The organism is Fimbriimonadia bacterium (genome assembly GCA_039961735.1).
In the GTDB taxonomy this organism is placed as follows: Bacteria; Armatimonadota; Fimbriimonadia; order Fimbriimonadales; family JABRVX01; genus JABRVX01.
Genome location: JABRVX010000002.1, coordinates 1 through 115343 on the forward strand (window position 1 = coordinate 1; position 115343 = coordinate 115343).

Sequence of the window (115343 nt, forward strand, 5' to 3'; positions counted from 1 at the left end):
TCATTCCGAGCGCAGCGAGGAATCCCTTTCTCCCCCAACCGGTGCGTGTGTATCAAGGCGGAGGGGCGATGGCGGAGGACCTTAGGATGCGGCAGGTGGGAGGTTCGGAAAGGGGCTCCTCGGCTTCGCCTCGGAGTGACAGCGGGAGGGTGGCGGTTGCCGTTTCTCCCTCGCCATACCCGGCGGCTCCGGCCAGCGGAATGGAAGCATTCCTGGATTCCCGCCTTCGCGGGAATGACAATAGCATACCGATGTTGGGATGATGAGAACGCGCCGAGGATGAGTAGTCCCTGTTATTTCCGCGAAGGTGGGAATGACAATAGCATACCGATGTTGGGATGATGAGAACGCGCCGAGGATGAGTAGTCCCTGTCATTTCTGCGAAGGCGGGAATCCAGTGCCCTTCGTTTGCAGGCCAAGGGCTTTTGCCAGCCAGTCGTTGGCTTTCGCCCACTCTGCCTCGTGGAAGGGGACGATCACTCGGCCGGTGTCCCCGTCCACTAGCAGCATTGCGGGTGCCCGTGTCACCCCCAGGCGTCGGGCGACAGGCCCCGAAAGGCCCGTGCCCTCGAAGATGTGCGGCGCGTTCGGAAGTGTCACGGGCAACACTCGTTTCACAGCATCCCTCTGCTCCTTGCCGTCCAGGTTGATGCCGATAACCCGCAGGCCTGTGTCGGCGAGGCGGTCCTGCATAGCCGATAGCTGCCGCATGATGGGCGGACAGTCTTGGCGCAGGCTGGACCAGGTCATGAAGAGCACCTTCTTACCCTTCACGTCGTCCGGAAACCTAAGCGTTTTGCCGTCGAGCAGCGGGGCTTCGAACGGAGCGATCGTGTCTCCCTTGGCCGTCCCCCAGAAGTTGGGGCTGTTTTCGGTTGCAGCAGCCGCATCGCCGCCCCCGAGCACTAGGCGTGTGCCCGACCGGTTGATGCTAGTCACCCGATATGCCGAGCCATCCAGATGGAAGGCGCCGTCCAGCGGAAGCTTCTCGAAGAAGGGGTTGAAGTGTCCGTCCCCGTCCAGGTCGATCAGCAGCTCCAGGTCGGCAGCAGCGTTGCCACCCAGAGTGAAGTGGCCGTTCACCGCAGGGTCGTCCAACACGAGGTCGTATTCGCGCTGGCCGATCTTGGCCTTGCCGGCACGCATGTAATCGCGCACGACGATGATGGTGTCCTTTGGGGCTGGGGATGTCGGCGCGGGCTGGGCGATGGCGAGCGTAAGAGGATAGGCCAGCCTTTGGTCATCCTGGGTGCGGTATAGAGTCGTCTGCGCGACCACCGTGAACATGTCGAACGGCTTTCCATCCGTCCCTACAGCCTTGGTCTGTGCTCGGTTGGTGACCAGCCTCTCCCCGTCTCCGAACTCCCCGTTCCGGTCCGAATCCAGGTAGATCGTCCAGTCCTCGGGCTGGTCCATCGAGACGGCCACGACGAAGTCATCGCCATCGAGGCGCAGCGTCCCGTACTTTACGACTCCTGAGATAGGTTTGCGCAGGAAGCTTGGAGGTTCGCCGAGCAGGATTCCCTGGGGCTTACCTTGTCTGCGTTCCTTCTGCACTCCCTCGAGCACCGGCTTCATCTCGACGGTCACCGAAGTGTTGCGGTTGGCCGAGACAAGGAGTGCGGCAGCTAAAAGTGGAATCAGCATCGGAACGAATCCTCCCAGGAGAACCTGACGCGTCGTGTCATGCAAACGTCTAGCCAGATTGTAGGTCAGTCGGAGAGCAGAATGCCAGAGGAGCCGCCGGTGCTGGAATGGACGGTGTCGCTTTCGTCGCAGCAGCCGGAGAAGGTTGCCGCCGTGCTGGTCGCAGCGGCATTCGCGGGTCTGGTGGGCTTCTTCGTGGCCGGTTCGGTTGCACTGGCGGTCGTCGGTCCAGCGGTCGTGCTCGGCGCAACGTCGGAGTTTCTTCTGCCAGTTCGATACCGGATTGCGGAGGACGGCGCAAGCGCGCGGTGGGGCATTAACGTGACCCACATTGCGTGGAAGGATGTGAAGCGAGCCAGAGCCGACGCGCATGGAGTAAAGCTGTTGCCTCTCGAGAAGCCGAGCCGACTCGAAGCTTTCCGCGGCGTTTATCTTCGATTCGGCGACCGGAAGCAGGAAGTCGAACGGGCTGTGGGGTATTGGTACCGGAACGATGCGACTTTGGGATGAGCCGCTCTCCGAAGAAGACAAGGATAGGATAACCGAACTGCTCGCCTCTAAGGTGGAGCGCTGGGGGCTCACTGTCCCGGCAATCCTTTGGCTCGAGATGCACAAGCCCATCGCCCGAGTCGCCGCGAACGCCGCAATCGTCGTTTCTCCGTTCGTCGTCCCCTTCAGCGGCATGACCGCCTTCGACAACTATACGCAGTTCTTCGAAGACCGGGACAACATCGAGCGTCTGATCCGAAGGCTCGAAGAAGGCGCTGCTGCGAAGAGGGGGCCAGAAAAGGACACAGCGAATGCAACACGCTGATCAGAACTGGTTCATCGTCATCCTGTACGGGTTGTTCGCCATCTTCATTCTGTCCATGATCACCCTGGCGAAGCGTGGCAAACAGCTCTACATCCGCCGCATCGCAGGCTTGACGGCCATTGACGAGGCCGTGGGACGCGCCCTGGAGATGGGCCGTCCCATTCTTATGGTGCCGGGCATCGGCGGGCTAAACATCATCTCCGTCCAGGCACTCCAGATCTTCGCGTACATCACGAAGACGGCCGCGCGTTATGGCAACCCGATCCGACTAACCTGCATTGACGCAGCGGTGTATGCGGTCGCTCAGGAGATTGTCCAGGACGCCTACCGGGCTGAGGACCGAGCGGAAGCCTACGATCCCGATTCGGTTCGGTTCATCGCCGCTCAGCAGTTCGCATTCGCCGCCGGTGTCGCGGGTCTCATCCAGCGCGAACGGGTGGCGGCAGCGTTCCTGTTGGGTGAGTTTTTTGCGGAGTCTTTGATTCTGGCCGAGTCGGGCAACATCGTAGGCGCGATACAAGTCGCAGGTTCTACCCAGACCACACAGACGCCGTTCTTCGTCGCCGCCTGCGACTACGTGATCATCGGAGACGAGTTCTACGCAGGCAGCGCGTTTCTTTCGCGAGAGCCGGTGCTGATGGGAAGCATCGTGGGGCAGGATCTTTGTAAGGCGCTCATCCTGCTGAGCATCCTGGTCGGCGTCATATGTGTCTCCATCGCCACGTTCACTGGAAACGAAGAACTGATGAAGTTCAAAGGGCTGTTCGGCCCGGGTGGCTGGGACGCGCTGTTCGGCGCGTCGCCCAAAGGGGGGTCGTAGATGGGGCGCAGATTGCTCTTCTCCCGTTATCTTTCTGTCGTCCTCGGCTTGTTGTCCATAGGCTTCTTCACCGCTGCTCTGGCCCAGGGCCCCGAGGAAGAGTCGACGATTCGTGCAGGCGACAGGCTTTACATCAACATCGAGGGCAAGGTCGCCCAATACACAGTCGGGCAGGATGGCACCGTTGATGTCCCACCGTTCGGTAGGCAACAGCTTGCCGATAAGAAGCCGTCCGAAGCGGCCGAGATGCTCGCAGAGCTGGGCAAGCAACGCAAGTACGCCGAGCAGCCAGAGTTCCGCCTAGAAGGCCTCCAGCTCGACGACGAAGGACGCATCGTCTCCAACGGTGAGGTGCGGGTTTTCGTCGGCGGTCAGCAATATACGCGCCTGGTCAAGATGGACGGGGTGCTGGAGGTTCCGCAAGTGGGGCCTGTACGTGTAGCGGGTCTGACACCGGCAGAGGCGATCGCTTCCATCGCAGAGTCGTGGCAGGCAGCCCAGGCCTTTCGCGTGCACGTCACCTTCGTGAACGGTTTCATCCTCCATGGGGCAATGTGGTGGTTGGCCGTTATCGGCATCCTCATTGTCTCCCTGATCATCATTCTGCTGCTGGCGCGTGTCGGCACCCGGTTCCGACGTTGGATCATCGCAACTTGTGTGTTTCTGGCCGGTCTGTTCTGGGCGACCGAGTTCTTCTTCCCGACAGGTACATTCGGGTATCCCGAAGGTCAGAACTTCCTAACACCGCGTATATCCGACACCATCACTCCCATGACGAACGTGATGGCGGGTCTGTTGCTCGGATTAGGTGTGTATTCGCTGCTGCGAGTGCACGGCAGCAGGATACGGAAACGCGGCGAGAACTGGGTGTTCAGTTTCGTTCTGCTGTTGTGCATACCGGTCATGGCGTTCATAGTGCTCCAGTATCGCAGCCCTGACAACCCGTACTCTGCGCCTCAGTTCTTCCAGGACGCACACAAGCTTCTCTTCGAGAACATGTTCGCTCAGATGGAAGCTGCTATGTTCTCGATGATTGCGTTCTTCATCATGTCCGCCGCGTATCGGGCGTTCCGACTACGCTCGATAGAGGCTTCCATATTGATGCTGTGCGCGCTAATCGTGTTTCTCGGCCTCCTGCCGCTCGGCCAGTTCCTGACTAGCTTCATCCCCGCCGATACGCTCGTGGGATCGCTGAGGCTGGAGAACGTGGCCCAGTGGCTGCTTACTGTCATCAACACGCCGGCACTGCGTGCCGTCGAGTTCGGAATCGGTGTCGGCCTATTGGCCATGTCATTGCGCATCTGGCTGAACCTGGAGCGCGGTGCACTGTTCGACTAGGACGTGTAGCATGGAAATGCAGACCGAAAACCAAACCCATCCTCTCACGACGTGGGAGAAGCTGCAGACTATTGACCGCAGGATCCTCTATTTGATCCTGATTATCGTCGTGTCCGTTTTCATCGTATATCCGGTATCCCTGCCCAATCAGCCACTTCCCCAGTCTCGGAAGCTGTTCGATCTGATCAACGACGCGCCGGACGGTAGCCTGGTCTTTATCTCCTCGGGCTGGACCATGTCCTCGCGAGGCGAGACGCTTCCGCTCTACCAGGCCCTGGTACGGTTGTGCATGAGGAAGAACCACCGGATTGCGGTGATTTCGCTCACCGAGCCGGCGGCCGCGGGCTTCGCGCTGAGTTCTCTAGTAGAGGTGGCCCGAGAACCACACCATCCCCCGTACATCGAGGGAAAGAACTGGGTCAGTCTAGGGTTTATGCCGGCCGGCGATGCGTACATTCAGTCGCTTACCAGCAATATCCGGGGCGCGCTGGACAAGGCCGAGGTGCGCGGACAGCCCGCTACCAAGTCCGAGATGCTCAAGGACGTCCAGTCGTTGAAGGAGTTCATTGTGGTAGTGGACGTCTCGGCATCGGCTAGCTACCTGCTATGGGTGGAGCGGGTGCACGGCATCGTTCCGATGGGACTGATGTGCACCGGCGTCATGTTTCCAGAAGCTCTTCCATACCAGAAGTCCGGTCAACTCGCAGGCGTCGCCTTCGGTGCGCGTGGAGCCTATGACTTCGAAACGATGATGGCCGAGGACCGGAAGCTGAGTCCGACTGAGGACGCGTCCAAGATGGCCTACGGGCTGGGACGGGAGTATATGACACCGCTCACAGCGGCCATGATTCTGCTGACACTCGCCATCATCGTGGGCAACGTCGCAATGGTCATGGCACGTAAGAGTGCTGAGACGAGGGGAGCGTAGAGAATGCTGGGGAACTTCCTTGCTATCGAGTTGCAACCGATGTTCAGCAAGGAGTGGTGGTTCGTGACTGCGGGCGCCATCTCCACGATCGGTCTGTACTCCATTCTGTATCGTGAGAACAAGTTCTACAGGCTGGTGGAGCACATCTTTCTCGGGCTGGGTGCCGGTACCGTCATCGCGCTCGTTTGGACCGAGGAGCTGCGGCAGCTATGGTGGATCCCTTTCTACGACAGGGGCTACTATCTGTGGGTGCTACCGGTTCCCGTGGCCTTGCTAGGCTTCACGGTCTTCTCCCGTAAGCACGGGTGGCTCAGTCGCATCCCTATCGGTATCTTTCTCGGCTTGTGGGCCGGCCAGCAGTTCAAGGCATGGTCCAATCGGTGGTTGCCGCAGGTGCAGGATTCTATGGTGCCGATAGTGCCAACGCAATGGCAGTTGGTCCAGCCTGAGGTGGTGCAGCCCGACCAGGTTTTCATTTCTACTGCCATCAACAACCTGATACTAGTTGCTACCACGGTGTGCGTGTTGACCTACTTCTTCTTCTCGTTCGAGCAGAAGTTCAAGGCGGTACGTGGCACCGCCCAGATGGGTAGGTGGCTGCTGATGATCGCGTTCGGTGCGATCTTCGGATCGACCATCATGAACCGCTTCATCCTGATGATTGACCGCATGTACTTCCTGCTCATCGAATGGCTGCAGCTCCGTGCACTGTTAGACATCGGTCCGCACTGAGGTTGGCATAAGTACGTCACGGCGAACCTGCAATCGTCATGCCGAGCTTGTCGAAGCATGACACTAGGTGCCACATGCCCATCGCCTACGACGTGAACCGCAGCGAAAATCCAGAGCATGCTTCGACAAGCTCGGCATGACGGAATGGGCTGTTACCGACCGCCGCGGCGACAGTCTGGTCTATGCCTCGTTCTACACTCGCTGATGAGAGTGTTCGTGCGTTTAGCTCGTAGGTGGGCCCTCGTCGGGCTGCTTTCGGGTGCCGAAGCGGCGTGCTACCATGCTGAGCGCGTACTTCGTCTCCTCCAAACCGAGCAGTTTGCCAATCCATAGGTACATCACTGCGATGCAACAGAGGCACGTTAGGGCCGCGAGGGCGGACGCCACGTTCGGTTGTCCCACACTCTGCAGCAGTGCGGTTCGCACCAATCCTGCCAGGAGTACCCCGATGCCGGACGCGAGGGCTGCGGCTGCCAGCGATCCACTTAGCAGGCCGGTCAAGCGCCGTCCCTCCAGAGTCCCGATCTTCCTGCGAATGCCGACCAGCATCAGCACGAACAGGAGCGTTGCGGACAGCGATACCCCCAGCGCCAACCCAGCGTAGCCGATCTCGGTGTGCATAAGCGCCCAGCTGAGCGGCAAGAAGATTGCAGTCGTCACCGTGCCGAGAATGACAGGTGTTAGTGTGTCCTGAAGCGAGAAGAACCCGCGCATCAACACCGCTTGCGCCGACCATGCGGGCACGCCGATAGCGAATAGGCGCAGCGCCGATGCCGCGTACTCGGTGTCTTCCGGTCGGAACTTCCCATATTGCAGCAGCGTGCGCAGAATGTCTTCCGGCACGGCTAGGAGAAGGGCCGAGGCCGGGATAGTCAGGAAGAGCACTACCCGCAGACTCCGATGCAGGGTCGCCGAGAAATTGTCCCACTCCTTGCGTGCGGCAAAAAGCGAGAGACTCGGGAACACTGCGAGTGCGAGCGCCTGACCGAAGATGCCGAGCGGAGCTTGCATGATCCGATTCGCGTTCTCCACGGCTGCGACGGAGCCGGGGTCGGCAGTGGAGGCCATCGCGCGGACGAGCAATGCATACACTCCCGGCAGCGACAGGCCTAACACCACGGGCAGCATCAGCTTGAACACCTTTACCACGCGGGGGTCCTTCAGGTCGAGGCCTGGCTTGTACACGCCACCGGTCCTGCGAAATACCCACACGGGGATGATGAGGCTGCCTACCATCGCTCCTGCGAGCGCGCCCCACATGAGGGCAGACACGGGCGGCTCGACGACGGGCACCAGGAAGAGGGCCCCACAAATGATGCCCAGGTTGTAGATGTTCGGCGCGAGCGCCGGCGTCAGAAAGTGATTGCGCGCATAGAAGGTTGCGAACAGCAGCCCTCCGAGGAAGAATGCGAACTGTGCCGGCAGGACGATTCGGCTGAGGTAGGCCGTGGTAGCAGCTTGCTCCGGGCCGAATCCCGGGGCCACCACACGAACCAACTCGTAGGCGAACACTTCGGTGAGGATCACGAAGCCGCCGACGACTAGACCCATGAACGTGGCCATGATGCCGAAAAGCCGCCATGCCTCTTCCTTACGATCCGTGTGGAAGTATTCCGAGAACACCGGGATGAATGCAGAGGAGAGAGCGCCACCCGCTATGAGGAAGAAGAGGAGGTCGGGTACCGAGAAGGCCGCGCGGTACATGTCCGCATCCACGCCCTGTCCGAACCGGAAGGCGATGACCGTCTCCCGCGCCTGACCGAGAATGCGGGAGAGAAGGATCGCGGCGATCATGATGCCGGACGCGCGGGCTACGGTAGTCCCGCCGGGAACTTGCGACACGAAGGCAGTGTACCTGTCACACCTCGACTCGTGGCCGTTCGATGTCGAAGCCCCGGCGAGCTTCGCCGGGGCTTCACAACGTTTCTATTCGTAGCCAAAGTCTGCGCAACTCGGGACGGCCAACGCACACTGATAGAACGGGGGAGCGGCGCGGCCCCTGAAACGACAATCGAGCGAGCCTGCTAGCGTGCCCGTCGGCGGGCGAGCGCAGCGAGGCCCACGATGCCACTTGCCAACGCGGCGAGGGTCGAAGGCTCCGGAACCGGTGTCGGGTAGAAGCAGACACCGAAGTTGACGTGATCCGGGTTGACGTTATAGACGCTGAGCGTTACTGTCTCGCCAACCAGAACCGGATCACTCCAGAAGTACAGGTCCAACGTCGCACCGGTTGGCGGAGCGTTGTCCACCACCCAGTAGTCGAAGTTGCGGCCCTGCGGCTCATAGGGCGGATCCACGACCCAATCCACGTTCGAGACGTCCTGTCCCGTGGAGAAGATCTTGAAGTGAAAATCTCCCCACGCAACGTCGCTCTCGTTCGTAACCGTAACAATGACCCAGCCCGCCCACGGGGCTTCGTCCACGTGCTCCAGGAACACAGCGGCGTCCTCTCCCGTGGAGGTAAACGAGCCGGTCCAGTACGCGTTATGCGCTCTCGCCTGGCTGGTCAGGCCGAGCGACAGAACAGACGCGACTAATAGCGACATGAAGGCAGTTCGCCTCATAAGTCGCCACCCTCCTTTTGATCTCATCCAGCGACAATCAAAGTGGGGCCAAACAATGCACACGCGGCCCGACGTTCAGATGCGTCAGAGCAAAACCATTATAACCGGATTCCTGCCGAACACAGGGTCTTTTAGCGGGGGACTCACGACGTTTTCACACTTCGGTCCCGGAAGCGGGGTGGTTTCCGAGCCGATGCCTCGGGCGCAGGGCGGATTCAGTACCAAAGTACCATCACTCGTTGGGCTCGACCGGCCCGGTGTCAGCCGGTCGCCCATCGGACCCTCGGTATAATCCGGCGGACCGAACATGAGAATCGCACTCGGCAGTGACCACGCTGGATACGAACTGAAGGAGCGAGCCAGAGCATGGCTGGCGGATAGGGGCTTCCAAACCGAGGACCTCGGCCCGAGCGGGCTCGAAGCCGTGGACTATCCGGACTTCGCGCACGCTGTATGCGACCGTGTAACCGGCGGCAAAGCCGACCTGGGAGTCTTGGTGTGTAAGACCGGGATCGGCATGTGCATCGCCGCAAACAAGCTGCCCGGAATCAGAGCAGCGCACCCGGCGAACGAGGAGGAAGCATTCCTCGCGCGGAGCCACAATAATGCCAACGTGCTGTGCCTAGGCGGTGGGACCACCGACCCCGACGCGGCTATCGCTGTGCTGGACATGTTCGTTAGCACGCCATTCTCCAACGAGGAGCGACACATTCGCCGATTGGCGAAGATAGAAGCCCTCGAGCAATGAAGCTCGAGGAAGGAGGAATTATGGAATCCGCATACGCCAACGCCGACGTTGAGCGACTTCGCACCGCGTCACTTGCTGAGACCGACCCCGAGGTCTATGCTGCCATCGAGGCCGAGAAGAAGCGACAGGAGCGCAACTTAGAGCTGATTGCGAGCGAGAACATCGCAAGCCGTGCCGTGCTGGAGGCGCTTGGCTCGGTCATGACCGACAAGTACGCGGAGGGGTATCCCGGGAAGCGCTACTACGGCGGGTGCGAAAACGTGGACGTGGCAGAAAACCTGGCCATCGAACGTGCGAAAAAGCTGTTCGGTGCACAGCATGCCAACGTCCAACCTCACAGTGGCGCGCAGGCCAACATGGGTGTGTACTTCACGGTGCTGCAGCCGGGCGACACCATGATGGCCATGAACCTCGCTCACGGCGGCCACCTAACCCATGGTAGCCCGGTCAACTTCAGCGGCATATTCTACAACGTCATCCCCTATGGCGTGCGAAAGGACACCGAGGTAATTGACTACGACGAGCTGCGCGATCTAGCACTCCGCCACAGGCCGAAGCTGATCGTGGCGGGCGCAACCGTCTACCCGAGGGTGATTGACTTCGCACTGATCCGGCAGATCGCGGACGAGACAGGTGCGCTGCTGATGGTGGATATGGCTCACCCGGCCGGCCTCATCGCTGCAGGTGAGTACCCGAGCCCCGTGCCTCACGCACATTTTGTTACCTCTACCACGCACAAGACGCTGCGTGGACCACGAGGTGGGTTGATCCTCTGTGGAGAGGAGCACGCCGCGGCCATCAACAAGACTGTGTTCCCCGGCGTACAAGGCGGGCCGCTGATGCACTGCATCGCTGCCAAAGCGGTGGCTTTCGGAGAGGCGCTGCGCCCCGAGTTCAAAGCTTATCAGCGTCAGGTTCGGCTGAATGCACAAGCGTTGGCCGAAGGGATGAAGGAAGAGGGTTTTCGCATCATCGCGGGCGGGACGGACAGCCACCTCGCGCTGGCGGACGTAACACCGTTCGGCTGCACGGGCAAGGAGGCGCAGATCGCGCTGGACGAGGTCAACATTACCACGAACCGCAACATGATCCCCTTCGACACGCAGAAGCCGTTCGTCACCAGCGGGATCCGCGTGGGTACTCCTGCCGTTACCACACGAGGGATGAAGGAAGCCGAGATGCGCCAGATCGCGTCGTTGCTAGCACGCGGCCTGCGCCACCGTGCGGACGAGGCTGTGCGAGCGGCTCTTCGCGAAGAGGTTCAGGCGCTCACCGCTCGCTTCCCCGTGCATGGATAGCAGGTGGTTTCGCGTTCCCGGCGACAGGAGGTTGTGATAAGCCGGGCGGCGCGGGCAGGGACCAGGCGCTCTCGATGTCTCCGAACACCTGGGGTTCTATGTCCCCTGTCCAAAAAAGAGTCGGAGGGAGGGCGGAACGCTTCGGTTGCGGCGTCTAGTCGGAAACCAACCGGTCCAGAGGGAGTGTGGCTGCGACCGTACAAATGCGTTGCGGCCCGGCTTTCTGGCCGGGCCGAAGAGCGAAGAGAAGAGCGCTGTCTCAGCGGCTGTAGCGCAGAAGTATCTCTCGGAACCGAGCCACGATATTCATCGCCTCCGGCCAAGGTCGCTGCCATACGTTGCGACCGAAGATGAGGCCCGTCGCGCCGGCTTCCATCGAAAGCTCGACCTTCCGCACTACTTCCTCGTCCGTATCCTTCGAGCCGCCGGATATGATCACGAACTGCTTGCCTGCCGAGGCGATCACGCGGCGGATCATCTCCGCATCGCTCTCCTGAAGCTCGTTGTAGGGCTTGGGCATCATCGCCTGTTTCTCGGGCGAGACCTTCTTCGGGAAGTTGATCTTCACGACGTCGCTGCCCAGCTCACAGGCCACGCGTGCGGCATAGTCAATCGCGTACACGCTTTCCGCGCCACCCTTTTTGTCCACGTATTCGCCGCGCGGGTAAGCCCAGACGATGATCGGGATGCCGAGCTGCTCCGCCTCCCGCCGCACCTGCTGGAAGTTCGCGAAGTCCTCGTACTGATTCGGCGAGCCGACATACAGCGTATAGCCGACAGCGTCTGCGCCCAAGCGGCATGCGTCCTCCACGCCGGCAATCATGCAAGAGAGAGCGGCATCGGAGGGCGGGATCTCGGTCTTACCGTTCACCTTGAGTACCAGCGGAACGTGGCCGGCGTACGAACGCATGTACTTCTCGGCGAGGCCGTACTGAAAGACGATTGCGCTGAAGTTGCCTTCCTTCGCCAGCTTCAATTCGTACTCAGGGTCGGCAGAGTCTGGGTTCGGGAAGAAGTCGCGCGGTCCGTGCTCTAGGCCTTGGTCAATCGGCAGGAGCAGCATCGTGCCGTTGCCGGGTCCGTGCCGATACATGAGCCTTCGCAGCCGAGCGACCTTACCCGTCCCATGCTGGTCCATTTCGTCGAGCGTCCAGCGCTTGACCGGTGCTAGTGTTGCCATCTACACCACAACCTTTCCATGAGAGTTGGAGCCTCGAGGGTTGGGACGATTGTACCTGCAGCCATCTTTGCATCGGACCTAGATCGGGGTAGGGCGGGCCCGAGGGCGCCCTGCGTTAAAAAAGGAAGCCGAGGGTCAGCTCGGCAGGTGTAGGTCAGAGTCTAATCGAGTTCTCCCACAGAATGAGAACCATGTCAGGTCTTGATTGTTATTTGTTTGTTTGCTTGGTCAGAACTCACCATCAGGTTAGGGACTTATGTGTGTCCTTATGGAGGGCAGGCTTTGCTCTGCCCTTCTCTCGTTGCAGAGGACGTGCCGAAGGTCCCGAAAGGTTCACGGCCAAGACCGCTGCACCCGAAGAAACCGCCGGTCACGGGCCCCCTGCTAAACGGTCTCCTACAGTGTACCGCGGTCTTTGCCATTTGGCCACCCAGCAAATGCGCTTGGCCTGCAACGTTTCCTCTCGCTCGAGTATTGCGTAGCCCATGAGCCGACGTCCCGAACCGCGGTTATTTGCCGGCTGGCACACGCAGTACAACCTTGCCTTCGGAGGCTTTCCGCCAAGCTTCTTCCGCTTCCAGCACCTTGTCTAGGTCGGATGCCGGGAGCCTCGCTTCAAAGTACTCGGTACGCGACTTGATTCGGATCCACTCGCCATCCCTGGTAACGGTGCGCGTCCAGCGCATTCCGGGTCGAGTCAACTCGAGAGGCTTTAGGCACTCGACCACTTCCCAGCCCGGAGGCACTCGCACCTCGATCTCGTCTTCCTCGGGGTCGTCGGCAACGAACACGAAAGGATGATCGCGTTTGCCATTCTTGCCGACATAGTCTTCCATGTCTATCTCCGTATCCTCGGCCTCCTCGGTCAACACGTCGAGAAGGAGCATGTCGCCGATCCGTGTGCCGACCTTCGACGCTTTGCCCTTTACGACGACTTCCCCCATCTGACCCAGCTTATCCGGATCCGATATCTCGACCACGACGCCCTTAACGGTGGGGAAGAGGCTTTCCAGCATGGTCTTGAACACTTGATCGAAGTACTTCTTGCTGTCCTCCACTTTCGGGTCGTCGATTTCTCTGCGGATGCCTGGAGGAGTCTGGATGCGCACCATCACGTTCGCAGCCCCGTCTTCCATCAGCTCGATAGACAGCACGCTCCGCGTGCTGTCCGGCTCGAAGTCGTTGCGCTTCGGCGCGGTCACCACCGAGCCACCGCTCTCGTCTACCAGCAGCACGGGGACGCCGCGGACCGACTCCGGCACCAGTCCGAACAGCGACTGACCGGCGGCCGGGTCGAGCCAATAATCCTGCCCATCCACCTTGGCCACGACGACGACATGGTCGAAGCGGTGGATGTTCGGCAGAGAATCGTCGAATTTGCGCTTCTGGCTGGCGGCGAGTAAGGCAAGCTGCGATTGGATTCCATGTTTCTTCAGTGCCGCAGCCAGGAACACGCTTTGGTCTTTGCAGTCGCCGAACTGCCGCTTGAAAGTCTCGTCTGGCGGAACCGGCTTGTGCGTACCGTCACCCAGAGCAGTGGAAACGTAGCGAAGGTTTTTCGTCACCCAGTCCCAGATCTTCTCCGCCTTCGTCAGAGGCTCCGTGGCGTCTCCGACTGCTACCTTCATGGCTTGTTCCGCTTCGTTGCCGAGGGTCATCATCGGGGAGGTGACACCCCAATACCACTTTGAGATGTCCGACCATGCTGCGGTGGTCGTGTACTCTGTGAACGGGCACATCTCGTCGGGCGGCGGCATCCAATGTTCCTTGTCCAGTTTCTCCAAGCGTTCCATCTGCCACGTCTTTCGAACTCGCTTGCCGCCATCGATCATCTCTGTGCTTTCCTGTGGCGAGCCGTTCACGTGTCGAATGCGGAGGGCCGTCTCGGCGGGGGATTCGATAACCAACGTGCTGCGGACTACCGGGGTACCGCTCCAGTACCTCCATGAGCCTGCAAAATGCCCCGGCATCACTTCGCGCTCGTACTCCTCCACATAGGCGTAGTACAAGATGGCTCCTACGGTGACGCGAGGAAAGTCGAAACGGATCGAGCCGCGCCCCTCCTGCACTACGGAACGACGAATGTCCGACTGCTTTACCGCTACCACTTCGCCGTCGGGCAGGAGGGTGCGAGCCTCGAAGAAGGGGACTTTGGAGTAGAAGCTGTTATAAGATACGTAATCGCTCTCCCAGCCCTCGTTCAGCCCCGTCTCCTTCGAAATCTTCACAGCGTGCTGCGTGACCTCGTAAGACTTGCCGTCCTTGAACAGCACCACTACCGTTCGATCGAGCACTACCGCGGACGGCGCGTCCGAGTCTTCGGGGACCGTCGCAGCCAACTGTCGTATCTGCTCGTCGGCCACCATCTCGTCCTGCCAGAAAGCGTGCTCCTGGCTTCCGAGATGGGCTACGGCTGACAGAACGAGCATCGCAAAACCGATCATAGGACTTCTCCTGCCACTCGTGTGCGAGCATGTTACCTTGCAATAGCGGTTCACGAGGGTACTTTTGCAGTCGAACCTCGCTGAGAGCACACGTTGTTTTCCTGAGTGTACACTAGGCGATGGATTCGTGCGCCGGTTTCGGCATGTGAACGAGTTAGGAGGGGCATGACAGCTTTTCGCGCGCTTGGCATTCTCGCGGCACTCTCGGGCGTCTGGCTGGTGGGCTGCACGTCGGAGCGCACTGCTGCAGCCAGTCCGTTGGCTTTCCCAGAGAGCACGCAGGCACGTGTCGTGGATACCCGCGTAGCGGGCGAGCGGCTGATCGTTCGCACGGCGATGAAGGAGGTCCCTCATCCGATTTCCGATCCCACCGATCCTAAGACGGTGTACGCCTTTCTCAGCACCGGATACGCCCGCAGAGCAGACGCCGCCGCTGGCATGCAGGCTATCCTTCGCGTAGAGGTGTTTGCGGAGCAGCGCGAAGACCTATCTTACGCCGATCGGGTATGCCTCTACCTACTGCGGCTGTGGGACATGCTCTCTGGGCGACTGGACATGGACCACCCGCTGCAATACCGCCGCACCGTGAGCGTGTTCCTCAAGCGTGATGGCAGACCGGGTGGCGAACAGCGGATCACGGTGGGCCCCGACGAAAACGGACGCCCTATCAAGAGAAACACCATTCACATCTACGACATCGCTTCCCTCACGGACCCGATGCAGATCTGCAGGGAGCTCGCACACGAGTACGGGCACGCCGTGCTTCCCGCCATCGGTGGCTTTCGGGAGCCGGAAGAGTGGATCAACGGACTGATGGGCGAGCGCCTCTTCTTGAGATGGCTGCTCGAGGAGATGGAGGCCGGGCGCATCCCGCCCGCCGAGGCCTTCGACCTGCAACCGGATACGCTGAAGACCTGGCTCGCCCCGCGAGTGGACCGCCTTAGCGCGGAGGTCTTATCGAAGGGAATCTCATCTCCGGCGGAGCTCCGCGAGTCGGACCGTTTCTTGGGGTTCGTGTTAGCAGTCGACTCGGTGTACGGGGCAAAACTGTTGGGTCGCGGATTGATGCTCGCGAATGGCAATCGGCCGGAAGATGTGCTGAAAGGCATCACGCAAGCCATCGGCGAGCATGAAGAGCGGAAGCTGAATGTGCCGAAGGAGGCGAATGGGAAGCCTTTCTGGACGCTGCTCCCAGGCTCGGGATGGAAGCTCGAAGGAGCCAAGCTGATCGAAGCGCGAGACGGCGGGTGGGTGCGGATCGAACCGACGTCCAGCGTGATCTCGGTGAAACGACCTACCAAACCATGAGCGTGCGTGGCATTGGCATGGACGTGATCGAGATCGGTCGCATCCGACTGGTCCGAGATTCTCTGCCTCGGTTCGCGCGCCGGATATGCACGGAGAGGGAGCTGACAGCCATAGGCCCCGACCCGTTGGCGCAATCGTTGGCGGGCAGGTTTGCGGCTAAAGAAGCGGTGGCAAAGGCGCTCGGGCGGTCCTTCCGTTGGCACGACGTCGAGATCTTGCCGGATGCCATGGGAAAGCCAATGGTAGCTCTGAGCGGTCCGGCGCGGGAGATGACCGGAGGTGGCGAGGTGCTGGTCAGCATCACGCACACGCGAACCGTCGCAGCCGCCACTGCGCTGTGGGTGGAGGAGTGAGCGGGAATGCCCATGAATGGTAGTCCGTCAGTCTTCACGTTCCTATCGGTACCCATGAAGTCCGTCATGCCGAGCCTGTCGAAGCATGACGCCGACTGCCGCGATGGTAGTATCCGAAGTCGGGAGCGTACTATCCGAGAAAGCATGCTTCGACAGGCTCGGCATGACGCGCTCCTCAGCACGTTCTACTCCGCAAAGCGCTCTCCGCAGTCCGCGTTCCACCTATCCCTCACCACTCGCAGTCGTGCGGGTTCGTGCCCTCTTACGGGGCCATGCGGTGCCAGAAGCACGATAAAAGTAGGTAATAGGTGATGAACGGTAGACGTGCTCGACTCGTGCTGATGGCTTCCGGCGTGTCGCGCGGCAGCAATATGCGAGCGATCATCGCCGCGACGAGGGACGGTCGCGTGAGCGCAGACGTGGTAGGTGCCATCCTAACACGCTCCGACTCCCCCGCGCTCACGATGTTGCAGGAGCACGACGTGCCCGTCACCATACTGTCTCCCAAAGAACTCGGTGAGCAATACGGGGCTCGGCTGCTCGAGACACTCGCATCCATGCAGCCTGACCTGATATGCCTCGCGGGGTACATGCGGCTCCTACCGGAGGCCGTCGTCCGCTCCTACCCCCAACGCATTCTCAACATCCACCCTGCGCTGCTGCCGAAGTACGGCGGCAAGGGAATGTATGGCGAAAGAGTGCACGAGGCGGTAATCGCAGCGGGGGAGGGCGAGTCGGGTTGCACGGTGCACTACGTGGACGAAGAGTACGATCACGGCGAGATCTTGCTGCAGACGAGAGTGCCGGTTCTGCCGGACGACACGCCCGAGTCGCTGGCGCACCGAATCCTTCCGATGGAGCACGAGACGTACCCGAGGGCCATCGCTATCGCGCTCGAACGGCTTGACTCGCCCAGCGCGTCTCGGTAGACTGGGCCTATCTGGCCCGCGAAGGGGGAGTGAGATGCGACAGAAGGTTGGAACTGTCACTGCGGCACTGGTGATCTTTGGCGTCCTCTTGTGTGCCGTGGCGGCGTACTACTGGTTCGGACAGCGCAAGACTGCACCGGACAAGGAGCCCTCCATGATCTCTGCGATGGGCAAGCTGCAGCAGCTCACTCCCGAGCAGCGCAAAGAAATCGGGCGCAAGGCGGAAGAGGCCGCGAAGCAATATGGTAAGTAGGCGCGGCTTCACCCTGATCGAGCTGCTGGTGGTGGTTGCCATCATCACCCTGCTCGCAGGCATTCTGTTCCCCGTGTTCGCCCGTTCGCGAGAAGGAGCACGGAAGACAACCTGCGTCAGCAACTGCGGCCAGCTCGGCAAGGCGGTGCTGCTATACGCTCCCGACTTCGACGAACGCTTCCCGACCGCCGAGTCCCAAGGCGACCAAGGCAATGCACACTTCGTGGAAGGGGGATCGCGTTACGATCACCCCGAAGACAAGTGGTGTCTGGCCGATGCGATTGGGCGCTACGTAAAGGGAGACGATGCGTTCCGGTGTCCGACGCTAACTGCGCGGGTGTATCGAGGCACCGCGCATGGCATAGGGGGCAAGACGGTGACAGGCCCCGGCTCGGACCCGAAGGCCAACTACGGCGGCTCTTATATGTACTTCTGCGCACACATGACGGTGTTCAACGAGACCGCCTCGCCCTTCGCACTGATCTGGTGGGCGCTGTACATGGCAGGGCGCGACATCGCGCCGTGGATACAGAACGGCGACACACCAGAGATGTACTTCGTGTGTGGGAACAAGCTTTCGGCAGTGGCTTCGACAGCCACCAAGCCCTTGCTGATGGAGCGGGCATGGGGTAGCACCCACGAGGGCATCCCCGCCGACAAGGCGTTCGAGATGTTCATCCCGCCGGGCACTGCCGTGCTCGGCTTCCCCACGGCGTATGCGGACGGACACGCACGCTACGAGAAGCTCGACTTCCCCCGTGCCGTGGCGCTGTGGGGACGAAGAAACCGCGATTAGCTCCGCCAAGCCATGCCGAGCTTCGGGAACTGCGAAGCGTGGAGCGGAGTATGCTATATTCGTCAAGGTGAAGCGCTCGGTACGCATTCTCGCACTCGCGCTCCTATCGCTGGCCGTGGGCTCGGCGAGCGTGCCGTCTCGCATGCCGGAAGCCGAGTGTGCGGTGCGTGGCTGCGAGATGGGTTGCGGCGCCGCAAGGCACCAGGCGCTGAAGCCGAGTTGCTGCGGCGCCCTCGCCGGATTCGGTGTTTCCGACGCTGAGCATGCCGCACAACGATGGGCTACGGGTCCAGGGCCCGAATGCCGCTGCATGCGTGCCCTACCGATCGGCGTTCCCGCGATAACCGAGCCCGTTCCGCTCCCCGCCGCCCACGTGGACTGCACCGCCGCGTCATTGGTTGTGTTCATCCCCTTCGTTGCGCGCGTTCCCGTCCCCTTCGCGTCGGACTCGTCTCCGCCGAGTGCTGCCTCGCACCGGCAACCCTCTCTCCGTGCTCCTCCCATCACCTCCTAGGCGCGTCGCATAGCCCTGCGCGGGTTGTGCACCGCCTAATCCCCGTCTGCTGAAGCATTCCCATCATCTCGGCGTCTTCGTGTCGCCGGGCTGGCTCGCTCCGACGGCCCACCTCGCGCCCGGTGGCGGCCTGCTATGCACAGAGAGAATTGGAGGTAGGAACATGGGAGTTGGTTTGGCGTTCTTGCGCCGTCAGTGGATTACGCTCATGCTGCTCGCAGTGAGCGTGCTGGTTGTTCGCTGGATCGTGAGTACTCAGCGCGCGCCCGGGGCGATGACCATCGTGGAAGCTCAAGCGATGGACATGACAGCGATGAAGGCGCCTGCTGGCGTTTTTCCGGTCGCTGTAGAAGAGGCAGCTTTTCGCGCGCTCGGAGGCACGTCGGAGTATCCCGGCATCGTGTCTGCCCTACAAGAGGAGGTGGTGGTGTCCCGTGTTGCCGGACGTGTCGTGAGGGTCCCCGTCTACCCCGGCGACCGCGTCTCTACCGGTCAGGTGGTTGCCGTGCTGGACGCCGAGGAGCTCGCAGCCCAGAGCGGTGCAGCCCGGCAAATGGCAGCGGCGAAGGCCGCAATGGCTTCGGCGAGCAAACAGCTGATTCGCGACCGCGCAGCGATGATCGAGGCCGCACGAGCGAAAGCCGTTGCAGCCAGCAAGGCTGTGCTCCGTGCCGAGAGCGAATTGGCCACAGCGGTCGCCGAGCGCGCGAAAGCCGCGGAGGAAGCCCGTATGGCCGATGCCGAGGTGGATGAGCGACAAGCGGAGCTTCGCTATGCGGAGCAGGCGCACGAACGCGAGCGCAGGCTTCATAAGTCCGGCGCAGTTTCGCTCGACGACCTTCAGGTGGCGGAGCGCGAGCGAGACGCCGCATTCGCTCGGCTGCAAACGGCGCGTGCGAAGGCCAAGGCTGCCGAGCAGGGCATCGAGGTGACTGATCGGCGCATGAGCGTAGCGCAACGAATGGTGGAGGAGGCCGCCGCGATGGCTCGCGAGGCGAACGAAGAGATAAGCCGAGCGGAAGCAGGCCTCGACCAGGCGCGTGAGGAGGCCAGGGCGCTCCAAGCCGAGGCGAGAGCAGCACGCTCGGATGCAACAGCGATGGCGACGATGGCAGCATACCGCACGGTGAAGGCCCTTTCGTCCGGAGTGGTGGCCGAGCGGGTCGCTGCTCCAGGAAGCGTCGTGATGATGGGAGACCCACTCGTGCGCCTCGCTGTCGTGGATCGAGTACGAGTGCAAGCGGACCTTCCGCAATCCCTCAGCCGGGACGTGCGTGTAGGTAGCGGGGTAGAGATCTCGAGCGGGCCCGTTCGAAAAAAGGCGAAGATAACCTCGGTCTTTCCGGTACTGAACCCGCAGACGCGCACCTACCGCGTGGAAGCAATCGTGTCCAATGCCGACCGGGCGCTGATGCCCGGGATGTTCGTCTCGGTACGCGTCCAAACCTCGCGCATCGCCGACTCGCTCGCCGTCCGTTCGTCTGCCGTCAGGACGGACGCAGAAGGCAGACGCTATGTGTGGCTTGCGGTCGAGCGGGGCGAGCCTGGGAAGCCGACGGACTGGACCTGCACCATGCACCCAGAGGTGAGTAGTCCCGGTCCCGGTACTTGTCCCAAATGCAAGATGGACCTCGTGCCTCGCGAGCATCAGGGAAAGTACGTGGCAACGAGGCGCCCGATCACCCTCGGCCCCTCCGACGGAGAGTACACGGCCATCACATCGGGGCTCAAAACGGGGGAACTGGTGATTTGGGCCGGCCACGAGGACCTCTTCGAGGGGGCCCCGGTACAGCCCACCGAATGGGGGAACGACGGTCCAGAACAACTTCCCGCGGGCAACGGGTCTCCCGGACCCGGTCAGCCACACGACTCTTCTGAGCATCGCCACACGGTGAAGCCAGCCCCAAAGGCCGAGAAACCAGCTCGTGTTCCGGAGGACCTATGGGCGTGCCCGATGCACCCGGAGGTGACTAGCAACGGGCCTGGTACTTGCCCGAAGTGCAAGATGGATCTGGTCAAGAAGTCCACCCCTTCTGAGCCGAAGTCCGCTGCCCCAAAGGAGGTTTGGGCGTGCCCGATGCACCCGGAGGTGAAGAGCGACAAGCCGGGCACCTGCCCTGAGTGCAAGATGGATCTCGAGAGGCAGTCGGGGGCGTCCCGATGAGCGAACAGGCCGGGGCCCCCCATGAAGGCTTCAACATCGTACGATGGTCGGTAGACCACCCATACGCGGTACTGGCCTTCTATCTTGCGATGTTAGTGCTCGGCGCGTTAGCTATGACTTATACCATGCCGCGCCGATTCATGCCGTACGTGGAGAGTCCGTTGCTCGGCATCGTAACGGAGATGCCAGGCCTTTCCGCAGAGGAGATGGAGACGTATTTTTCCTCTCCCATCGAGCAGCGGATGGTAAACATCCAAAACGTGCGCTATATCCGCTCCATCAGCCAAGAGGGCTTCAGCATGGTAGTGTTGGAGTTCCCGTACGGATCGGACATGCGTGCCGCGCAGACCGAGGTCCAGAGCCTGCTGAACATGGTGCAGGCCGACCTGCCGATGACAGGTGCCAACCTGAAGCCCAGTTGGATTCTACGCGTAGACCCTCTCAACCTGCCAGTACTCTCCTTCAGCCTGACCGGTGATCCCGACAAGGGCTGGACGCTGCCTCGCCTGAGAGAGCTGGCAGACAACGAACTGCTGAACCGCTTCAAAGCAGCGCATCGCAATGTGTACACCGTATCCACCTTCGGCGGGTACCGACGGCAGATGCAGGTGCAAGTGGATCGCAGCCGACTCGCATCGTACGGCCTCTCGATACTCGACGTTCGTGAAGCGATCGACCGGTACAACGTTGCGAAGCCTGCCGGCCTGATTACGTCCGGCCCGAAGGAAACAATACTGCGTCTGGACACCCTCGCACGAGGGGTCGAGGATGTAGCAGCGTTTCCCGTCATGGCCGAGGGTGATAAGGTCGTTCGCGTCGGCGACGTGGCGGATGTGCGTGACACGGTTATCGAGAATCGCTCCGCGTTTCACCATCTACACGGTGACGAGGTCGAGAAGGGTGTTTTGATAAACATCCTGCAGAATCCCGACGCAGGGTCGCCTCAGACGGTGTCGGCTATGCTGAAGACCGCGGCAGAGTTGGAGAAGGAGTACCCGGGTATCGCGCTGACCGTTGCGTATAACAACGCCTCGTTCGTGGACGTGTTGTTCGGCAACATGATCCACGAGTTGATCCTCGCTATCATACTAACCGCGCTGGCCGTGCTGTTCTTTCTCGGTGAGACTCGCGGGACGCTCATCGCGCTGACGGCGATCCCCACGTCGCTCGGCATGGCGGTGCTGGCAATGGCGCCGTTAGGCATGAGTCTCAACTCGAGTACGCTCATTGGTCTGCTGGTGGCTATCGGGCGACTCGTAGACGACGCGATTCTCGATGTGCATGCCGTGGAGCGTCACATGCGCATGGGCAAAGACCGACGCACGGCCACCATCGCTGGCATTGCGGAAGTGCGAAGGTCGATAATCGCTGGCACCGCGGTGTTAGTCATTGCGCTGATACCACCGATGGTCAGCGGTGGTATCACACAGCTCATGTTCGAGGGGCTCTGTTGGCCTATCATCTTCGGTCTCGTCGCTTCCACTCTCGTTTCGATTACGCTCACCGCCGTACTCTGCTCACGATACATGGTGCTGCCAGACGAGCGAACGCGCACATGGTTCAGCCGCCTGGTGCTGGCGCGCTGCGAAAGGTGGTTGACTGGGCTGGAGGAAGGGTATGAGCGCCTAATACGCTGGTTGCTGAGGCATCGCTTCGCGAATTTCGTCCGCATCGGTATCACCGTCATCCTCGGCTTTGCGCTGTATTACTTCATCGGGTCCGAGATGATGCCACTCGCGGACGTGGGGCAGGCCAGCCTGCAGATGGAAATGCAGCCGGGCACCAGCTTTGAGGCTACGGAAGATGCGGTACGCAAGCTCGAGAAGATCATGATCGAGGAAGGGGGAAGGCAGGGATGGATCCGACAAGCCGCCTTCGAGATCGGCTCCGAAGGCGGCCCCGGCATGACCACGGGCGGAGCCTACTTCACGGGGTACCAGATGGGACAGGTGAATTCCGCTTCCGCCATGATCACGCTAAGTGATAAAGACTCTGGGCGCCCTGATGTGTGGAGCATCATGGATCGGATCCACGAAAGAGCGATGGTGGAAATACCTAACATCCGCCGAATTCAGCTCAAAGAGATGGGCTCGGACGTCATGGCTACGGCGGCCGCTCCGGTCTCGTTGATCATCTACGGCAAAGACCTGCACATGCTAGACAGTATGGGACGCCAGGCTCTGCGCATCGCACAGGAGAAGAGCCTCAACCCAGCTACGGGGAAGCCCGACATGGCACAACCCTACCTGAGCTGGGAGATGACAAAACCTACCTACTCCTTGATCGTGGACAAGGCGAAGGCTGCCAGGCATGGGCTCGCCTCCAACGAGATCGCGGAACAGGCATACTACGCCTTGCGTGGCGGCTTCACAATGGAGTTCTATCGCCTCGACAACAAGCGTCCTACCACCGTGCAAGTTCGCTATCGCGAGGATCAAAGGCAGGACCCGAGCGACCTCAGCGGTGTGTACCTCACGGGTGCGAGCGGAGAGCAGGTACCCCTCACTGAACTGGTCAGTGTAGAGGAACGCCTAGCACCCACCGCCATCGAACACGACCAACTGCGTCGGGTGATATCTCTGAACGGCTACTACCGCAAGGACGGACGCCCCAGCATGGACGTCGCGATGGACGTGCAGATGCGCGCAGCAGCAGAGATGAACTGGCCGCCGGGCTACGGAATCGAGGCGCGCGGCGACATGACGCAGATGATGGACAGCTTTCGCGTCATGCTGCTCGGACTGCTGGTAGCGCTGGTGCTCATGTACTTCATCCTGGTGGCGCAGTTCGGAGGGTTCGTTCAGCCGTTGCAGATGATAGCAAGTCTGCCGCTGGAGCTGAGCGGCGTGTTCCTCATGCTCTGGCTCACGCACCAGGCGTTCTCCACCGTCTCCATTCTGGGTGTCATCATGCTGAGCGGAATGGACGTGGTGACGGCCATCCTGATGATCGACATGATTATGAGCTATCGCCGGCAGGGTCTACCGCGGAACGAGGCTGTTGCGCGGGCCTGTCCGCAGCGACTGCGCCCGATCCTAATGACCTCGCTGATCACCATCCTCGTCATGTCGCAGATCGCCTTCTCGCCGAAGTTCGGTCTCGATGCCTACCAACCACTGGGGACGGTGATCGTCGGAGGCTTGCTCGTCGGCACAGTGCTGTCGCTTCTGGACATACCCATCATGCACACATTGGTGGATGACATCGTGCGGTGGTTCCGAGTACGCATTCGGCGCGAGGACCCGGCCTCGCTGCCACCCATAGAGGAGCAATCATGAGAGCTGTTAGTATGATCGTGTCGCTGCTGGTGTGCGGTGTTAGCCTTGGGCAGTCCACCACTAGTGTGAGCCAGGCTGTTGAGCGAGCCGTCCGCTTGCATCCCATGCTGAGCGTGGCACAGGCGGATGTGCAGGGCGCGAAGGCGAGGGCGGCCATGCTCGAGGTGCCCTACGTACCGCAGGTCTCGCTGAATGCAGTTGGCACCGCAGGCGAGGGGGCGATGACCTTCGCCTCGACGGTGATGCCCATCAACTACTGGCGGACGGAACGCGGCTCGAGCGGTGTGCTGAACGCTTCGCTGATGTGGCGTCCTTGGTCCTTCGGGCGGGAAGCTGCGGCACGAGGCATTGGTCGGGAGGAGGTGCTGTCGGCGGAGGAGACTTTGGCGGTGGTACGGCAGAACGTCGCGCTGTCTGTACGCCTAGCATTTGCGGAGGCGCTGCTGCGTCGTGAGACCGTGGAGGCGAACAAGGCGGCAGTGGAGAGCGCCCGCGAGGTAGAGCGCGTCACGCGGGAGCAGTACGAGGCCGGCAAGCTGCCGGAGGCGTTCCTGTTTCGCGCTGCGGCCGATACCGCTGAGATGGAGCGGGAGCTCGCGATGGCTGAGGCCGAAGCCGCCTCCGCGCTAGCGATGCTACGCGAGACGATGGGCATGGATCAGGTGGAGATGTTCGCACTGGGTGACTGGGACATCCCGCTGGAGGCACCGGCATCTCTCGCAGAGGCTCTGGCGCAGTCGGAGGCGAGGCCGGAGATCGCAGCGATCCGCCACGCCCGCGAGGGGCAAGAGCTGCGGGCGCGCCTGGCGGAGCTCTCCACCCGACCCGACCTAGCGTTGATGGTGATGGGGGATTGGATGGGCACGAGGGGGATGGCGGGCGAAACCGGCTCCAAGGTCGGATTGGTCGTCAGTTTCCCGCTGGCGGACGGGGGCGAGCGCCGCGCGACCCGTGGTGAGGCCAGGGCGATGGCGGGCAAGATGGATGCCGAGATGCGCTCAATCCGACTAGCGGTAGAGGCGGAGGTTGCCGCAGCGTGGGCGGCATGGCAGGCGCAGCCGGCTGTGTCGAGGGCGGCTCGTGCGGGTTTGGAGTCCTCGTCGGAAGCCTATCGGGTTGCGCTCCTGCGGTATCAGGAGGGAAAGGCCATCCTCGCCGAGGTGACGGATGCCCGGGCGCGCCTCGTGGCCGCTCAGCGGTCCATCGCGGAAGCCGAAGCCTACGCCCGCACCGCCTGGTCCAAACTCCAGCGCGCGATGGGTAGGGATTAGGAGCCTAGTTCTCCTCCCGTAGCACGGCCTCCACCAGCGTGCCAACCTTGTGAAGGGAGTCGGCTGACACCTTGTCCAGCGTATCCTCCAGCGTGTGCCAGTAGAGGTACTCGAAGTCTATCAGGTCAATCGTCGGCACGCCGGCTTGGTTCATGGGCACGTGGTCGTCAATCACTTGCGTGCCTAGCTCGAAGGGGAAGGTCTTAGACATGCCGAGTCGCTCCGCCATGCCGTACACCTTCTTCACGATGTCCTTCGCCACTTCGTAGCTGTATGCCTCGACCGGGATGCGCAGGTCCTTGTCGCCCACCATGTCCAGCAATATGCCGTAGTCGGGCTTAGGACTCGTCAGCTTCTGGCTCCAGTGCTTAGCCCCTAGCAGCATGTTGTCAATCGAAGGCCCCAGGTCCTCACCATCGAAGAACACGAGCTGCACCCCGATGCTCGGTGGACGCTTCGAGAACACCCGTGCCAGCTCCAACAGCACGGCCACACCGGACGCGCCATCGTTGGCGCCGTCTATCGGCTTGTTGCGGAACTGCAGCCGCGGTTCCTCGTCCGCCGTGGGTCTCGTGTCCCAGTGCGCGGCGATCACCACCTGCTTTTTCGCATCGGGGTTGAAGCGAGCGATCACATTGGTCATGCGCAGCGTCTTGCCTTTGTAGGTACCGGTGAATGGCTGCGTCTCGACGTGCGTGGTGTACTGCTTGAGTGTGGCGACCATCCACTCCAAGCACTTCGCGTGCGCATCGCTGCCGGGCACGCGCGGCCCGAACTCCACCTGCTTACGCAGCATCTCGAAGGCCAGCTTGCCGTCGAAGTCGGTCTTCGGGACGGCGGCCGGCTTCGGCTTCTCGACGTCCTGCTGGGGTGACGCGGAGGTGGCACACCCGCCAAGCGTCGCGAGCAGGCAAAGCAGAAGCAGCCTAGTCGCCGACAAGGCGGTCCTGCTCTCCGAGCGGCCAAGTGCTCTTGCCGTCCAGCAGCCTTCGCACCGCCGTTTCGACGGTTACCCCGGTCTGCTCCGATATCTGTTCGCGCTGCCACACGGTGAAGTAGCCAAGGGCTCCCCTTGCGAGCGTTGCGGGCATGGCGACGCGGTAGGTCTTCCCGGCATCGAGTGCCTTGCCCTCCACCAGCACTCGTTTCACCCGCGAGTTCGCAGCCGCCTTGGCCGAGTACTCGACCTTCAATCCGGATACTTGAAGAAATGCGCGGTTGGATTGCGGCAGCAGGCTGAGCGAGCGCTCCAGTGCCTTGGTTATCTGGTCGCCGGTAAGCGAGAGGACGTAGATCTCCTCGCCGGGATAGGCAAGCAGCTTGTTCAACTTCTCGGCGCTCGGCGGGCCGTCGAGCGAGCCGGAGACGAAAAAGCCCGCAGCGATAAACGCTACGTCCGCACTGGCCGCCGCCCGCATGGCGTCGGCCACCATCTGCGCGACTGGGCTGGGCCCGGAACCCGGCTCGGAGAGGCTCAGCGTTTGCCCACAACCGAACGCGGCCACCCAGAAGCTCGCCATCGTAACGATCGTCCTGCTAACCACTCCTCACTCCTTGCCCCCCGATGCCGAGCAACGGAGAAACGCTTCGATGAAGCCGTCGATCTCTCCGTCCAGCACGCCGAGCGTGTCTCCGGTCTCGAACCCGGTCCGATGATCCTTCACCATAGTATAGGGGTGTAAAACGTAGGACCGTATCTGATGTCCCCATTCGGCGGGCGGAACTTCTCCCCTCAGCAACTTCAGCTTCTGCTCTGTCTTGTCTCGTTCCAGCTCCGCCAGCCTCGATTCTAGGACGCGCAACGCCACCGCGCGGTTCTTGTGCTGCGACCTTTCGTTCTGGCACGTCACCACGATGCCCGTAGGGATATGCGTGATGCGCACCGCCGAGTCGGTCTTGTTCACGTGCTGCCCGCCCGCGCCGCTGCTGCGAAACGTGTCCACCCGAAGGTCCTCGGTGCGAATCGACACCTCGCCCTCCGCGACCACCGGGATAACCTCCACCATCGCGAAGGAGGTGTGCCGCCGCCCCGACGCATCGAAGGGCGAGATGCGAACCAGCCGGTGCACGCCGCGCTCCGAGCGCAAGTTTCCATACGCATACGGGCCCTCGATAATGCCCGAGACGTTTCGATACCCGGTTACGTCGCCCGGCGTTTCGTCGCCTATCTCGAAGCTGAAACCGCGTCGCTGCGCCCACCGGGTGTACATGCGGAGCAGCATCTCGGCCCAGTCGCAGGACTCCGTCCCGCCCGCACCCGCGCTGATGGTGAGGATGGCAGGATCCGGGTCGTGAGGGCCGCCGAGAAGCGTCTGGATCTCCAGCGCGTCGAGGTCTTTCAGCACCTGGCGGGCACCTGCGACGAGCTCCTTCCGCATAGCAGGGTCTTCGTCGCCCTCGAGCAGGGATGCGAGCTCTTCGATGTCCTCAAAGCGCTTCCTCAGGTCGCGGTACGGCTCGGTCCTTCCGCGGAGTTGGGAGAGCTTACGGACGGTCTCTTGGGCCTTGGTGGGGTCGGACCAGAAGTCGGGTTCCTGCTGCAGGCGCTCGAGCGCCTCGGTCTCTCGTTCTAGGCGAGAGACCTCAAAGATGTTCTCCGATAGCGTCCAGGCGTGGCTTAGCCTTGGACAGCGCTTGTAGGAGGTCGGGGATCGCTTCCATGGAGATAACCTCTGACGGGAGCAGTGTACCCTGCGCGCGAGGTGCATGCACTCTGCCGCCCGGGGACTGTGCCGAGACGACCTTATTGCGCTCTCTGCGGGCTCTGCGTGAAATCCCATCCCGACGGCGTGCTGCAGCCGCTTCGCAGCAGGGCATCACCGGGGTACGGCACGGAGTGTCAACACGGGGTTCGCTAAGGGGTCGCCAAGATCGCATAGGGACACCGGGCAGCCACTCGCACGGACCCTCTCACCCCAGCCCTCTCGGAGACGGGGAGAGGGTGAGAGCCTCCACCTCGAACGGCGGAGGCATGAGGGCCGTGGCAGGGGGGCGGGGGGCGCCGTGGAACCTCAGGTTATGCTCCTCCGGACCTGCATCGCGGTTGCGGCGTCCCTTGTCCTCGTCTGTGCATGGGCGCAGCTGCCGCTCGGGGAGCCCTTCGAAGCCATCTACTCTTCTCTCAAGATCACGGCGCTGCCTGACCGGCAGCCCATCGTCGGACCGCTCGCGAAGTGGGTGCCGACGAGACTCGACCCTGGGGCCACGAACCGCTATCAGGTCGTTCTCACCGACCCATTGCTCCGGTACGGACCGACCTCCATCACGGCGGACGTGCTCGAGGTCGACACCGATGCAGGCACCTTGATGGCGCGGGGAAGCGTGTTCGTGGAGGACCCCATCGGCGTGCTTTACGCAACCGAGATGCTCTATCACTACAAGGCCGCGGAGGGTCGCGCCTTGGGAGTGTACGGGAACGCGCAAGGTGCCTACCTTCGTGCCGAGGTTCTGGAGTTGCGTAGGGGCGAGTGGAGCGCGATGCGCGGCGAGATTACCACGTGCTCCGAGGTGCCGGCACACTACGCGGTGCGCTTCGACCGCGTGAGCATCCGTCCAGGCTCGCGGGCACGTGCGTACAAGGCGGCGCTTTCGATTGCAGGCGTTCAGGTGGCGCAGCTCGCCTGGCTAAGCGTTCCGCTGGACCGGCGCACCAACCAGTTGACCGCTCCCACCATCGGCTACAACAGCCGCCAAGGGTTGGCGCTCGCCTGGCGCAACGAGTTTCGAGTTGCGCGGAAGACCAGCCTCCTGGCGGAGACCGGCACCTTTCAACGTGCGTTGCCCGAGTGGCGAGGCATCTTGTCCTACAGTCTGCTCGACCCGCGCACCGCAGGCGCTGTCGGAACCCCGGACACCGAGGAAGGCGAGCGTTTCACTAGCTCCTACATAGACAACGTCTCCGTAGAGAGCCCGGAGAGCGAGGAGATGCGGCTGCGGACCCCGCGCTTCGTGCTCTTCTTCGAGAACTCGACCAACCTGCCCGTGTCGGCTCGGCGAGAGCCCGACGTGATCATCTCGAAGAACTGGGAGCTGGGCACGCAGTGGAGCATCGAGCGGGGGCCCCTTTTCGGGAGCCTAGCGGTTCGCTATGGGCAGATCGCCGAGAAACCCTCGCTGCAGAAGGTATCGCGCAGCACGGTACAAGGCGTCTTCGCGGGCAGCCCCGTGCACATCGCTCCAAACGCATCGCTGCGGTTTCGTCTGGACGGAGGGCTCTACGACTACGACGGTCAAGACCAGTATGGGTGGGTTCGTCCAGCCGGGGTCTTGGTGCTGGAGCCGGACCCGCGGTTGCGATTGGGGTTCAGCTATTTGCGTACGTTCGAGTCTGGGAACGCCGCTTTGGAACTGGATCGTCCCAGGGAGCTGAGGGCACTGCACGGGCGCATGGACCTGATGCTCGGAAAGACCTCCTTTTCCTTCCTGGCCAAGTACGACCTGGACCGCAACGACCTCTACGACATCGAGTTGGCGTTCCGGCAGACCGTTCACTGTGTGGAGCCGCACATCGTGTGGCGACGGGACCCCGGCGTGTTCCGGATCGGCGTGCGAATTCCGACCGTGGACCTTCTGGGCAACCTCATACGGAATCGCTTCCGCTAGTCCGCTAGGCAGCCGACCCATTTGGCAGATTGTTCCGGTAACACTCCCGGCAAGACGGTGCAAGTTGTGATAAGATGATGGGCGAGGGCTGGTGGCGTCTGCCGCTTTTGCGCCAGGCGGCCCCCCGTGTTGTTTTGCTAGAAATGGAGGAGTAGACATGAGGGCTCTTTTATCGGCCAAACTCGCCGCTGTCTTCCTGCTGCTCGGTATAGCGATTGCGAGCACGACTGGGCGCGCCGAAGCGCAACCCATCCAGTTCACGGTTCCCCTGGACTCCTGTCTTGCCGCGCCCGGCACGCTGATGCCTGGAACGCTCGAGATCTACACCCTTACTTGCGAGCGTGTAGACGGCGGCGACGGCCTGCTAGCATTCGGTCAGGAGAATCTCTTCGTTGCCGGCGTCGGGCCTGGCACGTATCACATCCGCGTGAAGGTCGCCAACTGGCTCACCGTTTGGGTCCGCAACGTGACGATGGGTTGGAGCGGCGCAACACTTACCTTCCCGACAGCTGTCAATGGCGACGTGAATGGAAACGATGTCGTGGAACTTGCGGACGTCAGTTCGATCCTCGTGAACTTTGGCAACACAGGCGCACCCGGGATTGTCGGAGACCTGAACTGGGATGGGACGGTTACGCTTCAGGACGTCACCATTTCGCTGCTCAACTTCGGGAAAGCCGGGGAGGGCTGCTAGTTCGCGTCTTTGCCGGCACGCGGGCCGGGGCGTTGGGGATGGGCCCCGGCCTGGCAGCGTCGGCTTGGGCCGATGGCCAGGAGTGCTACCACACACCACTGTGGGATGTTCGATCAGTGACGAGGCATGCGCACTGCCACCCTGATCGTGGACATGCATTAGGACGGGTCAGCGGGCAAAGGACGCCTCGAACTCCCAGGCGCTCTCCGAGTTCAGCGAGCGGTCCGGGGTGAAGGCATCCATGCCCTTCTCTTTGTAGCTCTACGCCCAGCGGTCCAGGAGACTGGGCGACAGGTCGTGCTCTCTGCGGCGTGGGTCTTGGTGACTCGACCGAACACCACCTGTTGGCAGAGCAGTAGTTCTTTTCCTCATAGGGGACACGCTTGTAACTTCTTGTTCTATCGGTCGAGGATGTATGTCTACAAATCGGGTGGCAGTCCAAAGTCGCAAAGGGCGTGGCGCCCGGCCATTCGGCCGGGCGCCACGCCGAAGACGCTGCGCATCGAGGTGCAATCACCGGATTGGAGCCCGACCGAACGGGCAAATTCCCGTCCCGCGACCGTAGCCCATGCCGGGTCCGAAGCCGCCCTGGCCGCGTCCAGCCCCCATACCGAACCCGCCGCGATTGCGGCCGCGCGGCATGGTCTGCATCAGCTCCTGCTTCAGGTCGCGCGAGTTGAGCTGCAGTTCGTGCAGGTCGCTCCGAAGCGCATCCAGCTTTGCCAGCAGCACTTCTCGCTGAGCCGGGTCAGTCGTTCCCGCGAGTTCGAACTGCACGGTGCGAATCTCGTTGTGCAGCCGGATCACCTCGTCTAGGAACGCTTGCTGCTCCGGGGTGCTGGGCGTCACTCGGGTCCACCATCCGCCTGCGTTAGGATTCGGAGTGGTGTATCCGTAGGGGCAGACCCAGCTTCTCTGGGCGCCTCCGTTCCCGTTGCCTTGGCCCTTGCCCTGGCCCACGGCGGCCAGTCCCATTCCGATCGCCACTACCACTGCCAGGCCGATCACCACAAACCGTTTCATCTCGTTACCTCCTCTTGCGCTTGCGTTCTGCGCTTTCACCCATACGGACGACCGCGCGCGGATTCGATTCCCTGATAGGGACTACTTGAGGCCTGCGGCGATGCGGTCCAGTTCGGACTTGGGCAGATCGCCGAGCACGAGGCTGGTCACGCCGTCCTTCGTCACGACCGCTGCGTTGGCCGAAGTGCGCATCGGCGAACCGCAGAGCCCCCTGCCCTTGCCTTGGCCGTATCGGTGCTGTTGACCTCTCCCCTGCGCTCCGCTGCCTGTCGCCGTCCTACCGCACTGCGGACACACCTCGTGGCGTGAGATGATGGATACGGACGCGAGACCATCCACGTAACGCGCGAGGCAGTAGGGCACCCCACCCGAGCACTGCGATAGGTGGTACCCATCGAAGACGAAGCCGCGTGGCATGTAGGTGGGAGCCGGCACCCGGAAGCCCACTCTTCGCGAGATCTCGTCCCGCGTGTAGTGCCGGGTCGTATCCGAGGCGACTTCCCGTACCGTCCAGCCTTGTGGCACGCGGAATAGATCCGGAGCGAGCTTGGCCTGGTAGTCAACGCTAGAGTACACGGTCTGTGCCGTCAGCCGGCCAGATGCATCATGGGAGTCGCTCCTCAAGATCAGGGCCGTCTCTCTATCCACCCAAACTTTTCGCGAGGGGCTGCCCGCCCTTTTGCTGCGCACCGAAATAACGTCACACTCCCGCCCGGCAACCGTGGCCTTGCCCGTGATTGTCACATCGTAGTTGGCCAGCAACGTCTCGATGCGGCTGGGTTCTCGGGTCGGCGAGGCCTTGATGGCAGTCTTCGTCGTGGCATCCAGTTCGTACAGGTGTTTGCCGTCGTCCAGTACTATCCGCTGCTTGCCCCCGGGCAACACGTACAGGATTCGGGAGAGAGGGCCCTTCTGGTAGACCGTCGCCTGCACGGTGCTCCTGGACCCTTGGCCGGCGCCCAGGGTCTGCACACGTGCCGTGTACGATAGTGTGGTCCTCGCCTTCTCCGCTTGCCGCAAGCGTTCGGCAGCGCTCTGGCCCGAGGCGCCCACCACCAGCGCGAGTAATCCAGCGACCAGGCTAAGGCGCATCGCCATCGGTTGCCTCCAGCCCCACCAGGCCGAGGTGCACCCTATCGGCGAGTGGGTCGTTCCAGCCTAGATAGGCGTGCTGGCGCTCGTAGCCGACCTCGAAGTCCTCCTCTACCAACTCGGTAGGGGTCAGCACGACGCGCGGCCACATCAACCAGACAACCGCCGCCAGCGCAGCAACACCCACGGGCGCCCAGGCGTACCGGAGGAGATACGTGCGCTTCGGCTGAGGGGCTTTCAGGTGCGGTTCGATGCGCGCCCACAGATCGGGAGGCGCTTCCTCGCGCAGGGTCGAGAAGAGACGGGTGTCGGCCACCTCCAGTGCCTTCAGTTCCTCCGCGCAGGAGACGCACGTGGCGAGGTGCTGCTCGACCGAGCGGCGAAGCCGCGGGCTGAGCCCACCGAGCTGGTACTCCGGAAGCAGAATGCGCATGCGCTCACACTGCATCGCCGGTCACCTCCGGGCCCAGCGCTACCGCGCTCGACAGCGAGCGGCGCAGCGCATCCCGAGCGCGTGCGAGGCGAGAGACTACGGTGCCTCTCGGCAGGCGTAGGATGCGCCCGATCTCCTCCACCGACATCTGCTGGCCGTAGTAGAGGCTGATCACCTGCCGATGCTCCTCGCTGAGTGCGTCAATCGCGCCGTGAAGTGCATCGGCGCGGGCGCGCTCCATCGCCTGCGACTCGGGCCCTGGCGTGGGGTCTTGAAGCTGAGGGGGGATGGGCTCGGTCGGACGCGAGGACTTGCGGAAGTCCTGTACCTGGCGCACCGCTATACGGAACAACCACGTCTTGAACGCCTCGTTGTCCCTCAGGGCATTCAATCCATTCCACGCCTTGGCGAACACTTGCACCGTAAGGTCCTCTGCGTCTTCTCTTCGGGGCAACATCCTGCGAACGAATCCGAAGACCCCGGTGGCATAACGCCGGTACAACCGCTCGAAGGCTGCCCGGTCGCCCGAGCGCGACTGCTCGACAAGCACGCTGTCGGGTATTTCCATTCGCTCGACAGGCTATTCCCACATGTCACGGACGACGGGGACGCCCCTCCGATTCCCTAAGTTGCGGCGCAGGTTATGGTTTTCCCTTCAAGGGTTGGCCGCAGAAGGGGCAGTAGCGCCATAGAGGGCCAAGGTGGGGGCGGCCGCACCAAGGGCATACAGTGTCCATCGAGTGGCTCTGCTGCATCATCAGGTTGCCTTCGCGCATCTGCTGGCTGAGCGCCCTGACTTGTTTCGTGGAGGCTTGCTCCTGAGTTCCCCTGCCGGCCTTCGCCACTGTGGGGTCGGTAATCAACGGCGAGATCACCACGCGGTCCTTCTCCGCCTTCCACTCCGTTTCGGAGGCCAACGCGATGTTGGCGAGGGCTAGCCCGAGCTGAACTTCGGACAGGTGCACGGTGATGACTTGGCTCTGTGCTGTTTCCCTCACCTCGACCGGGACCGCAGCTTGTTGCGAGATCGCCTTGGAGAGAACACCCAACGTGCCGGTCTCGCTCAGGGTAATCAATCGGTCCAGGTATGCGGGCCTCCCCGACCACTTTCTTTCTTTGCCCAGATCGAAGGACAGCTTCGTCCCGTCCTGTTCGACGATGGAGACTCGATTGGAAGCATCGAGTTCAGCGACTGCCAGCACCTTGCCGTCGTCCGTCAGTGCGGTGACCACAGCCTGAGTCTGGGTTTTGTCTGCTGCAGCCCGGAAGCCTCCTCCAGCACTGCCCCGAGACCCGCCGACGAGGCCGCCGTCGCCGAGTGTCTCGCTAGGTGGCGTGCCGGCAGTGCTCGGAAGGAAAGGGTTGGTCTCCGTGCCCGCCTCGGTTTCCCGAAGCGGGGGGGGCTTCGACTGGGGCAACACGTTGCCCCGTCCTAGGTTCACCCTCGGCTCCGGGCGCGGCCGCACCGACTCGCGAGCTTGCTCCATCTCTCGCATCGAACCGGCCGAGCCGGGTACCGGGGCTTCCACGCCGGTGGTGGGCCGCTCGGCGACGCTGCCTTCGTCGGTCGGCGCAGCCTCGGCCTTCTCCAGAGCGCTAGGTGCGGCACTGTGCTCCAACGTGCTGCCCGTGGGGGCGGAACCTCGTCCTCCGGCAATCCGAAACACGCCGAAAGCGACAAAGGCCAAGACCGCCACCCCCGCCACGGTTGCCGGCCAACGCCAACGTGCTGCCAAGCCGGAAGCAGGTTGCGGCTCCCACCTCGGCGGGCGAGCGGTCTCAGGGGCGGCGAGAGGCCGCTGAGCTCTCACTTTCGCGAATAACTCTCGGTCGCTCGTCGCGCGAGCACGGCACGCCTCGCACTCCGACAGATGGCGCTCCACTTCGACTCGGCGGCGCTCGTCCAGCAGGCCTTCCTCGTATTCCCACAGCAAGCGGGGGCTGAAGCGGCAGTCCGTCTTCATCGTCCCGCCTCCGGGTTGAGCGAGCGATACAGCTCCTTGAACCTCTCGCGAGCGCGGAACAGGCGGGTCTTCGCCGCGGCGTGCGAGCAGCCGACGATCTCGGCAATCTCAGGCAGTGCAAGGTCCTGCCAGTAGTAGAGAGTGACCAGAGCTCTATCCTGCGGAGCCAGCTCTGCCAACGCTTTCAGGATAGCGGGGTCGTGGTTGTCCGAGCGGTTGGTCTGCGACTCTACGGCTAGGTCGCCACTGAGAGGCACCGTCTTCGGCCGGGCCTTCGCCTTTCGGAGCGATTGGATGGACGAGTTGACCGCAATCCGGTAGAGCCACGTGCCGAACCGCGACCGTCCGTCGAAGCGGTGAATGTTCTGATACACCAGCGAGAAGCAGTCCTGTAGGGCATCGAGGGCGTCGTCCGGGTTGCCCATCACGCCGAGACAGACCGAGTAGACCCTGTCTTTGTGTGTGCGGAACAGCTCATCGAAGGCAGCGGTGTCGCCGGAGCGGCACCGTTCGATGAGGCTATGATCCCGGTCTACGGCGACCTGCCCAGAAATGGCCATGGCGATCGAACTGCATTCTGGCACATCCCCTTAGATGCCAGAACGCGCTCCAATAGTTACACGTATGGGGGCCCTCTCGGTTCCGCTCGGTTGTCGGCGAGTACAATCGTTTCGAGTTGGCGTACACATACCTTCCCGACGAACGCGGACGCTTCGGCGCCTTTGGCGGCCGATTCGTTCCAGAGACACTCGTACCGGCCCTGGACGAGCTGGCCGAAGCTTTCGACTCGCTTTGGCCCACCGAGGAGTTCCAGGCAGAGCTACGAGGCTACCTCAGCGAATACGCAGGCCGCCCGACACCACTAACCCACCTGAACCGTGCGTCCGAGGACTTGGGTTTCGACCTGTACGCGAAGCGCGAGGACCTGTGTCACACCGGAGCACACAAGATCAACAACGCGCTGGCTCAGGCGATTCTGGCGAGGCGGATGGGCAAGCGAAGGATTATCGCGGAGACGGGCGCCGGGCAGCACGGCGTTGCCACTGCCACCGCGTGCGCGCTGTTCGGCCTGGAGTGCGTCGTGTACATGGGCGAGGAAGACGTCCACCGTCAGGCTCTGAACGTATTTCGCATGAGGCTGATGGGTGCTCAGGTCGTCCCTGTGACCGCCGGCACTCGAACGCTGAAGGACGCTACCAACGAAGCCATGCGCGATTGGGTGACCAACGTGCGGACGACGCACTACATCATCGGCTCCTGCGTGGGCCCCCACCCGTATCCGAAAATCGTGCGCGAGAGCCAGCGTGTGATCGGAGAGGAAGCACGGGTTCAGATGCGGGAGAAGATAGGACGGCTGCCGTCGGCGGCCGTCGCATGCGTAGGCGGGGGCAGCAACGCTATCGGCCTCTTCGCCGCGTTTCTGGACGATCCGGTGCGGCTGATAGGAGTAGAGGCAGCGGGAGAAGGCATCGAGAAGGGGCGACACGCTGCCACGCTCGTTGCCGGGTCCCCCGGTGTGCTGCACGGCTCGGCGAGCTATCTGATACAGGATGCGGATGGGCAAGTGGTGCCCACGCACTCCGTGTCCGCCGGGCTGGACTACCCAGGCGTCGGGCCGGAACACTCTTACCTGAAAGAGACAGGGCGGGCGGAATACGTGACTGCCACCGACCAGGAGGCGTTGGATGCCTTTCGTTGGCTAGGGGAACGGGAGGGTATCGTCCCTGCTCTGGAGACTGCCCACGCGTTCGCCTACTGCCGAGCACAGGCCGGGCGGATGGAAGGCCCTGTGCTCGTCAACCTCTCGGGTAGGGGGGACAAGGACATGGAGACTGCTTCTCGTCTGCTTGCCCTGTAGTGGAGGTATGGATGGAAGAACTCCTGGAGCGGTTTCGCCAAATTGCCGACTCGCTTCCCGTCCTCGTAGACGGGTTCACCGAGGACCTTACCTTCGTCCTTTGGAACACGGAGTGCGAGCGAGTCACGGGATACTCTCGCGACGAGATCCTCGGGCGGGCGGACTGCTTCGACCGTCTCTACCCGGATCTGGAAGAGCGCGCCCATGTGTTGTCGGAGTGGGAACGCCGCGGCAGGAACGTTCGAGATTTCCGGGTGGCACTCGTCTCCAAATCCGGCGAGCGAAAGCACATCTCGTGGTCTTCGGTGGTGCTATCCGATTTGACCCACAGTAATGTGTATGTGTTCGTTGGCGTAGACCAGACCGACCGTGTGGTAGCCGATGAGGCGCTAGGTCGCGCCCAGGAGCAGGCGAGGAAGCTGTGGGAGCAGGTGTCGGACGCACTCGTTCTGCTCGACGAGCAATCACGCGTCGTCATCTCCAACCCTGCCGCCGAGACGCTGCTTGGCTTCACTTCCTCTGAAATGCACGGGAGGCTTTTCCTCGAGTTGTCACCGGATGATGTGGGGGCGGTGCTGGAGCGCGCGATCGACAGAGCGCGCGAGGAGGGAGTTGCGAGCAATCTTCTGATCGAGCTAACGGTAGCTGACCGACCATCGTGGTTCAGCGTGCGGGTCTCGCCCATGCCGGAGCGGAGAGTTGCGTTGCTCTTTACGAACGTAGACGCGGTGCGGCGTGCAGAAGAGGAGCGGCTGCGACACGAAGAGCACTACCGCAACCTAGTACAGCAGCAGGGTACGGCGTTCGTGCGGATCTCTCCCGATGAGCAGTTCCTGTACCTTAGCCCTCAGTGTGAGACATTGACCGAATACAGCCTGGACGAACTCCGTGCCATGGGCCCTGCGAAGGCCTGCGAACTCGTGTTCCATACGTCGGATACCGGCGCGCAGCATGCTCTTCAACGGGCTCGCGAGGAAGGTTCCGGTAGGACCGTGGAAGCCGAGGTGCGGGTCCTCTCGAAGACCGGTAAGCTGAAATGGGCCCTGGTACGCCAAGTCCCCGTTCTGAACGCCCGGGGCCAGGTTCTGTACTACGACCTGATGTTGCTAGACCAGACGGAGCGCAAACTGCTCGAGGAGCAGCTCCACCAGGCACAGAAGATGGAAGCGGTCGGCACGCTCGCGGGGGGGCTTGCCCATGACTTCAACAACCTGCTGACCGCGATGATAGGCAACGTGGAGTTGACTCTCGCCGAGCTGGAGCCCGAGCATCCGTGCCGCAGGCGTCTCGTCGCAGCCCAGAATGCTGCTGAGCGTGCAGCCGCGATCACTCGTCAGCTCCTGACCTTTACGCGCAGAAACTCGCCGCGGCCCGAAGTGCTGGACGTGTGTCAGGCAGTAAGTGAGACGCTGGACATTCTGCGGCAGTCGCTGCCTCCGAACATCCGGATCGAACAGAAGAAGCCGGAGGGTCGCCTCTACGTGGCTGCCGATCCTGTGCAGCTCGGGCAGGTGCTGCTCAACCTATGCGTAAACGCGAGGGATGCTATGCCGGACGGCGGCTTGCTGACCATCCAGTGCGGTGAGACGGAGGTTGACGAGGCGTCGCTGCCGAGCGGCCGCGGGTTTCAGCCGGGGCCGTATGTAAGGATCGCCGTCTCGGACACCGGCATCGGGATGACGCCGGAAGTGCTAGAGCGTGCATTCGAGCCATTTTTCACCACGAAGGATGTGGGGCAGGGCACCGGGCTGGGGCTGTCCGTTGCGTACGGGATTCTTCGCAATCACAGGGGCTGGATCACGGCCGAAAGCACTCCGGAAGTCGGAACCACGTTTACCGTGTACCTTCCTCGTATATCCGAGGAGGCCGCCGAGGCTACGGTGGCTGCGCCACGCGAGTGTGTGCCCGGCAACGAAGGCATCCTGGTGATAGACGACGAGAAAGCTCTGCGCGACCTGACTCGGGAGCTGCTGGAGAACTGCGGCTATACGGTGTTCGAGGCAGAGGAAGGGGCCGAAGCGTTCTCGGTGCTGAGCCGAGCGCACGGCCGAATCCATTTGGTCCTGCTGGACCTGATGATGCCCGGAATGCCGGGAGACGAGGTGCTAATGCGCCTTCGCGAACTCTATCCGGAAATCCCGGTGGTGGTAGCCAGCGGTTACCATGTCGAAGCCAAGGAAGAGTTGATGGCCGGCGGGGCGGTTGCGTTCGTGGAGAAGCCCTTCTCCCGCGCCTCGCTCACCCACGCGATCCGCCAGGTGCTGGACGGCAAGGGCAGAGCACAAAGTGGAGCGTCGCACGAGGAATCGACCGACGGACCTGACGAATCGCCATGGCGACCCGTCTAAAGGAGTGAAGCACGAATGTGCGAGCAGGATGAACCCACGGTGCCGAGTGCAGAGAGAGTACGAGACAGCTATACGGCTCAGTTCGCGGTGCGGGAAGGCCGACCCGTGGACGAGGAGCCGCTGCCTGCCGAGTTCCAAAGCCGGTTCGAGACGCAGACCGACTACGAGTGGAAGCGCGTCTATCCGGCCCCCGAGAGCGAGGAGGCACTGCGCGAGTACCGGGAGGGGAACCGAGCCTTTCGGGAGGATCGTGTGCTGGACGCTATAGACGCCTACCGACGCTGCCTCGAGATCGAGGACTACGCGCCCGCGCAGCAGAACCTCGCGGTCGCCTACCTTCACGAGGCATCTGCGGAGGCCTGGCGCGAGTGCGAGAGCATCCTCGAGGAACTCATCACCCGCTTCGAGCCGCTCATTGCCGATGAGGAAGCTCGCAAGAAGGCCGGGTTGACCCTCGATCAGGCGGCGTCTGTGCTCGCTCCGGCGTATAGAAACTTGGCGGAGCTGTATGCGCAGCGGGGAGTCGGAGCACATTCCAGAGACAAGCTGGTGGAGGCTGCAAGTCTGACCCGCCGGGCGCTGGCCCTGATGCCGCAGAATCTGCCTTGGCTGCTCGAACTTTGGGGCATCCACCACGTCCTGGACAATGCCGACGAGGCGGCCGCCGCTTTGAAGCAGGCGGCGGAGATGGAAGGCTTCGACACGTTGGTCGCTCACGCGAGAGAGAAATACATCGCGCTGAAGGTGAAGTATCATGCAGGCTAAGGAGGCCACCATGAAAGCCTTGCGTTTGATTCTTGCCACGGTCGTCGTTTGGGCGGGCGTCTGCTTGGCGTTCGCTCAGCCCGACACGGACTACTCCTCTTGGCAGCAGGTCGAGATCTCCAAGAAGGACGGAGACATCATCGGCGACTAGCGCCGGCGGAACGGAGGGAGACCTGAGGAGTAGCTGATGGGTGAAATAGGAGAGTCCAGATATGCGTCCTTAGCCGCAGCGATCCGTGCGGGCGGTGAGGGCGCTCGGCGCGCTATGGACGACCTGGTGCGCGCAGAGCGCAGCCACCTGGCGCGTACGCTGTGGCGGGAGTTCCCCAAACTTCGTGACGAGATCGAGGATGTCGTCGCCGAAGCCTTCGAGCGGGTATGGCGCGGCGCCGAGAAATGCGACTGCTTCTCGCCGCAAGGCACCTATGCCGGTTTTCGCGCGCTGGTGGCCAAGCAAGCCTCCTACTTGGCACTGAGCGCGGCGCGAAAGGCTGCGGTGCGGGGCGCCCGAGCTGAAGTGGTAAGCCTGGACGAGCCTTCGTGGGACGGCCGGTTCTGCGACCCTTCGGCAGAGGAAGATTGGGAGCGCGCGGTGATAGGTGAGATCGAGGCCGAAGCGGTGATGACGCGGCTGACGACTAAGATGGGATCGCTCACCGATCGGCAGCGCATTATCGCACGCATACTGCTTCAAGAGGGCGAAGAGGACGCGAACGCAGCGATCGTGGATGCCTTGGGTTGTTCCGACGGCGCCGCGCGCGAGGCCAAACGTGCCGTCCGCGAACGCCTAAGGCAACTGCTGCATTCCTAGTCAACGTCTTCGCTGCTGGCTCATACATCTGCCATGCGCCCCGCATTGGATTCCCCCTCCCCGCTGGCAAGTAGCCTCTATGCCCTGGCCCGCGTCCGCCAACAGGCCTCCGCTGAAGTCATGGCACGAACCCAAGGACCGCGCCGGGGCACCACGGGTAGTTTCACCGTCCCGGCGATTGCCTGCTGTCGGGCGGGGCTAGGTACCAACAAGAACCATACTGGATTCCCGCCTCCGCGGGAATGACATATCACACACAGTTCACTCAGTAGTTGTCATTCCCGCGGAGGCGGGAATCCAGAAACCTGAATCCGAGCCTGACACAGTACCAGACCCGACTGGCGTAGTGACGTGTCCGCTGGTTGCCCGAGCTACGTTACTCGCTCGAGCAGGTCCACTTCTTCGACGGTCCTGCACTGCACATCCACCCGCCACGTGCGGATCTCGTGGGGGCCGAATGCCACACACCACTCGACACCCGCCGACGGAAGTGCGACTCGTGCGCCGGTGGCAATGCCGGCAGTCTCGTAGCCTCTCACTACCAGCCCCTGACCGTCCTCGGCTCTCTTCAGCACCGAAAGTAGTATATTGCTAGGTTCCGCGTAGAGCCCCGCCCACACGGCCGGAAGCGTGCCGGCGTGCGTATACTCGTTCACACAGAAGGGTGGGCAGTTCAGCTCCCATGCCAGACGCGGCAGATCCGCTTCCTGCCATGTGCCTGCGTGGGGTACCAGTCGGAAAACGAACTCATGGCTGCCGGTATCCTGATAGCGGTGCCGCTGCGAGGCATCGGGTTCGGTAGGGTGGTGGTGCGCGAAGATAGGACTGCGCAGGAGAGTCGCACGCATAGCAGCGCCTTCCGCATCGAACCCGTACACCCCGTCGTTCAGCAGGCCGAGTCCGTATGGCATGCTAGAACCATCGAGGGAAGTCGCCGCGCCACTCAAGTCCACCCACTGGCCGCCAGGCTGCTCCGTGCCATCGCAGGGTCTCGATGCGTGACCGTACGGCACCTCATAGGTAGCAGTAGGCTCGCCCAGGGCGAGTGGAAGGACTAACTTGAGCGCCTTTCGCGGCTCGCGCCAATCCACCGACAGGCGACATTCTATAACGTCGAGATCTGCATACACATACCATCGCTGTGTGGCAATTGACCGTCCGTAGGCACTTTCGACACGCAGGCAGGCCCGCACCGGTCCTCGCTCCTCTACCGCCACCTCCGCGCCATCGAACCGCCCGATGGTGGACCCGAGCGAGTCGTAGCCATGTCCCCACGTGTCGCCCCGATCGTCCAGCACGCACAAGCCGACAGGACCGCTGAGTGCAGCGACCCCATGCTCCTTGTCGAGCAGGTTTACCAACCCACCCTTGCGCGGGTCGAACTCCAACACCCATCGCTCGCTCTCTACGCAATAGGGTGTTACCGTTAGCTCGATGTCTGGCTCGCCCCGCGCCAGTTTGCGGTACACGCGATAGCCCAGTGGGGGGAGATCGGCCACGAAGCAACTTCGCTTCCTGCGTGTTACCGTTTCGCTCTGCACTTCCTGAATCGGTACTGGATTGCCGTTCTCATCCGCGAGTGCTGGGTCGAGCCCTTCCACCTCGACAGGTGTGCGGACCGGCCACGGTAGGCTATTGAATACTATCAGCGCCTCGCCCTCGCCACGAGTGTCAACCAGTCCTGCGATCGTGTGCCCGGCGAGCACCATCTCCTTGTATGCCTGGCCGGCCGCGGCTCCGAAGATGTCGCGCGAGTCCTGATAAGCCGAAGGAAGACTGGTGCCTGCCAGCACGTCGTGGAACTGGTTGGTCAGCAGGTGTTGCCATGCTACTGTTAGGTCTTGTGGCTCCCTACCCACAACGAGGTAGGCCGCACAGGAGAGGCGCTCCGCAGCCATCAGCAGGTGCTCCACCCTTCGGTTCTGACGCTTCGTTTCGGAGTGAGCCGAGTAGCACCCGCGTGCGTGGTACTGCAGTTCTCCCTGCACGACCGTAGGTTCGATGTGGCTGTCACGTATGGACTGCTCCAAGCCCGATAGTGTTCCGAACTCCACCGGTTTCCCCTCCGCTCGCATTCGCTGGAGAAACTCGATGTGCCGCTTGGTAGGCCCTCCGCCGTGATCGCCCACGCCGTAGCATAGGGCGTAGTCGCCATCCCATGAGTGCGCATGGTGCAGGGTGTTCTCGTAGTATTCGAACCAGTCGGTCTCATCCGACTGGTCCAATGCCGCCATCCACGGCGAGTTGTAGTCGTACAGTCTTATCGCTAACACTTCGGACCCGTCCGGGCCGCGCCACGTGAACACCGGTGGTAGGTCCATCTCGTTAGGTCTGGGGCGCATGAACACATAGGTGGTATAGCCCGACTTTGCCAGTATCTGAGGTAGCGTAGCAGGATGGCCGAAAGTATCCGGGTTGAAGCCGACTCGCACATCCACCCCGAACTTCTCGGCGAAGTACGTCTTCCCGCACAGAGCCTGCCTTACGAGCGACTCGCCGCAGGGGATGTTAGCATCCGGCTCCACCCACCACCCGCCCGCAATCTCCCATCGCCCCTCTCGCACCCGCTCGCGGATCTCGGTGAACATCTGCGGGTCCGCCTCTGCGATCAGGCAGTAGAACCAAGCCGAGCTCGCGGAGAAACGAAAATCGGGATACTCCTTCATACGCTCCAACGCCGAGCGCCACGTGGCGCGAATGGTTTCGAGGCCCTCCGGCCAGCGCCAAAGCCACACGGGGTCTATGTGCGCGTGGCCAATTGCATGCAGTTTCTTCGCCATCGGCATCCTCCTTGGCCTCCCTCTGCCCGCCTCGGGGAGAGGGTCGGGGTGAGGGGCAAGCTGCGAGTGCGGGAGCGCGCTCACGCTTTGGCTTCCCGTGGTACCAGGGGCCCCTCTCGGCCTCGCCCATTCACCCTTCGCGGTATCATTCGTTCGGACCTTCACAGTCCCTAACCAGGAGGCGCGACGATGTACAAGGTGGTTCTGCTTCGGCACGGGGAGAGCATCTGGAACAAAGAGAACCTGTTCACCGGCTGGACGGACGTGGACCTTTCGGAAAAGGGCTACGAAGAGGCGCACGAGGCCGGACGCACGCTGAAGCGAGAGGGGTACGTGTTCGACATCGCCTACACCTCCGTGCTGAAGCGGGCCATCCGCACGCTTTGGATCGTGCTGGACGAGATGGATCTGATGTGGATTCCCGTCATCAACTCGTGGCGTCTGAACGAGAGGCACTACGGCGCGCTGCAGGGGCTGAACAAGTCGCAGACCGCCGAAAAGTATGGCGAAGAGCAGGTAAAGATCTGGCGTCGCAGCTATGACGTACCACCTCCCGCGCTGGACCCATCGGACGAGCGCTTCCCCGGTCACGATCCGCGCTATGCGGACCTAACAGACGAGCAGCTACCACGCGCCGAATGCCTGAAGGATACGGTAGCGCGATTCCTACCACTTTGGCATGAGACCATCGCGCCGACGGTGAAGTCGGGCAAGCGTGTGATCATCGCCGCACATGGTAACAGCCTGCGTGCACTGGTGAAGTACCTGGACGAGGTGTCGGACGAGGATATCGTAGGGCTGAATATCCCGACGGGCATCCCGCTGGTGTACGAGCTGGACGCCTCGCTCCGTCCCACCGACCGCTACTACCTCGGCGATCCCGAGGCCGTCGCCGCCGCCCAAGCCGCCGTCGCCGCCCAGGGCAAGGCAAGGGGGTAGGCTTGTGGCGCGGTCGGCCCCGGCTAGTGCGTCCCCTGCGCCACTGCGATCACAACAGGCCCCAAGAGGAAAGGCTGCGCATCCGGGCCGTGCGGACTTGCGCCCAGTCCGCCGAACACGGTAGCACGTGTGAGGTGGACTGGCGAGGTTGTCCCTCCAGGAATGAAGGAATCGGGAAGTCAGCCTAGAATGGTCTGGCGTAATCTGGGAAACGGAGGCATTGTACTGGAGTGGAAGCAGGCGACCTATTCGAGTCCCACACCGTGGCCGAAGGTGAGCTACGCCTCGAGCCCGTTCTCACCGAGCTAGAAGAGGGTCTCAAGGATGCAACGATGCAAGCTAAGAAGGTCGAGGCCGCGCTCAGGCGATGGCGGAAGGCCTGCTCGGTTGGGCACGTGGCGGACCTGAAAAAGCACGGCGATGCCGCTTGCGACGCGCTGAAGCGGCTCGGCGAGACGTTGGAACGGCTGGCCGAATGGCGGTTCGACGACCAGCGGTATCTCCAGGAGGGGCACTGGCAGCGCGAGATCGCCGACCTTCTCAAAGAGAAGCACGCTATCCGAGCTCGCATAGAGGGGCGTGAACTGGTCTGCTCTCCGACCGCGCTCAGAGCCCGGCCTGCAGATAGAGTTCTCACTCAGGGGAAGAAGGCGGTGAAAGGAATCAGGCCATCTTGCGTCGCAGAAATGCTGGCATCAGCACGCCATCGTCTGCAGGAAGCCAAGACAGCGGAATTGCTTGAGTGCCTGTATCTTGCGTGGAAGGCAAGGCGACACCCGGAATCTACCCTCATCAGCCTGAAGGACGCTTACGAGACGTTCTGCTTGGCTCCCGGTTGGAAGAAGGAGAACTCTGAGTCGGCTTTTGCGGAGAGTGTCCTAGCACTGCATCAGTCCACCGAGCGGATCACTCGGGATGGGCGCCGACTGCAGTTTGAGTTTCAACAGGGTACCGCAAAGCCTCGCGACCTCATCATAGTCCGTGATGCGGAAGGACGTGAGTTGCGGTTCCTGGGTGTGCACTTTGTTTAGGTCGGAGGCAACATCACGTGGACATAGCAGATAGCATGCGCGTTCCCATTAGTGAATGGGAAAACGTGCTTTATGGAGATTACCTTTCGGACTACATACCCAGTGGCGGCTCTGCGGTGCGGTTCATCAGCGGGACCGAGGACTTGGTGGATGAGGTAGCAGAATCACTGACCAAGCGAGCAGCGTCGCAAGGCTATCATGTCGCCAAACTAGACCCAGCACGACCTGGTCCAGATGGCAAGAGTCCAGGTTATCACCAGATAGACAAACTCTATTTCGGCATTTCTCGGACGTTCAACTGGAGTGCTCTCGCTGAAAGTCATCTCTTGAGCAAGATGAAGGAATTGGGTTGGGCTATGCCGCCTGGCTGGAAGCCGGGAGGCGACCTTAGCGAATTCCTTAGGCTGAACCAGCTTGATTGGGACCCGTTCGTCCACGAGATGAAGCGCGCAGTGCAGGTAGACGTCGTCCGAGACAGAGCTATGACCTTGGAGTTTCGATCCGCCGTGTCAGCACTGGCATTTCACCTGATAGTCCCGGACTCGCATCTTCCTTCAACGGAAGAGGTGGTTATGCGTTGGCTACGTGGTGAGAAGGCGCAGCCTGGCGACGCACAGGTTCTGAAGAGATACCAAATCTATGGCCGTATCAATCGCTCGAACGCTCGGCACATGCTGGTGTCGCTATGTCATTGGGTTGTCAAAGCCGGATACCTGGGTACTGTGGTAGTGTTTGACTTTCGGCCCTATGAATACTTCAAGCTGGGGCGATCTGCGTTGGATCGGCAGCTTCTCGAGCGTCTAAGAGTGGCCATCCAGCAGGGCGTGCCTACGGAACAGCTCCAGCAGTTGCTCTGTGACGAGAGCCACAGGGAGCCTGAGATTGCCTATAGCAATCAAGCATACATACACATGGTCCACCTACTCCGCGCATTTCTTGACGAGATAGAAGTGTTCGAGAAGTTCGTGCTATTGGTACTTACTACGGATGAGTACTATGATTCAGAGAGGCCTAGAAACTATCGCAACTACGATGCGCTCCACACGCGGATTGCGAACGAGGTTCGAGGAGAGCGAGCGAACCCAGAAGGCATCTTGTGTCATCTGAAGGAGGATGTATGACCGCTGAAAGGTTGCTTGCACGCAGGGCAATTGAGGCTCTCCGTGCTGGTGTCGCGACCCCAAGCGTTGTTGCGACATTGGGTACCTCCCAGTTTGAGATTGAGCGAAGGGCACTGTCAGACCTAGATGACTGCGCCGAAGGTAAGGGCGTGACTCCGTTGGTAATCGTGGGTGGCTTTGGCTTGGGTAAGACACACATGCTCAACTATATTGCTGCAAGAGCCTCAGGGAAGAGCTTTGTGACAAGTATCGTCGCTACAAGCCCCGAGACCCCTCTAGGCAATCTGCATGTCGTTCTCAAGGCTCTATCGGAAAGCTCTAGGGCTCCAGGTTACACCGGTAAGGCGCTACGGGAGCTGATGGCTAAGTACGGTTCAAAGTCGCCCGGTTTTGCGCAGGTTCGAGCGTGGGCTAGCGGGCGCGAGGACATCCATGACCGATTCGTAGCCATGCTTCACCTATACGAGGTGATCACCGACGGGGAGTTCCAGAGTAAAGAGTAAGATCCTTGCCGACTTCGAAGGCAGCCCTATTGTTAAGACCGAGATTAAAGCCCGTCTAAAGGAAGTCGGTCAACTTCAAGGCTACGATTTGAGTCACCCAAAGAATAGGTTTCTGGCGCCGGAACGCATCCTCTTGCTAGCACAGCTCTACCGAGCTTGTGAGTGCAAAGGGTGGGTGGTGATGTTTGACGAGGTTGAGCGGTTAGCCTACTTTCCGAGAAAGCAGCGGATCGAGGCCTATCGTGCTATAGGTTGGTGGCGACGTCAGGCTGAGCAGGGTTCTGGCATCTACCCGGTCTTTGCATTCACGCCCGGAGCAATTGATGAGATGTGGCGCAAGTACCAGGACGACCGTTATCTGGACGAGACACTGGCATCGTCGCTGTTTGAAGAGCATGAAGACCTTGCCCGCCACGGGCTGGACCTGCTAGCCAACTGCCGAATTCCTCTGAAGGAACCTGATGACGAACAGCTCCAGAGAATCTATTACGCTATCCGCGAGCTTTATGGCAGAGCTTACGACTGGGCTCCGCCAGACACACCATCTGCACAGGAAGCCCGGGCATTTGTATCCGTCCGCTCACAGATCCGACGCTGGATAACAGAGTTCGACCTCAATCGCGTCTACGGAAGAGCTGGAGAGATCGTAGATGAAGGCCTAATAATGGACACAACTGAGCTATCGGAGGACCAGATCGCGAGTGACGACGATGATTCGGCTGCGGAGTAAAAGCCTGTGCCTATACCGTACCATCGCGTTCCGCCTTCAACCTCAGGCCCGCTAGCAGCATACCTGCTCAGTACTGCGGGGAAAACTCCCAAGGAGTTGTTGGGAGGTCTGTTAGTGATCGATGGCCGGGGGCAGCCGGTGGAATTTGTACATAACTGCATCGAGGTGCCAAGTGGTCTCCTTTGGCCTGCTCCGGGGGTCGAAGCGGCTGGTTTCGCAGCACTAGCTCATTCACTATTCGAGGCGTGTCGGGCCCAACCCGACCTGTTAGTGATAGAGCATGGATTGGGAACTCCACATTACATCCGGGAAAAGGTTGCGCCCCTTATCCCAACTTGTATCGTCTCTCAGAGCCAAGAAGATAATCCGAGCACCTATGCCTGGGTCAACGAGGCGCCTGCTATCGGGACTTCGGCTCATCTACTCATAGAAGAGTTGGCCGAACGAGGCTTCCTGCACGAGCCGTTCGACCGAATCCGCCGCGCACTTGCCGAGACCTACGGGACGAACGAGCCTGGAACGTGATACGATCAGAGCGTCAGGATTTCTGCGTACGGCCACGTTGGAGAGTGCTTGGACTTGTCAGAGACTGGCGGCCGAGCCCCTCGGAGCCGATACGAGTCAGCTGCGTAGCGGCTGGCACGCCCGTGCCCAACCGATTGGATCTGGCACTGCCACCGTGCGGACCAGCAGCGCGCATAGGTGTGGACCTGCTGTCTGCTCGTCCTGCTGCCAGCCACAGGATCGGATGGTTCGATCTGGCGAGCGGGGAGCGCATACTGTTGAGACGCCCCGGTCAGGGTGACCTGGTGGAGACGCTGAGCGATACCCGAGATGACTCTGCGTTTGAGTTCGAGCGCAGATTAGCGGCCATCCTGCAACCACCTCTGCAGGCACTTCTTGCACCATCCGGCGTGCTAGATTGGCCTGCGCCCCTGTTGCCGTTCCAACAAGATGGAGTGAAAGCTCTGTTGGAGAGACGTGAGCTACTACTGGCAGATGACATGGGTCTTGGCAAGACCATCCAGGCGATCGCCGCCTTGAGAATCCTTTTTTACAGGAAGGAGGTTGACCGTGCACTCATTGTTGCGCCGGCAGGACTTGTGGGGCAGTGGCTACGCGAGTTCGACTTCTGGGCACCAGACCTTAGGGTTGTTCCGGTGCGGGGTGACCCGTCAGCCCGCGGCACACTATGGCGTTTGCCCGCTCACGTCAAGATCGTCGGATATGAGACTTTGCGCGAGGATGTCATTGGTTTAGAGCACAGCCCGGTGCTTCGCGAGGAGTGGGATGTCGTGGTTCTAGACGAGACGTCTAAGATCAAGAATAGGGAAACCGGAGTGTCCATTGCATGCAAGCGCATCCCTGGCAAGCGACGGTGGGCTCTCACTGGCACCCCACTGGAAAACCGGGTGGACGACCTACACTCCATTCTTGACTTCCTCCTGGCCGACGGTGGGCGGCGCCTCGCGCGGTCTCCGGAGTTGGGAGATCTGCGCGAGACATTGGCAAGAGTGCAGTTGCGGCGAAGAAAGGCAGACGTATTGCAGGACCTTCCGCCCAAGATCGTGGTTGAAGTGCCAGTTTCACTACTACCAATGCAGAGGCAGACCTACGATCGCGCAGAGCAAGAAGGCGTTATTCAGCTTCGAGGCAATGCTGCTGTCACCGTGACGCACGTACTGGAGCTGATCATGCGTCTGAAGCAGATCTGCAACTGCGATCCGTCCTCTGGTGAGTCCGCGAAGTTGGACGACATAGCCCAGCGGCTTGAGACACTGTGCAGTGAAGGCCATCGTGCCCTGCTCTTCTCCCAGTTCACCGATGAGCGCTACGGCGTCGGTCTGCTCGCACACCGCCTTGCCAAGTTTCAGCCTCTCACTTATACAGGCGCCATGTCTAGCGCCGAAAAGAGCAGAGCAATCGAAGCGTTCCTTGGTGGCGATCGTCATAAGCTGCTGATTCTCTCGTTGCGCGCGGGCGGTTTTGGCCTCAATCTTCAGAGTGCCTCGTACGTCTTTCACTTTGACCGGTGGTGGAATCCAGCCGTTGAGGACCAAGCAGAAGGCCGCGCGCACCGGATGGGCCAGACCTACCCAGTCACCGCGATCAAGTACGTCTGTACTGGCACAATCGAAGAGCGCATAGAGGCGAAGCTGCGGGAGAAGCGCCAGCTATTCAAGGATCTAGTTGACGATACGTCCATGGAGCTGTCAGCTGTTCTGAGTGAGACCGAGCTGTTTGGTCTGTTTGGGCTTGAGGCTCCCGCACGCACGACAAGTGCACGGCGGTACCAAACCAGTGAGCAGTTTGAGGAGTGGCTCGCCGAGCGCCTTCGCGACCAGGGCTTCGACGTGACACTGACACCTCGCTCTCGGGATGGTGGAATCGATATTGTGGCCGAGCGGTGTGATGCCATCGGTGTAGAAACAAGGCTGATGATACAGTGTAAGAACCTATCCCAGCCTGTAGGTGTTGCCGCGGCGCGAGAGCTACGCGGCGTCGTTCCCGAGAGGCAAGCGGGCACAACGCCAGTGATCGCGTGTCCCGCAGGCTTTACCGCAGACGCCAGAGCCTTCGCAAAGGATAACGGGATTGTCTTGTGGGGGAAAGCCGAACTGGACGCTCTAGCGGGAAATGACCAAGGCGGGCGATCCCTGCCTCATACTGAACGAACTGACGGGAAGGTGGAAACCTAGAATGGCTTGGTACGTCGGACTCCCCGGTGGTGGGTAGGTGCAGGCGGTTTCGATGGGTATCGCGTTGCTGCTCGCAGTCGCAGTTTGGGGACAGACGCCCGGCTCTGTGACGGTGGAGGGGGAGGGGGTGCCGGTGCGGCAGGTGCTGGACAGCCTCTTCCAGCAGGCGGGACTGCAGTACGTGTTGGACCCCGCCGTGCAGGGCGACGTCACGGTGAAGGTGAAGGACGTGCCCTTCGAAACGGCCCTGCGCCTGGTGCTCCGGCAGCTCAGGCTCACGTACAGCGTGGAGGGCGGCGTGTACGTCATCGGCCCCGCGCCCGCCGAGCCCCCGCCCATAATCCAAGCTCCCGAAGAGCCCAACCTCGCGCCCGGCGAGCGACTGGTGAAGATCAAGGTGCACAACGTGCCCGCCTCGGTGGTGTTGATGATGCTGATGGGCTATCGCCGCGACACGTGGTTGGGGCCGATGAACCGCCCGCCCGACGGCTACATCTTCGGCGGGGGGCGCTGGATGATGTATGGCGCGCAGGGCTTTCTGGGTTGGATGGGCTACGGCGCGTTCCTGCCCGTGTGGACGGGCGGCGGCTGGCCTGGAAGGTAGGGCGCGCTACGGTTCTACGACTTCTTTCCCCGCACCTGCGACTCGGGATGCACGCTTTCGGGTCTACTTGTGAAGCCGAGGGGCGTACCGACACCGTGCTACCGAGTCATGCCCGGCGCGGTTCTCAGGCTCTCGGCGTGCGTTTGGCGGATGGAGTGGAGCCCAGGACCTGGAAGCCTCCGCCCTGTCGGATTCGCGAAACGGGCGGTTGACGCAAGAACGTATCCTAGACTGAGCGGCCTAGAGGTCGCGTGGAAGGTAAGAACCATGATACTCCCAGTCGTTTGTTGCTTCTGGCTGCTGACACAGCAGCAGGCCGTGTCGCCGCTAGCCATGACCGTGACGACGGACAAGCAGACGTACATCTCTGGTGAGACGGTACGGGTTGTCATTTCACTCGAGAACCGGACTGACAAACCGATCGTAATCGCCAGAGTTATCTGGGATGGAGCGATCGCAGCCGGTTGTCGCCCAGTGCTGACGCGTGGCGGACAGCGCATCGAGACCGAGAAGGGCTCCACCTGCCCCGCCGTGCAAGTATGTGTCTCACCGTCCGTGACCGAGGACCGCTTCCTCACCCTGGCACCGGGCAAGAAGGTAGCCGTGTACCGTGAGTGGTTTTCGGAGGAGCGCGACTTCCATGGGCACAGTCCGAATCTGAAGGCGAGCTTCCGATACATGACCACCGCGCCTCTGTCGCCTGGCGAGTATGTTATCGAGGCGAAGTACCACTTCGGCAGGGACAAGGGAGCATGGATGATGGAGGGTTCGAACTGGGAGTTCCAGTCCGAACGGGCGAAGAAGCTGTTCTACTCTGCTTGGACAGGGGAGTTGGCTGCGTCAACAGGCTTTCGGGTGCTGCCAAAGCCCGAGTAGATAGCTGCGGCCCGTCGGCGAGACACATCGAAGGGTGTCCGTACTAGCGAGGTGGGACAGCCGCAGTCTTAGTCTGCTTAGTGTTCGCCCGCCCGCCTGCGAGATTACGCCAGTGGTACCCGTCATGCCGAGCCTGTCGGAGCATGGTGCTACACGTGAGATTACGCCAGTGGTACCCGTCATGCCGAGCCTGTCGAAGCATGGTGCTACACGCGAGATTACGCCAGTGGTGCCCGTCATGCTGAGCCTGTCGAAGCATGGTGCCACATGCCGCATGGCATGGCCTTCCGATGTTACGTTCACGACGACCGCTTGCATGCTTCGACAGGCTCAGCATGACGGTTCTAGTACCGTGATAAGCTCGGCATGACGGTTCTGGTACCGTGATAGGGTCGGCATGACGGTTCTGGTACCGTGATAGGGTCGGCATGACGGTTCTAGTACCGTGATAGGGTCGGCATGACGGTTCTGGTACCGTGATAGGGTCGGCATGACGGTTCTGGTACCGTGATCGGGTCGGCATGACGGTTTTGGTACCGCGACAGGGTCGGCATGACGGTTCTGGTACCGTGATAGGGTCGGCATGACGGTTCTGGTACCGTGATCGGGTCGGCATGACGGTTCTGGTACCGTGATCGGGTCGGCATGACGGTTTTGGTACCGCGACAGGCTCAGTAATTGTGTGCGGGAGCTGCGTTACGTGTCAGTCCCGAGTCCCCGTGGCCGCACCGAGGAAGCACAATCATGCCGCTCCCGGCCAACCCTACTACTTCTTCTTCGTCCACTCCCACAAGCCGTAAAGTGCGGTGTCGTCGGGTTCCATGTCGTGGATGCGCAGCGTCAACTCTATCTGCGCGCGGTGGTGGGCGTCGTGAGCGACAGCGTAGGCGAAGAACATGAGCGGCGGGGACCTGCGAGCCTTGTTCTCCTCAGCCAATTCGCGAAGGTACTCTGCCATCTGTTCTGACGAGCGAACGAGGCCGTCGCGAATCTCTTCCCGTGACGCCGTCTTGAAATCCAACTTGGGAATCGTGTCCGACCGCCGTGAGCTACGCCTCTCGAGCCAAGCACGGCGGCACCCGATGATGTGGACGAAGTGCGAGCGTACGGTCTTGCCCTTTCTCGGCTTCAAGTCCAACGTCTCGTCCGGGCAAAGGTCCAGCAGCTCCAGGCAGATAGCGTTGTTCACTCGCCACGAATCGAGCATGTCCTCGACTGGGAGGCTAGCATCGGTACTCATCGTATACCCCCGAGAAGTCACTCCCGGAACTGCGTTCCTCGCCACTGGGCGAACAGCGGCTTAAGCTTGTTTCGCTGATATTTCCCTGTCGATGTGACCGGGAACTCCTCTCCGAACACTACTACTTTCGGCCTCTTGTTGAATGGCAGAGCTGCGGCGCATGCTCGCAAGATGTCGTCCTCGGTCAGTGTAGCACCCTCTTCCAAAACCACGTACGCACCGATCTCCTCGCCGTACATGTCATTCTCGAATCCCACCGCCATGCCCGCCTTTACCCCTTCGATCGAGTTGATCACCTCGTCGATCTCGAGCGGGCTGTAGTTGACGCCGCCACGTATGATTAGCTCTTTCAGACGGCCGGTGATGAAGTAGTAGTCCAGGCCGTCTTCTCCGCGCACCCAGAAACCTTCGTCACCGCTGCGAAACCACTGATGCTTGAAGGTATCACGGTTCGCATCCGGGCGCTTGAAGTACCCCTTCATCACGCAGTGTCCACGGATAACGATCTCGCCCCGTTCCTTCTCTGGTAGAGGGCGCCCATCCGGATCGTGTATCGCCATCTCGTTGCAGGAGATCGGGCAACCTATACTCGGGAAACCGTAGTCACGCATCCAGTGGTTGTGAACATCCTTCGGTTGACCCAGTGGTAAGAAGCAGTCGTAGCATGTGGTCTCGCTCAACCCGTACCCGTGTTGGATCACCTTATCGAACTGCTCCTCGAAGCGCTTGCCCAGTTCCACCGTGAGCGGTCCCGCGCCGCATATGAAGTGACGAAACGCGCCAAAGTCGTATGCCGAGATGTCTTCGTTCTTCTCGCACAAGAACGCTAACACCGTCGGCACGACGCTGACTACCCCGACGCGATACTGCGACAAGGTCTTCCAGAAAGAGGTGGCACTGAACCGCCGATGCAGCAGCACCGAGCCGCCATAGTATAACGGCGTGCAAAGCGTGACAATGATGCCGTTGACGTGATGGATCGGCAGCACGCACATCATGCGCTCGCCTTCGCTCATCCGGTGCCACTCTGCTATCGAGTGTGCATCGGCTAAGTGGTTGTACTGCTCCAGTACGACTCCCTTTGGCGGTCCTGTCGTGCCGCTCGTATACACTACCAAGCTCTCGGTCTCAGGGCCGTAGTCGGGTCGCGCAAACGGCACCGGGTGAGGGGCTATCGCCTCGCCCATCTGGACGTAGTCGGCTCGAGGCTCACCCATCATCTGCACGAAGTGTTCTATGGAATTCTCGCCGCTTCTTAGGGCGGCGTACCGGTCGATGTAGTCCGGCATTACGAAGATGGCACGTGCCTCCGCGTTCGCTTGGATGTACTGGATGCGCTCGTCGTCCTCCGAGGCGTTGATGGGCACCACGCACACGCCAGCCAGCCACGCAGCGAAGTACACCTGCACCGTCAGCGGGTGATTGTACGAAAGCAGTGCGATGCGGTCGCCGACACCGAGACCCAGATCGTATCGCAAGAAGCCCGCGGTGTGACATACGTCTCGATAGAACTCGCCGTAGGTGTAGCTGCCCGCCTCGCCATCTTGGTAGTACGTAAGCCAGGGCTTGTCGGTCAGGCGAGTGGCCTGCATCTCGATCAGCTCGCCCAAGGTCTCCACCTTGGTCATGCGCTGCTCGAAGGGACGGTGGCTCATGTCTCGAGCGGCCCGGATGTTCTCGCGCGTCGTTGCGTCAAGGTCTTCCATCTTCGACTTTCCTCCAAGATACTGTTCGACAGAGAACAGGTGTGACCTGCCGGCAGTGCCCGGCTCAACCTCTTGGCCACCTCGTCCGTATTGTCCGACATGAAGGCTACGACGGGCACAGTCATTGCCGTGTTGGCGGTTCTCGCCGCGTTCCAGGTGGCGCTCGTGACCGTCGTGTTGTGGGGAGACGCGGTTTCGCGTGCCACGATGCTGATGGTCTCTGGGCTCTACCTTCTGTGGATACTGGGGTTCGGGCTGGTCAGCCGACTCGGCCGAGATCGCGTTCGGGCCGTCATCTCTCGTATGCGCATGTCCCGCGGCCTAAAGTTCACCCTATTTGCCACGCTGCTGGCTTTGCTCGAAGAGGCCGTCACTACCGGTATGACCAACCTCGCGCCGCTCTTCGGCGTATCCGTCGGAGCGGCATTCATCACGGCATCCACCAACTACCTCGACGTGGTTCTCGGCCACAGCGTGGTCGTGTTCGTGCCGATGTTCGCTGCTTGGGCTTGGATGTTGGGGCGGCGGGCGTTCACTCCGAACATGGTCCTGATAACTTTCGGTCTCACGGGGATGCTAGCAGAAGCGATGTCCTTTGGCATCCAGAATCTGGCCTCGGCCCCCTTTTGGATCTTGGTGTACGGGCTGATGGTGTATCTGCCCGCGTACTGCCTCGGCCCTGGAGAGCGAGCGGAGCCGCCGAGGGCTCGAGACTACGCGCTTGCCCTCTTCCTTCCCATCTTGGCAGCGATCCCGGTGGCTGCAGTCGTCGGTTCACTGCATCCCGGCCCACACCATTTCGGACCGGGCAACGGGCCCTAGGCCTGTATCAAGACGTCGCGATAAAGGCGCTCTCGCAGGCCGTCCAGGTTGCCCCGGATGGAGCCGTCCATCAGCGTATCCCGCAAGACGACTTTCACACCGCCGATGATCTCTGGGTCAACGGAGAATGTGGCCTGAATCCTCATTCCCGTTTTGCGCTCGAGGTAACCGATGACCCGCCGTTGCTCATCCTCGGACAGCTCGGTGGCGGTGATCACCTCGGCGTCTGCCACCCCCTCGAACTCCTTGCGAAGCAGTTCGAACTCCTCTTGGATCTCCGGAAGGGCATCCTCACGGCGCTTGTGGATGAGCAGCGAGAGGAGGTCGCGGGTCAGGTCCGAGACCCGACCCGACAGTTTCTCCATGCTCGCCCCTTTGCTTACGACGTCTCCTACAGGGGAGAGGAGAAGGTTGCGAAATGCCTCATCCGTGGCAAACAGGTTTGCCAACACCCCGAGGTCATCTGCCACAGCCGCCAACATGCCCTTGTCTCGAGCGGCGTGGAAGAGTGCCCGAGCGTATCGCTTCGCAACCCGCCGGCTCATCGGCTATGCGGCCCCCGATTCCTCGACGAACGCGCTTACGAGCTTGCGATGGCGCTCGTCGGACATGGTCTCGCGCGTCACCTTCTCGGCGGCGCGCAGGGCGAGGTCCACGACGTGTGCGCGCAGCTCCAGCATCATCTTCTGCCTCTCTTGGGCCATCTCCGCGTGGGTGCGTTCTTCGATCTCCTTGGCCGTGGCGCGCGCTTCGGCGATGATGCGATCTTTCAGAGCCTGCGCTTCCGAAACGGCGGCGTGGATGCGCTCGCGGGACTCGGCCTCGGCTGCCGCCAACTTTTGTTCGTAGTCGTCCCGTAGTCGTTGCATCTCGCTCTTCAGGTTTTCCGCATCCGAATAGGTATCTTCCAGATAGCGCGTTCGGTCGTCCAGCGCTTGGCGCAACGGTCGGAAGAAGATGCGGCTGACCAAGAAGAGCATAATCAGCACGGCAATCAACTGTGAGATGATCGTGCGCAGATCAATGCCCAAATCGCCGAGCAGGTTGCCGTGGCTCAGCTCGCCGAGCCTATCCCACCACTCCATCAGTACCTCTCCTTGTGTCGCTATGCGGCGCTTAGCCGGCTAGCGGGAAGCTGGGTGCATCCGCAGCGAGGGGCGCGGAGTAGTGTGCGGTAGCCTTTTCAGCGTCGATGACGTCCTTCGGCGCGGGCAGCTTGCCCAGCAGAAGGAACGCGATGAGCAACGTGAACAGGATCAAGGACTCGACGAACGCGAGGGCGATGATCATCGAAGTCTGAATCTTGCCCTGCAGTTCTGGCTGTCGCGACATACCGTTCAATGCTCCGTTACCGATGTGGCCCTGGCCGAGTGCGCCGCCCAGGACGGCGAGTCCCAACGCTAGGCCGACGGCGAGTGCGATTCCGTATAGTGCTAGCACCTTTCGGTGACCTCCTTAGTGCGCCGCCGCCGTCGCGGCGTGCGCGTGTTCTTCCTCATGTTCGTGCGGGCTCATAAGCGCGAGATAAATCGTTGTCAGCATGGCGAATACCAATGCCTGAATGAGCGAAGTGAAGATGGCCAGCAGCAAGATGGGCGCCTGAAGAGGCAACGGGAAGCCGCCGACGGATACCAGGTTGCCGAAGACGTGGCTCACCTCGTGTTCGCCGTGCACGTTGCCGTAGAGTCGCAGAGAGAGCGAGATGATCTTCGCGAACTCGCTGACTACTTCTACGAAGAGCATCAGCGGTCCGATCAGCGCCATCGGCCCCCAGAAGTGCTTGATGTAGCCGAGGATGCCGTTGTTGCGAATGCCCTCGTACTGCACGTACACGAAGACCGTGATGGACAGGCCGAGGTTGATCGCGAGGCTGGCCGTCGGCGTCGGAAGCCCGAGAAGCCCCCACAGGTTCGAGCACAAGATGAAGATGAACATCGTGCCCACGAACGGAACGTACTTGCGCCCCCGAGGGCCGATGACGTTCACACACATGTTCTCGATGAAAACGTAGATGTGCTCGGCCAACCGGAACAAGAGACCCCGCGGTACCCTTTCGGTCCGGCCTCTCTGGATGGCCGTGCCGAAGACCGCAAGGAAGAGCCCAATGATGATCAGGCCCCACAACGGGAGCGCCCAATAGGCAGGTCCCGTCCCCGCTCCGGCAGCTACGAACGCTATCTGCAATGCCCTTCCTCACCTACTCGCGCGAACGCAGGGACCGTAGGGCCCCTGCGGCCATCGCCAAGTATACCGAAACCGCGCCGAGTACGAAACAGGCCGCCGGAACGAGCCCGAGCGAAGCCGCGCCGAACGCAGCGAGACCGAACACGGGGAACTTGACGGCGCCGAGACCGAGCAGGCGGGCGTGCCCATCCACAAGGCGCGAGTCCGTCCGTATCCACCGGGGAAGCAAGCTTGCGCTGAGCAACAGGGAACCCGCCGCAACGCCCCAGCCCAGGCTCAGGCCCAAGGCCTCACGCCACCCCAGCAGCAACAAGACCCCTAGGAGGGCCGGAACCACGAGCCACAGGGCATCCAGCCCGGCTCTCCCTACCCAGTACCCGGAAGGTTCTCGCACGAAGCAACGATACCGCGTCGCGGCGGTCAGGCATCGCTATAGAGCCTTCGGAACCCACCAGCACGGCTCTCGGGTTCGAGGCCCGGAACACCCGGTGCGCCTTGCCATCGAGGGTTTTGTGCGGCACGTAGGTAGACGACGATGCACCCGACGCTACGCTGTGGTGGAGTATCGTCCTGTTGCAGCTAGACCAGGCTGAGGGTCAGGGAGCGGAGGCGGCCCACCGTGAGGCGGTCCAAGTCGCCGAAGCGGACGAGCATCTTGTGGTTGAGCTGACCCACCGCCTTGACGGCGTCCACGCGGCCGGGCAGTATCAGATGCTCCGCGCGGCTGAGCGGGATCTCGGCAAGCACCTGCGTCTTCGGCTCGAGCGACTCGGCACCGAACTGCAGCAGCCCGTCCGGTGATAGCTTCACGCACCGGCCATCGGAGACGATGGGAGTCATCGTCATCGTCGAGAGCTTACAGGGGAGGTCGCACTGACGCCAGGCCTGGTCGTCCAGCCGCTCTAACCGCACCTGTGCGGGGGCAGCGAGTAGCAGGAGCGCGCCCCGTCGTCCCAACAGGTCCGTGTGCACTACTGCCACCGTCTCGCCCGAGCTGACCTCTAGTGTGAGGTCGGGTGGCGGGTTGGTGTGGTCCAGGGCGTACCACTCACCCCACCGGCACTCGAAGATGAACACCTCGGTGTGATCCAGAATCGCACCGAACATCTCCTGTTCCCCGGAGTTCCACGAGAGGCGTGCCAGCTTGCCCTTGTAGTTTGTGATCATAGCGGTTGGACCGAGTGGTATTTTCCCGGCGGTTCATTCCGCAATGAAGACGAGGGCGAGCCTCGCACGTTGTACTAGATTAGCTCCCAGACTTCCGTTTGCGCAGCTCCTCCATACACTCCTTCACGGCGCGCTCGAGCTGTATGTCCTTACGGTTCAGGATGTCTCTCACCCCGATAGGTACCAGGACGTCTGGTTGTACCGCGGTGTTCTCCATCGTCGTTCCGTCCAGCCTGCGCACCCACACGAAGGGCACGCGAATCGTCGTCCGCCCGTCGAACAGCGTACGATCGCTGGTGCCGATCACCCCCGCGGCAGTCGGGGTGCCCACGATCTTGCCGAGTCCGAAGTCACGGAACCCCGAGGCGAAAATCTCCGAGTTGCTCGCGCTGCCTTCGTCAATCAGCAGCACGGTGGGCTTCCGCCATACACGCGAGGGTGAGACCTCCAAACGCTCCTCACCGCGGTTCTGCCGGTAGGCGTATGCTCGCCGCTCCAACGCTTCTAACAGGAAAGTCGCAATATGCCCGCCGCCGTTGCCCCTAACATCCAGGATCAGTCCTTCGTAGGGTGCGGCATCACGCCACAGCTCCCGCTCGAACCGCTCCAGGGATGGGATGTTCATGCTCTGGATGTGCATGTAGTACAGCTTGCCGCCGGACTGTTCTAGCACCGTCTGGCGACAGGTGTCCACCATGTTCTCGTAGCGTGCGTTCGAGAGGGCCGAGCTACTGATCGGCCGAATGCGCACGTCTCGCGTTTCGCTGCCACTGGAGACCTTGAGCCGCACTACTTTGCCGACGGTGTCGTCTAGCAGCTCGTGCAAGGACTCGTTATGCCGCACCGGCTTACCGTCCACTTCCAGGATCGTGTCACCCGGTGACAGGAGGCTTTCCGGCTTGGCGGCAGGTGTTCGCTTCACCACTTCCACTACTCGTGCGCCGGGTCCCGTGTACGCTTCGTCGAGCAACACACCGAGGTTGCCAGTGGCACGTGGCGAGTCCTCGGGGATGCTGAAACCGAGGTGGCTCGCCCCCAGTTCACCCAGCATCAGCGTGAAGAAGTAGGTCATGTCCTGCGAGTGATAGGTTCGTTCCATGAAGGGCTCGTACACCGCTCTCACGGCATCCCAATCCACTCCGTGCATGCCCGGGTCGTAGAAGTAGTGCTTCAGGATCCAATAGCCCTGATGAAACAGCGCCTTCGATTCCTCCTGCCTATTTATCGTAATCTCTGCAGTGAAGCTAACGCGGCCCGTCGAACCGTCCAGCGAGACCGTCTGGATACTGCCACCGCTGCCGATGTAGTACACCTTCTTGCCCGACTTGTCGGGGATTAGACTACCACTCACGCTGGTAGCGGTGGCCAGAGGCTTCAGGTTCTCTCCACCCACTCCCACCGAGTAAAAGCGGCGCGTGCCGTCCGGCGCTGCTACGAACACGACGGTCTTTCCGTCGGGCATTACCGCGAACTCGTGTTGCTGACCGGCATAGGAGGCTATCTGACGAGCACGTGTGTGGATGTCTTCCCAGTCCACCGCGATCGGCTTGTCTTTCTCCTTGTCCTTCTCGAGTTCCTCGGAGGGTTCGTCTTCTAGCTTGTCCGGCTGGCGCTCGAGGGATAACACGTGGATGGCAGGGTCCAGTCCGCGTCGCCAATTGTCACGATACACGTAGGCGATTTGGCGTCCGTCCCCTATCCAGCGGACGTAGCTGTTGTAACCGGGCCTGCGCGTGATGTTGATGGGCTGAGCGGAAAGATCGGTGGGCATTAGCTCTACGTCCCACGACTCCCGAATCTCACTACGCGAGACGAGTAGCCACTTACCGTCTGGCGACACGGCCCAGCTATCCAGCGATGGGCCGGCACGAACCTTCTCGGCGGGTCCGCCCTCGGTAGACACTCTCCAGAGCGCCACGCCGTTCGGCCCCTCGACGAAGTACACCTGCTTGCCGTCTGGCGAGAAGCCTACGTCCTCCTTTGGCCCGCCACCTGTGCTCAGCTCTCGTAGGTTGCTGCCGTCGGTGTCCATGATGCATACCTGTGGGGTGCCGTTGCGCTCGCTGAGGAATGCTATCTGCTTGCCGTCCGGGCTGTATGCGGGGTCGGAGTCCACCTCGGGGCCACGGGTCAGTCGCTTCGCCACACCGCCATCCGCCGACACGGTGTAGATGTCTCCATACAGCGCGAAGGCCAACCGCTTGCCGTCGGGTGACACTGCCAGGTCGGACGCACCCGATGTGAGGGTTCGGCGCTCGGTCAGGTTGAATGGATCGTCGGTCGAGGCTTGGAGAGCGATCCGCTTCGGCTTCCCACCGGGTGGGAGGTGGTACAGGTCCGGACCGTACTCGAAGACGATGTCCCCCGACTTACGCGCGATAGAGGGGAAGCGTACCATGCCCTCGGCAAACGTCGTCAGCTGTCTCGGGTTGCTTCCGTCAGAGGACATGCGCCAGAGGTTGAACGTTCCGGACCGCTCGCTCACGAAGACGACGTTCCGACCGTCCGGCGTCCACATCGGCCAGTGGTCCTGCCCCTCCCAGTCGGTCAATCGTACGTACTCGCGGGCGTTGGGCGAGTAGGTGTAGATATCGAACTGCCCTCCGCCCTTATAGCGTTTGCGATACCATGCTGCAGCGCCGCGCGTGATGGCAACACGCCTGCCGTCCGGCGACGCGCTTGCGGCATAGCAGTACTGATAGTCCTCGTCCGTCAAGCGAGTGGTGGCGCCGGTCTCGACGTCCACGGCATACACGGCGGTGCGCCGGGCCTCGCGGTTAGATAGGAAGAGCACCTTCTTGCCATCCGGGGTCCAGTCGGTCACCATGTCCGATGCCGAGTGGTAGGTTAGGCGTTTCGGCCTCCCCCCCGCCGCATCCATCACATACACATCGTAACCGCCTTCTCGGTTGCTGGAGAAGGCAATTTGCTTTCCATCGGGAGAGAACTGGGGGCGCATCTCGTGACGCACGTGCACGGTGACGCGCGTGGCACGTCCGCCCGAAGTCGGCGCTGTCCAGATGTCGCCGAGGTAGGAGAAGGCGACGGTCTTCCCGTCGGGCGAAAGAGCGGGCGTTCTTGCTCCGATCACCGCGTCGGGGCTGAGCGACAATGCGAAAAGGACTACCGCGAACACCATAGTGCCGTCCTTTTCCGCTTCCCCGCTCCCCGCTCCTGCCTCAGAGCCCGATCACCGTCGGCAACTCGGGTTCCTCGTACGGGGATTGGTGGGCCAAAATAGGCCATGCCCCGAGCTGTCGTCATCGTCTTGCTATGGCTCACCGCTGCAATCGTCAGCGCCGACCTGGCGGCCGGAGTCGCCCGGGTCGGTCTCACACCGGATCCGAGTGCGGAGAAGGTTCCGTTGGGCGGCTACACGGCCCGAGGCAACAAGAAGGCCATCGGCGTGCGCGACGAGGTCGGCGCGACCGCTTTGGTGCTCTCCTCGGGCGGGCAGCGCTTCGCCATCGTGTCGTGCGACCTGCTCACCGTCCCCGCATCCCTGTCAGAAGCGGTTGCGGCGCGTCTCCCCAGCTGGTCGGAGCAGGACCTCGTCCTATGCGCCACTCACACCCACTGCGCGCCGGACAGCCAGCGCCTCAACCGCCGAATGAGGTTTCCGGTGCCCGGCATCGCCACCTTCGACGCGAAGGCACTGGACTGGACCGCCGAGCGCATCGCTGCAGCCATCCGACAGGCGGAGACTTGCCTCGAGCCCGTGACGCTCTGGACCGGCTCTGCCGCAGCGGACCTCAGCCGGGGCAGGCGACCAGCAGAGACCGCACTGCCGAACTGCCGCGGGCCAATCGTCGGTCGCATGCCGCAGAAACTCCGCCGTCAAGCTGCGCCACATCCCGAGCCGGACGTTTTGCACGTCGCCGAGTTCCGGCGAGGGGACGGAACTCCCCTGGTCCTTCTGGTCAACTATGCGGCTCACCCCACGATCTTCGGCGACAAGATGCTGCAGATATCCGCCGAGTGGCCGGGAGAGTTGGCCCGTTGCTGGGAAAGGCGCAACCCCGGAACGCCCCTCCTGTTCCTGAACGGCGCACTGGGCGACCGTTCTCCGGTCGCCGATAGAGGCACGGATGACGACGAACGGGTGGCTCTCTACGCCCGCTCCCTGCTGAGAGTGATCGCAGGTGCCATGGGCAACCTGTCGCCCGTGAGTCGCGGCCCGATGGAAGCGGATGGGCACGGGCGACAGGTTGCCCATGGCACCTCTCCTGGGCCCTCTCCGGAGCACATGCTCGTCCGCTACACCGTGGCCTCACTGCCCGCTGCGCAGCCGCATCCCGAGCTTGTTCGGGAGATGGCCGCCCAGGGCATCCCCAAAGGGTTACTCGGCCAGGTAGTGCAGGGCTTTGCTCCACCCGCGGCGCCCATGCGCTTGTTGCAAGTCGGCGGCTGGCGCGTTCTGTTCGTGCCCGGCGAGCCCACCACCAAGGCGGGCGCGGAGCTTCGGCGGGCAGCACGGGCCGACTTCGTCGCCTCCTTCGCCAGCGAGTGGGTGGGATACGTGCTGACGCCCGAGGAGTACGCCCAAGGTGGGTACGAGGCCACCGTCTCCTTCCACGGCCCGCACCTGCTGGACGTGCTCCTCGCCGCTGCGCGTTGTCTTCGCTAGCCTCAGCTCTGGTCCGTCAGAATCGTCACCTCGTAGGTGTAGGTTACGGCGCGCTTCTCGCCAGGCTTCAGGTCCACCCACCACTCCAGCGTGTTCGTGGGCTCGGAGCCGTCACGAACGAGCGAGGTAGTCTTCACCGTGCCGCCGTCCCCTACGCTCAGCATCTTGCCCTTGACGGTGCGTAGGATCTTCACCTTGGCCGCTTCGGAGCGGAAGTTCTCCAGTTCCAGGGAACCCTTCATCTGCACGGTGACGCGCCGCCGTCCGTTCACCACGAACGGCTCTCCGCGCGAGGCCTCTACCTCCCTTACGGCAGTGCGTATGCCCACCCCGCTCGCCAGCCGAACCTCGGAAGTCGCGCCGTTCGGCGTGTAGCGAATCAGGCCCTGACCGAGCGGCTTCTGCTCACCGAGCACGAAAGCGGGTCCCGTGGTGAGGGGCAATCCGGTCTCGTTCTTGACTTGCAGGATGTAGGTGAGAGTATCGGTGTCCGCCTGCCACTCGAAGCGCGGCTCGACGCTGACGGTGTGCTCGAAGATGGTGATGGAGGCCACGTCGCTCGAGCCCATGCTGATGCCCTCTGCGGTGTAGTAGAACAGCTCTCCGGACTCCTCGCCCCCGAGTTGGATGGGGGCGCCTTCGTAGTCCTCGGCCGGCGCAAACCGTCCTCCCCCTCCACCCGGGCTGCGCCTGGCCATCTCATCGCGAACTTGGTTCATCATGCCGGCATCGAGTTCCATCGTTCGGCCGGTGACAGCCGCGAGGGCGCGAAGCAGGGTTTCGATGCGGCCCCGCTCGCTGATCATCGGGGCGCCCACCACGAACTGCACCGTGACGTTCTCCACCTTCTCCGGAATGCCGAGCAGGGTAGCGCGCATCGTGAGTGTCGCCTTGCCACCGTTACCCACCTGCAACAGGTAGCCGGGCTCCCACCTCACGCCGTCTTGCACGTACCCGAACACGAAGCCCGCAGGTTTGGTCGGATTGGGAGTCTTCAGCTTGATACGGAGGGGGTAACCGACCAGCTTGATGGACTGCACGGTGTCGTAGGACACGGCGGTGAACTGCTTGTTCTCCTCCAACAGGAGCATGTTCGGCAGCAGGCCGGAGAGCTTTCCGATGTTCTCCTTGTCATTCGCCGTGACACTCAGTCGGAGACCGATCTTGTCTTCCAGCGCGGGCCGGATGTCTTCCGGCTTCTTGAAGGGGATGGTGTTGTCGCGTGTTGCGACGAGTTGTTCGATCCGGTCCGCTTTGGCCGTGGGGAATACCCAGAACGTGCCGTTCACGGCTGCCGGGGCGAGGCTCGTGGTCGCCCAGCCGTTTTCTAGCAGCGCCTGCCCCTGACGGATGTAGAAGCCGAAGCCCTCCTTGAACACGACGATCCGGTCGAGCTTGGTGTCGAAGGCGAGGTTCTTCGGGTCGTCGGCGAGGACGGCGGCGTGGGCCGCCAGCGTGGTGGCGATAAGGAACCAACTTCTCATCGAATCCTCCTTTGTTAACGCGGGGGGCGGCTGACCCCTGGTATGTGCCTCTACGCTTTGATGTGCCATTCGGTCAGACGGTTACAGGCGCCACGGGGCTGGGCAGCTCGCGCAAAGGGCCTCGACCCAAAGGCGTCATGTTGCCCATGGCACCCATCTGCAGCGGTACATGATCAAGTCGTCCTCACCCCGTCCGCCCTCGGATGGGGCGTCGTGGCTTTTAGGCTGGATGCAAGCGGACCAGTCCACACCCGTGCGGCTCGACGTACTGCGAGTAGCTGCCGCGGAACTCGCCCACGTACTGCTGTGCCCACAGGTCCCGGACAACACACGGACGACGGTCGTGAATCCCCAGGCTCTCCCAGGCAACACCTACCAGCTGTCGTTCCGTATCGTGCCGGTTGAACAGCCCAACCGCCACCGAACCGTCTGCCAGCGGCTTCGCCCACACTTCTCCCACCAGCCAGCTGTTGCCGACCCGATATCCCTGCCGACCGAGAGGGTCCTGGTCCACGGCTATCACCTCTCGGTTCAGCAGGATTTCACGGGCGGCGGGGTTCAGATTACGCACGTCGCAGCCCATCAGCAGCGGTGCAGCCATAAGGCACCACAGCGAAAAGTGGGTTCGGTACTCCGTGTCTGTAGGCACCTGACCGACGGCGGCATTGCCCTTGCCGTACATTCCGACCACCATCATGTCCGGGTCGTTCCAGTGGTCGGGCCCGGCGTACGCCTCCAGCCCGGCTTGGCGGAACCCCATGTCGCAGATGCTCTCCCAGGTGTCTACGATGTCGGGTCCAGTTCGCCACATCTGTGCGCCGGTGCTCGCCGCCCACGTCCAGGGCTCCTCGCGACCCCAGTTGCAGATGCTGAACAGGATTGGCCGCCCGGTCGCACGCAGCGCCTGGCCCATGCGGCGGTACAGCATCGGGCCAGAGACGCCTTCGGGGAGATAGCAGTAATCGTGCTTCAGGAAGTCCACGCCCCAATCGGCGAAGGTTTGCGCGTCCATCTCCTCGTGAGCAAAGCTGCCAGGCACTCGCGCGCAGGTGTGGGTACCGACACAAGAGTAGATGCCGAACTTCAGGCCTTTGGAGTGCACATAGTCTGCCAGCGCCTTGATCCCGTTCGGAAACTTGTGCGGGTCGGGCACCAGCCGGTCGTCTGGGCCGCGTTCCGGCGCCTGCCACAGGTCGTCCAGATTGACGTATCGGTACCCGGCTTCGGCGAATCCATGCTCGATGATCGCCTGCACGGTCTCCTTTACCAGCTCCTCGCTGATGTCTCCGCCGAAGGTGTTCCAACTGTTCCAGCCCATCGGGGGTGTGGGTGCGATCATGGCTGCTCCTTTCTAGCGTCTTGCCGATCCGGTTCCGCAAGCGGCGCACTGCACCTGCTCTAGGTCTGGGCCGCCACTGGGCGGGACTACTGCGCGTAGGATCGAGTCGTGGAGCGAGTAACGCTGATTTACGATGGGGGCTGCCCGAGGTGCACTCGGTGGGCGCAGTGGGCATTGAGGCGTGCGAGGCTGGGAATGCTCGAGACGCTCGCGTGCGAGGATGAAGTGACACGAGCGCGATTTCCGGAAATCGCTGTGGAGCAGTGCCTGCGTGCGATGGTGGTCGCATTGCCCGACGGGACGACCGCTACCGGCATAGACGCCTTGCCCCACGTCGTGGCGCGCTTGCGTGGCTGGTCCTGCCTGGCTCCGTTGCTGCGCCTCAAGACGGTTCGTGTGTTCCTAAGGCCGGTCTACTGGCTACTCGCACAATCCCGGCGCCGGGTCCGATGCGACTGCGTGGGCGCCTAGCGCCCCCGACCATGCCGGCTACAGAAGGACCCGAGGGCGGAGCAGGGTATACCCAAAAAGGGAGTCAGCGGGTAGCCGCTTAAGGGGAGTTTACCGGCGCATGTTCAAAAAGGTCCTGATCGCCAACCGGGGAGAGATCGCCGTCCGAATCATCCGTGCGTGTCGTGAACTGGGTATCAGCACGGTCGCTGTATATTCCGAAGCGGACCGCGATGCGCTACACGTTCGCTTGGCAGACGAGAGTGTGTGCGTGGGCTCGGGACCGAACGGCGAGAGCTATCTGGTGGACTCTAACGTACTGATGGCCGCGCAGATCACCGGCGCGGACGCTATCCACCCCGGCTACGGCTACTTCGCCGAGAACGCCACCTTCGCCGAGGGCTGTGCGGCGTTGGGCATTACCTTCATTGGGCCGAGCCCGGACACGCTCGAGCGGATGGGTGAAAAAGTGATGGCGCGCAAGATCGCTGCAGAGCAGGGCGTCCCAATCCCGCCGGGCACGTTGGACCCCGTGGCAGACGAAGCCCACGCGCTGCAAGAGGCGCAGCGAATCGGCTTCCCACTGCTGGTCAAGGCTGCTGCAGGCGGAGGTGGGCGCGGCATTCGGCGGGTCGAATCGCTGGACGAACTGGTGACGGCGTTGAGCAACGCGCAGAGCGAGGCGGCCGCGGCATTCGGCAACGGCGACGTGTATCTGGAGCGATGTCTGGTCGAGCCGCGCCATGTCGAAGTGCAGATCATGGGTGACCGCCACGGAAACGTGGTGCATCTGTTCGAGCGTGATTGCTCGGTGCAGAACCTCAGGCATCAGAAGCTGATCGAGGAGGCACCGTGCCCCGCCATTGACGACGAAGTGCGCATTCGTATGGGAGAGGATGCAGTGCGGCTCGCGAAGGCCGTGGACTATGTCGGCGCAGGCACCGTCGAGTTCCTGGTAGATCGAGACCACAACCACTACTTCATCGAGATGAACACGCGCCTGCAAGTGGAGCACCCGGTCACCGAGGAGCTGGTAGGCAGAGACATTGTGCGCAAGCAGATATTAGCAGCGGCAGGCGAACCGCTCGGCTTTGTGCAGAGTGAAGTGCAGCGCAAAGGGCACGTGATCGAGGCTCGCCTGACCGCCCAGGACCCTGACAGGGACTTCAGCCCGAGCTGTGGCACCGTCACCGAGTGGGTGGTGCCCGGAGGTCTCGGGGTCCGCGTGGACACCTTCGGGCACTCCGGGGCCGTCATACCTCCCTACTACGATCCGATGATCGCGAAGGTGATAGTTTGGGATGCTGACCGTCCCCGTGCGATCGTCCGGCTACGGCGAGCGCTGTGCGAGTTCGTCATCGGCGGTATCAAGACGAATCGTGATCTGCTGATCCAGATCGTGGACAGTGACGAGTTCCGCGAGGGCCGATGGTCCACGGAGACGCTGCAGCGGCTGATGCGGGGCGCGGCGGTGTCTGGCAGTGGCCTCTAAGCGAAGGCGCACCGCGCGCGAGGTGGCGCTTCGCGCGCTATACGAGATCGAGATCGGCAAGCAGACGCCCGAGGATGCGGTCCAGCACTGCCTGGGCGACGTCGAGCTGGATGAGGACGCCGAGCAGTTTGCGTACGACTTGGTTCGCGGCGTCTCCTTACACAAGGCCGAGATTGACCGCCGAATCGAGGCGTTGTCACACGAGTGGGCACTGGACAGACAAGCATGCGTGGACCGCAACGTGCTGAGACTGGCCGCCTATGAACTGATGTTCTGTCCTGGAATCCCCACCGCGGCCACGATCAACGAGGCGGTGGAGCTCGTGAAGAAGTACAGTACCAGGGACTCGGGGCGGTTCGTGAACGGCGTGCTGGGCGCGCTTGCAGACGGCCTGGCGAAGACCTCGATAGTCGGTACCTCACAGACCCCGAGCGATCCTAGCACTGGTACCGAAGACGTAATCGGGAGCGCCGATGGGACGCATTCTACGAACGGAGGACAACGAGTGAGCGCAGTCGTGATGGATGGGGCGGCTTTGGCGAAGCAGGAGCTAGAGACCGCCAAGTTGCGCATCGAGCGCCTGCGAGCAGCAGGTATGCAGCCCCGTCTCGATATTGTGTTAGTGGGCGACGACCCGGCTTCTATCACCTATGTCAAGATGAAGAAGAAGCGCGCCGAGTACGTGGGTATTACCGCGGTGCTCCATCACATGCCAGAAGCCGTCACGCAGGAGCAGGTGGAAGACACCGTGCGCTTCCTGAACCAGGACCGCAACGTGCACGGTATCTTGGTCCAGCACCCTCTGCCGAAGCACATCCGTGAACGTCCTGTGTTGGCAGTATTGGACCCTGCCAAGGACGTGGACGGTATCACCCCCTTCTCGCTCGGGGCGTTGGTCAGCAAGACGGATGGGTTCCGGTGTGCCACACCCGCAGGCATCATGCGATTGCTGGAGCACTATGAGGTGCCGCTGCACGGCAAGCACGCGGTGATCTGTGGCCGCAGCTTTATCCTGGGCAGACCGATGGCCCTCATGATGCTAACCGCGAATGCTACCGTCACCATCTGCCACAAGTACAGCACTAACGTGCAGGAGCTGACTCGCCAGGGAGACATCGTGGTATGCGGTACCGGTAAGAGCGAGATGTTCCGCGCCGACTGGTTCAAAGAGGGTGCGACAGTGATAGATGCGGGCTACAGTCGGCCGCCCGGATCGGACCGGGACGTGGGCGACGTGGCTTTCGAGGAAGTGAAGGAGAAGGTGTCGTTCATCACGCCGGTCCCCGGCGGAGTGGGCCCGATGACAGTGGCGATGTTGCTGCAGAACGTCGCCCTCTCCTGCGAACGAAGGCTCCACCAATGACATTCGAAGAGTACGCGTCGCCTAGGATCGTTCTAGTGGAGGAGGGCCTGGATAGGGCTCTCCCACCTGAGACGCTCCGGCCGGAGCAGCTTCACCGAGCAATGCGATACAGCGCCCTGGCGCCGGGCAAGCGGATTCGCCCCCTGCTCTGTATCGCGGCGGCCGAGGCGTGTGGTGGTAGTGCGGACCGAGTGCTTTCGACGGCTTGCGCGCTGGAGTGTATCCATGCCTTCTCGCTGATTCATGACGATCTACCCGCACTGGATGACGACGACCTTCGCCGGGGCCGGCCCACGTGTCACGTGGCGTTCGGTGAAGCGACGGCGATCCTAGCAGGAGATGCACTCTTCGCACTCGCCTTTCAACTGATAGCGGAGAACCGAGCTTGTGCGCCCGATGAGGCGGTGGGCCGGGTGTTAGCATTGCTCGCCGAGGCTAGCGGCACCGCCGGGATGGTGGGTGGGCAGGTAGTAGACCTGGAGGCCGAGACGCACGAGGCTGACGCAGAGACGGTGGAGTACATCTATGAGAGAAAGACCGGCGCGCTGATCCTCGCCTCTGTAGTCAGCGGGGGGATACTCGCTGGCGCAGATGGGGATACGCTGTGCCAGCTCGCGGATTACGGCTCGTTGGTCGGCCGGGCGTTCCAGGCGGCGGATGACGTGCTGAACGTGATCGGCGATGAAGCCACCATCGGAAAGCCGGTCGGCAGCGACGCAGCGCGCCACAAAGCCACCTATGTGGCACTCTACGGCGTGGAGGGCGCGATGGAGAGATCGAGGGAACTAACACGCCAGGCAATCGGCAAGCTCGAGACACTCGGGTGCCGGGCCGACCCTCTGCGCATGTTGGCCGAGTACGTGGTCGAGCGCACCTCGTAGAGCATGAACTGCGACTTCCTTGTCATCGGTGGCGGGGTAGTCGGACTCACGGTATCACGGCAGCTGCGGCACGAGTGGCCGGATGCCACCGTTGTGCTCATCGAGAAGGAGCCCGAGTTCGGCTTGCACGCGAGCGGGAGGAATAGCGGCGTGCTGCACGCTGGGTTCTACTATACTGCCGACTCGCTCAAGGCTCGCTTCACCAGGGAGGGCAACGTCGCGCTCCGTGCCTTCTGTCGGGAGAAGGGTTTGCGGCTGAACGAGTGCGGAAAGCTCGTAGTAGCACGCGATGAGCGCGAGCTTGACGCTTTGGACGAGCTTGCGCGCCGAGGAGACGCGAACAGCGTACCGCTCGAGATGGTGAGCGAAGCAGATGCAAAGCGGATCGAACCTCGCGTGAAGACCTACCGGCGCGCGATTTGGTCGCCCACGACGGCAACCGCTGATCCCCAAGAGGTAACACGCGCACTAGTGCAAGAAGCAGAGCAAACCGGCGTACGAATGATGACCTCGACCGCATTTCTCTCGGCGCGCCTACGTGAGGTGCGCACCTCTGCTGGCATGGTGGGGGCAGGGTATGTGGTGAACTGCGCGGGCTTGCATGCCGATAGGATCGCACACTGCTTCGGCTTCGGCACCCAGTACCGCATCGCTCCCTTCAAGGGTCTGTACCTCTATTCGTCGGAGCCCCCCGGCTCGTTCCGGACGAACATCTACCCGGTACCTGACCTGCGCAATCCCTTCCTCGGCGTGCACTTCACCGTTACCGTGGATGGGCGAGCGAAGATTGGGCCTACTGCTATCCCATGCATCGGACGCGAGCAGTATGGGTGGGTGCGTGGCCTTAGGGCCCGCGACGGCGTAGAGAGTGCCCGAACGATGCTGATGCTGATGCTACGTGCCGGATTCGACTTTCGAGCATTGGCGTGGCAAGAGGTGCGCAAATATTGGCGACCTCACATGGTGCGTCGAGCTGCCAAGCTGGCCGAGGGTGTACACCCGTCGCAGTATCGCACGTGGGGTCGTCCCGGCATCCGCGCGCAGTTAGTGGACATTCGTAGCCGAAAGCTGGTGATGGACTTCTGCCTAGAGGGGGACGACCGCTCGATGCATGTGCTGAACGCCGTGTCGCCCGCCTGGACCTGCGCCATACCTTTCGCAGCACATGTGTGCGACGAGATCGCAGCGCGTGTGGGATGTTGATCCTCGTCGCAACACCAGAACCCGTGCGAACGAAGCTCCTCTCAGTCCATCCGCCCTCGGACGGAGTGCAAGCGATTGCCGGGAAGAGCCTATGCGCGGACAGGCTCGCGCACTTCCAAACGACCGCCATACGGCTACAGGAGAGCACAGTGGTGGTACTGCCCGGCATGCCCGCAGTTCCGATCGTGCAGAAGGCGGCCTAGAATCTGAGTACCAGATCCACGTCCAACGAGCGGGCGTGGTAACTGTACGCCGAGTTCAGATCGTCTAGGTTGCGCAGGTCGCGCACCCGGTAGCTGGCAACCAGCGAGGCGAACCGGGTGATGTCATACTCGTATCCGAGGGCCCACGTCAGCTCGCGACTCGCCAGGTATCCGAAAGTAGAACCGGACCGCGCGTCGAAGAAGGCACGCTGCCGTTTACCGAGGTCATACGTCAATCGCGCGTAGTAGGAGTTCAGGTTCTGATCGTAGGAGGAGCTTCCGAACCCGGAATCCACCAGTCGCGAGCCGGTCAACATCCCCTGGTAGTCCAATGTGAGTGTCCACCTGCGATACGGTCCAGCAGTCAAACCAAGTCCATAGAGGGTGGAGTTCGAACTGCCGATGCCGGAAGTGAACGACACAGTCTGGTTGGTTAGGCTTCCGGTGAGACGCACCCAGTGCGTCGGTGTATACCCGACGCCGATGCTGAACGTCTGAAGGTCGCTGTTACTCATATAGTCGCCGGATGCCATTTGCTTGCTCGCCGTCACGTCCAGAGACAGGGCGTTCCATGGTACGTAGTGAACGTTCAGCGAAACCCCTCGCTGTCGAACCCCCGATGTCGGTGTGCCGTACCCGCTTCCACCACCAGAGAACCCTCCCGTGCCATAGCCATAGTCATAGCCAGACCCATAGCCCGAGTAGTTGTAGTAGCCCGAAGACGCGTCGTTGAAGGAGAGTCGCGCTGTTAGGTTCTCGCCGAAGCGTGCGTTCAGGTCGAGCGAATAGTCCCTCCCATCGGTGTTACCCGACGTGCCCGCCACACGGTTCTGCGCTGCGGATGCAGCCACCGAGAGCCACCTTGCCGCCTCCCACCCCGTGGTCAGTCGCACGGAGTCCACGGTGCTGTTGTCCGCCTGCCCGGATCCCGTCAAACTGAGCCGCGAGGCGCGGACACGGCTCAACTCCAAAGATGTACTAAGTGTTCCGAAGTTGCGGCTGACGCGAAGCGTATCCGCACCATTCGTAGTCTCGCCGGTGGCAGAGCGGAAAGTCGTCTTCGTGTGACTGAATGACACTGCAGGGCCGCTAACGGGTGCGTAGTTCAGGCTGAGCGTCTCGAGCCGATTGTTCGCAGGGCTGTCCGTCACCGTGCCATCCGCATTATAGGTGGGCGAAGAGATTCGCGAGGTGGTGTATCCCGCGCTGGCGCTGAGGCCCTTGCCGAAGTCGTACGACAGGTCGTATTGACTACCACGTTCGTTCCTGCGAAAGCCTGTGCTGGCGATGGCGGAGTAGGTGGCGGGGATGTCCGTGAAGGAAGCCTTGAATCCGAGACTACCTACCTTGTAGCTGAACTGGCCGGTCTGAGCCAGTCCTTCGAGCGATCCACCGCCAGCTGATCGCACCTTGCTGGACGCAACGTTGTACTGCACGGATGCGCCATGGAACGGGGTCCAACGCGCTGCGGCGCCATAGATGCTCTTGTCACCATCCGTCACTGCCGAGCTGGTAGGCTTGGGCGTGTACACTGCTTCTACCAAACTAGTGCTCGGAATGAATCGCGTGAAGTAGAAGCGGAACGGCAGGAACTGATCGAAGTAGTAGTCAATGCCGACCCGCTGAGGGACGCTATCCACGGTCAGGAAGAACGGGTGCGCCCCGTCTATCAGCGGCTCGTACTGAAGGTCGTAGGGTGTCGAAGGATCTCCGTAGCCGTAGAAGCGTTCCGTGCGGGTCGCAAGGCCGGAACCCGCCCTGGTCTTCTGCTCCACGGCAGTCAGCTCCACGTTCAGCGAGCTGAGAATCGGTAGCAGCATCGAGGCGCCCATCACCGAACCGCTTCGATCATTGAAACCGTAGGATTCGTAGGTCGCTTGAACCGTGGAGGTTGGCAGCACGATGTACGAGAAGGTAAGCGTGCCGGTCTGATAGTCCACCGTGTAATCCACGCCGAGGACCTTGTCCACGTCGTCCACGCGCACGCGTAGCGTTCCGTCCACGATGTTCCCACCGGGCAGATAGTATGGTCCGCGGCTGTTCGCACCCGGAAAGGTGATGGTGCGTGGGGTGGCCTTCGTGTCCGATCGGACCAGCTTCAGCTCGTAGCCCTTTCCGAGCTTAAGCGTGCCCACCGCGCCGCGCATCGTTTTGCTGAAGCCGGCAAGAGGGTTCGTGTTGTGCAGCGAGCCCGTGATGTCGCCCAACTTGGCGTCCAGCAGCTTCGACTCGTACACGAAGGTCAAGCGCCGGTCGTGCGGGCTCCCGAACTTGCTGTTGGTCAGCCGACTCTCGAAGTTGATGAATCCCAGTACCTTCTCCCCCCGCACGTACAGGTCCGTCTGATCGGTGAACGACTTGGCGCCGTCGCCGAAGTAGTTCTGCTGGTCGAAGCTCGCTCGGTCGCCGGAGACCTCGTGCAGGTGATAACCGATGCGCTTCGAGCCGGACAACTTGATCGGCTCGAACAGATGCTCCTCCAGCCACGTACGAAGGTCGGCCTTCGCAGCAATCGGAGCCGAGAGAAGGAGCGATATGGGAAGCAGGCGCAGAAACGGTCTCAAGGCAGTTTCGTCGGGACGTTTTCGCCCTTCAGGCTAGGCACGTACCTCTTCAGCAGAGCGATGTTCTCCAGGGCCTTCTCACTCAGTGTCTGACGTTTCTGCAGCAGGTTCGTTTCCAGCGCCGCGTGGTTGCGCTCGTGCTCATCCCAGGCTGCGATCAGTCGGTCGGCAGTCAAGCCCTCGACCGGCACCGACTTGGGAAGGCCGAGCACGCCGGCTAGCGCGGCCACCTTCGGATCGTAGCTGACCAGTAAGGGCGCAATGCCTGCCCTCGCGGCGAACAACGCGCCGTGATACCGCATCGTCACGACGCCTTGCAGCCGTTCCATCCGCGCCATCAGCGCTCCGGGGGCGCGAATGCCCTTCACGATGGTTGGCGAGGGGTGTCCCAGCGCGGTCATCTGCGACGCCATCTTCTCGTCACACTCTTCGAAGGGGATGAGCAGCGGCAGCTTGCCTTGGTTGGAGAGGTGACGGGAGAGACCGCCGAATGCAGCGGCGACTTCGCGGGTGTTTCTCCAGAGGCGCGGCACCAGCCCCACCGCTCCCTGATCGCCGATGCCAAAGGAACCGTCTCCACCTGCCTCCGGCTTGGCCAGCCAGGCCATGTCCGCGGTCAGCCGGACCTCGCATTTGGCTCCGAGCGAAGTTGCCAAGCGCCCAGACTCTTCGTCGCGCACGGCGATTGCGTCTACCTGGCTCAGCGCGCCCCGTACGAATCGCCGCCCCAGCCACGTGCGCACCGGGCCGAAGCCTTGGCCGAGCAGGATCACGCGCCCCGTCAGGCTCTTTCCCAGCGACACCAGCTTCGCGTAGTAGTACACCGACCGGATGCTCGTGACGTCCTGGAAGATGCTGCCGCCGGCAAACACCAGCGCCTCGGCCCCGGAGAGCGACTCGCGAACGGCTGCGAGGTTCATGCGGTGGACGGAGCCTATCGAGAAGGTACGGCGGGTACGCTCGGGGTGACCAGACAAAGCCATGGGGCGGACGGGAAGCCCGGCAATACCTTCGAGGAAACCCGCCAGGATGGCGTCATCTCCTAGGTTGCCGCAGCCGAAGTACCCCGCGATGACCAGCTTAGGTTCCATACACGCCCTATCCAGAGGCCCACCGGAACGGCTACCACGTATGCCGCGATGCCGAGTATACCGCCCAGACCGATGCCCCAGAGTGCCCGCGTCAGCGATACCGAGAGCGGTGTGTGGATGTGGCAGAACGTGTTCAGGACACTGGCCTGGCCCACCGCCCCACAAGCGAAAAGCAACGGAAGGAAACGAGTACGCTGGCAGGCGAGAGCAATCATCGCCGCCACCAGCAGCGGGTGACCGAAGAACACCTCTTTGGTGCGCGGCCTTATCGGTAGGATGCGGTCGAGCAGCGATCGCATCCCCATCTCCGCGCCACTCACCGAAGCCGCCTCGTTGCCGGTGCGGACGACGAGCAGAGCGAGCAACACCATCCCGACAAGCACGAGGCCCAACTGCCACCAGCGCACAGGATAGCCGAAGGTCTGATCGCGATACGCTCGCAGCGTCAGCACGCCGCCGACCGCCAGCACCGGCACGACGTGTGCGAGTTTCACTCCCATGAAGGACGTAGCCTTCATCATGTAGGGCAGCGTGGATAGCATGCCGGCCACGGACAGAGCCGCGAACACGCCCAGCAGGCTCACTGCGAAGAACGCCGCGACCGCGCCCAGGGGTTTCAGACGTGCCGCGGCTTCGTAGGCTACCAGGGTGAGGGCGGTAGGGAACAACAAGGCAACGAGCAGCGCGTGCACGGCATGCTCCGGCCCCACCCCCACGAGGTCAGCTACGATGCCCGGCAGCGGGGCGGCAAGAGCGAGCCACAACGGCCAACGCAGGGTCGCCAGTAGTGCTATCGCGGCCAGAAACGGAGCCACGATTGCCACGGCGGTCCGCATCGGCGAGTCGGGTAACGGTTCCATGGGGCGCGCGGGCTTGACATCCATGCCCACGCGTCGCAACCCCGAAACGATGCGGCGCAGGTAGTCCGCGTTGGAGCGCACCGGGTCTTCTCCCGCAAGGCTGATCATGCGGAAGTAGAGCATCTTGCACCCGCGTTCCCGGGCCGCCCGAACGTAGCGTTCGATGACCGCCTCGGGAGTCATGGCAAACATCTCAGCGGGCAGAACGCTGTGTAGGCGCAAAACCTTGCCGACGCGTGTGGATGGCTCGGCGGGCGCGACCATCTCCTTCAGCAGTTTCGCGTCTCCCGACTGCTTGCCGAACTCGATGTATGCGTAGATAAGGTCTGTCTCGCGAAGCGCAGCGGCGGTTGTGGGGATCATCTCTCTCGCGCCGAGCACCTCGTTACCCAGGAACACCGCTACCTCGCAGCCATTCTGCTTGGCGTCGCGGAGTGTCCACTCGATGCCTCGCTCGGAAGCTCCGGGGTAGTTAGCTACCCTAGCGACGGGCCTTAGCCCCACTCGGCGAACGAGATCTACGGAACTCGGGTCCACGCCCAGCCCTGCCGTGCCGAGCGCGTTCAGGTTATGTGGGAGGCGAACCATCTCGCCACCACCGCGCACTCGAAACTCCTCGGACCCGGAGTAGTTCAGGGTCCAGCCAAACTTTCCCGTCACGGAGGCCTTCAGGCGGTCCATTCCCGAGGGGTCCACCATCCAGTCGGCTGCTGCGGGTCGCGGGAGAGGCTTGTCCGCAGCGGGCGCCCCAACCAGCCTGCCAGAGCGCACCCAGTCGTCCACGGTGTCCTCGTATACCACCACTCCGGTCGCGCCCGCGGTCTTCAGCTCGGTCAACACCTCCTCGATGCTGCGCCCCGTTCCGGCCGCGAGCGCCCGCGCCTCGGGGAACTCGATCAGGATGTCCACCGCCTTGTTCCGCTCTTCGGCGCGGACGCGGCCGAGAACCGGTGGCAGCGCAAGCACGCCGGCCAGCACGGCGCAGGCCGCGCCGATCCACACGGACCTAGTCATCGTCGCTCTCCCACGAGAGTTGGCGATAGCGGGGCAAAAGCCGCCCGCGCCCACCTAGCAATAACACAGTCGCCACGCCAGCGACAAAGCCACCGGCATGTGCCCAAGTTGCCACGCCGGGCTGTTGGTAGCCAGGGAGCACCTGCATCACGAACCACGCACCAAGCAAGACCCAGGCGGGCATCTCGATCACGAACACGAAGAACGCCCAGAAAAGCGTGTCGATCCGTGCGTGTGGGAACAACATCACGTAGCTTCCCAGAACGCCGGCAATCGCGCCGCTCGCCCCCAGCGTAGGAATACCCGAGGTCGGGTCCACGAAGATGTGTAGTGCCGAGGCGGCAACGCCCCACGCTAGGTACAGCAGAATGAAGAACACCGGGCCGAACGTGTCCTCCACGTTGTTGCCGAAGATCCACAGGAACAGCATGTTGCCTAGAAGGTGCGCAATCCCCCCGTGCAGGAACATGCAGGTGAACAGGGTGACGAGGGCATCGGACGACCCGCCGGAGAATGCTCCGAGGACGTCGTGCGGCACCATCGCCATCTCCATAAAAACCATTCGCGGCCCGAAGGGGTTACCGCCGCGGTCCCACAGAAAGACGATGATGTTCAGCGCGATCAACGTCATCGTGATAAGCGGAAAGTGTCTCGGCGGGTTTTCGTCACGGATGGGCAACAACATGGGAGAACCGGGTACAGAATAGCACGCTCGTACGTGGGATGTAAACGTGGGCGGCATGGAGGTGCAACGGTGAGGCGACAGCTGAGCTACGTCGAGGTCCATTCGCAGACACCCGAAAAAACCCTTACCTTCTACGCCGACCTGTTCAACGTGCCTCCGCAAGGCAAGAGCAAGGATGGCGGCGGTATTGAGCTGGGCGACGGCTACCTCGGTGTGATCAGGTCGCCAGCCGATGGCGCGTTGCCCGAGTTCGGCGTGGACGTAGACGACCTGGAGCCCTTCCTGACCCGACTGCGGGCCCGCGGCGTACCGTTCGAGGAACCGAGCGAGATCGAGGCCGGAGGCCGCCGGTTCTTGCAGGTCATCTTCCGCGACCCCGACGGCCGCGAGGTCTCGCTCTTCCAGCCGTTGTAATCGTGCGTGTGCTCCGCTAGACCCGACGCCCCTTCGGCTCGCAGGGCATCGAGAACCCTAGTCCCCCGTGCGTGCGAAGTTGATCAACACGATGTTCAGGTCGAGCAACCCGACCTGACCGTCACCGTCCAAATCCGCCGTCTGGCTGCCCGTCCGCGCAAACTGCAGCAGTGTCTCGTTAAGGTCCATGATGTCCACGGAGTTGTCGTCGGTTACGTCGCCGTTGCGGACCATGGACCAGTCTAAGACGGTGTCCCCCGCGATCAGCACTCCGTACTGTCTCTGCCCGAGCCACCGCCATGGTTTGACCACGACGTCGAACGTGCCGGAGTGGCCCACCTCTACCGTGTACCCGCCGTCGGCCCTGAGCCCGGTCACGTACGTACCCACCAGGCTCGCCCCGTCGTACAGCTTTACCGTCAGGGGAATGCCTGCCTTCTCGCCGACGTAGCCTGGCAGTGTCACCGTGCCGGTCAACACAGGACTCGGCGTCAGCGCCCAGGATGCGATGTTCTCGGCGAGCAGCCGGTCTTCGGGATAGAGCATGAGATAGGTGTCGCTGAACATGTCGTTCTCGCCGATGACGAAAAGGCGACCGGCACCGGTCTCCGCCGTGCGTTCCATCACTGCTGCAGCGATGTTGCCCATCGGGTCATCTATCAGGTGCAGTGCGCTTGGGGGGGTGGTTAGGTATCCGTTCTTGCCGAGAAAAACGGTGGTAAGCCCTTGAGTTATGCGGTGCGGGGCAAGGATGTTGCCGTAGCCGTAGCTGATGGTTCCTGCTAGCGTCAAGCCAAACTGGCTTAGCATACTGTTGTATGCCGCTTGGTTCCCCGGTCACCCACAGTCGGCGGTGACCACCAGAGTACCACCCGACCGCACCCAGGCGACGACTGCCGCTTTCTCCTCTGCCGTCAGGTTCTGCTGAAGAATCTGGCTCGTGTAAAAGACGGAGACCTGAGAGAGAAACTCCGGGGTTAACATGTCGGTCTGATGCCAGACAGCCCCCCTCGCCTCCCAGATCGTTCGAAGCTCGGTCATCGCAGCGCCAGTCTCCACGTTGTAGACCGGGCTCCACAGCCGCGTATCGTCGAAGATGCCCACGTGCACGGTCGCTGAACATGCAACGGCTGCCATGAGCAGACTCGACAGCGTTATCGCTTTCATTCGCCAACTCCCAATTCCTATCGGGCCCAACCGAGTACCGCATCGGGGCTGGTCTTCAGTATAACGCGGTCAAGTCCATGCGTCTAGGTAAAGGGTGCCGAACCCAGCACATCCTTCAGCCCGCAGGGGGCTAGTGCCCCTCGGACTCTAAGAAGCGCTCGGCGTCAATCGCTGCCATGCACCCCGAACCCGCTGCGGTCACGGCCTGCCGGTAGGTGCGATCCACCAGGTCGCCGCAGGCAAACAGCCCCGGTATCTTCGTGCGCGTGGATCGGGGTTCGGTGATGACGTAGCCCAGATCGTCGGTGTCCAGCACGCCTCGTACTAAGTGGCTGTTGGGTTCGTGTCCAATGGCAACGAAAACGCCGTCCACCGGCATCCGTTGCGTCTCGCCCGACTTGGTGTTGCGCAGCGTCACGGCGGTCACCCGTTTCTCAGCAGGGTCGTGGATGTCTTCGATGACCGTGTTCCACAGCATCTCCACCTTGGGGTTGCCGAGCACGCGGTCCTGCATAATCTTGCTGGCCCGCAACGCATCCCGCCGGTGTGCAACGTACACCTTGGAGCAGAAGCGCGTGAGGAAGCCGGCCTCTTCCATCGCGGTGTCCCCGCCGCCCACCACCACGACCGTCTTGTCGCGGAAAAAGAAACCGTCGCAGGTGGCGCAGGCCGACACGCCATGGCCCATCAGCGCCTGCTCCGCAGGAAGGCCGAGCCACTTCGCCGAGGCGCCGGTCGCGAGGATGACCGTCTTGGCCCGATAGGTTTGCCCGGCCGCCTGCACGGTGAAGGGTCGCTCCGACACATCCAGCGCCGTCACCTTCTCGTCCCGCACCGTGGTGCCGAAGCGCTCGGCCTGTTTGCGGAAGAGCTGCATCATCTCCGGCCCGGTGATCCCCTCGGGGAAGCCGGGGTAGTTTTCCACGTCGGTCGTGATCATCAACTGCCCACCCGGCTCGTCACCGGAGAAGAGTAGGGGCTCCAGATTGGCCCTGGACGTGTATAGCGCGGCGGTGTAGCCGGCCGGACCGGAACCGATGATGATAACGTTATGGACCATGAACCTCTCCTCGTTGGGAAGTCACACTGCGGCGAGCAATACGCGCACGGGTCCATACTGTACCTTAGGCGGCGAGATCCGCCGAAGGTCTCACTGTCGGCGACCACGCAGGGCGGCGAGGCGTAGAACGGTGGGGCAGCGAAGCAACTCATGAACACCACTGTAGAAGCGACCACAACCGTAGCAAGGGCTCCCGTCCGGGCACGCTCTCGCCTGCATCCCTTGTCTCCAGTCCTATACCTGTGGCGCAACCCTGCCCAGACGGTCCCCCTCGGAGCGGTCATCGTGATGTCCGTCTTGCTCATCGCAGGCATCGTGGCCATGCTGAACTCCATCCCGCATGCCATCCGAACCGTCTACGGCTACAGCAAGGCCTTCGCCGTCGTGTGGCCCCGGGCAGACCGGAACGACACACAGGAGATCCGGGCGGCTCTGGAGGCCGCTCCGAACCTCGGTCGCCTTTCTACCGTGCGCATCACCATGATGCGGGTGAAGACTATCGTAGGCCAATGGCCGTTCGTCATCTACGGCTTGGAACAGAAGGACGTCGAGCCACTGCTCGAGCGCATGAGACTGCGCCTCACTGAGGGCCGCTTCCCAAAGCCCGGCGCTCCCGAGATCGTGGTGTCGCGGGCCGTAGCCCACAACAAGGGCTACCGGCTGGGCGAAATCGCGCTGCGCCCCGACAACCGCGACGAGTACGCCCCCGAGCCGACGCGAGTCGTCGGCATTCTGGACGGGCCGGAATGGTTCGCCTTTTCCTCTACGGAGTTCATCAAGGCCAACTTCTTCCCCGACACCACGGCGTTCGTCTTAATGGCCGACGAGGCGAGAAACCAGCCGCGTCTGGATGCTTGGGCGCTCAAGCGAATGGAGGGCACCCGCGGTAGGGTCTTTTCTTACGCAGAGCTAAACCGAGAGGCCGAGCGAGACCTAGCCACGCTCTACCTCATTCTGAACATCGTGATTGCAGCGTTAGTGACTGTGCTAGCCTCCATGATGGGGCTGCTCGCGAACATTCACTTCACGCAGCGCATCGTGGAGTTCGGGTTACTTCAGGCTATCGGGCACACCCGGCGGTCCTTGCTGGTGCGCACGATGCTGGAGACGCTACTCGTGGTGATCGGCGCGTGGGTGCTCGGCATCCTCTTCGCTCACATCGGGCTGGACATCGTCAAGCGAACGGTGATGGAGCCGAAGGGCTACCCGATGAGCCCCGCAGGCTGGGAAACCTATCGCTACACCCTCTCCGTGCCGGTCGCCGTCGCCTTATTCGGCCTCGCCACGGTGTGGTGGAGGTTCCGCCGGTTCGACCCGGTCGCCATAGTCGAGAGGAGGCTCGTGTGATTCGGGTAGAGGACGCGAGCCTCGTGTATCAGGACCCCACGGGACCGGTGTACGCCTGCCGCAACATCTCGCTCGAGGTCGGCCCCGGGGAGTTCGTCGGCATCCTGGGGCCGAGCGGCTCCGGGAAGAGCTCACTCCTGTATCTGCTCAGCGGCCTCAAGACCCCCACCTCGGGGCGGGTTACCTATCGCGACGTGGACTTCCGTTCCATGCCGGTGATGGAGCGGGACCGCCTGCGACGCACCGAGTTCGGCATGTTATTTCAGTACCCATACCTGCTCGGGTATCTCACGGCCATGGAGAACGTGCTGCTCGCGAACGGGGGGGCCAAAGCTGCCCAACGCGCCGCCGAGCTGCTGGAGGCGCTCGGGCTGGGGGACAAGATGCACCGCCGCCCGCGCTCGCTCTCGGGCGGCGAGAAGCAGCGAGTCTGCGTCGCCCGCTCTCTCCTGAACCGCCCTCACGTGATCTTCGCGGACGAGCCGACCGCTTCACTGGATCACGCAACCGGGCTTGCGGTAGTACGAACGCTGCAAGAGCAGAGGGGGCAGGGTAGCATCGTGCTCGTGACCCACGACCCGGCGGTCATCGAGGGCGCGAACCGAGTGATCCGGCTCGAAGACGGGCGCATCGTCGAGGTGGAGGAGCGTATTCACGCAGGGGTGTGAGTGGTGGCCACCGAGGCACGCGGGGATCTTTGCGAGGTTAGGGCCCATGAATAGCGGAATGGGTGAACCGCAACGCCCCGGTGGCGTCCATACCGTCGAGAAACCGATGGATGCCGCTATCACGCTACAAGGAGCAAGCTGCTTGACCGATACCGGGCGGGCCGAGTTCGCACCGGACGCCGAGCTGGTGCGACGCTGCCAGGCGAACGACCTCGCCGCGTTCGACCTGATCGTGGCCCGGTACAAAGACCGTATCTACAGCTATGTGCGGCGCATGGTTCCCGAGGACGGCGAGGCCGAGGACGTCGCGCAGGAAGTGTTCGTTCGGGCGTTTCAGGGTATTCGGAGATACGACGGTCGCGCAGGCTTTACGACCTGGCTGTTTCGCATAGCTACCAATCTCTGTGTTGACCGGTCTCGATACAGGAGGCGCAGGCCCCAATCGCTATCGCTGTCGCATCCCCACGGCGACGGGCGCCTGCCTTTGGACCCACCGGATCACAGGTACGACCCCGAGAGGATCGTGCTGCAGGATGAGATGAACGCCGTGGTGGAAAGGGCCATAGGAAAGCTCTCCGACAAGCTGAAGACGGTCCTGCTACTCCACGACACGCAGAACCTATCGTACGAGGAGATTGCGCAGGCAGTGAACGCCCCGTTGGGAACGGTGAAGTCCCGTCTGTTCCTGGCTCGGGAACAGCTGCGAGAGGCGCTTCGGGAGTATATGAAAGGTCCGGCTACGGAATGAACGGCTGCGAGAAGTACCGGGACAAATTGATGGAGTACGTGGACGGCCGGTGCGATTCGGTCGGCGATCACGTGGCTGTGTGCGAGAGCTGTAGGCAAGTAGTGGAGGAGCTTCGCCAGGTGCAGGAGATGCTCGCTGCACTGCCAGCCCATCGAGCTCCGGACAGCCTGGCAGAGGGCGTAAGGACGCGCTTGGCGAGCCGGAAACCTGTCCCATGGGCCCTGGCCGCGTGGCCGAGGCTCGTGCCGGCAGCAGCAGTGGCGGCAGTTGCGATTGCAGCGCTCATCGCCTTGCCGCGCATCAACGCTCACCAGCGGGAGTTGGCACAGGCCCAAGACGCGCTCTACGCCATGAAGGACCTTCACACCCAGGTTCAGCTTGCCTACATGTTGCCGGCCGACTCGCCGGTCGCGGCTCGGCCTACGGCGCCGGTGGGCGGCACGGAAGAATACGACGATCTGTACGACGATCTGTACGACTTCGATGGGCTGTAGAAGATGATGCTGCGAACGTTGCTTGCATACGTTGTACTGTCGCTTTTGGTGGCCCCAGTGGTGGGCCAGGAGCAGTCGCGCGCTTCGGATCTGCTGCGGCGAATGATCCGTGCTGAGATGACCCAGAAGCTGTCTGGCACCCGTGTGGTCATCAACAACCTGGAGGGGCGGAACGAGCGGGTCATCGAGCAGGTGCTGCGCTCCGGCCCGGATACCCGAGTCGAGTTCCCAAAGGGAAGCCCACGGTATGGCGAAGTGATGGTGGAGCGCGGTGCGCGCCGATGGCACTGGGTCCCGAGCGAGAACACCATCTACGTGGGAGAATCGAAGCGGCGAGAGAAGGTGGAGGAGCGCCTTCCGCGCGTTCTGGACGGCATCCGAAGGGGCTCGCTGAAGGTGGAGACCGGAGAGGCCGCGCGGGTAGCAGGGCGCAAGTGCACCGAGCTATTGCTGAAGCGCAAGGACGGGGCGAACGTCTGGCGTCTGTACATAGACGATGCAACCGGTGTGTTGCTGAAGCAGCAGATCATGGACCCATCGAACCCCGATCGCGTGATCGGAGGCTTCGAGTACACCCAGGTGGACTTCGACATCAATCCGTCGCCAGAGGACTTCGTGATCAAGCATCCTGGCGCCAAGATTGTACAGGACGACTTCGTACCGCTAGAGGACGCCCAGAAGCGCGTGCCTTTCCGCATCCTGCGACCGAATCCCACGCCAGCCGGCCTGCGTCTGGCAGGGGCCAAGCCGGTGGAGCTCGGCGGCAAGCCCGGCGTGCACTTGCTATACCACGATGCCCAGGGGATGGACCCGATCTCCGTGTTCCAAGTTCGCGGGACGATACCGAGGGACGCACTGGGCCGTCTGCGCCATCGGGAATTTCGAATGGCCACGCGGCAGGCCGGCGAGGTGTTCCTCGCGGCGATGGGCAAGCTGACGCAGGAGCGATTGCAGAGCTTCATAGACAGCTTCCGGTAGGTCGCGTGAGCCCAACGCATCCACTGGACGCGCACGGCAACGCGAGCCAGGCCTGGCCATGATCCACCGCGGGGGTGTTAGCCCGGTCCGTCCCCTTCAGAGTGGAAGCCGACTGACACGCAGCCCCTCGGCCAACTCGGAACCAAGGAGTCGCGCGTCCGCTTCCGCACGCGAACGCAGCAGCGACCGAATGCGCCTCAGTCGCTCGCCATAGAACTGGCTCGCATGGATCGCCACCAGCCGCATCTTATTCTCCCACACGTCGCCTATGTCCACCGCGTAGTTCGGACTGGAAGTGGAGAAGCGAAGGAGCCACGAACCAATCGGCGTCTGCCGCAGTGCCCGCTCCACGGCCACACCGGTGCGGCGATGGTCTCGGTGTCTTAGCCTCGTCGGGTGCTCTCCGTCGAAGGTCAGAATGTACTCGGGCGTTAGGCGCAGTAACTCGGCGTGGATAGTATCCACCACCTCGTCGGTCACCTTCAGTCGTCCGTCTGGGAACCCGAGGTAGACGACCTCGCTCGCGCCCCACGCGCGGGCAGCGTCCGCTTGCTCGCGCCGGCGCACTCTGCGGTTCGCTTCCGCATCCTCGAACGGGTAATAGCCCTTGTCGCCGTCCGTCACACAGACGAGCGTAATCCAGCAACCCGCTCGCCCCAACTTGGTCAGCAGGCCACCTATGTAGAACTCAGCATCATCAGGATGCGCTGTCACTACCAGGACGCGAGTACCCTTTGAGAAGAGGCGCGACGAATCGGGGTCTAACCGCCCTGCCAGTGGACGCGGCGCTGGGAACACCTCGTACTCCCAAGGCTGCCACCTGTAGAAGGCGAAGAGGCTCACCACTAATACGCCGAGGCCTGTCAGTCCGATCTTGATCCAGCCCCTTCGCCGCCGCCGGGTCGGAGATGTCACGCTGCTACGCGAGGCGGCTGGCTGCCTCGGTGCTCTCCCATGGGAATGCCGGATTGCCGAAGTGCCCGTTCTTCGCCGTTGGTAGGTACTTGTTGGAAAGCAAATCCAGATATTCGATGATGCCACGTGGTGACAGATCGAAGGTTCCCCTGACTCGCTGTGCGATTGTGTCGTCGGACACCTTGCCGGTACCAAAAGTGAGTACGTTGATGGCGACGGGTTGCGCCACTCCGATCGCATACGCCAGGTGCAGTTCGACCCTCTGTGCAAGTCCGGCTGCGACAATACACTTCGCTATGTGGCGAGCCATATAGGAGGCCGAGCGGTCTACCTTCGTGGGGTCCTTTCCGGAGAACGCGCCACCACCTACGGGGCACGCGCCACCATAGGTATCCACTACCACCTTTCGCCCGGTGACGCCCGTATCGGCCTGGGGCCCTCCGATGATGAACTGGCCCGTCGGGTTGATATGATAGGTGATATCTCGATCCACATAGCTCTGGTAGTTCTGCAGGACCGGTTCGATCACGTGCTTGCGCACCACCTGACGCACCTGCTCCTGATCCTCTACTGGTTTGTGCTGAGTGGACACCACGATCGTGTCAATGTACTTCGGCCGGCCATCCTCATAGGCGACGGTGACCTGTGACTTGCCGTCTGGTCGGAATAGCTCGTCGTCCTCTCGTTTCTTGCGCGCCTCGGTCAGCCGGCGTGTTAGTGCATGGGCGATGCTGATGGGTAGAGGCATGAGTTCGGGGGTTTCATCGCAAGCGAGACCGATCATCATGCCCTGATCGCCGGCTCCGCCGATGTCTACACCCATCGCGATGTCCGGCGATTGCTGCTGAATCGCAACCATGACACCGCATGTGTCACCTTCGAAGCCGAGCGAGGTGCTAGTGTAGCCTACGTCGTTGATGGTTCGGCGTACTACGTCGGGTATCTCGACATACGCGGACGTAGTTAGCTCTCCGGCAACGACGGCCACTCCGCGCGATAGCAGTGTCTCCATCGCGCATCGCGCGTTGGCATCCTGTGCCAGGCATTCGTCGAGGATCGCGTCGCTGATCTGGTCTGCCAGCTTGTCCGGATGACCCTCGGTGACCGACTCGGATGTAAAAAGGTGCATCGCCATGGCGTAGTCTACTCCCCACTAATATGCTCGCCCGCGTGGGCGCTAACGGATCACACTTCACTATACCGAAAGCCCGAGGCCCCTGCAAGAGGGGTCTCGGGCGCGATCGAACAGGACAACACGTCGCCCGACGCTAGAACTCGATGGAGAGCTGCGTGACGACCTGTCCGCCCTTAGCCCGGGTGCTCGAGTTGCCAGGGGTGTTGAAGCCCGTTACGTTCTTTCCGTCGTAGTCGCTAAGCTGATACAGGAAGCGGAGGTTGGTTCGGTCCCCCATCCCGTAGTCCAGTCCGAGCGTGTAGTAGTACTCCGTCGGCTTGCCACCTAGGAACGGCCCGCCGAAGCCCACCGCACGGTCCTTCAGGTCCCAGTACACGCCCTCCCAACCGAGCATGATCTTCCAGCGAGGGTTCATTCGGTAGTCCAAGCCAAACTGCACGCGGTTTATCCGGTCATCTGTGCCGAGGCCGACCACGTTACCGGATGTGTCTCGCGCCGTCCCGGTGCCTTGGTAGAACTCGCCCTGCGCGGTTACACCGACCGTCGAGCTGAAGCGATACCGACCACCCAGCGTCAAACCCTTGATGTCGGTCGGGCTATGCCAGAAGCCGATGCGCCCCCATTCTCCTGGAGCGGAGAAGAAGGGCCGAATCTCGCGCCAGCCGACCCCGAAGTCGAAATCGTCACCGGAAGCGAAGCGCACTCCGACATCGTAGGCGAAGTTGTCTTGGTTCAGCCGGCTGCTGCCGTTGTAAAACGCCTGGCTGGCTGAGAAGTCGGCGTTGATGGACAGCGAGTCGGCAAGGCCCATGTGAAGCCCGCCGCCGAATACCGCAACCCTGTTGAACTCGAAGCCCGCGTTACCCAGCCGCGGAGGAGCGACCGTCGGTTCGCCGTCGAAAGCGATGTACGCGAGGTTGAACTTCGACCGACCGAACTTCACGTCGAGGTTGGCCCCCAGTTCGGTATCCACCACCATCAGCCCCTGGTTGATGCCTGCCGGCCGGGTCGCATAGTCGAAGACCGTGCGGTTGTCTCCGACGCGCATCGTGTAGTCGGAAGTGGCCGAGGTATCGCCACGCCCGGACTGCTTGCCGAGGAAGAGCTCTAGCCCTACCGTCTCGAAATCCATTCGGATGGCGGCGCCGTCCATTCCCCATTCCCCATTGTCGTAGCGGGCGATGTCCAGATAGGGGTCCGGGTCGTGCCGCTGCATCACGTAGGGTGACACTCTCTTACCGATGCGCCCCAGCGATACGGTGAGCGGATTGCCTAGCCAGTTCGCGTCGAAGGTTGCGGATAGACGGTTCACGAAGATGTCGGTCCCGGACGACGTCTTCCGGGCTCCCGGGAAGAACTCGCTGAAGCTGTTGCCTTCATATCCGAGGACGCTGCTGAAAATGAGATCGGAATCGAGACGCACGTTTCTGCCGAAGTTGCCTCGGATCTGCACGCCGAGCTCCTGCATGACGTTCAAGTCGCCGGTCAGGCCGCTCGGGCTTCCGTCCGAGCGCGTGCCCACCGGGTTGCCGGTCCAGTCCACTCCCTGTAGGTCGTCTATGCTGTGCTTGCCGATGGCAGCCACGTTGAAGTCACCGCTAATCTGGACCCTGTCCTTGCGGTTCTCGAGGGCGTCCAGCCGAGCACTAAGCGACTTGAGGTCTTGTCGTAGTGCGGCAAGGTCCACTCCCAGCGAGGCTAGTTCCGCCTCGAACTCCTTGGAAAGCCTATTCAGCGCGTTCAGGGCCTCTCGGTCGGCTGTCATCTCGCCCATCTGCGACTTCAGGGCATCCAGTTCGGCTCGTAGCGCGGCAAGCTCTTGGGCCGTCGCAGCGTCGCTGGGGCCCTCGTCGACCTCGAAATCGTCAATCCTAGTCTGAATTGCATCAATCTTCGAAGATAGGTCGCCCGTCAGCGCCATGAAGCGCTTGTAGGCGCCGTGGATGGCAACGGCGAACTCGTAGCGACTGAGGGGGCGTGGCCCGCGGTATGTGCCGTCAGGGTAGCCAACGAGCAGTCCGGCGTCCTTGAGTGTCTCGAGGGCATCGTAAGCCCAGTGGTATTCGGGCACGTCCGGGAAGTTGGCCTGCGCAAACCCGACTGGGGCCGCGAAGGCCAGGAGAGCAATCGCAATCAGAGCGTTCCGCGACAGCTTCATCGGTTCTCCTCCGTGAGACGATCCGACACGCAAGGGTGCCGGGCAGCCGAACCTACTTCCCATTCCATTGTCGGCCCGGGCCCGTGTCGGTCCGTACCCCTCTAGTATACGTCTACACGGGGCCCGAGGTCAATCCGTAGTTACAGCTTGAAGTCGACGATGGCGGAGACGGCAACTCCGTCCACCTTGGCCAGGTTCTTGCCGGGCGTCTTGGTCGAGACCGGAATGAGCGCGCGGAGGCGCACTGCGTTCCCCATGAAGCGCCCTTCGAGTTGAGCCAAGGCCTGCACCTTATCCACGTTGGTCTTGGGTCCCATCACCTGAGCCGCACCGAGATAGCCCCCGTCTCCCACGCTCAGGATGGGGACGACCTTGGTGGTTGACGTGTTCGTGTTCTTGTGACCGGTCAGGTTGTTGATGGCCTTATCGATATCTTTGCCGAATGTGGTTACGGCAAGCGCAATGCCACCCGCCTTTAGGATGGTGTCTATCTGTGCGACAGCGACCGCCGTCACCAGGAACGCTGCTGCTAGGATACCGAGCGCTCTCATTCTCTTCATTGCCTAGTACCTCCCTCTCTCAGAGTACTACGCCGGGTGGCGTGAAAGTGTGGCAGGACAACGGCCCCGGCGCATGAGGCCGGGGCCGTTTCAAGCGAATGCCTTAGAACTTGATCGAGAACTGGGTGAAGAACAGGCCGCTCTTCGCGTTCACGTTCGGGTTACCCGGCGTGTTGAAGAAGCTATCGCCCGTCTTGTTCTTGTAGTCGAGGATCTGGTAGCCGAAGCGCCAGGTCGTGTTCTCGCCCAGGTCGTAGGTCAGATCGGCGGTGTACCAATGCTCGTCGATCTTGCCGCTCTCGAGCTCGAACCTGGTCTCGTCCAGGTCCCAGAACACGCCCTCCCAGCCGAGACCGAGATGCCAGTTCTCTGCGAACTTGAACCCGATACCGGCCTGGATGCGATTGACCTTGTCATCCTCTGAGATGCCGAACACGGTGCCGCCGAAGTCGGCCCGATCCGAACCGGTGTAGAACTCACCGGTTGCATAAAGGCTGATGTCGTCGTTCACCCTAAAGTCCACGCCGGCATGGAAGCCCTTGATGTCTGTCGGGTTGTTCCAATAGCCGATGCGACCCCACGAGCCGGGACCGCCGTACCAGGGGCCGATCTCACGGTAGCCGGCGAATACATTGAACCGATCGCCTGCGTACCTGAGAGCAGCGTCCCACAGCCAGTTGTCCTCATCCACCTGCGAGTCATCGTTCTGGAAGTAGTCCGACTTCGCGAAGTAGCCGTTGAGGCGGAAGTTCTTCGCAAACTCGATGTCCAACTCACCGCCCCAAAGCTGGAGTCGGTTGAACGTGAACGCAGGCAGTACGCCGTTGGCGGCGCTTGCCGTGTCCGGGCCGTCCAGTAGGTTGTAGGTTGCCCGGGCGGTTCCGATGCGGCCGAGATTGACGCCGACCTCGGCGCCGAGGATAGTGTCCACGACCATGAGGCCGGGAGTGTAGTTGCCGGGGCGGGTTCCCACGCTCGGGATGACTGTGGTGTTACCCACCCACATGTCGTACACGCCGCTGTTGAGCGCGGAACCTCGATTGCTGACCTTGCCACCGTAGAAGCCGAGGCTGAAGTTCGACCAATCGAAGTCCACTGAACCGCCGTCAATCATCCAATCGCCGTTGTCCCAGCGATCGGAATCCCAGTAGTAATCCACGTCCTGTCGCTTCAGGATGTACGGATTGATCTGGTGACCGATGCGGCCCAGACGAAGGTTGACTGGTGCGCCGAACCAGGACGAATTCCATGCAGCCTCGAAGCGGTGCAGCCACACGTCGGTGTTGCCCTCTTCTTTGCGGCCGGCACCGGCGAACTGCGTGGTCATGTTGCCACCCTCGAAGGGAAGCAGGTTGCCGACCACCAGCTCGGCCGTCATGTTCACGTCCCGGCCGTAGGTGCCGGAGAAGATCAAGCCCAGCTCGTGCATCACGTGGAGGTCGCGAGTGACGCCCACAGGATCGCCCGATAGGTCCGCGCCGACCCACGCACCGTTCCAGTCCACACCGATCTCGTGGTCGCGGCTGTGGCCTGCGCGACCGCCGATGTCCACGGTACCGTGGATGTCAACGGCGGGCTTGCGCGCCTCCAGCGCGGCAACGCGATCCTCGATGGAGCGGAGGTCCTTCTTCATCGCCTCGACGTCTACGCCGAGCGATGCGAGGTCCTGCTCGAAGGTGTTCATCAGCTCGCGAAGCGCGTCAATGTCGTTCTTCCAGTTCTTCATCCCGGAAAGATCGTTCTTGAAGGCTTCGAGCTGATCGCGGAGAGCCTGGAGGTCCGCCTTGCTGGCGAAGTCTCCCTGCGTCCCGCCGCCTCCCTTAGGAAGCGCGTCGATCTGCCTCTGCAGGCCGTCAATCCGGCTCTGGAGGCCATCGAACATGTACTTGAGCTTCTGGTACGCAGCGTTCATGGCCACTGCAAACTCGTAGCGGCTCATGGGACGTGCGCCCCGGAACATGCCGTCCGGGTAACCCACCAGGAGACCGTCGTTCTTCAGGGTCTCCAGGGCCTCGTAGGCCCAGTGGTACTCGGGGACGTCCGGGAAGTTCTGTGCGGTGGCGGGAATATAGAGCCCAGCCATCAGCACTACGCCGAATAAGTAACTCAGCGTTCGCTTCATCCGTTCTCCTCCTTGAGGTTTTCAGTACCGCGGCCGGTCACGGCCTGCCTCAACGGAACGGCGGAAGCCTTCCGAGGTTTCCTTCGCACCTTGCTCCGTTCCGGCAGCGGACCGCCGACTAACGATCATCAATGTCAAATGGTCGGTCGAGTCTTGCTGGACTCGTTCCACAGGTACAACTTGCACTATACCCCGTTCGCTGAGCCCTGTCAATCGAACGGGGCTCGTGCCGTCCACTTAGACGTTCTCCGCTCGCAATCGGGTCAGAACTTTACGCTGAACTGGCTGTAGAACAGGCCACCGTCGGCCCTTTCCGTGCCCACTCCGGGCGGGTTCAGGAACGAAGACCCGGATTTGTTTCGGTAGCTCGTGACCTGATATCCGAGCCTGAACCGCGTGTCCTTACCCATGTCGTAGCTGAACTCAGCCGTATAGTAATTCTCGTCAACGTCGCCGCCCCCGAACTCCAGGTCCGGGCGATCGGCGAACTTCCAGAAAACTCCTTCCCAACCGAGAAGGAGCGACCACCGGTGGTTGATCGGCCACTGCAGGTACGCGGCCAGCGCCGTGATGTCGTCCTCGTTCATCAGGCCGATGGAGTGGCTTCCGCCGGCATCGCTGAGCAACTCGGTTCCGGTCAGGAACTGGCCGGTCACCCAGATGCCTGCACCGTTCGCCAGCCTGTAGTGGCCCCAACCTCCAAATCCCTTTACGTCGTTGGGGTTGTACCAGTAGCCCAGACGGTCCCAAGAGCCTGGGGCCGAGAACAGCGGGGCGACGAATCGGTAGCCGAAACCGAGCCACCACTTGTCGCCCTCGTGGTACTCCAGAGCGAAGTCGTAGGCGTAGTTGTGTGCCGTCTGGACCGAGTGGTCGTTGTAGTACAAGTCCGAGTCTGCGAGTGCGCCGTAGAAGGTGAGACGGTCGGTCAGGTTCAGCACCGTGTCCACCCCCATCACAATCTGACGGTTGAACGGACTATCCTGTTGGATGCCGTTCCCCGACTCCTCGCCGTCCAAGATCAGGTACTGCGCGGCGACGTGGCTGTTCTTCGGCAACGTGTAGGTTGCCTCGACACCGACATGGCGGTCCACTGCAAGGACGCTCGCATCCACGTTGCCGGGCCGCTCGCCGAACTCGAAAGCTCCGAACAGTCTGCCGACGCTCATCTGATACAGGCTGCCGGACTGCACGCTGCCGCGTCGCGCAGAGCGTCCTCCGTGGAACGCAAGCTCCACGTCACCGAGGCCGAACGTGAGGATGCCCCCGTCGAAGTACCAGTTGCCGTTGTCCCAGCGCTCGATGTCTATGTACGGGTCGGGGTCGATGCGGCTGAATGCCAGGTAGTTGGAACTCCCGAAGCCGAGACGACCGAGACGCACGCTCATCGGAGCGCCGAACCAGCGGTCTTCCCACGAAGCTTCCAACCGGTGCAGGAACAGGTCTGTAGGGCCTTCTTCGCGGCGCTCTCCCGGGGTCAGCACGGCAAAGCCGCCCCCTTCGTAGCCGACCAACGTGGAAGCGAGCAACTCCGCGTCCATTCGAGCGCGTCCGAACTCACCGCTAAGGCTCAGCCCGGCTTCGTGCATCAGGTGCAGGTCCTCGGGGAGCCCGACCGGGTTGCCGGAGCCATCGGAACCGATCAGGTTGCCCGACTGGCTGACACCGATTCGCCCGTCTCGGCTGTGGCCACCGAAGCCGATGACGTGATACTCGCCACCGATGGCGATCGGGGGCTTGCGCTGTTCGAGTGCCGTCACCCGGTCTTCCAGCGAGCGGAGGTACCCGCGTATCTCCTCTACGTCCATACCGAGCGCCGCGAGGTCTCCCTTGAACTCCTCGGTCAGCCTCTTGATCGCATCTATGTCGGCGCGATAGGCGCGCACATCACCGATCTGCTTTCGTAGCCCCTCGAGCTGGGTCTTCATCTCGTCGAGTTCGGCCTTGGTGACCTCACCCTTCGCTCCAGCGGGAGGTTTCCACTGGGCGAGTTGTTCCTGGAGCCGCGCGACGCCCCGCTCACGAGCTTGAAGCAGGTCGCGCAGGTTTCGGTAAGCGCGGCTGGTTGCAGCCGCGAACTCGTATCGTGTGAGGGGTCGTCCGCCTCCGTAGGTACCATCGGGGTATCCCGCGAGCACGCCCGAGGCTTTGAGTTGCGCGATGGCGTCGTACGCCCAATGATGCTCGGGCACGTCTGGGAATTGCTGGGCAGTGGCGGGGACACCCCCAAAGATCAGTGCGAGTGCGCACAGAGCGAAGAGTCTGGCGTTCATCCGGTCCCTCCTTGGACGCTCAGCGCGCAGGGCGGCGGCTCGTCCGATTCTCCGCACTCGCCGGGTCCCCCGGCGCCGAGAGTGGTACAGCCAGGTGGCTGGGCTGTCAGCCCGCTGTTCGCCCGGTAGTATAACGGAGAGAATTGGCCCTTGTCTACGCCTTCTCGGGTGCCCGGTTCTCCTCTGCTGTGTTGCGCAAGACGTCTTCCGCCAGAACGAGTGCGGCGATGTCGTCAATCGGCTCGGGCGGAGAGAGCAGTCCCTTCGGGACGAACCTGCGCCAGCCCCGGCGCGGCGTCAACTCCCAGTATCGTCGCTGTGCCCGCTCGGTGGAGTGCTTCTCGTCTACGACAAGGATGCCGGATTCGGGCAAGCGCGCCTCGATTGCTCGGACGACCGCCCGCGAGCCCGTACCACCTCCAACGACCAGGACGTCGGGCTGGGTCTGCTCCACCATTTCAGCAACCGTGTCGGCGAGTCGTCCGATTTGTACAACTTTTCGGTCGAGAACTTGTACTGGCTGATCGTCTTCGACACGGGCGACGGCGATTCCGCACTTGTCGGTTCCTGGGTCTACCGCGAGCACGACAAACTTCTTCAGAGCCTGTTCACCCCAAAAAGCAGTTCCAATCGGTCCGCCGCTCGCGTCTCCGACTTTGCTACTGCGGTCACATTAACCATCTTCCCGGCCTTGCGGATGCGCTTGATCAGGTCCAGCAGCGTGCCGTAGGTCACCTCGCCAATCGTCTCGCCCCGTCCCGCGATGGGGACCATACCGCGTTCCCGCGCAGTCGTGGCCAGGTCGTCTCGCAGGAACTGGACCAACTCGCCCATCAGCTGCTCGTCGGTGTGCTGATTGTCCAGTTGGACCGAGGCTACCGTTTCTCCCGCATGGAACACCACCGGGTTCGGCAAAATCTCGAGACCGACGACGAGGGGCTCGCCCGCCACGGTGTTGACGGCGGCCGAGGCGATGAGTACGGTGTCTCCGGGCGTATTGACAAGTGCCTCGGCCATCGCTTCCGTCACCTTCTCGACAGGGATGCGAACGAGGTGTCCCTGGTCGCTCAGAGCGAAGCTGTCCAGCATCGTCACGTAGTCGCCATCCGGACCCGGAGACGCACCCTCCTGTTTTGCCACTTCTCGCGCTCGATCCAGCAGGGACCTTATCTTGAGCACGTTGTCCGCGATGTCGCCGCCGCCCGTCACCGGCAGTCGCGCGACCTCCCTTCCAATGGGGAACAGGATCGGCTCGGTGCGGAACTTGATTGCGGTTCGCCCGAATGCACCCGTTGCAGCCGTAAGCTCTGCTCCCAGCATGCCGAGGCGCGATGTGAGGTCGGCCACCTCCCCTTGCAGCTCACTCCGCGTGCGCTGAAGTTGCTCCCTGTCCTTCTCCAGCGCCAGGTTCTCCCTAGCTAGGACTTCGTTCTGCTTGGCGAGTGTGTCGGTCTCCTCGCGATAGGTGGTCAGTTGGCCAGAGAGGGCCTGCACGTCGGCAGAGAGCTTTTCTCGTTGTGCAGTCAGTTCTCGGACCTCGGCGCTGCGCGCATGAAGGTCCTGTGTGGTTGCGGCAAGGTTCCGCTGCGCTGCATCCAGGTGCTTCTCAATCGTTTCGTTTCGGGCCCGAAGCGCAGCCTGCTGCCGAGTGGCAAGATGCAAGCTTCGTTCGATCCGCCGCCTGTCGCTCTCGGCCTCCCGAAGCGAGTTCTTTGCGGTCTCCAACGCGCGGTTCGCGTCTCGGATGGCAGCACGTAGATTGTCCAGTTCCTCCGTCGTCTGCTCTAGCTCTGTGGTGAGACGACGGAGCTCGGTAGTCTTCTCCCTCAGCTCGGCCTTTCGAGTCTCCAGGTCGCGCACCGTCTCGACACCGCGAAGCACCCATTCGCGATGTTCTTTGCTCAGCGTGATAACACTACCAAGTGTGACGGTGAAGATGAAGCAGCCGGTTAGTGTGGTAACCAGCACGGCAGTCCGCTTCGGTCGCAAGCCGAAAACGGTTAGCCGTTTCTTGCCCATCCTGCGACCCAACGCGTCCCCCATGTACGCGATGAGCCCGCATATCAGCATAATCCCTATCCAAATAGGCCATTGATACATCCGTGCGCCCCAGTCTGCTTGTTACCTACTCCGATGAATCAGTAATCCCACTGCGAAAACGAGTCCGACGATGTTCGCGCCGAAGCTGGCGAGAATGGGCTTGATAGCGCCTCCCTGACCGAGTACTGCCATGTAGCTGGACAACAGCCAGTACCCGAAGATGATCACTAGCGCGATGGCGAATCCCACCGCATTGCTCGTCCGGGACTGACGTATGCCCAGCGGCGCCCCCACCAGCGCGAAGATCACCGTCGCAAGTGGGTATGCGATCTTATTGTAGAACCCCATCTCCAGATTACGTATCGCCTCTGGCCCCTCTGCACCCACGCGCTTCATGTCGGCGATCTTTTCGAGGGTGGCCTTCATGTTCGTGGCATCCGGGTCCCGAATCGTTTGACGCTCCAAGTTGCGGAAGAGTGACTCGAGCTTGAGCGATGGACCGGACAATGGCACTTCGAGCGCTTCGAGATACCGCTGCTCTGGTCCGTCCTCCTTCGGTAGGAACATCGTCACCCTGCTCAGGCTTAGCGAAGTGCCGCCTCGATATACTGCCTCGGTGGCGTAGAGATACATGTCCGGTTTGGCACTGCCCTTCGGGTAGTGGATGATGTTCGTCCCCCAGAACGTACGACGTGCGAAATCGGCATCACGCGATACGACGATGTACTCGATGCGCCTGCCGTCGTAGATGGGAAACGAAGCGAAGTTCAGGGGGTTCTTCTCGAGCTGCTCCAGAATCGCGAACTTCAGGTTGTGCGCTCGGACGGCACAGGGCGGGACCAGATACTCGGTCAGTGCTATAGCCAAGATGCTGACCCCAAGTCCCATGTATGCGATGGCTCGAATCACGCGCCACAAATTGGCACCCACCGCGAACAGCGCAGTCGCCTCGCTATCGCCCGACATGCGTCCGGTGGCCAGCAAGGAGGCGAGCAGCATCGCAGCGGGCAACGTCTTCGTCATCATGCCCGGCAGCAGCATCAAGCTCATCTCGACGACCATGAGCGGGGCAACACCCCTCACCACGTAGTCCGTCAAGGTGAAGAGGTAGGTGATGGACATCCCGAGCATGGAGAACAACGCTACACCGAAAACGAAAGGGCCGATGATCTCGCGGAGCATCAGAGCGTCTGAAAGGGGCAGGCGCAAGCGCACTAGTCCATGCTCCCGCCGAGATAGTGTTTGCGCACCATCTCGTTCTCCACCGCCTCGTCCGGAGTGCCGTGGAAGATAATGTGACCGTCCACCAGGATGTACAACCGATCCGTTATGCGGAAAGTCGCCGAGACGTTGTGATCGGTGATCAGCACGCCGATCCCGTCCTCTCGCAGCCGACCGATGATCTCCTGAAGCTCCTCGATGGTCTTTGGGTCAATACCAGTGAAGGGCTCGTCGAGCAGGATGAACTTCGGTTCGCACGCCAGGGCGCGGGCAATCTCCACCCGCCGCCTCTCACCGCCCGAGAGCTTCAGTCCGAGGTGCTTTCGGAGTTGAGTTATGTGTAACTTTTCGAGCAATTCTTCCGCTTTTCGCAGTCGCTCTCGGTGCGACATCGGCCGCATTTCGAGAACCAACAGCAGGTTCTCGAGGACCGAGAGCTTGCGGAATACAGAGGCTTCCTGCGGTAGGTAGCCCATCCCATGGCGAGCGCGTCGGTACATCGGCCAGCGCGTTACATCCTGTCCGTCTATGAACACCCTGCCCTCGTTGGGACGCACCGCGCCGACGATCATGTAGAAGGTGGTGGTCTTCCCGGCGCCGTTCGGCCCGAGCAGCCCGACGACCTCGCCTTGGGCGACCTCTACGTTCACGCCGCAGACGACGTCTCGTCCGCGATACGCCTTCCGCAGCCCCTGGGCGTGAATCCTCATTCCTTTCGTGCGCCCCCGCCTTTGGGAATGCCCGAGCTCTTGCCGGTTCCCGTTCGACTAGTCAACTCCATTGACAGGACGCGGTTCGTGGCGGGGTCGAATGTCACCACGCACTCGTCGGCCTCGTTCTGCAGGCCGGGATCCTCGAAGCGCTCCGGATCCCTAATCGTCGCCAATACTCGACCGCTGAGCGTCAGCGTTCCGGCTTTCCGGTCGTAGACCGCCTTCTCAGCGGTGCCTGTCACCGTCGTCGGCTTGGCGCTCGGTGTCGTTCGCAAGGCGGTATCAACGTAGGTCAGTGCGTACTTCAGGCGACCGGTGGCAGTAGCCCTGAGCAGCACGAACTCGCTCTGGCTCCCCTTCGGCTGTCGGCCGATCACCGCCTCGATGGTTTCTGCGGACACGTCCACGCCTTGCTCCGAGGCCACCAGCCTTGCGGGCTTGCCCTTGCACACAGCGGCAATCTCGTCCATGTTGGCGAGATCGATTCGGAATGAAGTGAAGTCGCTGAGCGTTACCGTGCCGTATTGCCTAACCTGCTGCTGTGCGCCCATCACGGCAACGGCCGCGCCGAGCATCGGCACGAGCGCGGTCTTGAGCGTCATCTGCGCCTCCTTGGCATCCATCCAGACTTGTCCGACGGCAGTGTCGGCAAACACCACGTCGCACTTCCCTAGGTAGAAATCGCCTTGTCGAACCTCAACGTTCCCGGCGGCGATGATGAGGTCCTGCTTGCTCCGCCACTCGAGCCGCTCGGCAACGAGCTCGGTCCGGTGCAGCTTGCTTCCGAATCGCACTCCGCCGCTACAAGACACGATTCCGGACGTCGCATCGGCATCGCCCGCATTCGCTTCCACCCAACCGACGAGCTTCCCTTTACGGTAGAAGCCACCCTGAAACTCCTCGAAGCTTCCTTTGGCCCCTGCATCGGAGACGCTTACCGAGCCGCTCTTCACGGACAATTTCCAGACGGGTCTTCCTTCGTTGTCGAACTTCTCTGCAACGCCCTTCTTGAAGCTGCCCGTGTCGTCGCCGATGGTGGGTGGCGGCTTGACCTCTCGCCTAGCTCCGTGCCTGTCCGAACCTCCGCATCCGGCCAAAGCAACGGCGATCCCGAGGAGGATGCCTATCCTCATGACGCCTCGGATCGAGTTGGTGGAAGCGCCAAACCGAGTGGGATAGGCTTCCCTTGGTGTCTGCCTTTGAGCTGGCCACATGCGGCGTCTATGCCGTGCCCCCGCTCTTTGCGTTGCGACACGTTCACGCCATGCTTCTCAAGCTCCACCCGAAACGCATGGACCCTGCGCGAATCGGGCCGACGATAGCCATGACCGGTGTCCACGTAGTTGAAGGGTATGAGGTTGACCAAGCACGGGAAGCCTTTGACCAGCGAAGCGAGCCGCCGCGCTTGCTCCAGCGTATCGTTCTCGCCCGCGATCATCAGGTATTCGAAAGTCACTTTGCGCCCGGTCTTCTCGGCGTACTCGCGTGCCGCCAGCATCAGCTCGTGCACCGGCCACTTGCGGTTCACTGGCATCAAGCGCTCTCGGACCGAGTCGGTCGGGCTGTGGAGCGAGATGGCCAAGTTGATCGGCAGATCCGCCTCGGCGAGCTCCCTGATCTTCGGGACGATGCCTACGGTCGAGACGTGCATTTTCCGGTAACCGATGCCAAGCTCGTCGTGAGCGATGCGGAGCGCGGCCAGCACGGCGTCGAGGTTGAGCAGCGGCTCACCCATTCCCATTACGCCCACGTGGTCCACGCGCTTGCCCGTGACGTGCTGCAGGTGCAAGATCTGGTCTACGATCTCGCCCGCCGTGAGGTTGGTGGTGTAGCCCCCGAGACCCGTCGCGCAAAAGGTACAGCGCATAGGACAGCCCACCTGGGACGAGACGCACGAGGACATCCACTCATCCGTCTCCAACGCGACGGCCTCGATGCCCTCGCCGCGCGAGGTGTTCAGTAGCAGCTTGGTCACGCCGTCCGTGGACACCTGCGTGCTGACATGGGTAAGCGCGGAGATGCGATACCTCTCTGCCAGGCCTTGGCGCAATCTCGCAGGCAGGTTGGTCATCTCCTCGAAGCTCCGCGCGCCCTTTCGATACACCCACTCGGCGATCTGTCCGCCGCGGTACGGCGGTTCCCCGAGTTGCTTCGCCGTCTCGCGCAGTGTGCGAGTATCCATGCCGACGAGTGGCGGCAGGGAAGTGTTGGCAATCGTGACGGTGGTCAAGGGCGGTCTCCTGGCCGTGTCGCCCGCGGGGTCCGGCGCCGCTGAACTGCAGCCGACGCTGCGTCTCGGGGTAACTCGGCTAACGAAGTATACCGGGGCGAGAAGGAGCGAGTTCCGAGAGGGATGGCCATCCGCACGGGTAATCTTCAGACATGCTTTTCGGTAGGCGTGGCACACCGGTCGAGCAGCCGGAGTGGCTCATCGTAGGGCTAGGCAATCCGGGGATGCAATACAGCCACACCCGACACAATATCGGCTTCCGCGCAGCCACTCTATTGGCCGAGAAACACAAGATCAAGCTCCGCACCCGCAAGTTCAAGGCCCTATATGGCTTTGGGAAGATCGAGAACACCCCGGTGGTGATCGCCCTCCCGATGACCTACATGAACCTTTCGGGCAACGCGGTCCAGCCTCTCCTCCGACACTACGACCTAGGTCCAGATAGGCTGCTGGTGCTTGCCGACGATCTGGCACTGCCGCTTGGGCGAATTCGTATCCGGCAGCGGGGCTCCGGCGGTGGACAGCGCGGCCTAGAACACATCATTCAGACGCTGGGGACCCAGGAATTCGCCCGGCTGCGCATCGGAATTGACCCTGCCAACCCAGGGCAAACCGTGGAGCATGTGCTGAGCGCATTCCACCGGGACGAGCAGCCCGTGGTCAAGGAGGTCTTGGAGCGCGTGGTCGCCGCCGTGCGAATGTGGCTCCGAGACGGCCCCGAGCGCACGATGAACGAGTTCAACCGCAGAACCGAGAGCTAACACGTCTCTGCGGGCGAAGGTCAGGTGGAGCCGCCCCCCCTCATCGCCAGGAAGACTAATGCCGGTCTACTTCTTCGCGGCCCTCTTGATTGTGCATCCGAAAGACTGAGTCTCCGCCTGGGGCACGGGCCTGCCCTCCGCAACTGCCAGGAGCGTGTCTCGAAGGTAGTTCTTCGTAACTTTCGAGGGCTCCGTCTGATCGTCAATCGCCCCGCGATAGATGAGCTTCCGTTCCGGGCTCAGCAGAATCACCTCGGGCGTGCGAGACGCACGAAACATGTCCGCCACGCGGGACTCCCGGTCTATCACGATGGGAAACTTCATGCGACCAGCCATCTCTTTGATCTGAGCGTCGGGGTCGGTTGCGTTGGAGTTCACGCCGATGATCACGAACCCTTTGCCAGAAAACTCCTCGGCGATTGCGTTCATCCGGTCGTCGTACGCCCTGCTGACGGGGCACATCGGGGAGACGAAGAGAATCAGAATCCCTTTCTCCGCCTTGACCTCCGATAGCCGCCACTCCTTGCCAGATGCCTCCTGGAGCTGAAAGTCCGGCAGTCCGGCCGCCTTCTCCACGAACGCCAGGATCTGCTCCGCATCCTTTGCAGGGTCCACCTTCTCGAACACCTGGGCGACCCGGCCGTCCGGAGCTATCACGATCGTAGTACGTGAGGCGACTCCGGCCTTCGTCATGACGCCGTATGCGGTGGCTGCCGTCCCGTCTGGGTCCGCGAGCAGGGTGTGCTTCAGCCCTTCCTTGTCGCAGAACTGCTTTTGGTCCTCTACGGTGTTCACGCTGACGCCGAACACGCGCACCCCCAGCTTCTCGAAGGCGGCGAGGTGCTGCGAGAGCGAGCGGTTTTGCACTGTGCATCCGCTCGTCATGGACTTCGGGTAGAAAGCCAGGGCGACCCAGTTACCCCTGAGCTGCTTCAGCGAGTGCATGGTACCGTTCTGGTCAGGAAGTTGGAAGTCCGGGGCGGTGTCTCCGACGTTCGGGACCGCACCTACACGCATAACGCCGCTCGCCAGCACGGCGGCTACCAGAGTTCTCAGCATGTTCGAGAATCCCCCCGCAATCTGGATATGCGCCTGTCGCGCTTTAGAGTCCTACGACTCGTTCGGCCCCGGAGTGTCCGATTCGGGCCCGTTCGCGCCAGGAAGGGTTTTTCCACCGCTGAAGATCTCGGCAATTACGTCCTCTACGGATGGTTCGGCAATCGTGATGTCCGAGACGGGCAGAGCCGCCAATACCCCCGCCGCCGCTTGACTCGTCTCGCCTCGTGGCACCTCGATGTCCGCGGCGTCCTCCGTGTGACGTACCACGCGCCCGAACCGGCCCAAGTCTTCCGGGGACACAGCTCGGTCGAACTGCAGCTTGAGCAACCGATGGCTGCCGTAGGATTTTAGGAGCTTGCCCAAACGGTCATCGTAGAGAAGTCGCCCGTGGTCGATGATGAGTACCCGATCGCATAGAGCCTGCACGTCCTGCATGTAGTGGCTGGTGAGCAGGATAGTGGTGTGGTCGCGGCGATTGGTCTCTAGTAGGAACTCCCGTATGCGCTTCTGCGAAACGAGATCGAGCCCAATGGTGGGCTCGTCCAAGAACACCACCTTTGGCCGGTGGAGCAGCGCGGCGATCAACTCGCACTTCATCCGTTCACCCAATGAAAGCCGTCGGACCTGGGTGCGAAGTTTGTCCGTGACCTGCAGTGCCTCCGCCAGCTCGGTCAGTCGCACCTTGAAATCGGCCTCGGACACCTCGTAAAGCTCCTTGTATAGGCGCAACGAGTCGTAGACGGCGAGGTCCCACCAAAGCTGCATCTTCTGCCCCATCACCAGCGCGATCTGGCGCAGCATCCGTGTGTCGCGCTTCCACGGAGTGTAGCCGAGGACGGATGCCTCGCCCGATGAAGGGAACAGGATGCCGGTGAGCATCTTCAGAGTGGTAGTCTTGCCCGCGCCGTTCGGACCGAGAAACCCGACCAGCTCGCCCTCCTCGATGCCGAAACTGACGTCTTGCACGGCCTTGACTTCGAACTTCTTGCGGGTGACCAGGCTCCGGAGGGCGCCCAGGGTCCCGGGCTCCTTCTTGTGGGACACGAACGAGCGGCAGAGGTGCTCCGCGACCACCACGGGCATAGCCGGAAGTGTACCTGGGGGCACTAACCTCTGGTGCCGACCTAGGCGGGAGGACTACCCCGGGTCGTAGCCCATCGTGAAGGGTTGGCTCGTCGTCGAGACCACGGCTTGCCAGAACTGGCCCTTCGCGTCCACCTGCTTGCGCTCACCCACCACCAGGTGCAGCGGAACGTGCGTGAACTCACCGTTCCAGTAGCCGGTCAGCATGTTCGTGCGCCCGGCCATCGCCGCGTGCACCGCGTTCTGAGCCAGAAGCTGACAGAACACTGCGTCCGAAGGGTCGGCCCGCGCTCCTCGGATGGTATAGCTCGGGTCCAGGTAGCGCAGGTTGATGGTGATGTTTCGAGCCGAGAAGTACTCGGTGATGGCCGTTCGGAGGAAAGCGCCGACGTCTTTCAATTTCAGGTTGCCGGAGGCATCGTGGTCTGGCTCCCCGGGTTGGAGATCCTGGCCCGCACCCTCGGCGGCAACGATCACTGCATGGTTGTTTTTCTGCAGCCGCTTCTCCAGTGAGGCCATCAGTCCATCTTCGCCGTCCAGTCGGAACGGCTGCTCGGGGATCAGGCAGAAGTCCACCTCGCTGTTCGCGAGCGTCGCGTAGGCGGCGATCCAGCCCGAGGTTCGGCCCATCAGCTTCACGAGACCGATGCCGTTCGGCACTCCCCGTGCTTCGGTATGCGCGGCCGCGATGACACTTCGCGCTTCGGACACCGCAGTGATGAAGCCGAACGACTGCGAGATGTACATGATGTCGTTGTCAATCGTCTTCGGCAGCCCGACGATACCGATCTTCAGCCCGCGGCGTTCGATCTCCTCGGCCATAAGCGCGGCAGCCCGCTGCGTGCCGTCTCCTCCGAGGGTAAACAGGACTCGGATGTTCATCCGCTCCAGCGTGTCCACCATCTCGCCGATGTCTTGGTGGCCGCGCGAGGAGCCGAGAATCGTGCCGCCGTGGTATTGGATGCCGCCCACGCTCTTGGGGGTCAGCTCCATCACCTCGTGGCCGTAGGAGGCGACGAGCCCTTGGTACCCGTAGCGGAACCCGATCACCGGGAGCGTGCCGTAGTTGTTGCACAGCTCAATGACCAGAGCCCGGATTACGTCGTTCAAGCCGGGACAAAGTCCCCCGCAGGTCACGATGCCGCAACGCAGCTTCTTGGGGTCGAAGTATATCTTTTCGCGCGGCCCTGCACGCTCGAATGCTGGCGGCGGAGATCCGTCGGACGTCGCCTTCGCAAGCTCGTCGGGGCAGGTGTGATACAGCACTTGCGCGCCGTCCGGCACGAAGCTAGCCTCCTTGAGTGGTGAGGCGACGGTGCAGGGACCGAGTCGGGCTACCGTGAGATCGGTCGGTGCCTTCATAGAATCGTCTGAGGATACCTGCTCGGATTCGCTTTCCAGTACCACCAAGTGTGGCGTGGTCCCAGAGGACTCGCCGTCGTTCAGGCTCGGGTTCGGATACATCTCGGGCAGACTCACGTGGTTCCTCCGGGTCCCATTGTTCAGATTTGGTCAAAGCCGCGATATAATCTTGTTTGCAGGAGGTCCCCTCGCATGAAACGCGTCAGAAGGGCATTCACTCTCATCGAGCTCCTGGTTGTTATCGCCATCATCGCAATCCTAGCGGCCATTCTTTTCCCCGTGTTCGCACAGGCGCGCGAGGCGGCGAAGCAGTCCATGTGCCTTAGCAATGCCAAGCAGATTGGCCTAGGGCATGAGCTCTACCTTAGCAACCACGACGGACGCTTCATCGTTCTCAACGACTTCCGCGGACCGGAGTCGATATGGGGTTGGACCAACAAGATCAACCCCTACATCAAGACGAAAGGCAAGACGGACCTCGGCGTCTTCAAGTGCCCCTCGTCGAGCTATCAGTATGGGTTCATCGCCAGCGCTTGGGCGATGTCTTATCCCGGCTTTTCCCTACGAGACGATGCGGGGAACATCGTGATCTCACCGGGTATGAAGACGGTGAACCTGCTCAAGGAGCCTGCGAAGGCTATCTACGCTTTCGACACGGGCCGACGCAATGGGCAGGAAGCGACTCGCCAGAACGACCAAGGCTGTTTTTTCCGAGGGCAGCTGGATGACCCGGTTGCTGGTGATCCCGACCCTTCGAACGAGAATGCAATCGAGTCGGATCCGGGTGTAACTTGGAACGGCTTGAAGCGTACAGGCTGGTACTGTGCCCCTTACTGTCTGTGCATGTATACGCCTACCTCTGGGCCCGAAGCGGGCAACAAGCTGTATGGTAGCCATCGAAGGCAGGGACATTCCGTGATCTTCGTAGACGGCCACGCCAAGGCATGGTCGAATTGGCCGGGCGGCGAACCCGAGCGCCTCGGCTATTGGTACACCTACGGCGTGCACTAGACCTACATCTATCTCGTGGGATGGGCCTCGGCATTCTGCCGGGGCCTTTCCGCTATGGCATCGTACGCCATCGCCCTGATGGCAGCCGATCATCCCCAGAGGGTCGTCTAGACGGGTGGTTCGAGGCCATGGGGCAACGCGTCACCGGTGTGGAGAGTGTAGCAGGTGCTATCAGCGACGCGTGAGCACAGTGGTAGGGTCGCTCGACGCTCCGGTGATATGGTCGGTGCAGAAAAGGAAAAAGCGCGAGCCTGCTCGCGCTTTTCAATGGTCCGAATTCCCAAGCTGCAGTGACGCGAGTTCGCTGAAGACTAGGCAGGTTGTTCGAGTGGGTGTGTTAGTCGAGAGTCGTGAGTAACTCCCTTAGAAAGGAGGTGATCCAGCCACACCTTCCGGTACGGCTACCTTGTTACGACTTAGCTCCCCTTACCGGCCACACCTTCGGCCGCTCTCTCCTTGCGGTTGAGCCACGGACTTCGGGTGCAACAGATTCAGTTAGCTTGACGGGCGGTGTGTACAAGACCCGGGAACGTATTCACCGCAGTATAGCTGACCTGCGGTTACTAGCGATTCCATCTTCAAGCAGTCGAGTTGCAGACTGCTATCTGAACTGGGGGCGTATTTTGGGATTGGCTCCGCCTCGCGGCATTGCTGCCCTCTGTTTCGCCCATTGTAGCATGTGTGTAGCCCCAGGCGTAACCGCCATGCTGACTTGACATCATCCGCACCTTCCTCCGGGTTGCCCCGGCAGTTTCCTATGAGTGCCCGGCCGAACCGCTGGCAACATAGGATGCGGGTTGCGCTCGTTGCTGGACTTAACCAAACACCTCACGGCACGAGCTGACGACAGCCATGCAACAGGTGTCTTCGGGCCTACCTTGTGGGTAGGGGGCCCGATTTCTCGGGCTTGCCCTCGATGTCAAGCCTGGGTAAGGTTCTTCGGTTAGTATCGAATTAAACCACATGCTCCACCGCTTGTGCGGGTCCCCGTCAATTCATTTGAGTTTCAACCTTGCGGCCGTACTCCCCAGGCGGGATGCTTAATGCGTTAGCGACGGCACGAACGGGATTGATACCGCTCACACCTAGCATCCATCGTTTACGGCAGGGACTACCGGGGTATCTAATCCCGTTTGCTCCCCCTGCTTTCGCGCCTCAGCGTCAGAAGATGCCCAGCAGACCGCCTTCGCCACGGGTGTTCCTCCTGATATCAATGCATTTCACCGCTACACCAGGAATTCCATCTGCCCCTTCATCTCTCTAGCCAGCCAGTATCAAATGCAGTTTCCGGGTTGAGCCCTGGAGATTTCACATCTGACTTAACCAGCCGCCTACGCGCGCTTTACGCCCAGTAATTCCGGACAACGCTCGCCCCCCACGTCTTACCGCGGCTGCTGGCACGTAGTTAGCCGGGGCTTATTCGTTGGGTACCGTCTTAGTTCTTTCCCAACAAAAGGAGTTTACATCCCGAAAGACGTCATCCTCCATGCGGCGTCGCTGCATCAGGCTTTCGCCCATTGTGCAAGATTCCTAACTGCTGCCTCCCGTAGGAGTCTGGGCCGTGTCTCAGTCCCAGTCGGGCTGATCGTCCTCTCAGACCAGCTACCCGTCGTAGCCTTGGTAGGCCGTTACCCCACCAACAAGCTGATAGGCCACAAGCCCCTCCCGAAGCCAGTTGTCTGATTTAGTCACCGAGGATGCCCCCGGGGACCACATCCGGTATTAGTCCCGCTTTCGCAAGGTTATCCCGGTCTTCAGGGCAGGTTACTTATGTATTACTCCGCCGTTCGCCACTAGCGCAGAGGCCGAAGCCCCTTTGCCCGTTCGACTTGCATGTTTTAGGCACGCCGCTAGCGTTCGTCCTGAGCCATGATCAAACTCTTCGTAAGAAACGTAATGTTACCTACGTTTCGACGATAGATCCGTTGACGGATCTGGACCACACTCGCGCAAACCTACCTAGTTTTCAACGAACTCGAAAGCCTCCTCTTGCAGAGGCGAGAAGCAGTATAGCAAGGCCCGACCCGCCGAGTCAAGCCCGCCGGCTAAAATTCTCGGAGAAATCTCGCCAGATTCTCGCCAGTCCCAATCATCGGCTAAAGCCTTGCAGCCTCCCCGGACCCGTGGTAGAGTGAACCCGGTCTCATCACTTATACGATGCTGCGTGGGAAAGATGCGTTCGCACTTCTCAATCAGATCCATCGCGGCTGTGTCGTGGGGGCTGGCGCTGACTGCCGTGACCACACCGGCAGCCGTTGATCTTAGTGCTCCAGGTCCACATCAGCCCGGCTGGACCCGTGTCACAGTCGCCCGGTCCGGTGGAGGCAGCTTCTCTGCCTACCTGTTTTATCCCGCGCTGCTTCCGGGCGAAAACACGCCGTTCGACGCATCCGCAGCGCCTTGTCCGGGGATCTCGTTCGGCCACGGGTTCCTCCAACCCGTCACGCGCTACCGTAGCACTCTGGAGCACCTCTCCACATGGGGCCACATTGTTATTGCCTCCGAGTCGGAGGGCGGCTTGTTCCCGTCGCACTCCCGCTTCGCCTCCGACATGCGCGACTGCCTCTCTTGGCTCACGCAACAGAACGCCGACCCATCATCATTCCTTTACCGAGCGGTCGATACCAACGCTTTCGGGATGTCCGGCCACTCGATGGGAGGGGGTTGTAGCATCCTCGCGACGGCTGCCGACCCTAGGGTGAAGGCGCTCGCGAACCTTGCAGCAGCCGAGACGAACCCTTCTGCGATTGCCCAGATGCCCAACGTTCTCGTTCCCATCAGCCTGATCGCAGGCAGTCAAGACGGAATCGTGCCCGTCTCTACGAACGGCCAGCGAATGTACGACGCCGGCGGTCCCCCTCGGCTCTTGCCCGTGATTACGGGCGGCTGGCACTGCGGCTTCGAGGATGTGAGCAGTTTCGGCTGCGACAGCGGCAGCTTGGCTCGAGCCGAACAGCTCCGCATCACGCGCCGGTTGCTTACCGCATTCTTCAACCTCTATCTGAAGCGCGAGAGCGCCCTCTGGCGTGAGGTCTGGGGGCCTGAAGCGGCCGGCGACCCCGAGGTGGTCACTCAGTTCGACCCAGGCATCAGGCTCACACCCACCTTCCAAACCAAATCGGCACCTGCCGGCCGGACCGTCTCCTACGATGTGCTGTTGGAGAATCGAGGCAGAGCAGAGCTGACGTTCCTTGTTGAGGCAGCCGACCAGGCCTGGCCCAATCCACTGATCTTGCAGCCTCGCAAGACACTCGCTGTCGGAGAGAGCGCGCTGCTTCGCGTGTTCGTGACTGTCCCCTCGACAGGGCCCAGCGCGGATACCATCGTTCTGTCCGTACGCTCGGCGACGGAGGGTCTCTCGCGCGGATACGCGATCCTCACCACGGTGCGCGACTAAGCGGATGTCCGGGTCGGATCGGGAGGACTACGCTGCCAGACGCAGGTGCTGCTCCGACTGCCTGCTCTCGATCTGGCTGCCCAAAGAAGCCAAAGCGTACTGCAGATCCTGAGCGACTTGCTCGACCCGAACCATGAGACGCTCTGCGCCCTCCCGGTCTCCTGCCTGCAGGCAGTGCACGCAGTCCCGCGTCAGGCCGTGAAGTTCCGAATGGGACCGTGCCACGGACTGGAACGCGGGCAGCCTGCCGAACCGCCCCGTGCTTTCCTCCTGAAGCCACTCGTCCAACCTGCAGCCTTTCTCCGCGCTGAAGTCTTCCGGCTGGAACTCCACACGCCCGGCCACGATTTCCTGTAGTCGTTGGATTCGCGCCTGATGGTCGCTTTTGGCAACCCGCAGCGTCGCAGTTCCGAGGCGGAAGCGTCTCATCTGCTCCCGCATCTCCGTGGCCAGGCGGTCCATGTGCGCGGCGTTCTCAGCAACCTTCGCGGTGGTCTGTGTCTGGCGGGCGATGTTCTCCGCCACGGTGTCAATCGAAGCTTTCACCTGCTGCATTCCCGCAGACATCTCCTGAGCTGAGGCGCTGTTCTGTTCGGCGATGGTGGCCATGTGCTCGAGTGCCTGGCAAGATGCGCTGACGTTGTTCGTCATACTCTCGGCGGCGTCTAGGATGGCGCGGGCCCGCTCTGCGACCTGGTCTGCTTCACACCGGATCTGTTGAAGCGCTTCGCCTGCAGAGACCGCAATCTCAGCTCCCGCTTCGATCTCCCGGTTACCCGCCTCCATCGCCGCGACTACCTCGTTGACGCTGGTCTGCACTCCGGCGACCAATTCCGCGATCTCCTTGGTTGCCTGTGCGCTCCGAACGGCCAGCTTGCGAACTTCTTCTGCCACTACTGCGAATCCGCGGCCCTGCTCACCGGCCCGTGCGGCCTCAATGGCGGCGTTCAATGCCAGCAGGTTCGTCTGCGAGGCGATATCGTCAATCGTGCTGGTGATTGTGCCGATCTGCTCCCCGCGCACGCCGAGGTCACGGACTCTTGCGGACGCCTTTTGAACCGTGTCTCGGATGCGCATCATGCCCGCGACGGTGCGCTCGACGGCCTCGGTCCCTACGTTCGCAGCGACCCGTGTGGCTTCCGCGACCTCAGCGACTTCCTCGGCCGACTTACCCACGCTGCAGGCCGAATCCACGGATTTGGCGGCAAGTACCACCGCCTCGGCCGAACTGGCTGCCTGGCTCTGCGCGCCCGCGGCGATCTGTTCGGTCACCTTGGCGGTCTCGCGCGAGGCATGCGCCACTTCTTCGGCGGCCTCGGCAGTCCGGCGGATCGCCTCGGAAGATGTCCGTGCAGCGTGCGCAAGGGTGCTCGCACATACGGCAAGCTCGTTCGCCTCCTCGATCTGTCGCACGACATGTTCACGGAACTCGTGAAGTATCGAAGCGAAGGCAGAGCCGATCGCATCTCGCGCGGACTGCGGCCGTATCTCGGCCGACAGGTCGCCTTCTCCGATGTGCTGAGCCTGGCCGGCGATCTGCTTGGCGTACTGCATCGCGCTCCGCACACGCTCGGCTAGCTCGGCGAGCTCCACTTCGTGGGTCTCCGGCACATCGTTGTCAATCTCGCCCATCGCGAGCCTTTCGAGAGACCCCGTGAGTTGCCGAACCGGCCGAAGAACGTCCTGTGCGAGCCGCCAGGCTATCGCCGCACCGATCCCGCTGCTCAGGAGTGTCATCACGATGAACGGGGGCAGCAGCACTCCGATGCTGATGTCAGCTATCAGGAAGCAGACTACGGAGAACATGCCGGAGATCATGAACGCCAAGACGGCACCGTACACAGCGAGTTTTCGAGTGATGCTCAATCTACTCCCCCGAGCTCAGGATTCTTGCCCGATGCGTGTGTGCGACTCACGTGGGCCACCACATATGGATCATCGGAGGCTGGGGAGAGTGAATGCAGGCGATCACTAGGTTGCGCCCTGCCTGGCGGTCCCTCCCACGGGTCGGGTAGAGTCGCCATTCCAACTCGTCGGCCGTATGGTTTCGGCGTGTGTCCCTTTTCCTCTAGGAGTACCCGTGAGAATACTGGAACAGGAACAACTAAACCCCTGCACCGTGAAAATGACCGTCGAGGTCGAAGCCGAGCAAGTGCAGGAGGCCGTGGAGCAGGCGCGCAGACAGATCGCGAAGCAACTGCGAGTGCCGGGCTTTCGCCCGGGGAAGGCCCCCGCATACTTCGTTGACCAGATGATCCCGAAGGATGACCTGTACCGCCGTGCGGCCGAGCAGTTGGTTCCGCAAGCCTACAAAGAAGCGGTCAAGGAGGCGGGACTAGAGCCTTACGGTGCGCCGTCGCTCCAACTCGACGTCTTCGAGGAAGGCGTTGCCTGCCGCTTCACAGCCAAGGTCGGGCTCGCTCCTCGGGTGCAGCTCGGCGAGTACAAAGGGCTCTCGGCGCAGCGTCCGGACCCTACGCCGACCGACGAAGAAGTGGAGCGCGAGCTGACAGAGATGCGCAGGCGTCGTGCCAAGCAGATCCCGCTGGACAGGCCGGCGGAGTCGGGGGACCTCGCGGTTCTCGACATCACCTCCTTAGAGGCCGACGAGACCAAGCGTTTCATGGTGATCGTGGGGCAGACCTTCGGCCAACTGGATCAGCTTCTCGTCGGCATGAGCCCAGGGGACCAGAAGTCTGCATCGCTTACCTTTCCAAATGATTTCGAGGAAGGTTCGAACTGGGCGGGCAAGATGATGGACTGCTCCGTCCGCGTCGAGTCCCTCTCGAAGGTCGAGATGCCTGCAGCGGACGACGACTTCGCCAAGGCAATGAAGCGGGAGAGCATCCAGGCCTTCCGCGAAGAGATTCGCGGCACCATCGCTGCCATCAAGGGCGCGATGGCCGACGAGCAGGTGACCGAACAACTGTTCAACCGGCTCCTCGAAAACTCCACCGTCGAGATCCCGGACAGCATGTGGGAGAGCGTTTATCAAGAGCGCATCGCCGAGATCGAGCAGGAGCAAGCTCGCAACAACAGCAGCTTCGAGGCGCTTGCAGCGGCGGAGGGCATCTCGGTAGATGAGCTACGCGCGCGGGTTGCAGCGGATGCACAGATGCAGGTGAAGCGCGCTTTGCTCATTCGCGATATCGCGGAGGCGGAGCAGATCGAGCTGACGCAAGAGGACCTGGATTTTCAAATTCAGCGCCTGGCCGACAGGGCTCGCGTTTCGTTCGATGTGGCGCGAAGGGAAATTCAGAAGCAGAACGGCATGGACGAGGTCCGTTTCCGGGCGCTGTTCCGCAAGGTGGCCGACCTGCTGAAGGAGCATGCGCACATCGTGACGGTTCAGGCGCGTTAGTAGCGTTCGTGACCCGGATGTGGGCAGCGGACCGTGCCTGACGCCGGATCGTACTGATAGGGCTCGCCACCGATAGGGCACACCAGCATCTCCTTGGGCACCGACGAGAGCGACTGAAGGCTTGCCGGCGGTGCCCCGCTCGACATCTTCTCCATGTCTATCGCGTAGCGCACCTGGCGGAGGCCGTTCATGCACACCGCGTCGTTCGCCCTTGCCTTCGAGCCGGTGATCACGTTGGTGTCGCGCTTGTCCGCTCGCTGAGGCTCGCGCTTCTCCCAAAGCGGGCTTCCGTAGATGAAGAACAGGGCCAACACGAGCACGAGGGCGACCACGATCATAGAGCCGATCAACGAAAACCCCTGCTCTCTCATTCTGCCGCCTCTTCCTTCGGTCTGATGCTGACAATCAACTGCCCGTACTCGACGGGCTGCCCGTCCGCCAGTGGAGCTTCCACCACGACGCCATCGATGTCAGAGCGGATCTCGTTATGGAGGCCGAGCGATACGATGCTGCCTAGGAGAGTACCCCTCGACACCGTATCTCCGGGCGCAATCGGGGACTCGGGGGCGCGGTAGTAGCCCACCATCAGAGCTCGGACCTGATGTAGAGATGGACGAGGTTCACCCGGCTCCGGCACGTTCACTGCGGTGTCCACTATCCGCCCGGTTCTGACCCGCTCAGCCGAGAGGCACACGTCGCCCACTTCGACTTCCGCTTCCGAGAGGTCCGCGGCCACGATCGCCGCGAGCAGCTCGTCCAACTGCATGATGTCGGGCCGCTTCATATCTTCCACTTGAACAAAGCATACTCCACGAGTCGAAGGGCGTAGGCCAGCACCAACATCACCGCACTCACCAGCAGAATCTGTACCGCGATGGGAGTCGTGCGGAACGCCTCCAGAATGGTTTGCGAGCCCGGCTCGGCTTCCGCCAGTCCGACCGATGCTACCGAGAAGCGGCCGAAGATGCTGTCGAGCCGCATCAATACCTGCCCCATCCACTCCGTGAACTGCCCGTGCCACACGACCACCGGGCCGATGATACCGAGCAGTACGAGGGGAACCAGCAGTCGGTACTTGTGCCGTTGGTGCTCGTTGTAGATGACACAGTTCCGGCAGCGTTCGGCCTTCTCTGCTGGCGTGAGCCTCTTGTTGTAAGGGATGTACTGCGCCGCAGCTACCGGGTCTTTCGGGATGGCGACCGTGCCCTCCAGCGCCTGACTGATCACTTTCTCTTCGCACATGCAGCCGACACGCTCCCGCCAGCAACAGCGTCTGCTCAGGTAAATGGGGCACTTCACTCGGATGAACTTGCGGCAGTAGGGAAGCTGCCAGCACTTGCCCATGAAGCGGTTCACCACTTCGGGCTCTTCCTTGACCTCTTTCCCGTACTGCATCTGGTCCTTGCGGACCCCGACGGTGCCTCGTCGCCCCGTGTTCAGCGCGACCGTGATCACCGACATCAGCAGCCCGGGAACCACCACTGCGAGCGTGCCCTGGCGAATGGTGCCGAGCGCCTGGTCGAAAAGCTCCTTGTTCCCGGGGTCGTGACCGCCCTGGGACATGATGATGAACATCGGGATGCCCCAGTAGATCACCGCGCCGAACAGCAAGAGGAGCGGACCGGTGGAGCCCTCTTCCGCGTACATGAGGATCATGCCGAGGCTGAGGATAAGCAGCGCAATGATGGACCAAGTGCCAGCGATGTTCAGCGAGTTCTGCAGGCGTCCGACGTCCTCGACCGTCAGGTTGCCCGCCGTCGAGGAGCCGAAGCTGATGGAAGCATAGATGAGGTATCCGAAGACCAGCAGCGTGAGAACGATCCCGAGTCCCAACACCCTCGGGGCCCAATCGTCCACGAAGCGACGGAACTGATTATCCGGAACCAGCGGGTCAATAGGTCTGCGCACCGGCGACTCCCCCTTCTTTCGCGCGACGTCCTACTTCTTGACGCGCTCCAAGTACTCGCCGCTTCGTGTATCTATGCGAATCAGGTCGCCTACGTTGATGTGGAACGGCACGTTGATCTTCGCACCGGTCTCCACGGTGGCGGGTTTGGAGGAACCGGATACCGTATCGCCTCGGAAGCTGGGGTCTGTCTCGATCACCTCGAGTTCTACCGAGTTCGGAAGCTCCACTCCGATCACCTCGCCGTCCACGTCCAGAACCAGCACTTGCATCTCCTCCTTGAGGAAGCGGATGCCGTCGCCGAAGACGGATGCTGGGAAGGGGGTCTGCTCGTAGGTGTCCAGGTCCATCAGTGTGAGTTCGTCGCCGGAGCGATACAGGTACTGCATCGGCTTTTTGGAAAGGAACGCCTGGTCCACGCGTTCGCCGGCACGGAAGGTCTTGTCCACGACGCCGCCCGTGCGGAGGTTTTTCAGCTTGGTGCGAACGAACGCCCCTCCCTTACCCGGTTTGACGTGCTGAAACTCGATGAT

General features: G+C 62.0%; 102 protein-coding genes, 1 rRNA gene and 1 pseudogene (1 of these 104 running past the window's edge). 50 read left to right on the forward strand and 54 right to left on the reverse strand.

Annotation, left to right across the window (positions count from 1 at the left end; translation table 11 throughout):
- Positions 1-372: 372 nt before the first annotated feature.
- The gene (locus tag HRF45_00215) at positions 373-1647 is read right to left on the reverse strand and encodes a TlpA family protein disulfide reductase (protein MEP0764953.1); all 1275 of its coding nucleotides are present in this window, start codon (positions 1645-1647) and stop codon (positions 373-375) included.
- 81 nt (positions 1648-1728) lie between these two features.
- Between HRF45_00215 and HRF45_00220 the strand changes: the two genes are divergently transcribed.
- From HRF45_00220 to HRF45_00245, 6 genes are read left to right on the forward strand one after another with little or no spacing between them, the layout of a single operon-like run.
- Positions 1729-2157, forward strand: a complete 429-nt coding sequence (locus HRF45_00220; protein MEP0764954.1) for a hypothetical protein — start codon at positions 1729-1731, stop codon at positions 2155-2157.
- The gene (locus HRF45_00225; GenBank protein ID MEP0764955.1) at positions 2141-2461 is read left to right on the forward strand and encodes a hypothetical protein; all 321 of its coding nucleotides are present in this window, start codon (positions 2141-2143) and stop codon (positions 2459-2461) included. The genes HRF45_00220 and HRF45_00225 overlap by 17 nt, the downstream gene beginning before the upstream one ends.
- Positions 2448-3281 (forward strand): hypothetical protein, encoded by an 834-nt coding sequence (locus tag HRF45_00230; protein MEP0764956.1) that lies wholly within the window; start codon positions 2448-2450, stop codon positions 3279-3281. Before HRF45_00225 ends, HRF45_00230 begins: the two co-directional genes overlap by 14 nt.
- Positions 3282-4619, forward strand: coding sequence for a polysaccharide biosynthesis/export family protein (locus tag HRF45_00235; protein MEP0764957.1), 1338 nt, complete (start codon positions 3282-3284; stop codon positions 4617-4619).
- 10 nt (positions 4620-4629) lie between these two features.
- Positions 4630-5547 carry a hypothetical protein gene (locus HRF45_00240; protein ID MEP0764958.1) on the forward strand — a complete coding sequence of 306 codons (918 nt, stop codon included), beginning with the start codon at positions 4630-4632 and terminating at the stop codon, positions 5545-5547.
- A gap of 3 nt (positions 5548-5550) precedes the next feature.
- Positions 5551-6279 carry a hypothetical protein gene (locus tag HRF45_00245; protein MEP0764959.1) on the forward strand — a complete coding sequence of 243 codons (729 nt, stop codon included), beginning with the start codon at positions 5551-5553 and terminating at the stop codon, positions 6277-6279.
- 222 nt (positions 6280-6501) lie between these two features.
- Here the strand turns inward: HRF45_00245 and murJ are convergent, their stop codons facing one another.
- Complete coding sequence (gene murJ, locus HRF45_00250; protein ID MEP0764960.1) at positions 6502-8121, reverse strand: murein biosynthesis integral membrane protein MurJ; 1620 nt, start codon at positions 8119-8121, stop codon at positions 6502-6504.
- A 182-nt stretch (positions 8122-8303) separates the two neighbouring features.
- Positions 8304-8843, reverse strand: a complete 540-nt coding sequence (locus HRF45_00255; protein ID MEP0764961.1) for a PEP-CTERM sorting domain-containing protein — start codon at positions 8841-8843, stop codon at positions 8304-8306.
- 307 nt (positions 8844-9150) lie between these two features.
- Between HRF45_00255 and rpiB the strand changes: the two genes are divergently transcribed.
- Both rpiB and HRF45_00265 read left to right on the forward strand, forming a co-directional pair.
- Positions 9151-9591: a ribose 5-phosphate isomerase B gene (gene rpiB / locus HRF45_00260; protein MEP0764962.1), complete on the forward strand. Its 441-nt coding sequence runs from the start codon at positions 9151-9153 to the stop codon at positions 9589-9591.
- 20 nt (positions 9592-9611) lie between these two features.
- Complete coding sequence (locus tag HRF45_00265; GenBank protein MEP0764963.1) at positions 9612-10889, forward strand: serine hydroxymethyltransferase; 1278 nt, start codon at positions 9612-9614, stop codon at positions 10887-10889.
- 259 nt (positions 10890-11148) lie between these two features.
- Here the strand turns inward: HRF45_00265 and HRF45_00270 are convergent, their stop codons facing one another.
- Both HRF45_00270 and HRF45_00275 read right to left on the reverse strand, forming a co-directional pair.
- Entirely contained in the window at positions 11149-12069 is a 921-nt protein-coding gene (locus HRF45_00270) for a fructose-bisphosphate aldolase (GenBank protein MEP0764964.1), read from the reverse strand.
- A gap of 509 nt (positions 12070-12578) precedes the next feature.
- A complete protein-coding gene (locus tag HRF45_00275; protein MEP0764965.1) occupies positions 12579-14513 on the reverse strand; it encodes a DUF3857 domain-containing protein in 1935 nt (644 codons plus the stop codon).
- Positions 14514-14678: 165 nt separating this feature from the next.
- On the opposite strand from HRF45_00275, the gene HRF45_00280 reads away from it, so the two are divergent.
- From HRF45_00280 to HRF45_00315, 8 genes are all read left to right on the forward strand, one after another.
- A complete protein-coding gene (locus HRF45_00280; GenBank protein ID MEP0764966.1) occupies positions 14679-15821 on the forward strand; it encodes a hypothetical protein in 1143 nt (380 codons plus the stop codon).
- Entirely contained in the window at positions 15818-16174 is a 357-nt protein-coding gene (gene acpS, locus HRF45_00285) for a holo-ACP synthase (protein MEP0764967.1), read from the forward strand. The genes HRF45_00280 and acpS overlap by 4 nt, the downstream gene beginning before the upstream one ends.
- A 311-nt stretch (positions 16175-16485) precedes the next feature.
- On the forward strand, positions 16486-17103 hold the full coding sequence (purN, locus tag HRF45_00290) for a phosphoribosylglycinamide formyltransferase (protein ID MEP0764968.1): 618 nt from the start codon (positions 16486-16488) through the stop codon (positions 17101-17103).
- A 34-nt stretch (positions 17104-17137) separates the two neighbouring features.
- Positions 17138-17356, forward strand: coding sequence for a hypothetical protein (locus HRF45_00295; protein ID MEP0764969.1), 219 nt, complete (start codon positions 17138-17140; stop codon positions 17354-17356).
- Positions 17346-18152 (forward strand): type II secretion system protein, encoded by an 807-nt coding sequence (locus HRF45_00300; protein ID MEP0764970.1) that lies wholly within the window; start codon positions 17346-17348, stop codon positions 18150-18152. The genes HRF45_00295 and HRF45_00300 overlap by 11 nt, the downstream gene beginning before the upstream one ends.
- Before the next feature lie 677 nt (positions 18153-18829).
- Positions 18830-20830: an efflux RND transporter periplasmic adaptor subunit gene (locus HRF45_00305; GenBank protein ID MEP0764971.1), complete on the forward strand. Its 2001-nt coding sequence runs from the start codon at positions 18830-18832 to the stop codon at positions 20828-20830.
- Complete coding sequence (locus tag HRF45_00310; GenBank protein MEP0764972.1) at positions 20827-24108, forward strand: efflux RND transporter permease subunit; 3282 nt, start codon at positions 20827-20829, stop codon at positions 24106-24108. Before HRF45_00305 ends, HRF45_00310 begins: the two co-directional genes overlap by 4 nt.
- Positions 24105-25379 carry a TolC family protein gene (locus HRF45_00315; GenBank protein ID MEP0764973.1) on the forward strand — a complete coding sequence of 425 codons (1275 nt, stop codon included), beginning with the start codon at positions 24105-24107 and terminating at the stop codon, positions 25377-25379. Before HRF45_00310 ends, HRF45_00315 begins: the two co-directional genes overlap by 4 nt.
- A gap of 4 nt (positions 25380-25383) precedes the next feature.
- On the opposite strand, the gene HRF45_00320 is transcribed toward HRF45_00315, so the two are convergent.
- The 3 genes from HRF45_00320 to HRF45_00330 are packed head-to-tail and all read right to left on the reverse strand — an operon-like array spanning position 25384 to position 28087.
- Positions 25384-26319: a M28 family peptidase gene (locus HRF45_00320; GenBank protein ID MEP0764974.1), complete on the reverse strand. Its 936-nt coding sequence runs from the start codon at positions 26317-26319 to the stop codon at positions 25384-25386.
- Positions 26306-26923, reverse strand: a complete 618-nt coding sequence (locus HRF45_00325) for a 5'-nucleotidase C-terminal domain-containing protein (protein MEP0764975.1) — start codon at positions 26921-26923, stop codon at positions 26306-26308. Before HRF45_00325 ends, HRF45_00320 begins: the two co-directional genes overlap by 14 nt.
- Before the next feature lie 3 nt (positions 26924-26926).
- Positions 26927-28087: a peptide chain release factor 2 gene (locus HRF45_00330; GenBank protein MEP0764976.1), complete on the reverse strand. Its 1161-nt coding sequence runs from the start codon at positions 28085-28087 to the stop codon at positions 26927-26929.
- A 295-nt stretch (positions 28088-28382) separates the two neighbouring features.
- On the opposite strand from HRF45_00330, the gene HRF45_00335 reads away from it, so the two are divergent.
- A complete protein-coding gene (locus HRF45_00335) occupies positions 28383-29981 on the forward strand; it encodes an LPS-assembly protein LptD (GenBank protein MEP0764977.1) in 1599 nt (532 codons plus the stop codon).
- Positions 29982-30138: 157 nt separating this feature from the next.
- Positions 30139-30675 carry a hypothetical protein gene (locus HRF45_00340; protein MEP0764978.1) on the forward strand — a complete coding sequence of 179 codons (537 nt, stop codon included), beginning with the start codon at positions 30139-30141 and terminating at the stop codon, positions 30673-30675.
- A gap of 513 nt (positions 30676-31188) precedes the next feature.
- Here HRF45_00340 and HRF45_00345 read toward each other — a convergent pair.
- The 6 genes from HRF45_00345 to HRF45_00370 all read right to left on the reverse strand — a co-directional run bounded on the left by HRF45_00345 (position 31189) and on the right by HRF45_00370 (position 35747).
- Positions 31189-31698, reverse strand: coding sequence for a hypothetical protein (locus HRF45_00345; protein ID MEP0764979.1), 510 nt, complete (start codon positions 31696-31698; stop codon positions 31189-31191).
- Positions 31699-31779: 81 nt separating this feature from the next.
- On the reverse strand, positions 31780-32796 hold the full coding sequence (locus HRF45_00350) for a hypothetical protein (protein ID MEP0764980.1): 1017 nt from the start codon (positions 32794-32796) through the stop codon (positions 31780-31782).
- Positions 32780-33238 (reverse strand): zf-HC2 domain-containing protein, encoded by a 459-nt coding sequence (locus HRF45_00355; protein ID MEP0764981.1) that lies wholly within the window; start codon positions 33236-33238, stop codon positions 32780-32782. The genes HRF45_00350 and HRF45_00355 overlap by 17 nt, the downstream gene beginning before the upstream one ends.
- Positions 33228-33791 carry a sigma-70 family RNA polymerase sigma factor gene (locus HRF45_00360; GenBank protein MEP0764982.1) on the reverse strand — a complete coding sequence of 188 codons (564 nt, stop codon included), beginning with the start codon at positions 33789-33791 and terminating at the stop codon, positions 33228-33230. The genes HRF45_00355 and HRF45_00360 overlap by 11 nt, the downstream gene beginning before the upstream one ends.
- A gap of 73 nt (positions 33792-33864) precedes the next feature.
- A complete protein-coding gene (locus HRF45_00365) occupies positions 33865-35187 on the reverse strand; it encodes a zf-HC2 domain-containing protein (GenBank protein MEP0764983.1) in 1323 nt (440 codons plus the stop codon).
- On the reverse strand, positions 35184-35747 hold the full coding sequence (locus HRF45_00370) for a sigma-70 family RNA polymerase sigma factor (GenBank protein MEP0764984.1): 564 nt from the start codon (positions 35745-35747) through the stop codon (positions 35184-35186). The genes HRF45_00365 and HRF45_00370 overlap by 4 nt, the downstream gene beginning before the upstream one ends.
- A gap of 116 nt (positions 35748-35863) precedes the next feature.
- Here HRF45_00370 and trpB point away from each other — a divergent pair, with 116 nt between their 5' ends.
- The 5 genes from trpB to HRF45_00395 are packed head-to-tail and all read left to right on the forward strand — an operon-like array spanning position 35864 to position 40969.
- The gene (gene trpB / locus HRF45_00375) at positions 35864-37045 is read left to right on the forward strand and encodes a tryptophan synthase subunit beta (protein MEP0764985.1); all 1182 of its coding nucleotides are present in this window, start codon (positions 35864-35866) and stop codon (positions 37043-37045) included.
- Between the two features lie 11 nt (positions 37046-37056).
- Positions 37057-39393: a PAS domain S-box protein gene (locus tag HRF45_00380; GenBank protein ID MEP0764986.1), complete on the forward strand. Its 2337-nt coding sequence runs from the start codon at positions 37057-37059 to the stop codon at positions 39391-39393.
- Positions 39394-39408: 15 nt separating this feature from the next.
- Positions 39409-40158, forward strand: a complete 750-nt coding sequence (locus HRF45_00385; GenBank protein MEP0764987.1) for a hypothetical protein — start codon at positions 39409-39411, stop codon at positions 40156-40158.
- A gap of 10 nt (positions 40159-40168) precedes the next feature.
- The gene (locus HRF45_00390) at positions 40169-40309 is read left to right on the forward strand and encodes a hypothetical protein (GenBank protein ID MEP0764988.1); all 141 of its coding nucleotides are present in this window, start codon (positions 40169-40171) and stop codon (positions 40307-40309) included.
- A 36-nt stretch (positions 40310-40345) separates the two neighbouring features.
- Positions 40346-40969, forward strand: coding sequence for a hypothetical protein (locus tag HRF45_00395; protein MEP0764989.1), 624 nt, complete (start codon positions 40346-40348; stop codon positions 40967-40969).
- A 371-nt stretch (positions 40970-41340) separates the two neighbouring features.
- Here HRF45_00395 and HRF45_00400 read toward each other — a convergent pair whose 3' ends face one another.
- Entirely contained in the window at positions 41341-43749 is a 2409-nt protein-coding gene (locus HRF45_00400; GenBank protein ID MEP0764990.1) for an alpha-mannosidase, read from the reverse strand.
- Positions 43750-43938: 189 nt separating this feature from the next.
- On the opposite strand from HRF45_00400, the gene gpmA reads away from it, so the two are divergent.
- The 9 genes from gpmA (at position 43939) to HRF45_00445 (ending at position 52252) form a co-directional block, all read left to right on the forward strand.
- Positions 43939-44688 (forward strand): 2,3-diphosphoglycerate-dependent phosphoglycerate mutase, encoded by a 750-nt coding sequence (gene gpmA, locus HRF45_00405; protein ID MEP0764991.1) that lies wholly within the window; start codon positions 43939-43941, stop codon positions 44686-44688.
- Between the two features lie 230 nt (positions 44689-44918).
- Positions 44919-45719 (forward strand): hypothetical protein, encoded by an 801-nt coding sequence (locus HRF45_00410; GenBank protein ID MEP0764992.1) that lies wholly within the window; start codon positions 44919-44921, stop codon positions 45717-45719.
- A 17-nt stretch (positions 45720-45736) separates the two neighbouring features.
- Complete coding sequence (locus tag HRF45_00415) at positions 45737-46840, forward strand: DUF2791 family P-loop domain-containing protein (GenBank protein MEP0764993.1); 1104 nt, start codon at positions 45737-45739, stop codon at positions 46838-46840.
- Complete coding sequence (locus HRF45_00420; protein ID MEP0764994.1) at positions 46837-47343, forward strand: DUF2791 family P-loop domain-containing protein; 507 nt, start codon at positions 46837-46839, stop codon at positions 47341-47343. Before HRF45_00415 ends, HRF45_00420 begins: the two co-directional genes overlap by 4 nt.
- A 1-nt stretch (position 47344) precedes the next feature.
- The gene (locus HRF45_00425; protein ID MEP0764995.1) at positions 47345-48073 is read left to right on the forward strand and encodes a DUF2791 family P-loop domain-containing protein; all 729 of its coding nucleotides are present in this window, start codon (positions 47345-47347) and stop codon (positions 48071-48073) included.
- Positions 48074-48211: 138 nt separating this feature from the next.
- A complete protein-coding gene (locus HRF45_00430) occupies positions 48212-48598 on the forward strand; it encodes a hypothetical protein (GenBank protein MEP0764996.1) in 387 nt (128 codons plus the stop codon).
- A gap of 257 nt (positions 48599-48855) precedes the next feature.
- On the forward strand, positions 48856-50772 hold the full coding sequence (locus HRF45_00435; GenBank protein ID MEP0764997.1) for a restriction endonuclease: 1917 nt from the start codon (positions 48856-48858) through the stop codon (positions 50770-50772).
- Positions 50773-50824: 52 nt separating this feature from the next.
- The gene (locus tag HRF45_00440) at positions 50825-51376 is read left to right on the forward strand and encodes a secretin and TonB N-terminal domain-containing protein (GenBank protein MEP0764998.1); all 552 of its coding nucleotides are present in this window, start codon (positions 50825-50827) and stop codon (positions 51374-51376) included.
- 267 nt (positions 51377-51643) lie between these two features.
- Entirely contained in the window at positions 51644-52252 is a 609-nt protein-coding gene (locus tag HRF45_00445) for a hypothetical protein (protein ID MEP0764999.1), read from the forward strand.
- Between the two features lie 766 nt (positions 52253-53018).
- Here HRF45_00445 and HRF45_00450 read toward each other — a convergent pair.
- Positions 53019-53492 (reverse strand): DinB family protein, encoded by a 474-nt coding sequence (locus HRF45_00450; protein MEP0765000.1) that lies wholly within the window; start codon positions 53490-53492, stop codon positions 53019-53021.
- 17 nt (positions 53493-53509) lie between these two features.
- Complete coding sequence (locus HRF45_00455) at positions 53510-55198, reverse strand: acyl--CoA ligase (GenBank protein ID MEP0765001.1); 1689 nt, start codon at positions 55196-55198, stop codon at positions 53510-53512.
- A 99-nt stretch (positions 55199-55297) separates the two neighbouring features.
- Here HRF45_00455 and HRF45_00460 point away from each other — a divergent pair, with 99 nt between their 5' ends.
- Positions 55298-56020: a hypothetical protein gene (locus tag HRF45_00460; GenBank protein ID MEP0765002.1), complete on the forward strand. Its 723-nt coding sequence runs from the start codon at positions 55298-55300 to the stop codon at positions 56018-56020.
- Here the strand turns inward: HRF45_00460 and atpH are convergent.
- The 7 genes from atpH to HRF45_00495 form a co-directional block, all read right to left on the reverse strand.
- Positions 56017-56565 (reverse strand): ATP synthase F1 subunit delta, encoded by a 549-nt coding sequence (gene atpH, locus HRF45_00465; protein MEP0765003.1) that lies wholly within the window; start codon positions 56563-56565, stop codon positions 56017-56019. The two genes, HRF45_00460 and atpH, sit on opposite strands and share 4 nt — an antisense overlap.
- A 3-nt stretch (positions 56566-56568) precedes the next feature.
- The gene (gene atpF / locus HRF45_00470) at positions 56569-57105 is read right to left on the reverse strand and encodes a F0F1 ATP synthase subunit B (protein ID MEP0765004.1); all 537 of its coding nucleotides are present in this window, start codon (positions 57103-57105) and stop codon (positions 56569-56571) included.
- Positions 57106-57136: 31 nt separating this feature from the next.
- Positions 57137-57442, reverse strand: a complete 306-nt coding sequence (atpE, locus tag HRF45_00475; GenBank protein MEP0765005.1) for an ATP synthase F0 subunit C — start codon at positions 57440-57442, stop codon at positions 57137-57139.
- A 33-nt stretch (positions 57443-57475) separates the two neighbouring features.
- The gene (gene atpB, locus HRF45_00480) at positions 57476-58204 is read right to left on the reverse strand and encodes a F0F1 ATP synthase subunit A (GenBank protein ID MEP0765006.1); all 729 of its coding nucleotides are present in this window, start codon (positions 58202-58204) and stop codon (positions 57476-57478) included.
- Positions 58205-58217: 13 nt separating this feature from the next.
- On the reverse strand, positions 58218-58598 hold the full coding sequence (locus HRF45_00485) for a hypothetical protein (protein ID MEP0765007.1): 381 nt from the start codon (positions 58596-58598) through the stop codon (positions 58218-58220).
- Between the two features lie 185 nt (positions 58599-58783).
- Positions 58784-59371, reverse strand: coding sequence for a hypothetical protein (locus tag HRF45_00490; protein MEP0765008.1), 588 nt, complete (start codon positions 59369-59371; stop codon positions 58784-58786).
- Positions 59372-59450: 79 nt separating this feature from the next.
- Positions 59451-62510, reverse strand: a complete 3060-nt coding sequence (locus HRF45_00495) for a PD40 domain-containing protein (protein MEP0765009.1) — start codon at positions 62508-62510, stop codon at positions 59451-59453.
- Between the two features lie 105 nt (positions 62511-62615).
- Here HRF45_00495 and HRF45_00500 point away from each other — a divergent pair, with 105 nt between their 5' ends.
- Complete coding sequence (locus HRF45_00500) at positions 62616-63998, forward strand: neutral/alkaline non-lysosomal ceramidase N-terminal domain-containing protein (GenBank protein MEP0765010.1); 1383 nt, start codon at positions 62616-62618, stop codon at positions 63996-63998.
- Between the two features lie 2 nt (positions 63999-64000).
- Here the strand turns inward: HRF45_00500 and HRF45_00505 are convergent, their stop codons facing one another.
- Both HRF45_00505 and HRF45_00510 read right to left on the reverse strand, forming a co-directional pair.
- A complete protein-coding gene (locus HRF45_00505) occupies positions 64001-65482 on the reverse strand; it encodes a hypothetical protein (GenBank protein MEP0765011.1) in 1482 nt (493 codons plus the stop codon).
- Positions 65483-65702: 220 nt separating this feature from the next.
- The gene (locus HRF45_00510) at positions 65703-66821 is read right to left on the reverse strand and encodes a glycoside hydrolase family 27 protein (protein ID MEP0765012.1); all 1119 of its coding nucleotides are present in this window, start codon (positions 66819-66821) and stop codon (positions 65703-65705) included.
- Between the two features lie 108 nt (positions 66822-66929).
- Here HRF45_00510 and HRF45_00515 point away from each other — a divergent pair, with 108 nt between their 5' ends.
- From HRF45_00515 to lhgO, 6 genes and pseudogenes are all read left to right on the forward strand, one after another.
- A complete protein-coding gene (locus HRF45_00515; protein ID MEP0765013.1) occupies positions 66930-67292 on the forward strand; it encodes a DUF393 domain-containing protein in 363 nt (120 codons plus the stop codon).
- 100 nt (positions 67293-67392) lie between these two features.
- Entirely contained in the window at positions 67393-68763 is a 1371-nt protein-coding gene (locus HRF45_00520) for an acetyl-CoA carboxylase biotin carboxylase subunit (protein MEP0765014.1), read from the forward strand.
- A pseudogene (gene nusB, locus HRF45_00525) lies at positions 68753-69148 on the forward strand (transcription antitermination factor NusB). Before HRF45_00520 ends, nusB begins: the two are co-directional and overlap by 11 nt.
- A gap of 120 nt (positions 69149-69268) precedes the next feature.
- A complete protein-coding gene (locus HRF45_00530) occupies positions 69269-70126 on the forward strand; it encodes a bifunctional 5,10-methylenetetrahydrofolate dehydrogenase/5,10-methenyltetrahydrofolate cyclohydrolase (GenBank protein MEP0765015.1) in 858 nt (285 codons plus the stop codon).
- Complete coding sequence (locus tag HRF45_00535; GenBank protein ID MEP0765016.1) at positions 70123-71007, forward strand: polyprenyl synthetase family protein; 885 nt, start codon at positions 70123-70125, stop codon at positions 71005-71007. The genes HRF45_00530 and HRF45_00535 overlap by 4 nt, the downstream gene beginning before the upstream one ends.
- 3 nt (positions 71008-71010) lie before the next feature.
- A complete protein-coding gene (gene lhgO, locus HRF45_00540) occupies positions 71011-72210 on the forward strand; it encodes an L-2-hydroxyglutarate oxidase (protein MEP0765017.1) in 1200 nt (399 codons plus the stop codon).
- 199 nt (positions 72211-72409) lie between these two features.
- Here the strand turns inward: lhgO and HRF45_00545 are convergent, their stop codons facing one another.
- From HRF45_00545 to HRF45_00560, 4 genes are read right to left on the reverse strand one after another with little or no spacing between them, the layout of a single operon-like run.
- Positions 72410-74977: a hypothetical protein gene (locus HRF45_00545; protein MEP0765018.1), complete on the reverse strand. Its 2568-nt coding sequence runs from the start codon at positions 74975-74977 to the stop codon at positions 72410-72412.
- Complete coding sequence (csaB, locus tag HRF45_00550) at positions 74974-76068, reverse strand: polysaccharide pyruvyl transferase CsaB (GenBank protein MEP0765019.1); 1095 nt, start codon at positions 76066-76068, stop codon at positions 74974-74976. Before csaB ends, HRF45_00545 begins: the two co-directional genes overlap by 4 nt.
- Positions 76020-77942, reverse strand: coding sequence for a hypothetical protein (locus tag HRF45_00555; GenBank protein ID MEP0765020.1), 1923 nt, complete (start codon positions 77940-77942; stop codon positions 76020-76022). The genes csaB and HRF45_00555 overlap by 49 nt, the downstream gene beginning before the upstream one ends.
- The gene (locus tag HRF45_00560) at positions 77935-78627 is read right to left on the reverse strand and encodes a rhomboid family intramembrane serine protease (GenBank protein ID MEP0765021.1); all 693 of its coding nucleotides are present in this window, start codon (positions 78625-78627) and stop codon (positions 77935-77937) included. The genes HRF45_00555 and HRF45_00560 overlap by 8 nt, the downstream gene beginning before the upstream one ends.
- Before the next feature lie 69 nt (positions 78628-78696).
- Here HRF45_00560 and HRF45_00565 point away from each other — a divergent pair, with 69 nt between their 5' ends.
- Positions 78697-79041 (forward strand): VOC family protein, encoded by a 345-nt coding sequence (locus tag HRF45_00565; GenBank protein ID MEP0765022.1) that lies wholly within the window; start codon positions 78697-78699, stop codon positions 79039-79041.
- Between the two features lie 57 nt (positions 79042-79098).
- Here HRF45_00565 and HRF45_00570 read toward each other — a convergent pair whose 3' ends face one another.
- From HRF45_00570 to trxB, 3 genes are all read right to left on the reverse strand, one after another.
- Positions 79099-79851 (reverse strand): hypothetical protein, encoded by a 753-nt coding sequence (locus tag HRF45_00570; protein ID MEP0765023.1) that lies wholly within the window; start codon positions 79849-79851, stop codon positions 79099-79101.
- 27 nt (positions 79852-79878) lie between these two features.
- Complete coding sequence (locus tag HRF45_00575) at positions 79879-80208, reverse strand: hypothetical protein (protein MEP0765024.1); 330 nt, start codon at positions 80206-80208, stop codon at positions 79879-79881.
- Between the two features lie 130 nt (positions 80209-80338).
- The gene (trxB, locus tag HRF45_00580) at positions 80339-81268 is read right to left on the reverse strand and encodes a thioredoxin-disulfide reductase (protein ID MEP0765025.1); all 930 of its coding nucleotides are present in this window, start codon (positions 81266-81268) and stop codon (positions 80339-80341) included.
- A 285-nt stretch (positions 81269-81553) separates the two neighbouring features.
- Here trxB and HRF45_00585 point away from each other — a divergent pair, with 285 nt between their 5' ends.
- The 5 genes from HRF45_00585 to HRF45_00605 are packed head-to-tail and all read left to right on the forward strand — an operon-like array spanning position 81554 to position 85503.
- Positions 81554-82615: an ABC transporter permease gene (locus HRF45_00585; GenBank protein ID MEP0765026.1), complete on the forward strand. Its 1062-nt coding sequence runs from the start codon at positions 81554-81556 to the stop codon at positions 82613-82615.
- Positions 82612-83283 (forward strand): ATP-binding cassette domain-containing protein, encoded by a 672-nt coding sequence (locus HRF45_00590; protein MEP0765027.1) that lies wholly within the window; start codon positions 82612-82614, stop codon positions 83281-83283. The genes HRF45_00585 and HRF45_00590 overlap by 4 nt, the downstream gene beginning before the upstream one ends.
- A gap of 58 nt (positions 83284-83341) precedes the next feature.
- A complete protein-coding gene (locus tag HRF45_00595) occupies positions 83342-84031 on the forward strand; it encodes a sigma-70 family RNA polymerase sigma factor (protein ID MEP0765028.1) in 690 nt (229 codons plus the stop codon).
- Positions 84028-84525, forward strand: a complete 498-nt coding sequence (locus HRF45_00600; protein MEP0765029.1) for a hypothetical protein — start codon at positions 84028-84030, stop codon at positions 84523-84525. The genes HRF45_00595 and HRF45_00600 overlap by 4 nt, the downstream gene beginning before the upstream one ends.
- Before the next feature lie 3 nt (positions 84526-84528).
- Positions 84529-85503: a hypothetical protein gene (locus HRF45_00605; GenBank protein MEP0765030.1), complete on the forward strand. Its 975-nt coding sequence runs from the start codon at positions 84529-84531 to the stop codon at positions 85501-85503.
- A gap of 96 nt (positions 85504-85599) precedes the next feature.
- On the opposite strand, the gene HRF45_00610 is transcribed toward HRF45_00605, so the two are convergent.
- The 12 genes from HRF45_00610 to rlmN form a co-directional block, all read right to left on the reverse strand.
- Positions 85600-86418, reverse strand: a complete 819-nt coding sequence (locus HRF45_00610; GenBank protein MEP0765031.1) for a PIG-L family deacetylase — start codon at positions 86416-86418, stop codon at positions 85600-85602.
- A gap of 4 nt (positions 86419-86422) precedes the next feature.
- Positions 86423-87553 carry a methionine adenosyltransferase gene (locus tag HRF45_00615; GenBank protein MEP0765032.1) on the reverse strand — a complete coding sequence of 377 codons (1131 nt, stop codon included), beginning with the start codon at positions 87551-87553 and terminating at the stop codon, positions 86423-86425.
- 133 nt (positions 87554-87686) lie between these two features.
- Positions 87687-89711 (reverse strand): S-layer homology domain-containing protein, encoded by a 2025-nt coding sequence (locus HRF45_00620; protein MEP0765033.1) that lies wholly within the window; start codon positions 89709-89711, stop codon positions 87687-87689.
- Between the two features lie 140 nt (positions 89712-89851).
- Positions 89852-90271 (reverse strand): hypothetical protein, encoded by a 420-nt coding sequence (locus HRF45_00625; GenBank protein MEP0765034.1) that lies wholly within the window; start codon positions 90269-90271, stop codon positions 89852-89854.
- A gap of 103 nt (positions 90272-90374) precedes the next feature.
- The gene (locus HRF45_00630; GenBank protein ID MEP0765035.1) at positions 90375-92393 is read right to left on the reverse strand and encodes an S-layer homology domain-containing protein; all 2019 of its coding nucleotides are present in this window, start codon (positions 92391-92393) and stop codon (positions 90375-90377) included.
- 263 nt (positions 92394-92656) lie between these two features.
- Entirely contained in the window at positions 92657-94666 is a 2010-nt protein-coding gene (locus tag HRF45_00635) for an S-layer homology domain-containing protein (protein MEP0765036.1), read from the reverse strand.
- Positions 94667-94820: 154 nt separating this feature from the next.
- A complete protein-coding gene (gene ruvX, locus HRF45_00640) occupies positions 94821-95252 on the reverse strand; it encodes a Holliday junction resolvase RuvX (protein ID MEP0765037.1) in 432 nt (143 codons plus the stop codon).
- An 11-nt stretch (positions 95253-95263) separates the two neighbouring features.
- Entirely contained in the window at positions 95264-96736 is a 1473-nt protein-coding gene (locus HRF45_00645) for a DUF3084 domain-containing protein (GenBank protein ID MEP0765038.1), read from the reverse strand.
- Between the two features lie 51 nt (positions 96737-96787).
- Positions 96788-97921, reverse strand: a complete 1134-nt coding sequence (locus HRF45_00650; GenBank protein MEP0765039.1) for a YjgP/YjgQ family permease — start codon at positions 97919-97921, stop codon at positions 96788-96790.
- Positions 97921-98637: an LPS export ABC transporter ATP-binding protein gene (gene lptB / locus HRF45_00655; GenBank protein MEP0765040.1), complete on the reverse strand. Its 717-nt coding sequence runs from the start codon at positions 98635-98637 to the stop codon at positions 97921-97923. The genes HRF45_00650 and lptB overlap by 1 nt, the downstream gene beginning before the upstream one ends.
- Positions 98634-99773, reverse strand: coding sequence for a hypothetical protein (locus tag HRF45_00660; protein MEP0765041.1), 1140 nt, complete (start codon positions 99771-99773; stop codon positions 98634-98636). Before HRF45_00660 ends, lptB begins: the two co-directional genes overlap by 4 nt.
- A complete protein-coding gene (gene rlmN, locus HRF45_00665; protein MEP0765042.1) occupies positions 99770-100822 on the reverse strand; it encodes a 23S rRNA (adenine(2503)-C(2))-methyltransferase RlmN in 1053 nt (350 codons plus the stop codon). The genes HRF45_00660 and rlmN overlap by 4 nt, the downstream gene beginning before the upstream one ends.
- A gap of 200 nt (positions 100823-101022) precedes the next feature.
- Here rlmN and HRF45_00670 point away from each other — a divergent pair, with 200 nt between their 5' ends.
- Positions 101023-101631, forward strand: coding sequence for an aminoacyl-tRNA hydrolase (locus tag HRF45_00670; GenBank protein MEP0765043.1), 609 nt, complete (start codon positions 101023-101025; stop codon positions 101629-101631).
- A 66-nt stretch (positions 101632-101697) separates the two neighbouring features.
- On the opposite strand, the gene HRF45_00675 is transcribed toward HRF45_00670, so the two are convergent.
- Genes HRF45_00675 through HRF45_00685 form a run of 3 tightly spaced genes read right to left on the reverse strand, consistent with a single transcriptional unit; the run spans position 101698 to position 105135 of the window.
- Positions 101698-102690 (reverse strand): redoxin domain-containing protein, encoded by a 993-nt coding sequence (locus tag HRF45_00675; protein MEP0765044.1) that lies wholly within the window; start codon positions 102688-102690, stop codon positions 101698-101700.
- 51 nt (positions 102691-102741) lie between these two features.
- A complete protein-coding gene (locus HRF45_00680) occupies positions 102742-103773 on the reverse strand; it encodes an ATP-binding cassette domain-containing protein (protein MEP0765045.1) in 1032 nt (343 codons plus the stop codon).
- Between the two features lie 54 nt (positions 103774-103827).
- Positions 103828-105135: an ATP-dependent 6-phosphofructokinase gene (locus tag HRF45_00685; protein MEP0765046.1), complete on the reverse strand. Its 1308-nt coding sequence runs from the start codon at positions 105133-105135 to the stop codon at positions 103828-103830.
- A 192-nt stretch (positions 105136-105327) separates the two neighbouring features.
- On the opposite strand from HRF45_00685, the gene HRF45_00690 reads away from it, so the two are divergent.
- A complete protein-coding gene (locus tag HRF45_00690) occupies positions 105328-106146 on the forward strand; it encodes a prepilin-type N-terminal cleavage/methylation domain-containing protein (GenBank protein ID MEP0765047.1) in 819 nt (272 codons plus the stop codon).
- Between the two features lie 361 nt (positions 106147-106507).
- On the opposite strand, the gene HRF45_00695 is transcribed toward HRF45_00690, so the two are convergent.
- Positions 106508-108034, reverse strand: a 16S ribosomal RNA gene (locus HRF45_00695).
- 276 nt (positions 108035-108310) lie between these two features.
- Here HRF45_00695 and HRF45_00700 point away from each other — a divergent pair.
- Positions 108311-109543, forward strand: a complete 1233-nt coding sequence (locus HRF45_00700; GenBank protein ID MEP0765048.1) for an alpha/beta hydrolase — start codon at positions 108311-108313, stop codon at positions 109541-109543.
- Positions 109544-109570: 27 nt separating this feature from the next.
- On the opposite strand, the gene HRF45_00705 is transcribed toward HRF45_00700, so the two are convergent.
- Entirely contained in the window at positions 109571-111409 is a 1839-nt protein-coding gene (locus HRF45_00705; protein MEP0765049.1) for a HAMP domain-containing protein, read from the reverse strand.
- Positions 111410-111623: 214 nt separating this feature from the next.
- Between HRF45_00705 and tig the strand changes: the two genes are divergently transcribed.
- Positions 111624-112904, forward strand: coding sequence for a trigger factor (gene tig / locus HRF45_00710; protein ID MEP0765050.1), 1281 nt, complete (start codon positions 111624-111626; stop codon positions 112902-112904).
- Here the strand turns inward: tig and HRF45_00715 are convergent.
- The 4 genes in view from HRF45_00715 to efp are tightly spaced (at most 30 nt apart) and all read right to left on the reverse strand, a layout consistent with a single transcriptional unit that may run on beyond the window.
- The gene (locus tag HRF45_00715) at positions 112901-113275 is read right to left on the reverse strand and encodes a hypothetical protein (GenBank protein ID MEP0765051.1); all 375 of its coding nucleotides are present in this window, start codon (positions 113273-113275) and stop codon (positions 112901-112903) included. The two genes, tig and HRF45_00715, sit on opposite strands and share 4 nt — an antisense overlap.
- Positions 113272-113688 (reverse strand): hypothetical protein, encoded by a 417-nt coding sequence (locus tag HRF45_00720; protein ID MEP0765052.1) that lies wholly within the window; start codon positions 113686-113688, stop codon positions 113272-113274. Before HRF45_00720 ends, HRF45_00715 begins: the two co-directional genes overlap by 4 nt.
- Entirely contained in the window at positions 113685-114812 is a 1128-nt protein-coding gene (locus HRF45_00725; protein MEP0765053.1) for a hypothetical protein, read from the reverse strand. The genes HRF45_00720 and HRF45_00725 overlap by 4 nt, the downstream gene beginning before the upstream one ends.
- Positions 114813-114842: 30 nt before the next feature.
- Positions 114843-115343: the 3' portion of an elongation factor P gene (gene efp / locus HRF45_00730; protein ID MEP0765054.1), read on the reverse strand. Its footprint extends 60 nt past the window's final position; the window shows 501 of its 561 coding nt (coding positions 61-561); its start codon lies off the right edge, out of view — the gene reads right to left on this strand; its stop codon occupies positions 114843-114845.

Excerpts from the sequence above, each read along its gene's own strand:
- HRF45_00215 (MEP0764953.1), bottom strand. The coding sequence starts at position 1,647 with ATGCTGATTCCACTTTTAGCTGCCGCACTCCTTGTCTCGGCCAACCGC.
- HRF45_00220 (MEP0764954.1), top strand. The coding sequence starts at position 1,729 with ATGCCAGAGGAGCCGCCGGTGCTGGAATGGACGGTGTCGCTTTCGTCG.
- HRF45_00225 (MEP0764955.1), top strand. The coding sequence starts at position 2,141 with ATGCGACTTTGGGATGAGCCGCTCTCCGAAGAAGACAAGGATAGGATA.
- HRF45_00230 (MEP0764956.1), top strand. The coding sequence starts at position 2,448 with ATGCAACACGCTGATCAGAACTGGTTCATCGTCATCCTGTACGGGTTG.
- HRF45_00235 (MEP0764957.1), top strand. The coding sequence starts at position 3,282 with ATGGGGCGCAGATTGCTCTTCTCCCGTTATCTTTCTGTCGTCCTCGGC.
- HRF45_00240 (MEP0764958.1), top strand. The coding sequence starts at position 4,630 with ATGGAAATGCAGACCGAAAACCAAACCCATCCTCTCACGACGTGGGAG.
- HRF45_00245 (MEP0764959.1), top strand. The coding sequence starts at position 5,551 with ATGCTGGGGAACTTCCTTGCTATCGAGTTGCAACCGATGTTCAGCAAG.
- HRF45_00255 (MEP0764961.1), bottom strand. The coding sequence starts at position 8,843 with ATGAGGCGAACTGCCTTCATGTCGCTATTAGTCGCGTCTGTTCTGTCG.
- rpiB (MEP0764962.1), top strand. The coding sequence starts at position 9,151 with ATGAGAATCGCACTCGGCAGTGACCACGCTGGATACGAACTGAAGGAG.
- HRF45_00265 (MEP0764963.1), top strand. The coding sequence starts at position 9,612 with ATGGAATCCGCATACGCCAACGCCGACGTTGAGCGACTTCGCACCGCG.
- HRF45_00270 (MEP0764964.1), bottom strand. The coding sequence starts at position 12,069 with ATGGCAACACTAGCACCGGTCAAGCGCTGGACGCTCGACGAAATGGAC.
- HRF45_00275 (MEP0764965.1), bottom strand. The coding sequence starts at position 14,513 with ATGATCGGTTTTGCGATGCTCGTTCTGTCAGCCGTAGCCCATCTCGGA.
- HRF45_00280 (MEP0764966.1), top strand. The coding sequence starts at position 14,679 with ATGACAGCTTTTCGCGCGCTTGGCATTCTCGCGGCACTCTCGGGCGTC.
- acpS (MEP0764967.1), top strand. The coding sequence starts at position 15,818 with ATGAGCGTGCGTGGCATTGGCATGGACGTGATCGAGATCGGTCGCATC.
- purN (MEP0764968.1), top strand. The coding sequence starts at position 16,486 with ATGAACGGTAGACGTGCTCGACTCGTGCTGATGGCTTCCGGCGTGTCG.
- HRF45_00295 (MEP0764969.1), top strand. The coding sequence starts at position 17,138 with ATGCGACAGAAGGTTGGAACTGTCACTGCGGCACTGGTGATCTTTGGC.
- HRF45_00300 (MEP0764970.1), top strand. The coding sequence starts at position 17,346 with ATGGTAAGTAGGCGCGGCTTCACCCTGATCGAGCTGCTGGTGGTGGTT.
- HRF45_00305 (MEP0764971.1), top strand. The coding sequence starts at position 18,830 with ATGGGAGTTGGTTTGGCGTTCTTGCGCCGTCAGTGGATTACGCTCATG.
- HRF45_00310 (MEP0764972.1), top strand. The coding sequence starts at position 20,827 with ATGAGCGAACAGGCCGGGGCCCCCCATGAAGGCTTCAACATCGTACGA.
- HRF45_00315 (MEP0764973.1), top strand. The coding sequence starts at position 24,105 with ATGAGAGCTGTTAGTATGATCGTGTCGCTGCTGGTGTGCGGTGTTAGC.
- HRF45_00330 (MEP0764976.1), bottom strand. The coding sequence starts at position 28,087 with ATGCACCTCGCGCGCAGGGTACACTGCTCCCGTCAGAGGTTATCTCCA.
- HRF45_00340 (MEP0764978.1), top strand. The coding sequence starts at position 30,139 with ATGAGGGCTCTTTTATCGGCCAAACTCGCCGCTGTCTTCCTGCTGCTC.
- HRF45_00345 (MEP0764979.1), bottom strand. The coding sequence starts at position 31,698 with ATGAAACGGTTTGTGGTGATCGGCCTGGCAGTGGTAGTGGCGATCGGA.
- HRF45_00350 (MEP0764980.1), bottom strand. The coding sequence starts at position 32,796 with ATGGCGATGCGCCTTAGCCTGGTCGCTGGATTACTCGCGCTGGTGGTG.
- HRF45_00355 (MEP0764981.1), bottom strand. The coding sequence starts at position 33,238 with ATGCAGTGTGAGCGCATGCGCATTCTGCTTCCGGAGTACCAGCTCGGT.
- HRF45_00360 (MEP0764982.1), bottom strand. The coding sequence starts at position 33,791 with ATGGAAATACCCGACAGCGTGCTTGTCGAGCAGTCGCGCTCGGGCGAC.
- HRF45_00365 (MEP0764983.1), bottom strand. The coding sequence starts at position 35,187 with ATGAAGACGGACTGCCGCTTCAGCCCCCGCTTGCTGTGGGAATACGAG.
- HRF45_00370 (MEP0764984.1), bottom strand. The coding sequence starts at position 35,747 with ATGGCCATTTCTGGGCAGGTCGCCGTAGACCGGGATCATAGCCTCATC.
- HRF45_00380 (MEP0764986.1), top strand. The coding sequence starts at position 37,057 with ATGGAAGAACTCCTGGAGCGGTTTCGCCAAATTGCCGACTCGCTTCCC.
- HRF45_00385 (MEP0764987.1), top strand. The coding sequence starts at position 39,409 with ATGTGCGAGCAGGATGAACCCACGGTGCCGAGTGCAGAGAGAGTACGA.
- HRF45_00390 (MEP0764988.1), top strand. The coding sequence starts at position 40,169 with ATGAAAGCCTTGCGTTTGATTCTTGCCACGGTCGTCGTTTGGGCGGGC.
- HRF45_00395 (MEP0764989.1), top strand. The coding sequence starts at position 40,346 with ATGGGTGAAATAGGAGAGTCCAGATATGCGTCCTTAGCCGCAGCGATC.
- HRF45_00400 (MEP0764990.1), bottom strand. The coding sequence starts at position 43,749 with ATGGCGAAGAAACTGCATGCAATTGGCCACGCGCACATAGACCCCGTG.
- gpmA (MEP0764991.1), top strand. The coding sequence starts at position 43,939 with ATGTACAAGGTGGTTCTGCTTCGGCACGGGGAGAGCATCTGGAACAAA.
- HRF45_00420 (MEP0764994.1), top strand. The coding sequence starts at position 46,837 with ATGACCGCTGAAAGGTTGCTTGCACGCAGGGCAATTGAGGCTCTCCGT.
- HRF45_00440 (MEP0764998.1), top strand. The coding sequence starts at position 50,825 with ATGGGTATCGCGTTGCTGCTCGCAGTCGCAGTTTGGGGACAGACGCCC.
- HRF45_00445 (MEP0764999.1), top strand. The coding sequence starts at position 51,644 with ATGATACTCCCAGTCGTTTGTTGCTTCTGGCTGCTGACACAGCAGCAG.
- HRF45_00450 (MEP0765000.1), bottom strand. The coding sequence starts at position 53,492 with ATGAGTACCGATGCTAGCCTCCCAGTCGAGGACATGCTCGATTCGTGG.
- HRF45_00455 (MEP0765001.1), bottom strand. The coding sequence starts at position 55,198 with ATGGAAGACCTTGACGCAACGACGCGCGAGAACATCCGGGCCGCTCGA.
- HRF45_00460 (MEP0765002.1), top strand. The coding sequence starts at position 55,298 with ATGAAGGCTACGACGGGCACAGTCATTGCCGTGTTGGCGGTTCTCGCC.
- atpH (MEP0765003.1), bottom strand. The coding sequence starts at position 56,565 with ATGAGCCGGCGGGTTGCGAAGCGATACGCTCGGGCACTCTTCCACGCC.
- atpF (MEP0765004.1), bottom strand. The coding sequence starts at position 57,105 with ATGGAGTGGTGGGATAGGCTCGGCGAGCTGAGCCACGGCAACCTGCTC.
- HRF45_00490 (MEP0765008.1), bottom strand. The coding sequence starts at position 59,371 with ATGATCACAAACTACAAGGGCAAGCTGGCACGCCTCTCGTGGAACTCC.
- HRF45_00495 (MEP0765009.1), bottom strand. The coding sequence starts at position 62,510 with ATGGTGTTCGCGGTAGTCCTTTTCGCATTGTCGCTCAGCCCCGACGCG.
- HRF45_00500 (MEP0765010.1), top strand. The coding sequence starts at position 62,616 with ATGCCCCGAGCTGTCGTCATCGTCTTGCTATGGCTCACCGCTGCAATC.
- HRF45_00505 (MEP0765011.1), bottom strand. The coding sequence starts at position 65,482 with ATGAGAAGTTGGTTCCTTATCGCCACCACGCTGGCGGCCCACGCCGCC.
- HRF45_00510 (MEP0765012.1), bottom strand. The coding sequence starts at position 66,821 with ATGATCGCACCCACACCCCCGATGGGCTGGAACAGTTGGAACACCTTC.
- HRF45_00520 (MEP0765014.1), top strand. The coding sequence starts at position 67,393 with ATGTTCAAAAAGGTCCTGATCGCCAACCGGGGAGAGATCGCCGTCCGA.
- HRF45_00535 (MEP0765016.1), top strand. The coding sequence starts at position 70,123 with ATGACATTCGAAGAGTACGCGTCGCCTAGGATCGTTCTAGTGGAGGAG.
- lhgO (MEP0765017.1), top strand. The coding sequence starts at position 71,011 with ATGAACTGCGACTTCCTTGTCATCGGTGGCGGGGTAGTCGGACTCACG.
- csaB (MEP0765019.1), bottom strand. The coding sequence starts at position 76,068 with ATGGAACCTAAGCTGGTCATCGCGGGGTACTTCGGCTGCGGCAACCTA.
- HRF45_00555 (MEP0765020.1), bottom strand. The coding sequence starts at position 77,942 with ATGACTAGGTCCGTGTGGATCGGCGCGGCCTGCGCCGTGCTGGCCGGC.
- HRF45_00560 (MEP0765021.1), bottom strand. The coding sequence starts at position 78,627 with ATGTTGTTGCCCATCCGTGACGAAAACCCGCCGAGACACTTTCCGCTT.
- HRF45_00570 (MEP0765023.1), bottom strand. The coding sequence starts at position 79,851 with ATGCTAAGCCAGTTTGGCTTGACGCTAGCAGGAACCATCAGCTACGGC.
- HRF45_00575 (MEP0765024.1), bottom strand. The coding sequence starts at position 80,208 with ATGAAAGCGATAACGCTGTCGAGTCTGCTCATGGCAGCCGTTGCATGT.
- trxB (MEP0765025.1), bottom strand. The coding sequence starts at position 81,268 with ATGGTCCATAACGTTATCATCATCGGTTCCGGTCCGGCCGGCTACACC.
- HRF45_00595 (MEP0765028.1), top strand. The coding sequence starts at position 83,342 with ATGGGTGAACCGCAACGCCCCGGTGGCGTCCATACCGTCGAGAAACCG.
- HRF45_00600 (MEP0765029.1), top strand. The coding sequence starts at position 84,028 with ATGAACGGCTGCGAGAAGTACCGGGACAAATTGATGGAGTACGTGGAC.
- HRF45_00605 (MEP0765030.1), top strand. The coding sequence starts at position 84,529 with ATGATGCTGCGAACGTTGCTTGCATACGTTGTACTGTCGCTTTTGGTG.
- HRF45_00615 (MEP0765032.1), bottom strand. The coding sequence starts at position 87,553 with ATGGCGATGCACCTTTTTACATCCGAGTCGGTCACCGAGGGTCATCCG.
- HRF45_00620 (MEP0765033.1), bottom strand. The coding sequence starts at position 89,711 with ATGAAGCTGTCGCGGAACGCTCTGATTGCGATTGCTCTCCTGGCCTTC.
- HRF45_00625 (MEP0765034.1), bottom strand. The coding sequence starts at position 90,271 with ATGAAGAGAATGAGAGCGCTCGGTATCCTAGCAGCAGCGTTCCTGGTG.
- HRF45_00630 (MEP0765035.1), bottom strand. The coding sequence starts at position 92,393 with ATGAAGCGAACGCTGAGTTACTTATTCGGCGTAGTGCTGATGGCTGGG.
- HRF45_00635 (MEP0765036.1), bottom strand. The coding sequence starts at position 94,666 with ATGAACGCCAGACTCTTCGCTCTGTGCGCACTCGCACTGATCTTTGGG.
- HRF45_00645 (MEP0765038.1), bottom strand. The coding sequence starts at position 96,736 with ATGCTGATATGCGGGCTCATCGCGTACATGGGGGACGCGTTGGGTCGC.
- lptB (MEP0765040.1), bottom strand. The coding sequence starts at position 98,637 with ATGAGGATTCACGCCCAGGGGCTGCGGAAGGCGTATCGCGGACGAGAC.
- HRF45_00660 (MEP0765041.1), bottom strand. The coding sequence starts at position 99,773 with ATGAGGATAGGCATCCTCCTCGGGATCGCCGTTGCTTTGGCCGGATGC.
- rlmN (MEP0765042.1), bottom strand. The coding sequence starts at position 100,822 with ATGGATACTCGCACACTGCGCGAGACGGCGAAGCAACTCGGGGAACCG.
- HRF45_00670 (MEP0765043.1), top strand. The coding sequence starts at position 101,023 with ATGCTTTTCGGTAGGCGTGGCACACCGGTCGAGCAGCCGGAGTGGCTC.
- HRF45_00675 (MEP0765044.1), bottom strand. The coding sequence starts at position 102,690 with ATGCTGAGAACTCTGGTAGCCGCCGTGCTGGCGAGCGGCGTTATGCGT.
- HRF45_00680 (MEP0765045.1), bottom strand. The coding sequence starts at position 103,773 with ATGCCCGTGGTGGTCGCGGAGCACCTCTGCCGCTCGTTCGTGTCCCAC.
- HRF45_00685 (MEP0765046.1), bottom strand. The coding sequence starts at position 105,135 with ATGAAGGCACCGACCGATCTCACGGTAGCCCGACTCGGTCCCTGCACC.
- HRF45_00690 (MEP0765047.1), top strand. The coding sequence starts at position 105,328 with ATGAAACGCGTCAGAAGGGCATTCACTCTCATCGAGCTCCTGGTTGTT.
- HRF45_00715 (MEP0765051.1), bottom strand. The coding sequence starts at position 113,275 with ATGAGAGAGCAGGGGTTTTCGTTGATCGGCTCTATGATCGTGGTCGCC.
- HRF45_00720 (MEP0765052.1), bottom strand. The coding sequence starts at position 113,688 with ATGAAGCGGCCCGACATCATGCAGTTGGACGAGCTGCTCGCGGCGATC.